This is a genomic window from Kordiimonas lipolytica, assembly GCF_001550065.1.
In genome coordinates, this window is sequence record NZ_LRUB01000028.1 from 1 (window position 1) to 115,343 (window position 115,343).

Sequence of the window (115,343 nt, forward strand, 5' to 3'; positions counted from 1 at the left end):
TGTCCGTCGTCAGATAAATTGTTACCAGTAGGCGCTTAAAATAAGAGAGGTTTTGATCTCATATCTTGTTTTAAGTTAAGCAGCCTTTGCGTGATGTCGCAAGGCTCGTTGTCTTAAGGTTTGTTGTTTGATTTTTCTCCTTCTGTCCAGAATGGTTGGGCCCCGCCCGAAGTAGACATCTGCAGGCGTCAGATTGTTCAGGCTTTCATGATATCGCTCGTGATTATAGTAGTGGATAAACTGGCCGATCTCATGTTCCAGATGACCGGGTAGATAATAGTTATCCAGGAGAATGCGGTTCTTCAGTGTTTGGTGCCAGCGTTCAATCTTGCCCTGTGTTTGCGGGTGATATGGCCTGCCGCGAACATGCCCCATGCCCTTGGCCTTCAGGAAGTCCGCCAGTTCCTCTGCCACATAGGACGAACCATTATCTGATAACAGGCGGGGCATGGCAGCTTTGTCATGACAGCCAGAAGCATTCAGCGCCTGATCAATTGTGTCTGTCACATCCTTGGCTTTCATGGTGCTGCAAAGCTTCCAACTGATCACATAACGGCTGTAATCATCCAGGATCGTGGATAGATAATACCAGCCCCAGCCTTTGATCTTGAAGTAGGTAAAGTCGGTCTGCCATTGCTCGTTAATGCGCGCCGGCTTGTCTTTGAACTCGTCCGCAGCCTTGATCACCACATAGGCCGGGCTGGTGATCATGTTTGCGGCTTTCAGCATGCGGTAAACGCTGGCTTCCGACACAAAGTAGCCCTTGCTGTCCGTGAACTTTACGGCCAGTTCCCTCGGGCTCAGTTCTGGCTCGTCCAGTGCCATATCATGCACCTGTTTACGGATATGATCCGGGATGCGGTTCCAGGCTTCGCCAGGGTGCGGCTGCCGGTCATTGAGACCATCAAAGCCACTGGCCAGATACCGGTCATACCAGCGGTAGAAAGTCGTGCGTGGAATGCCTATCCTGTCCAGTGTCTGACGTGCCGACAGATGTGACTGTTCGACAGTGCGGATGATCTCAAGCTTCTCAGATGCAGAGTATCTCATTCTTCGTACCCCCCATCCCCGACCACGCTTTTTTTAAGTAGCCGTATCTCCAGGGTTTGCTCCGCCACCACTTCCTTCAGGTCCCTGGCTTCCCGCCTTAGGTCGTTTACCTCGTCACTGGTGGCTGCACGCACTGTATCGCCTGCCAGGCGCTGCTTGCCGGCCTCCAAAAATTCCTTCGACCATTTGTAATACATGCTCTGCGCGATGCCTTCCCGGCGACACAGTTCGGCAACCGATGTCTCGCGGCTCAGCCCCTCAAGGACAATCCGGATCTTCTCCTCGGCCGAATAAATCTTCCGCGTCGCGCGGCGGATGTTCTTAACTGTTTGATCTGCGGCTGACTTGCCACTTTTTGAACTAGAGGATTTAGCTTTCATTCTTCGTTCCTTACGTCACTTCAAATGAAATCAAAATCCTCTCTTATGCAATTGCCTTCTTTGGCCCCATAAGCCCTGACGGGGAACAGCGCTGCTATACCAAAATGATGCAGGGCGTGCACGAAGCGGTCACGGACAAAGACTATATGTTCGGAACGAAGCTCGCCACGCTCCTTGGGCTGGAGTAAGCCAAGAGGGAGAGCCCTTCGCCCAGCGAGGCAGGCCAATCGCCTGCCTCCTCTGGGCGTGCAGGAAAAGCACAATGCTATTTATTTCTGATCGAATTCGAAGCGAACAGACCTTAGATCGACTGAGAACAACCTTGACATTAGCTGTATAAAATGAGAACAAATAGTGAACATATGAGCGAGTGATGAGAGTGAGGATATGGCCTGTGTTTCCTGTCGCAGAAAATGACAACCCTGAAAAAACGCAGGTTTCCGCGCACAAGCAGGCGACACTGAAGGGTCTTCAGGCACAGCTTGGTAGCGCGGGGGTGACGCTCCCTGCCCTTGGGCCTGATGTGACCGACGCAGCGGACCGCACAGAGATGCTGACATCCCTTGCCTATGGCGAAGTGCATGAGCTGTGGGCTGAAACGATAGTAGACTATACCGCCGCCATGGCCTGCCTGCTGATGGCGGTCAGGGACAGCGACAAGCCCATCCTGTGGGTGACGAGCCGCGCTGTGGCGCTGGATCACGGCCTGCCTTATGGCCCCGGGCTCAAACAGTATGACATCGCCCCCGAACGCATCATATTGGTTCAGGCGCACAAGGCCATCGATGCCCTCTGGGCCGTGGAGGAAGGTCTCAAGACCGATGCGTTCGCGACCGTGGTGGGCGAATGCGACCCGGTGGACCTGACGGCCAGCCGCCGCCTGACCCTCGCGGCCCAAACACACGGCAGTCGCTGCCTGCTCCTTATACGGTCGCCTGAAGCCCCGTCAAGCGGGGCCCACAGCCGCTTTCGTATCGCCCCCGCCGCCAGCCTTAATGCGCTTTTTGACGCCAAAGCTCCAGGCGATGCCCGCGGCACGATCAACCTTGTCAAACACAGGGGTGGTGAACGCCCTTTCTCTATCACGATGGAGTGGCCCTCTCATGCGCAGGATTATCTCTCTATGGCTTCCGAGGTGGCCGATCGATCGGTGGCACCGCGCGCAGGCGAGCCCGTGCACGCCACTGGATAGCCTGACGGATAGCTCGGCGGATAGGCCACTTGTCCTGACGGAATCTGAAAACCAGACCCAGAAGCTTTATGCCGTATGCCCGGCTGCTGCCGCCCTTGGCCTTGCGCCGGGTATGACGCTTGCGGAAGCACGCGCCATCAAACCGGACATTGATGTGCATCAGGCGGATAAGCAGAAGGACACCCAAGACCTTGAGGCGCTCGCCCGCTGGCTGGGGCGCTACAGCCCCCTTGTGGCGCTCGATGGGCAAGATGGCATTCTGCTCGACGTCACCGGTTGCCCGCACCTGTTCGGCGGCGAACGCGCCATGCTGGACAATATCCGTCACAGGCTTGAAAAAGCCGGAATTAATAGCCGTCTCGCGATGGCCGAAAACCAGGCAGCAGCCTGGGCCCTTTCGCACTACCGGGACGGCACAATCAGCCGGGATGCGGCCAACACTCAGGAGCTGCTCGCGCCCCTGCCCGTCTCGGCCCTCAGGCTGGATAGCTCCAGTGTGCAAACCCTTGTGCGCCTTGGCCTCAAGACAGCCGGAAGCTTGTTCTCACTGCCGCGCCCTGCTCTCGCGCGCCGCTTCCGGGGCAAACCCTCGAAAATGGTGGCTGATCTCCTGACACGGCTAGACATGGCTTCTGGCAGCCGGGAAGCACCGATATCCCCCCTGGAGGCATTGCCCAACTGGCAGGTCCGGCAAGCCTTCAGTGAACCCGTCGTGCACTTGGAAACCATTAAAATTGCATGCGACAAGCTTCTGACAGAGCTGGCCGTTGCGCTAGCACGTGCAGAACTGGGACTATCCCGCCTGGGGCTTTATGCTTTTCGCGTGGACGGCAGTGTCCAGCAGCTCACGATCGGCACCAACAAGCCAAGCCGCGACAGAAAACACCTTATGCGCCTTTTGGTAGAGAAAATTCCGCTGCTTGAGGCTGAGTTCGGTTTTGACCTGTTGATCTTGAAGGCCTATGAGACCGAGCGCCTTGCCCCTGCCCAACTGGCATCAAGCCAGGATACGCAGGAGCAAACAGCTTCCGAAGTACTGGACAGGCTGAGCACCCGCCTTGGCACCGGCACAGTCAGACACCTGAAGCACCGTCATAGCCATCTGCCCGAACGCATGCAAAGTTTCATGCCTGTGGGAACTGGGGCACCTGACTGGGGCAGCCTGCCTGAAAACCTGCCCGAGAGGCCCCTGCGCCTCTTGTGCCGCCCTGAAACCATCGATGTACTGGCAGAGGTTCCGGAAGGTGCCCCAAAGCGTTTCTGCTGGCGCCGGATGGAGCATCGGGTCGTCCGGGCGGCAGGCCCTGAACGGATCGCCCCCGAATGGTGGCTGTGCGAGGAAGACCGCACCCGCGACTATTATAAGGTGGAAGTGTCATCCGGGGCCCGTTTCTGGCTGTTCCGCTATGGTCTTTACACAATGCCTGACTCTCACGCCCATCAGGGAGAACGGCCAGATTGGTACATGCATGGCTTTTTCGCCTGAGATCAACCATGTATTCTGAACTGCAAATAACCAGTAATTACAGCTTCTTAAGAGGCGCCTCTCATCCTGACGAATTGGTCATTACGGCCAAGGCGCTGGGACTGAAGGCCGTGGCGATCACAGACCATAATACCCTGTGCGGCATTGTGCGCGGCCATATCGCCGCAAAAGCCCATGATATTGGCTATATACCCGCCTGCCGCCTGAACCTGCGCTGCGGCACCAGCCTGCTTGCCTACCCCACAGACCGCGCGGCCTATGCCCGTCTGACCGAATTGTTAACCGTCGGCAACCGCCGGACGGAAAAAGGCGCCTGTGACCTGGCGCTCGAAGATGTCGCAGCCTTTTCCAAAGGGCATATCTTCGCATTGCTGCCAGAAAGCTTGGGGAAAAACCTGCCAGATGCCCTGCCCAAACTGCGGGAAAAGCTGGATGCCCCGCTCTACTTGGCTGCCTGTCACCATTACCGGGGAGATGACCGGCAACGGATTGGCGCACTGGCAAGCATAGCACACCAGGCAAATATCCCGATCGTTGCCACCGGAGACGTGCTGTACCACAGCCCACAGCGGCGGGAGCTGACGGATACCCTAACCTGCATCCGCACCCACCAGAGGATTGAGGAAGCGGGATACCTGCTGGCAGCCAATGCCGAACGATACCTTAAATCAGCGCAGGAGATGGCCCGGCTGTTCACAGATTACCCGGATGCCATCAAAAACACGCTCGAAATCGCCGAACGCTGTCAGTTCTCCCTGGATGAACTGCGATATAATTACCCAACTGAGCCCGTTCCTGACGGCTTGACACCGCAAGCTTATCTGGAACAGATATCCCGTAGGATGATCAAGGGTCGGTTCCCTGCCGGTGTCCCCAGCCCCGTATCCGATACGCTGGAGCGTGAGTTGAAGATTGTGGGGAGGAAGGGCTATGCTCCCTACTTTCTAACGGTTTATGACATTGTCACTTATGCCCGCAGCTTGAATATCCTATGCCAAGGACGCGGGTCTGCAGCCAATTCCATAATCTGTTTTGCCCTTGGCATCACTGACGTTGACCCAACAGAAATTGACCTGCTGTTCGACCGTTTCATCTCCGACGAACGGGATGAGCCACCCGATATTGATGTGGATTTCGAACATGAACGGCGAGAGGAGGTAATCCAGTATATTTACAGGCGCTATGGCAGGCACCGGGCCGGTCTTGCCGCCACACTGATTACATACCGTCCACGCAGCGCCATCCGCGAGGTCGGCAAGGTCATGGGCTTGTCTGAAGACACAATCGGCGCACTATCAGGTACGGTTTGGGGCTCTTACGGTCGCGATATCCCCGATGAACAGGTTCGCGAGGCCGGTTTCGACCCCATGGACAAGCGCCTGAAACAAACGCTCTCGCTCGCGCATGAAATCATGGGCTTTCCCCGGCACCTGTCGCAGCATGTGGGCGGTTTTGTGCTAACTGAAGCCCCGCTTCACGAGGTCGTCCCCATACAGAATGCTGCGATGAAAGACCGGACAGTGATTGAATGGAACAAGGATGACCTGGATGCCTTGGATATCCTGAAGGTAGACGTGCTGTCGCTGGGTATGCTTACCTGCATCCGCAAGGCGTTCGACATGATCAGGTTCCACCACGGACTACCCTATACGCTTGCAAGCCTGCCGAAGGACGACTGCGCCACCTATGACATGCTGGAGAAAGCGGATACCATCGGCGTCTTCCAAGTCGAAAGCCGTGCGCAGATGAGCATGCTGCCCCGCCTGAAGCCCAGAAAGTTTTATGACCTTGTCGTTCAGGTAGCTATCGTCCGCCCTGGCCCCATCCAGGGTGATATGGTTCACCCTTACCTAAGGCGGCGCCAGGGCAAAGAAGAACATGAGCTGCCGTGGCGCGACCCTGCGTTCGGCACACCGGATGAGCTGAACGACGTTCTGAAGGCCACTTATGGTGTGCCACTCTTTCAGGAGCAGGCGATGAAAATCGCAATCGTCGCGGCCGGCTTTACGCCCGCCGAGGCCGACCAGCTCAGGCGCTCGATGGCGTCTTTCCGCAACCATGGCACCATCCACAAGTTTGAGGAAAAGTTCATCACGGGCATGACCAACCGTGGCTACAGACGGGATTATGCCGAACGTTGTTTCAACCAGATCAAGGGGTTTGCCGATTACGGCTTCCCGGAAAGCCACGCTGCTGCGTTCGCGATGCTTGCCTATGCTTCAGCTTGGCTCAAATGTCATTATCCACATGCTTTTGCCGCAGCCCTCCTCAATTCCCAGCCTATGGGATTTTATGCCCCAGCCCAAATTGTGCGTGATGCACGCGATCATGGCGTGAAAGTGCATCCAGCAGACGTGAATATAAGTAACTGGGACAGCCATCTGGAGCCTGAACCAAACAGCAAGTGGAAGTGGGCTATCCGGTTGGGGCTGAGGCAGATAAAGGGCATCGCCAAGTCAACGGCCGATATCCTGACTAGTGCCCGAACCCGCCCCTATGCCGATGTGGCTGACCTGCATACCCGTACCCGGCTGTCGGTCAGCCAGCTTGAAAAACTGGCGGAAGCGGATGCCTTCAGGTCCTGCCGCCTGGACCGACGACAGGCCTTGTGGCAGGTACGTGGGCTAATTGATGCCCCTGACCTTCCCCTCTTCCAACATGCCGATGTTAGGGAACACGCAGAAAATGAAAGCGTGACACTGCCACACATGCCTCTCTCCGAACATGTGGTCAATGACTACCAGACCATGCGCTTATCCCTTAAGGCGCACCCACTGGACTTCCTGAGAAGCAGTCTGCACGCACGAGGTGTCATTCAAAACACTGACCTTCCCGACCTTGGCAATGGTGCCAAGGTCAGAATAGCTGGCCTGGTGTTAGTGCGTCAGCGTCCCGGCAAAGGCAACGTCGTTTTCATAACACTGGAAGATGAAACAGGCGTTGCGAACGTGATTGTCTGGAAACGTCTGTTTAAAAAACAACGAGCCGTATTGATGTCCAGCCGACTTTTATTGGTGGATGGACAACTGCAGCATGAAGACGGCGTTACGCACCTGATTGCAGATAAGCTTACAGATATATCCTCGGACTTACTCAACTTGTCAGACAAAAATGCATCAGCGGAAAGTCTTCCCGCCTATCGCGGTGCATCCCACCCCAGAGATGTTAAAAACCTGATCCCTAAAAGCAGGGACTTCCATTAATTGGTTGCAAAAGATACACGCCATGCGGGATTTGCCTTAGGCCTTTTAACCTGTTGATTTAAATTATCTAATTGGTTAACCAGCTTCGCAAAAGATAAAATTTTTATAAAAAAAACACATAGATTTGTAACTTCGTTAACCATTGACTATTAGTATTCCATCAACGATTTCAAGTGAAGCCTGTGCCTTATGTCAATGTCTGAAAAACTGATCGGCGGCCTGTTTTTCTTCCTGTGCGCCCCGTTACTCCTCATCCTCGCCCCCACGGGTCTGAGCTTGGGAGTAGTATCGTTAGTGGCATTCGCCTATACCTACCGGTATATCGTAACAACCAGACACCGCTGTAACAGCTGTGGGCATATTTTCACATTTGGTCTGAAAGACTATATCGCTTTGGCCAAAAGCTCTTTCTGCTGCCCGCATTGCAAAAAGCACAAGCGCTGGTCAAACTTGTCTCACTATTAATCAGACAACTGAACTATTCAGGAAACAGGCTGGAGTTGCGCTTCGAAAGAATGCAGCGCGTCTGTGCGGTCTTGCAATATTTGCGTTACCTGATGGTAATCCTTTGGCGTGTCGACATCGATCGCTGCCTCCGCAAATGGCAGACGTACCGCACTGGCTTCCACACCCAGCACAGTTGACGCACGCGCAAAAGCCTCATCTACCGTATAGCGCTTAAACAGCAGCCCCAGAAGATTGCGATACCCAAACGCCTTGAACAGCTGCCATGGCTTCTTCCGCTTCATCTCAATCTGGCGCCAGAAATCAAGAACCGGCAGAGCCCCTTTGTTGGTAAAGGCAAATAAGTTTGCTCCCGAAAGCTGGGTTTCCCGAAACGGCAAATATGTCCGTTTCGATCCCGGATGCTCAGCATCCAGATGCTTCTTTTCAACAAAACCGACTGACAGTGAACCGCCATTTAAAGCCTCACTGCAAAAGCGGTCGACCATAGCCGGTGTCAACAATGCGTGGTCTGCGGTTGTCACAAGAAACGGCCATTCATCGCCAGTACTTTCGAGTGCACCAGCCACGCTCCGGCAAATGCTCTCACGACAAGGAATAACCTCAACCGGGATATTGTAGTTCTCGCCTATATTAGGGCAACTTTTATGCAACACCTCTGCGTCGTCAAACACAACGACCACTCTCTTCACAGAATTGGATGAGGCCAGCGCATCGATGACCCGCTCAACCATGGGCTTGCCGCAAATCGGCACCAGCGCCTTGTATTGACCACCGAAGATAGAGGCAACCGGATCGTTGCTGCACCGCGCACCCGCCAACACAACCGCTGCAAACGACCGCTCAGATGCGGTGGCTTCAGACAATCTGGTTAATGTATTGGAATGATTGGGTTGGTGTGCAGCCGCAAACTCATACATGGCCATTTCTTTCATGCCCGGTCAGTCCCCTGTAGCCCCCATCTTAATCTTAGCGACCAATTCTGGTCACGTCTCTCGATCCTCCCAAACCGATGGCCTGTCGCCAAGCCAAGCTTTATATCTATAGGAGCTGTCATACAAAAGCAATGATTCAGACGAAAACCTGACATAATCGACCGGCTAAATGCCAAACCGGCTTGGCATATTCAGACTTTTGAAGCGGACAATTTTGGCGCCCACAAAGACACCCAGAAGCCTGCGACTAGCCAACCAAATATGATATCCGAAGGCCAGTGCACCCCAAGATAAATCCGGCTAACACCGATACCCATAAACAGAACGAAAACGGCAAGGGCAAAACCAAAGCCCCGAAGCGCCTGACTATAGAGCCGCGCAAGCAAAAGCAGCGACAAAAAGACGGCCGCAGACCGTAAAGTGTGTCCACTTGGGAAGCTGGCGCTAGAAGCATGGACCACATGTTCGACAATATCTGGGCGAGCGCGACCAAAAATCGCCTTTAAAACCGCTGACAGAAGAAACGAGCCCCCAGCCATCACAAGGAAATAGATCGCAGCGGCCTTCTGTTTCCGCAGCAAAAGCCATGATATGGTCAGTAGCGAAAAAATGATCAACGTAATGGTGTCACCAAGGTGGGTAAGGCCCAGCACTGCTTTCTCGGCCCAATAAGGACCAACCGGGTCTGACCCCGCCGCATCGGTGCGAAACAGCATCACCCCTGCTTTGTCGATGCCATCAAGAAACCCTGAGAAAGTCAGGACAACACAAAGGGCTGCAAGCAACAAGAGCACACAAGGCCAGCGATAAGTGTGAAACAAAGAAGCCTTTGGTTGCGTGATCATAAAACTCCCTTCCCGGTCCAGTCAGCGCCACTATCTATAGAGCTTGCTCCTGGTAAAAACAAAGATATTCGGGTTCAAAATCTGAGACTGAACGGCCCAGAAACGATCCGTCGCAATGATATCAGCGCCCAAATTCAAGATATCCAGATACCTGCTATCCTGTCCGGCTTGCCGGATCTGGCTATCAATCGAGTATGCTGGATTGCCGAGTGTTCCCACAATGACTCGCCACCCTCTGTTGTGAAGCATCTGGTAGAAATCCTTGGACGTCAGTCTTGTGCCAGTCCAGGCTACGATCGTGTCTTTGTTAAGCTCGCTGGCCTCAACTGCGGCCAACTCTTCCGTATTGCGCATGGTGACTGTCATCATCATATCTGGCGCAATTTCCTGATACTCCAAGGCCTGTTCAAGTGAATATGTGATAGCAACGGCATAATCTGTGGCGCCTGCGGTTTCTATTTCGCGAACGACGGCTGAGAAATCGGTACCAACTTTGATATCAAGCGTCAAAATCGCCCTGCCCGTTGCCCAGCGGAGTGCATCTGACAGTCGTGGGACTTTATGACCTGTCTGTTTCCCCTCGGCATCTACAAGCGTCAACGATTGGACATCCGACCAACTTGTATCAGCGACATCGCCCGTACCCGTTGTGGTGCGGTCCAGTGTATTGTCATGCATTAGGATAAGGGTGCCATCGGCAAGCTGGGCAACATCCACCTCCATCAACCCGGGGCCATAGCGTAGCGCGTTCTGCATCGCTTCAATCGAATTTTCAGCAAAGCCCGGCGCTGGACCACCACGATGATGGCTGACAAGCGGTATCCGAAGTGGGTGCCAACGAAAGAACTCGGCAAGTCCACCGGGCGGAACTTCCAGATAATAATAGCTGTCACCGTCAGGGGATGGCACATCCTCGGCCCGCGCCAACAGCGATGGCCAGAAGACTGCACTCAGAAACACAAGCGCAAGAAGCCGTTTAATCATCAATCACCGTCCTTCAAAGGGTTGACCTTCAGCGCCCAAGCCACGAATGTGTGCGGGCTGCAACAAACAGTTCAAGGGTAGGCCAATTATGTCAAGAGATGCATCAAATCCCGACTATTCGGTAGACGACCTTCTGGAGATCATGCGCAAGCTGCGTGATCCCGAAGGCGGGTGCCCTTGGGACCTTGAGCAAACGTTTGACACCATCGTGCCTCATACGATTGAAGAAGCCTACGAGGTGGATGAAGCCATCCGCCATGGCGATATGGAATCACTCAAGGACGAGCTCGGCGACCTGATGTTCCAAGTGGTCTTTCATGCCCAAATGGCGAAGGAGGCCAACCATTTTACTTTCGCCGATGTAATCAACGCGATTTCAGGCAAAATGGTACGGCGTCACCCTCATGTTTTTGGTGATGCAACGATTGAGACAGCAGACGCCCAGATCGCCGCCTGGGAAACCCAAAAGGCAAAAGAGCGGCAGAAAAAGGCTGACAAGCACGGCAAGACGGCTTCAGTTTTGGACGGTGTATCTATCAGCCTGCCGTCCCTCCTTCGGGCCGTGAAGCTACAGAAACGTGCCGCCCGCGTGGGTTTTGATTGGCCTGAAACGGCTTGTGTCCTGGACAAGATGCAAGAAGAAGCCGCTGAGCTCGTCGAAGAATACAAAAAAGGCACCGACAAAGAACGCCTAAAGGAAGAATTCGGTGATCTACTGTTCGTGATGGCAAACCTAGCCCGCCATATGGACATTGATCCCGAAGAAGCTCTTAGGGACGGCAACGCCAAATTCGAACGTCGTTTTCACCGCATTGAGGCCTTGCTGGCAGAAGCGGGCAAAGAGCCATCACAGTCATCGCTGGAAGAAATGGACCGGCTGTGGGACCAGGCCAAGGCTGAAGAAAAGCAGCGGGCCTAGCCCGTCGCCCTTATTTTGTTTTCGCGGTGAATTTTGCCCAGGCAACCGGGTCCACGGTAAAGCAGTAGCTAACGCCCTGCTCTCCGTGCTCTTCGCTCAGGATTTTGGCGTTTGCATGAAGCCACGCCTGAGTCGCACCGTCACTGTAGGGCACAGTAAGCTCCACCCGGTGATCCTGTGCACTCAGGATCTCGTCTATTGCCGTGATGAGGGTTTCACAGCCCTCGCCCGTCAGGCCAGACAGTGCGACAACGCGGTCCTGCCTGTCGGCCTTGTTCATGGCGGCTTCGCGTTTTTCCTCGGACAGCAAATCCGCTTTATTCAGGGCTTCAATTATTGGGGTTCCGTCAGCTTCGCTCTCGAAATCCACGCCTAAGTCGGAAAGAACATCTTCCACGTCTTTCTTCTGCACCTCGCTATCGGGGTGTGCCGCGTCGCGTACATGCACAATTACGTCCGCCTCCAGCACCTCCTCAAGGGTCGCCCGGAACGCCGCCACGAGCATAGTGGGTAGTTCAGAAACGAACCCCACAGTATCCGAGAGGATGATCTTCCTTCCGCTTGGCAAGTCGATGGACCGCATGGTGGGATCAAGGGTTGCGAACAGCATATCTTCCGCCAGCACTTCGGCATTCGTCAGCTTGTTAAAGAGCGTCGACTTGCCGGCGTTGGTATAGCCCACAAGCGCCACAATCGGATACGGCGTCTTTTGCCGCTGTGCCCGGTGGAGCGTGCGCGTGCGCGTGACATTCTCCAACTGGCGTTTGATTCGGGTAATACGGTCAGCAATGATCCGGCGGTCAGCTTCGATCTGTGTTTCCCCGGGCCCACCCATAAAGCCTGCGCCGCCGCGCTGGCGTTCAAGGTGGGTCCATGACCGCACCAGTCGGCTTCTCTGATAGTTGAGGTGTGCAAGCTCTACCTGCAACTCGCCCTCTTTCGTGCTGGCGCGATTGCCGAAGATTTCAAGAATCAAGGCTGTGCGGTCAATTACCTTGGTGCCAATTTCGCGTTCAAGGTTCCGTTGTTGGATAGGGCTTAGCTCGCAATCGAAGATAACAAGATCGATTTCCTCGGCCTTTACGAACGCTTTGAGGTCATCAAGCTTGCCTACGCCCAAGTAGGTTGCCGGGCGCACACCGCGCAGCGGTATGCATTCCCCACCGACGAGGTCAATGTCGATGGCGAGGGCGAGCCCCTTGGCTTCCTCGAGGCGGGCCTCAGGAGAGCGAACAAGCGCGTCAGCTTTACGGGAATCCTTCACATAAGGATGGACAACGAATACACGCTGCCGAGCTGCCTCGTCCTGGAGGTAGCCTAATCCTTCGGTTGACCAGCCGTCGCCCGGCTGATCGGCCGAGCGGTCATCGGTTCGGTCGGTCAATTAGTCCTCAATATCTTTTTCCGGCTCAAACAACTGCACTGGGCCAGATGGCATCACCGTAGAGATTGCGTGTTTGTATACCAGTTGGGAATGGCCATCACGGCGCAACAAGACACAGAAGTTGTCGAACCAAGTGATTACTCCCTGCAGTTTAACACCGTTGACTAAAAATACCGTTACCGGCGTTTTGGTTTTGCGAACGGCGTTAAGAAAGACGTCCTGGAGGTTTTGATTTTTTTCTGACATGGACTGTCCGTTTGTTTTTTAAGTTATAATCATTTCGCCTTTAGAGCATAGTGCCGCTGCCGACCCGTTTGATCCGGTGCCGATAAACACCTTCCCCGTCACATATCGGCTGCGCGTACATATATGTCAGACACTCTCGCTGTCGGTCAACAGGCTTCGTACAATTATCCGCGCCAAAAACTTCTTGTGATCAGGGCAAGAAACAATGACGCCTCTATTCTGCCCAGCAGCATGAGGCCGGAAAGGATCATATAATCCGCCTCTGTCAGCCCGGAAAACCCACTGAAGTATGGATCGAACATCGTAATCAGCGGCCCAGACAATGTCAGGGCAGAAACGGCCATAGCAGTGGCAGCCTGAAAATCGATACCCAGTATCGATAGAGACAGACTTCCAAGGCCCAGCATCAGAACAAAAGCCCCCACCAGCAGCCAGACCGCCTCAATATCCCTGCGTTCAATCGTAAACGCCTGAAACCGCAATGATTTTACACCGTGCGGATGGGCCAGCCGGTCAACTTCTTTTCGCGCCAACAGATAGATAACAATCAACCGCAGTTGCTTCATGCCGCCTGTGGTACTGGCCACAGCGCCGCCCAGGCAGGCCAGGACGATCAGGATAATGGCGCCGGCGTCGGCCCCCTGCACTGAAAACCCGAGCTCCGACGGCATAAAACCGGTGGTGGACATAGCAGAGATTGCTGCAAAAACACTATGCCAGAAACCATCCAGATCACCTGGAAACGCCAGAAGGTATAAGGCCGCTGCACCGCACCCGACCAACATCAAGACGCTCTTGCTTTCCAGGCCTTGCGGGTGTTTTGCTTTAACCCGCAATAGTCGCGCCCTCATGATATCCCAGTTCAGCATGGCAACAACCATAAAGACGGCGAGAACCACTTGCGTACTTACACTCTCTATTTTGTTTGACCCATCAGGCCCAATCCCGGTGGTGCTGACGGTACTCATGGCAAATTGGAGCGCGTCGAACAACGGCAAGCCTGTCAGCATCAGGAATGCGCAGCAAAGCACTGTAACCAAACCATAAATCGGAGCCACTGACACGCCTACGGCTCGCAAGCGAGGATATCCTGTCTCACTATCGCCATAGGGCAACGGTGACCGGTGCAACTGGACGCCACCGCTATTCACGGCCGTAAGGATGGATAATGTCATGCAGATCGCGAGAAAGCCCCCAGTCCAGGCAGCCTGTATCCGCCAGAAACTGATGGATACGATTTCTTCAAATGCGCCCTCGTAAGCACTGCTTCCAGTTGTAGTAATAAGAGACATGCCTTCAAAAAAGGCGGGAATTAGCCCTTGATCTGGAAACACGAAAAAGAAAGGCATGCCAGCCACAGCCGCAAGAGCCATTCCGCCTACCACGGGCAACAGGATGGTTAGGCGGGTTACCTTTATTTTTGGTGTCGAGCGAAACCCCAGAAAGAGCGAGCCGCCAATAACCGACATAACCATTATGGAAGCCAGAAATCCGCTTGCAGCGTGTAATTCACCAAGTGCCGCAGCAATTGTGAACGGGACTGCCTGTGTTGCGCTCAGCAACAATATCCAACACCCGATCAGGTAAAAAAGCCGGCTTCGCCACATGAAAAGGCCCTAAAAAATATCTGCCCGCGCAGAGAAGAGCTGCTCGATTTTCTTCACGGCTTCCGAAAGCGCCAGGATGACCACACGGTCTTCGCCCATCAGGACGGTGTCGGCGCTAGGGGTGATAGCCTCGTCACCGCGAACAATCATGCCGAACTTCACATCACCATGCAGCCTGAGCTCGCCGATTGATTTGCCTGCGACCTCAGAACCCTCAAGCACTTCGGCTTCGATAATCTCTGCTTTGCCCTCAAAGATACTGTAAAGATCGCGAATCCGGCCGCGCCGGATATGCCGCACGATCGACGAAACTGTTGTTTCGCGCGGGTCAAGAGCAACATCGATTCCAAGCGAGCCCACTAGGCTGCCGTAAATCGGGTTGTTCATCAGCGTAATGGCCCTTGGGCATCCCTGCTGCTTTGCCAAAAGCGATGACAGGATATTAACCTCGTCATCGTTGGCCACAGATACGATCGTGTCCGTCTGAGCGATATTCGCTTCCTGCAGGATTTCCCGATCAAGCGCATCACCATTGATGACCACCGTCCTGCCGAGCTTTTCAGCGATAAGTTCAGCGCGCTTCTTGTCGTATTCAATGATCTTGAGATTGCTGACCGAAGGATTATCCTCCAGCTGCTTTGCCAGGAACAAGCCGATGTTACCACCCCCGACAATTACAATACGCTGCGCTGTTTTTTCTTCATGACCGAACACAGCCATCGCCCGTTCGGTCGTACCCGTCTCAACAGCGATATAGACGGCATCACCCGCCTGTAACTGGTCATCGCTCCGGGGCACGAAAATACGCTCTCCCCGAACCACAGCAGTAACTGTTGTCTGCAGGTTCGGGAACAATTCGGTCAACTGACGAAGCGGCGTGTCCACCACCGGGCAATTCTCATCAAGCACCAGGCCAATCATGCGAACACGGCCATCCACGAAGGGCACCATATTGAACGCGCCAGGCACTTCAAGCCGCCGCCGAAGGGCTTCCGCCACTTCAAGCTCTGGTGAGATGATTACATCAATCGGCATGTTATCACGTGAGAACAAGTCGCCCCAGGTAGGCTTGAGATATGTTTGGTTCCGTATACGCGCTACCTTTGTCGGCACGCTGAAAAGAGAACTAGCCACCTGACAGGCTACCATGTTCACCTCATCGGACCAGGTAACAGCAATAAGCAGTTCAGCGTCCCCTGCGCCAGCACGGTCCAACATGGATGGGTCCGACGCGTGCCCTACAAGGGCTTGAACGTCCAAGGACTCACTGATTTTTCTGATGAGGTCTGGTGATCGGTCGATCACCGTCACATCATTCTGCTGGTCTGCCAGGTGTTTGGCAATATTGAAGCCTACCTGGCCAGCGCCACAAACAATGACTTTCATATTTCCCCGTAACGCCTAATCGCTCTGGTCGCTGGATTAACTATCAGAACCGTCGCCGTTTCTGGCAGAACCGGTCAGGCCCAGTGACTTCAGTTTTCTATGCAGGGCGGAACGCTCCATACCTATGAAAGCGGCCGTCCGTGATATATTTCCACTGAACCGGTTTATCTGAACCTTCAGATATTCCCGCTCAAAGGCCTCTCTGGCCTCCCTCAGCGGCGTCGTCATAATGGCCCCATTACTACCAGAGTGCAACAAGTCACCCGAGCCGCTTTGAATTTCTGGTGGCAACTGGTCGGCTGTAATTTCCCCGTCCAGCTCGTCAGAGCCCATAATCACGACCCGTTCCATGATATTCTTCAACTGGCGGACATTACCCGGCCAGTCATAGGACTGCAACGCGGCGACCGCATCATCCGCCAGATATACCTTTGGCCGCCCCGTTGCTTCGGCAAGGGCATCAAGAAAACTCTGAGCCAAGACCGGTATGTCCTCGCGTCGCTCTGAAAGTGCGGCCATTTTCAGGGGCACGACATTCAGCCGGTGAAACAGATCTTCGCGAAAACGGCCTTCGGCGATCTCTGAAACGAGATCCTTGCTGGTCGCGGAGATCACGCGCACATCAACCTTTACGCCTGTATTGCCGCCAACTCTCTCAAAGGCTTGATCTGTCAGAACCCGAAGAATTTTTGCTTGTGTGGGCAGCGGCATATCGCCCACTTCATCTATGAAAAGCGTACCGCCGTGCGCGCGCTCAAAAAGGCCGGTCTTCACAACTCCACCGTTTTGTTCGACACCGAACAGCTCCTGTTCCATGCGGTGCGGCTCCATAGAAGCTGCACTTACAACAACAAACGAACTGCCAACACGGTGCGACCGGTTATGAATCTGCCGCGCTGCGACTTCCTTGCCGGAACCCGATGGGCCATGAATCAATACGCGGCTGTTGGTAGCAGCGACCTTCTCAATACTCTGGCGCAAACCATTGATAGCATTTGACTTTCCAGTGATATCAACCGTGAAGACAGATCGCTTTTTCAGCTCTTCATTCTCGCGACGAAGGCGCTCCGCTTCGGTCGCACGTTGTACAGTCAGCAGCAAATGGTCCGCCTCGAAAGGCTTTTCTATGAAGTCGTAAGCCCCCTTCTTGATCGCGGCGACTGCTGTTTCAATGTTCCCATGTCCGCTGATGACAACCACCGGCAACTCCCGATGACGGGATTTCACGAGCTCTAATATCTCAAGGCCGTCAAGTTTGCTGCCTTGCAGCCAGATATCCAGAACCATCAATGATGGTAGGCGCGCTTCAATTTCAGCGAGGCCAGTATCACTGTCTCGGGCTGTACGCGTGTTGTAGCCCTCATCTTCCAGAATACCGGAAATCAGTTCACGGATATCTTCTTCGTCGTCGATGATAAGGATATCAAGAGCCATCTTTGGGCTTACTCCCTGGTTGTCACTCTGCCGCGCTTGCGCTGTTTTTCAGCGCAAGCTGCTGCTTGGTTTCATTCGAATGGGTTGTTTCAGCACGCTGATGCAGCGCTGCGTGTGAGAATGTCAAAATGGCCCGTGCGCCAACTGGTTTCCTGTCCACAATCTTAACGGTCCCGCCATGCTCCTCAACGATGCGGCGCACTATGGCAAGCCCAAGGCCTGTCCCTTTCGCGCGCGTCGTCACATACGGCTCCATTAGGCGGTTTTTTTGCTCCTGTGGCAGGCCAAGGCCATTGTCGTCGACCCTGATTTCAGTCCGGTCGTCATCTTGTGTCATGGTCACCTTGATCAAACCCGGCTCAACGGTATCGTTGATATTCTGCATATCAGTGGCCGTCCTTGCCTGAACCGACTCAGATGCATTCTTGAGGATGTTTGTCAGCGCTTGCCCGATCAGTCGTCCATCACATGGCAACAGCCGGCTATCTTTCGGAAGGTCTGTCGTAAATTGAATCTTGGCCGCAGCCACGTCCTGCAAGAACACGGCCTGTTTCACAACATCCACCAAGTCATTTTCCTTGAAAATTGGAGCCGGCATGCGAGCAAAAGATGAGAATTCATCCACCATTCGGCGCAGGTCTCCGACTTGACGGATAATAGTATCTGTACACTGGGAAAACACCTTTACGTCAGTGGTGATTTCCTTTGTGTATTTACGCCTCAAGCGCTCGGCCGAAAGCTGGATCGGCGTCAGCGGATTCTTGATTTCATGGGCGATCCGGCGCGCCACATCAGCCCAAGCTGCCGTCCGTTGGTCTGCCAACTGTTCAGTCAGATCGTCAAACGTCACCACGTAGCCGGCGATATTGTCATTTTCGGATTTTTCGACAAACACGCGAACCAGAAGTGTCCGCCCCTCTTCCCCAACCTCCACCTGTACCTGGCCCTTGGCCTCACCGGCATTTGAACCCTCAGCCTGCGCCAGCAGCTCACGAAACTCAGGCACAACATCATGCAAGCGTTCCCCGACCAACTCGTCGTGGGTGCGCCCCAGAAGGCTGGAAGCAGACCGGTTTGGCAGGAAGATGGTCCCGTCCTGCTGCATGCCTATGACGCCTGCGGATACACCTTCCAGCACCTCTTCAAGGAAGCGCCGGCGTTCGTCCAGTTCCTGGTTGGCAACAAGCAACGCGTCTTGTTGCTTTGCCAGCTGGTCTGTCATGCGGTTGAAGGCGCGACTAAGGGTGCCGACTTCATCACTGGTAGGAACGCTGGGCACCCTGGCGTCCAATTCGCCTTTACCTACCCGCTCTGCTGCATCCACCAGGTTGGAAAGCGGGGTGACAAGTCGACTTGAAAACCAAAGGCCAACCCATATGGCAGCAAGGAGTATCAGAAGTGCAACGATGATGAAAACAACATTGAACTGCAACTGAATGTCGCTGCGCTGCCCCTCGAGGTTTTCATAGTCGGCCACTGCACTTCGGGTCGCTTCCAGATACGCCAGAACCTGGGGGTTCAGGTCCCGCGCCACATAAAGATAGGTCGGCTTGAAAAAGGAAGTCAGCCGGATCATCCCAACTACTGTGTTGTCCGCACGGTTGGAGGCGACAAACATGCCATCATGTCGAACCCTGGCGATCATATCATCCTTTAGGCGGATCGTTGCCAACTCAAGCCCCTGACTGGCACGGGCCAAAACGGCGCCTTCTGTATCGGTATCGCTGTACTCAATAACCAAGACTTCAGAAAGGAGCCTGGTATTCAATGCACCGTATGCCACCTGCCTAAGCGCCAATTGATCAGCCTGCTGCAACGGGGTCATTCGGTTGAAAGCAAGCGCAATGGCTTGCATATCCTTCTCGATCGTCGCGCGGTGTTCGACCATATAGGCTTCAGCAACCTCAAGCGAATTGTTGATGGTGGAGCGCACCTTTTCGCTGAACCAGCCTTGAATGCCAAATTCAAGAAACAAGGCTGAGAAAACCGTCATGATGATTGGCGGAATGATAGCAATGGCAATGAAGAAGCCAGTCATTTTGGTCTGCAGCCGCGAGCCTGCAGCCTTACCCTTCTTGGCGCTCCAAATACGCACAAACCAGCGCCCGATCGATACACCAAGTGCCATCAGAAGCGCCAGATTGATTGCCAGAAGCACGCGCATCGTCCGGCCTGACGTCACTTCGAACGGCGCTGACTTGCGAGACATGGTGATATAGGTTGCGATCGCCGCAATCACCGCCAGGATGGAAAGAAGAATCTCGATCCGACCGCCCAGATTGAAACGACGGGCCCAAAGCATAAAGCGGGCCCAACGACGGTTGGGCAGCTTCGGTATTTTTGGCGCATCTGGCGAACTGATCTTAGACATAGCGCCCATGATGCATATTTGCCACTATTGTTCCAGAAATATCACACACAGAAATCAAAAAAGCACTGAACTCGAAGAGCCTAGCTGCCTTTGGCCGGCATGGAGATGTCCAATTCCCGGATCTTTTTTCGAAGCGTATTGCGGTTCAGGCCCAGAAGCTCTGCAGCTTTCACCTGATTCCCCTGCGTGACAGCCAGAACTTTCTGGATGAGGGGCCGTTCCACCTCCCGCAAAATGCGCTGGTAGAGCCCGGCGGGCGGCAGGTCGTCGTCATGGTAATCGAAATACTGATCCAGATGCTGGCGAACAGTCTGCGACAGGTTTCCCCCGCTGATATTGGCCATCATCCCCATTGGGGCACCGGCCAACTCGGAGGTCGAGCGTTCAAACTCGCTCTGGATGATCGTGCCGGAAATTTCATTTCCTGGGTAAAGGGCGCAAATCCGGTGCAGCAGGTTTTCCAGCTCACGCACGTTGCCAGGCCAGTCAAACGACTTCAGGACCTTCTTGGCGCCCTCTGTTAGTTTTTTGAGCGGCAAGCCATTGTCTGCGGCTTTTCGGAGGAAATGTTCGGCCAAATCAGGGATATCGTCAGCCCTGTCACGAAGCGGCGGCAGGTTAAGGGGGACTACGTTAAGGCGGAAGAACAGGTCTTCCCGGAAGTCGCCGGAGCGCACCATATTCCTTAGATTACGGTTGGTTGCCGCTACTATACGTACGTTTGCCTTGATGCTGGCCTGGCCACCTACCGTCCGGTATTCGCCTTCCTGCAGCACGCGCAAAAGCCGCGTCTGGGCCTCAAGCGGCATATCACCAATCTCGTCAAGGAACAGCGTTCCGCCCTTTGCCTGGCCGAAACGGCCCAACGTGCGTGTCTCTGCTCCCGTAAAGGCCCCACGTTCGTGGCCGAAAAGCTCACTTTCAATCAGCTCCTTCGGGATTGCCGCCATATTTACCGGCACAAAGGGATTGTCCGCCCGCGGTCCGTGGTTATGGATTGCGCGTGCAACAAGCTCCTTGCCTGTGCCACTTTCGCCTGTCACCATCACCGTCAGGTCTGTGTTCACCACACGCGCCATCGTACGGTAGATCTCCTGCATCGCAGTCGAGCGACCAATGATCAAGCTGTCATCTTTTTCGATTGCAGTATATGCAGTTGCGCCACGTTCTTTAAGAGCTTTCTTAACCGTGGAAACTAGCTCGTCGATGTCAAATGGCTTCGGTAGATATTCATACGCCCCTTTGCCGGTCGCGGCCATGGCAGTAGACAGGGTGTTCTGCGCGCTCATGATAATGAATGGCAGTTCCGGGCGTGCTTCAATCAACTCAGGCATGGCATCCAGCCCACTGCCAGACGGCATGATAACATCAGATATAACAACATTGCCCTGACCGCCCAGGACCAAACGCTTCAGTTCCGGGATATCTTCGGCTTCCAGTACAATCCAACCTTCCTGGCGCAGCGCCTCGCTCACCACGAGGCGGATTGTCATGTCATCGTCGGCGACGATAATCGTCGGTTTTGCCTGTGCCATTATTTTGCATCCTCATACAGAGCGAGCTGAATTTTAAATACCGCACCGCCGTGCGGGTGGTTATCGCAGGTCACGGTGCCACCCATTTCGCTGACATAGCGCGCGACCAGGGCAAGGCCCAGGCCGGTACCGCCTTCCTTGCCACTGACAAAAGGATCGAACAGATGCCCCTTAAGGTGCTCGGGAATACCTGGGCCACTGTCATGTATCGCGATCTCGATAGGCAAGCGGATTCGCTCGCCTGAGCGCCCAGTAATCCAGATGCCATGCCGGTATGACGTGCTGATCGTAATGTCCGCCTCTGGCCCTGCAGCCTCCACGGCATTCTTGATCAGGTTCAGGAAAATCTGGACCAAGCGGTCATAGAGCCCGGCAACGGGCGGCAGTGATGGGTCAAATCTTGGCCTGAAAATACATTTTGCCCCAAACCCAGCGACTGCGACATTCAGCACATGATCAAGCACTTCATGGATATTGACTGGCTCCAGTACGGCCTGGGATGGGTTGCTGAAAGTCTCCAGCTCATCCACCAGGCCTTTGATACGGTCCACTTCCTTGCAGATCAGTTCCGTCAGCTTGATATTCTTGTCATCAAGCGCCCGCCCCATAAGCTGGGCCGCCCCACGAATACCTGAGAGCGGGTTCTTGATTTCATGGGCCAGCATAGATGCAAGGCCACCCACAGACCGTGCGGCGGCTTCCATATGATCGCGTTTTTCCAGAAAGGCGGTAATCCTGCGCGGTTGCGCGGTCAACAGCACTACCCCTTCAGTCCCGTAGGGGTGTGCGTGCAGGTCCATCAGTTCAATATCCCCAATGGGAGGCACCACGGAAACGTCATAGCTATTGAGTGGCGTATTTTCCTCACGCGACCGGGTAACAATGTTAAGTGCCTCGCCGCCGATGCCGCGGATATGGTTGATCGGGCTGCCAATCAGGCTTTCACGGCTGCGCTCAAAAATGGCCTCTGCCTGGGCATAAACCTCCAGGATGCAATCGTCGGCCCCGACCACAAACACGGCCTGCGACAAGCTGTGCAGGATGTCCTGGGCGACAATCTCCGCCAGCGGTCCTTGATCCAAGCCCTCCCCCGTGCTTGTCATCAGGCGGCTGCCTGCTCGCACAAAGGCAAATAGAATTCCTTGAGAGCTGCCTTTACCTTTTCAGGTTCCTCAATGCGGTTCACCTCGTTGCGGAATTCCGCAGAGCTATGAAGCCCTTTTGTGTACCATCCCAAATGCTTGCGTGCGATGCGCACGCCCCCTTCGACACCATAGTGGGTCAAGATGTCGTCATAATGCTCAAGAACCAGCTGAAGCTGCTCTTCAAGCGCTGGCTCATCAATCTTCTCGCCGGTACGGAGATAATGCATCACCTGGCCTACAAGCCATGGCTTCCCGTAAGTGCCTCGGCCAATCATGACACCGTCAGCGCCGGAATCGGCCAGCGCCTGGTCCACATCTTCAAATGTGTTGATGTCGCCGTTCACAATTACTGGGAGGTCAACGGCCTCCTTGACGATGCCGACCTTCTTCCAGTCAGCATGGCCGCGATACATCTGGCAGCGCGTACGGCCATGAACCGTGATCATCTTCACGCCGGCTTCCTGCGCGATTTTCGCAAGCTCAGGCGCGTTGAAACTGCTGTCGTCCCAGCCAAGGCGCATCTTCAGCGTTACCGGCAGGTTCACCGCGTTCACGGTTGCATGGATCAGTTCACCAGCGTGATCCAGGTCCCGCATCAGGGCGGAACCGGCGTGGCCGTTCACCACCTTCTTTACTGGGCAGCCCATGTTGATGTCGATGATGGCGGCGCCGCGATCTTCATTGAGTTTAGCGGCTTCTGCCATGCGCGCGCCCTCACAGCCTGCAAGCTGGACTGACATTGGAAATTCTTCCGCGCAACTTGTAGCCATTTTCTGGCTCCGTTCGCTGGCGCGGATCATGGCTTCAGACGCAATCATTTCAGACACAACAAGGCCTGCTCCGTAACGCTTTACCAGTCGACGGAACGGCAAGTCGGTAACGCCGGACATGGGCGCGAGGATCACAGGGTCTTTGATTTCGACCGGACCAATGTTAAGAGCCATTTTACAAACCTACACTTACGCTAATACGCACTGCCTAAATATTGGGCACTGCTTATGCCAGAAGTTTTGGTAAAAAGCCAGCCCGAGATTGAAAGGCCTCATATGACGCAAGTTTCTATCGTGATAGTCGCCGCAGGGCGTGGCAGCAGGGCCGGTGAAGGCCTGCCGAAGCAATATCGTAAGCTGGGTGGCAAGGCTGTGCTCAGACGCACCATCGAATCATTTCTTGCGATTGATCCCGGCTTTGACATTCGCTGCGTGATCCATCCGGATGACAAGGCCCTTTATGAGGAAGCCACTGCAGGCCTGAACCTGTTTGCGCCGGTTTTTGGCGGCGCTACCCGGCAGGAAAGTGTCTTTAACGGGCTGAAGGCGCTTGAACAGGACACAGACTATGTGCTGGTGCATGACGCGGCGCGTCCCTTTGTGACCCACGAGGTGGTGATGGATGTCATCAAGGCACTGGATGCAGGTGCAGAAGCTGTGGTTCCAGGCGTTCCCGTGGCCGACACGCTAAAGAAGGTTCAGGACGGCACTATCAAGCATACTGTGGACCGAAGCGGCCTTTATGCTGTCCAGACACCGCAAGGGTTTCCCTACGCCAATCTGATTGCGGCGCACGAGGCTGCTTTAGGTCGGGAACTCACGGATGATGGGGCCGTTATGGAAGCATTTGGCGCCCATGTAGCCATATCAAAGGGCGACAGCGGCAATTTCAAACTCACCACACCCGATGATTTCAAGAAGGCGGAGCAACAGACCATGATGGCCCTGGGCGATATCAGAACCGGTAGCGGGTATGACGTACACCGTTTCGAGGAAGGCGACCATGTCTGGCTCTGCGGCGTCAAATTACCATTCACCAAAGCCCTGAAGGGCCATTCCGACGCTGACGTCGGCCTGCATGCGCTGACAGACGCCATTCTGGCCGCGCTGTGTGACGGCGATATCGGCACCCATTTCCCACCGTCAGATGATCAGTGGCGCGGAGCCCCAAGCGACGTTTTCCTGGCCTTCGCCCGCGACCGGGTCTTGGCGCGTGGCGGTCAGATTAGCCATGTCGGTGTCTGCCTTGTTTGCGAAAAGCCCAAGATCGGGCCACACAAGGACGCCATGCGCGACCGCATCGCCGAACTTCTGGCCATTCCCGCAAGTCGCGTGAGTGTACAGGCCACAACGACCGAAAAACTTGGCTTTACTGGCCGTGAGGAAGGCATAGCCGCACAGGCAACGGCCACCCTGCGCCTGCCGATGGGGGATAACTGATGGCGAAAGTATCGCTTCGCACCTGGGATGGCCGCACCAAAAGCTTCTCATTCTGGTGGGTGACAGCCTTCGGTTCCGGCATGCTCAAACCTGCTCCTGGTACGTGGGGTTCACTTGTGGCGGTCATCGCCGGATACTTCATGCTGAAAGCAGGCGTCGACCAGATAGAGATGGCAGCATGGGTGATTGGCATCACTCTGCTCTCCACCAAACTGATCGGCAGCATTGAGACTATCACTGGCATCCATGACGCACCGGAAATTGTCATCGACGAGGTTGCTGGCCAGTGGATCGCCTTGATCCCGCTTGTTGGGCTAACTGGGTCACCTATCCTGTTTGGTATCGCGTTCCTGCTGTTCCGCCTGTTCGACATTATCAAGCCATGGCCCATTGGCTGGCTTGATCGGCATGTGGACGGTGGCTTTGGCGTCATGGTGGACGATTTGGTCGCTGGCATTATGGCAGCAATTGTTATATGGCTCCTTCTAACACTCGATTTGTTAGACTGGGCGATTTAATGGTTTCGACTTTTAAAGAACAATTCTCCACAAAAATTCCCGGATTTATAATAAGCTTGACCATCGGCCTGGCGGCTAATTTTTTAAGCGAGCATTACGGCGCCCCAGCGATGCTGTTTGCGCTGCTGCTCGGCATGGCCATGAGCTTCCTGTTCGAAGACCCAAAGTCTCGCCCCGGCATTGAATTTACCGGATCTACAGTTCTGCGGATCGGTGTCGCGCTCCTCGGATTCCGGATTGCCTTTTCCGATGTCATGGCGCTTGGCTGGCCCACAGTGAGCATGGTTGCCCTTGGCGTCGGAAGCACCATTCTTTTCGGTGTGGTTGTCTCTCGGCTCCTGGGTATGAGCCACCGTTTCGGCGGCTTGACCGGTGGTGCTGTGGCGATTTGCGGTGCATCGGCGGCCCTCGCGATATCTGCAGTCCTGCCAAAGCACAAAGGGCAGGATCAGGACACTATCTTCACTGTGGTTGGTGTAACCACACTGTCGACGTTGGCCATGATCATCTACCCGATGATCAGCGGCTTTTTGGACCTGAGCGAAGCTGAGGCTGGGATTTTCATTGGCGCAACAATTCATGATGTGGCGCAGGTTGTCGGGGCGGGCTATTCCATCTCGCCCGAAGCCGGTGACTTGGCCACCTTGACGAAACTAATGCGCGTTGCATTGCTGCTGCCGGTCGTTTTCATGTTTATCCTAGTGTTCCGCAAAAGCCCAAGCGAAGGTAAAAAGCCACCAATCCTGCCGCCGTTCCTGGCTGCCTTTGTCCTGTTCGTACTAATCAACAGCTTTGTGCCTCTGCCCGATCTTGTCACGGAAAACTTGACGGCCTTCTCAAGAGTTTGTCTGATTACAGCAATCGCTGCCATCGGGCTCAAGTCTGACCTTAGGAAGGTTATGCAGGTTGGCCTTAAGCCAGTCATCCTGATGGTTGCGGAAACTGCATGGCTCGCGGGATTGATTCTGCTGTGCCTGCCCATGATTGGATAAGCATGTTCGACCCTCAGATTCTGACATTGGCAGAAAAAGTGCTGGATGCCGCAAGGGCACGCGGACAGATGATAGCCACAGCAGAATCATGCACCGGCGGCCTGATCGCTGGCGCGCTCACCGAAATTGCCGGCTCATCAGATGTGGTCGATCGCGGCTTTATCACCTATTCGAATGAAGCCAAGAACCAGATGCTGGACGTGAGCTCCGAAAGCCTGGCACGTTTTGGCGCAGTTTCCGAAGCCGTGGCAAAAGAGATGGCTTACGGGGCCATTGTCGCCTCCCGTGCGGACGTTAGCGTGTCCGTGACCGGCATTGCAGGCCCCGGCGGTGGGTCTGCAGAAAAACCAGTTGGTCTGGTATGCTTTGGGCTTTGCCAAATTGGCGAATCCCCCACAGCCAAAAGCGTCGAATTCGGCGATGTCGGGCGCACGAAGGTTCGGCGCCAGACTGTTCAAACCGCCCTTGAAATGCTTCTTGAAGCGCTAGAGGATTAGCTATCGATCTTTTTGGACCAGGATTCCACTTTGACTTTCAGATGGTTATGCTCGTCCTTGATTTCCCGCTCGAACTTCTCGTCAAAGTCTTCGCCCTTTTCCTGGGCTTGCTCAATCCGGTCGCTGAAAGCTTTCAGTTCGCTGACCAGCTTGTCATATTCCTGCTTGTAGGCGCCGTTTTCGTCATTGTCGAAAATTGGATGCTCGGAATGCTCTTCCAGATACTGTTCGCGCGCCCTCAGCTCCTCAGCAAGCTTGTGCATAAATCCCGTCATCAGTCCCTCCTTCGTGTTAATTTGGGGAACTATACAATGATTAATTGCGCCTACCAATTAATGCTTGTCAATTTTCCAAAAATGGACCGTAAAGCTTGGCTGCACGCTCTTCAAACGCGTGCATCATGCGCTTACAAGCCTCGCCGAAAAGAGGGCCTATCACTTGATTGAGAATCTTGCTGGAAAATTCAAAATCCACTTCAAAGTCTACCAGACAGTGGCCGTTTTCCTGCGGGATAAAACGCCAGTGATTATAAAGCCGCTTCATCGGCCCCTTGATGTAATCCACATCCACTTTGCGATTGGTTACCAGGGTAACCCTTGAGGTAAAGCGTTCCCGAAACATCTTGAAACCGATAATAACATCAGCATCAAACTGATCCGGCTTTCGGTTATAGACCCGCGCACCCATGCACCAAGGCAGAAACTCCGGATATTTCCCAACATCAGACACAAGATCAAATAGCTGCTTGTCTGAATAGGGAAGGATTTTCTTCTCAACAAAATGGTGCATAGGGCTACTCAACTTTTCAGGCTCGCCTGTCCTAACTTGAATTGCTGCATTCGTAAAGCCCTGCGCCATCCAAGCTGCTAGAGACGCCCCCTCACCAAAAAACAAACGCCAACCAACTATTCAGCTGCCTTAAGCTGCTTGTCACGGGCCGCTTTAAGCTTCGCAAAGTCGTCACCTGCCAAATAGCTTGACCGCGTCAGCGGCGTGGCGGAGATCATCAGGAAGCCCTTGCCCTTGGCCATGCGCTCATAGGCCTTGAACTCGGCGGGAGTGACAAAACGCTCCACTTTTGCATGCCGCGGGGTCGGCTGAAGATATTGGCCAATGGTCATGAAATCGATATCGGCCATGCGCATATCATCCATCACCTGACTCACTTCCAGGCGTTCTTCGCCAAGGCCCACCATGATACCGGATTTTGTGAAGATGGATGGGTCAACCTTCTTCACTGACTCCAGGAGACGCAGCGAATGATAATAGCGCGCACCCGGGCGGATTTTTGGATAGTTCCGCGGTACAGTTTCCAGGTTGTGGTTGAACACATCAGGCTTGGCTTCGGCAACCATTTCAATCGAGCCCGGCTTATTGCGGAAATCTGGCGTCAGGATTTCAATCGTCGTGTCCGGGCAGCGGTCGCGGATCGCGCGGATAACTTTGACAAACTGCATTGCGCCGCCGTCGTCAAGATCGTCACGGTCCACAGACGTGATCACAATGTGCTCCAGGCCCATTTCCGCACAGGCCTCTGCCGTATTCATGGGCTCAAGCGGATCAACCTGCATCGGGCGACCTGTCTTGACGTTACAGAAAGCACAGGCGCGGGTGCAGGTGTCGCCTAAAATCATGATGGTGGCATGCTTTTGCTGCCAGCATTCGCCCAGGTTCGGGCAAGCCGCTTCCTCGCACACTGTATGCAGGTTTTTCGAGCGCATCATGCGGCGGGTTTCCATCGCCTGCTTGCTCGTTGGTGCCTTGACGCGCAGCCAATCAGGCTTGCGCTGGTACCCGGTCGACTTCTGCCCAGCTGTCTTCTGCTCTGTCGTCATGCTCGAAACACCATCTTTGCTAACATTGAAACGGCATAAGGCCGCCATTTTGGCGACCTTATAGTGCATTTATGAAGCTGACATCCACCAAATTGTGCAGATCAGCTATGCGCTCGCCTAGAAGTGAATAGCCTTGTCGTATGCATCCAGCACGCTTTCATGCATCATCTCGGAAAGCGTAGGATGCGGAAACACCGTGTGCATCAGCTCTGCTTCCGTGCTTTCAAGTGTACGGGCCACTACATAGCCCTGGATCATCTCGGTCACCTCGGCGCCGACCATGTGGGCACCCAGAAGCTCTCCGGTTTTCTTGTCGAATACGGTTTTTACCATGCCTTCCGGCTCGCCAAGCGCCACGGCCTTGCCATTGCCAATGAAGGGGAAGTTGCCGACGCGCACGTCATAGCCTTCTTCCTTGGCCTTGGCTTCTGTCAGGCCAACGCTTGCCACCTGTGGGCGGCAATAGGTGCAGCCCGGGATGTTGCCCTTGTCCATCGGATGGACACCCTTGACGCCTGCAATCTTTTCGACGGCAACGATACCTTCGTGGGATGCTTTGTGCGCCAGCCAAGGCGCTCCAGCCACATCGCCAATCGCCCAAAAGCCTTCAACACCCGTGTGGCCCCATTCGTCTGTCACGATATGGCCACGATCCACCTTGATGCCTACTTCTTCAAGGCCCAGGTTCTCGACGTTGCCGGTGATACCAATGGCCACGATCACACGGTCAACGGTGATCTCTTCTTTCTTGCCCTTGGTTTCCACAACGCAGGTGACATCGCTCTTGCCTTTTTTCAGCTCGGTCACAGAGGCGTTCGTCTTGATGGTCATGCCCTGCTTCTTGAAGGATTTCTCAGCGAACTTGGAAATATCCGCATCTTCAACCGGAAGTACGCGATCCATCATCTCGACAACAGTGACGTCAGAGCCCAACTCATTAAAGAAGGAGGCAAATTCAATACCGATCGCACCGGACCCAATCACCAGCAGCTTCTTCGGCATGGTATTGGGTGCAAGGGCGTGCTTGTAGGTCCATACCAGTTCACCATCAGCCTTGAGGTGCGGCAGTTCGCGTGCCCGTGCGCCGGTGGCCAGGATAATATCCTTACCGGCAAGCTCGGTGGTCTTGCCGTCAGCCCCTTTGACAGAGACCTTGCCTTTGCCGGAAATCTTGGCCTCACCCTCAATGTGGGTGACCTTGTTTTTCTTCAACAGCGACTTGATACCGCCATTCATCTGCTTGGCAACACCCCGGCTTCGCTTGACGATAGCTTCCAGGTCATAGTCGATCTGGCCGATCTTCAGGCCAAAATCAGCGCCGTGTTTTGCAAGGTGCAGCACTTCCGCAGACCGCAGCAATGCTTTGGTTGGGATACAGCCCCAGTTCAGGCAAATACCGCCAAGGTGTTCGCGCTCAACGCAAGCCACTTTCATGCCCAACTGCGCGCCACGAATAGCAGCCACATAACCGCCCGGGCCACCACCAACGACAACAAGATCAAAACTCTCAGACATTTCTACTTCTCCGTCGGCGTTATAGCAGCATGGTGATCGGGTCTTCGATGTAACCCTTGAAGGCTGCAAGGAATTCGGCACCAACAGCACCGTCAATTGCACGGTGATCACAGGACATTGTGCAGCTCATGACAGTAGCAACTGCCAACGCGCCATCTTTGACGACGGGGCGTTGTTCCCCAGCACCAATGGCCAGGATCGCGCCTTGTGGCGGGTTGATCACGGCGCCAAATTCCTTGATGCCGTACATCCCGAGGTTGGAGATGGAGAATGTACCGCCTGCATAATCCTCTGGCATCAGCTTGCCGTCACGGGCGCGTGTGGCGAGATCCTTCACAGTGCTCGAGATTTCGGCGAGGCCCATGTTGTCCGCGCCGCGCACAACAGGCGTCACCAAGCCGCCATCAATTGCAACAGCAACGGAGATATCCGCACGCTCATACCAATACATCTTGTCACCAGCATACTGAACATTGGCGGCAGGCACTTTCTTGAGCGCAAGCGCAACAGCCCGGATAATGAAATCATTCACGGAAAGCTTCACACCGCTATCGGCAAGTTTGGCATTCAGGTCTTTGCGCTGGGCCATCAGCTTGTCCATCTCACAGTCAATCGTCAGATAGAAATGCGGCACGGTGGTTTTGGATTCCGTCAGGCGCTTGGCGATGGTCTTGCGCATGTTCGACAGGCGCTCTTCCCGGTATGGAATATCGTCGTGAGGGCCGTATTCAGCGGCAGCAACTGGTGCAGCAGACGCTGCGGCGGCTGGTGCGGCAGCTGCAGGAGCTGGCATCGCTGCAGCCCCACCTTCCAGTGCAGCTTCAACGTCACGCTTTACGATCCGGCCATGCGGGCCTGAACCAGCAACAGCTGAAAGGTCGAGCCCTTCCTGCTTGGCTATGCGCTTGGCAAGCGGTGAGGCCTTGATGCGGTCGCTAGTGTCGGCGTCGGTAATCTGGCCGTTCACGGGCGTTGAAGCTACCTTTTCAGTCACTGGTGCAGCCTCTTTTTTCGCTGCAACCTCGGACGCCGCCTCTGCCTTGACTTCAGGCTGTGGAGCTTCAGCTTTTGGCGCGTCGGACGGCACTTCAACGTCTTTTGCGTCTTCACCTTCTTCAGCCAGAAGCGCAATCAGTTTGCCGACAGGCACATCGTCCGTGCCTTCCTCCACCAGAATTTTCGCTACAGTGCCATCGTCAATGCTTTCGACTTCCATCGTCGCCTTATCGGTTTCGATTTCTGCGATCACATCGCCTGATTCCACTGTATCGCCTTCTATCACCAGCCATTTGGCAAGCGTGCCTTTTTCCATGGTTGGCGACAATGCAGGCATAAAAATTTCAATAGCCATGGGAGTATCCCTATTCAAAAAAACTTTCTAAGCTCTTCAAGAGCAACGTCGAAGAAGACAAAAATGAAAAACGCAACGATCAGAAGAAGGATCCTACCTTCCCATTTATCACCATGTTCACCACCCAGTGTCGGGTCCCGATAATCCAGTTTCACTCGAACACTCTGAAACATGGACTTGAGACCATACCGGTTCACAAGGCGTCGTGATTTTCTTCGTCTCATCTAACCTCCGGTTTTACCCCGCGTAGCAGACCGCTTTGGCGGCTTTGACGATATCATCCGCGCTGACAACCGCAGCCTTTTCCAGGTTGTTGGCATAAGGCAGCGGCACGTCCGCACTGTTCACGCGTGTCACCGGCGCATCGAGCCAGTCAAAGGCTTGCTCCATCAACTGTGCGGAAACGTCAGAGGCCACAGAACACTGCGGCCAGCCTTCTTCCGCCACCACGCAGCGATTGGTTTTCTTCACGCTCTCGATCAGCGTATCCATATCAAGCGGACGAATGGTCCGGAGGTCGATTACCTCTGCCTTGATGCCCTCTTCCGCCAGCTTGTCGGCGGCCTTCAGCGCTTCACCGACCGTGATGGAGTAGGAGACGATCGTCACGTCTGTACCTTCGCGGAAGACACGGGCCTTGCCGATAGGCAGGGTGTAATCTTCCAGATCAGGCACTTCGAAACTTTCGCCGTACATCAGCTCGTTCTCAAGGAAAACAACCGGGTTCGGGTCTTGGATAGCTGCCTTCAGGAGGCCTTTTGCATCAGCCGAATCATATGGGGCTACAACCTTCAGCCCAGGTACGTTAGCATACCACGCGGCATAGTTCTGGCTGTGCTGCGCGCCCACGCGACTTGCGGCGCCGTTTGGCCCGCGGAACACAATCGGGCAGGATACCAAGCCCCCAGACATATAGCGCGTCTTGGCGGCGGAGTTGATGATGTGGTCAATCGCCTGCATGGCGAAGTTGAAGGTCATGAACTCAATCACTGGCTTAAGGCCGGCGAAGGCAGCCCCCGCACCAAGGCCCGCGAAGCCATGCTCTGTAATCGGGGTATCGATCACACGCTCTGGGCCGAATTCGTCCAGCAAGCCCTGAGTTACCTTGTAGGCGCCCTGATATTCGGCAACCTCTTCACCCATCACAAAAACGTCTCCGTCCTTGCGCATTTCTTCGGCCATGGCATCCCTGAGCGCTTCACGCACTGTCAGTTTCACCATCTTGGTGCCCTCTGGAACATCGGGATCACGCAAATCTTCTGAAGATTTCACAGCACCGGCAAACGCCGTAACTTGATCGTCTGGATTTTCTTTTGGCGCTGGTGGAGCCGCAGGTGCCTCCTCAGCCTTAGCCGCTGGCGCTTCAACCGCACTCGCGTCCTCGTCTTCCTCAGCCAAAATTGCAATCAGCTCACCAACCGGCACATCGTCTGTGCCTTCCGCAACAAGGATCTTGGCCACGGTGCCGTCATCCACGGATTCGACTTCCATCGTCGCCTTATCGGTTTCGATCTCAGCGATTACGTCGCCGCTTTCAACCTTGTCGCCTTCTTTAACCAGCCATTTCGCCAGTGTGCCCTTTTCCATGGTGGGAGAGAGGGCCGGCATCGTAATTTCAATCGCCATCGGGTGTCTCCCCCTTACGCCAGCACATCAGTATAGAGTTCAGAAAGGTCAGGCTCAGGGCTTTCCTGCGCGAACGTCGCGGCTTCAGCCACAATTGCCTTAACCTTCTTGTCGATTTCCTTGAGCTCTGCTTCATCCTTGAAGCCGGCATCCAGAATGCGCTGCTTCACCTGATCGATTGCATCATGCTCTGCGCGCATCTTCTGCACTTCTTCCTTGGACCGGTACTTCGCCGGGTCGGACATGGAGTGCCCGCGATAACGATAGGTCTTCATCTCAAGAACGAACGGCCCCTCGCCTGCACGGCAGTGCTTCACAGCTTCATCCATGGCGGCGCGAACCTCCAGCACATTCATGCCGTCAACCTGCTTACCTGGGATGCGGAAGCTTTCCCCGCGGCGGTAAAGCTCTACTTCTGAAGAAGAACGGCTCACGCTGGTACCCATCGCATACTGGTTATTTTCGATGATATAGATCACCGGCAGGTTCCAGATGCGCGCCATATTGAAGCTTTCATACACCTGACCCTGGTTGGCTGCGCCATCACCGAAATAGGCAACCGACACATTATCCGTTTTGCGGTATTTGGCAGCAAAGCCGAGGCCGGTACCAAGAGAGACCTGCGCCCCCACGATGCCGTGACCGCCATAAAAGCCACGGTCAGGCGCAAACATGTGCATCGAGCCGCCCTTGCCTTGCGAACAACCGCCGGATCGGCCGGTCAGTTCAGCCATAACAGCCTTCGGGTCAGCGCCAGCAGCGATCATGTGACCGTGCTCACGGTAACCAGTGATAACTGAGTCGCCTTCTTTCAGGGCTGTCTGAATCCCAACAACAACCGCTTCCTGGCCGATGTAAAGGTGACAGAAACCGCCGATCAGGCCCATGCCGTACATCTGACCGGCCTTCTCTTCGAAACGCCGGATCAGCAGCATTTCCTCATAGAATTCAAGCAGTTCTTCGTTGGAAGCCTTATATTGTTGAGGCTTCGTCGTGCGACGGCGCGCAGGTGCGCCCGACTTGGTGGTGGATTTTTTCGTAGTCATCTCGGCCTTCCAGAAAAAGGTCGCAGGCAGGAACGCCTGACACTCAATGCATGTGAGGCCTATGGATACCCCCGTTTTGCGCTATTTGCAATAGGGCTTAACTTGTTGTTTTTTATAGAAAAAAAATAATTAACTGGAAATAAGTTAATTAATGCGATGCATCAGAAAGGAACACCACCACTTCGTCCGGATGCGTGAAACCAAGGCGCTGCCGCACCTGCTCCTCGAGCATGTCAGGATCAATGCTACGGTTATTCAAGCGGGAGGTGCTAAGCTCAAGCGCGGCGCGCTCAGCCCCAACGTCCTGCGCAAGCACGGTAAGGTCTGCCTCCTGCGCCTCCAGGCGCTTGAGAGCAGCCAGACTGTTATCGCCCTGAAAAGCATGATAGGCAAAATATGCGACCAAAAAGATCCATACTCCAGCCAACCAAGCCTGGCTCAAATGACGTGATATTTTTCCGACTCGCTTCATGATTCGAATCATCTCATAAGCGAATCGGGCACGCAAGGGAAAAAACACCCGAAAATACGATTTTTTCGAGTGGAATCAGGATAGTAAAGAAACGCCCCTACCCGAGTCTTTTTCAGGCAGAGGCGCTTGGATGATTTGGGCTGTTTAGCCCTTCAGGATCGCGCGACCAGCATACACAGCTGTGCTGCCCAGCTCTTCCTCGATGCGGATGAGCTGATTATATTTTGCGAGCCGGTCAGAACGCGCCAGCGAGCCGGTTTTGATCTGGCCGCAGTTCATGGCAACCGCGAGGTCAGCGATTGTTGCGTCTTCGGTCTCCCCTGAGCGGTGCGACATCACGCTGGTGTAACGTGCGCGATGTGCCATCTCAACTGCCTGCATGGTTTCAGCAAGCGTACCGATCTGGTTAACCTTCACGAGGATCGAGTTAGCCACGCCCTTTTCGATGCCTTCAGCCAGGCGCGCCGGATTGGTCACAAACAGGTCATCACCAACCAGTTGCACCTTGTCACCGATACGGTCGGTCAGCATTTTCCAGCCGTCCCAATCGTCTTCGGCCATGCCGTCTTCGATGGAGATGATCGGGTATTTGGCAACCAGATCAGCGTAATAATCAACAAGACCTGCGCTATCCAGTTCCTTGCCCTCGCCCTTGAGGATGTATTTACCGTCATGGAAAAATTCGGTGGAGGCCGCATCCAGGGCAAGATACACGTCTTCGCCTGGCTTGTAGCCTGCGCTCTCAATTGCATTCATGATGAAATCAAGCGCATCAACAGTGCCGTTCAGGTTGGGTGCGAAACCACCTTCGTCACCAACTGCAGTATTGTGGCCAGCTTCGTGCAGCTTTGCCTTCAGTTCGTGGAATATCTCTGCACCAATACGGATGGCGTCTGTCACGCTGTCGGCATTCACAGGCATGATCATGAATTCCTGCACGTCGATCGGGTTATCGGCATGCTCGCCGCCGTTGATGATGTTCATCATTGGAACTGGCAGGATATGGGCGGCAGGACCGCCAAGGTAGCGGTAGAGCGGAAGGCCAAGGCTGTCTGCACTGGCTTTGGCGATCGCAAGCGACACGCCAAGGATTGCGTTTGCACCCAAGCGGCCTTTGTTTTCCGTCCCATCCAGGTCACGCATGGCTTGGTCGATTGCAAGCTGATCTTCGCTATCAAGGCCCACGAGAGCATCGAACAGTTCACCGTTAACGGCTTCAACAGCCTTCAGAACGCCCTTACCACGGTAACGGCCGCCACCGTCGCGAAGCTCCACAGCCTCGTGTGCGCCGGTAGATGCGCCTGATGGCACTGCAGCGCGGCCAAAGCCGCCGTCTTCCAGGTAGATGTCAACTTCAACTGTTGGATTGCCGCGGCTGTCCAGAATTTCGCGGCCAATGATATCGATAATCGCACTCATGGGCTGTTCCTTAATCGCTCAAGATGGGAAAGGATTAATAGTTTGCGGCGCGATTGTTACCCTTTCACGCAACGTGTCGCAAGGGGAACCGCCAACAAAGCCCATGAATTTAGCTGAAAAAACGGATAAGAAAAGCCCGCGCTATAGCCGGTAGTTATCCTCAAGCGTGTAATAGACCTCTCTCACACGGGAGAGATAGCCTGATGGCAGTTGCTCGGCCAAACCATCGGCGATTAGGGTAATCTCCGCCTTCAAGCGCGAGAGGTCAGCACGCTTGTCCGCCTCTTCAGGCTGAAATGCGAGCCGAATTTCAGTCTCCGACAACACAGCTTCAAGCCGGGACAATGACCACATTGGGAACTTCTCGGAAAACACACGAAGGTCAGCAAGCGCGTCCTTCAGGTTACGCCAGCGCATCGACCCGCCAAGCAGGCTAAGTTCCTGAATCCGCAAAAAGAGGCGCGAGCTGTCAGCATTGTCGCCCCGAGTAAAGGTATAGGCCCTTGCGGCGGCAAAGAATTGCCGCGCAGCTTCAAATTCCTTAACCTTTGCAGACGCATGTGCTGCCTGCACATTCAGCGCCATCAGCCGCTGTGCATTGTTTACACCCTGGTTATATTTGATAGCGGCATGCCAAGCGGCAACAACTCGCTTGCGGTCACGTGCAGCCGTTGCAGCCTGAGCACGCAAGACAGCGAACTGTCCAACAGCAGGCTCCCCAGGATCTACAATCTGAATAAAGTGTTCCCAGGCGCGTGCAATACCGGAATAGGCCTTTGCCAGTGCTTGCTCGTCTTCCAACGACGCAAAGGTTTCCAGATAATAACCGACGGCCTGCATGGTCTCAGCAGCTTCCTCTTCAGGCGTTTTCGCCGCCAGGACACTTGTTGTCAGACAAGAGATCATCACGAAAATCAACAGGTTCTTCAGCATGCGCACTTCCTCTACTGTACGGCAGATTTTACCGCATCAGACATAATTGGGAACTATATATGCAAAAAGGGGGCCGAAAAGCCCCCTTCCCTGAATTCATATTGTATTGGCTTTATACCAACCGCGATTGCTTGAGCGCTGCCTCTACAAAGCTGGCGAAAAGCGGATGCGGATCAAACGGCTTGGATTTGAGTTCAGGGTGATACTGAACCCCAATGAACCAAGGGTGGCCTGGAATTTCCATGATCTCCGGCAGCTCGCCGTCTGGTGACATGCCAGAGAACAGAACACCGGCTTCTTCAAGGCGCTCCACATAACCAATATTCACTTCATAGCGGTGACGGTGGCGTTCCTCGATCTCGGTCTTGCCGTATACATCTGCAACATGGGAGCCTTCCTTGAGAACCGCAGGATAAGCGCCCAGGCGCATGGTACCGCCGAGATCGGTATCTTCAGTGCGCTGCTCGATGCTGCCGTCTTCCTTCACCCATTCGGTGATCAGCCCGACAACTGGCTCTTTCTGCTCACCGAACTCGGTGGAGCCAGCGCCCTTGATACCCGCCAGATGCCGCGCAGCTTCAACCGTGGCCATCTGCATACCAAGGCAGATACCAAAGTATGGAATTTTGCGCTCACGGGCAAAGCGTGCGGCCGCGATCTTGCCTTCCGTACCACGCTTGCCAAAACCACCAGGCACCAGAATCGCGTGAACATTTTCAAGGCGGCTGATAGCGTCATCCCGCTCGAAAACTTCGGATTCGATCCACTCAATGTTCACCTTCACACGGTTGGCGATCCCACCATGAATGATGGCTTCATTAAGGGACTTGTAAGCATCCTTGAGGCCAGTGTACTTACCAACCACGGCGATTGTCACTTCACCTTCCGGGTTCTGCACCCGGTCCATGATGTCTTCCCAAACGGTCAGGTCAGGCTTCTGGCTGTGTGCCAGGCCAAAGGCTTTCAACACTTCGGTGTCCAAGCCTTCCTTATGGTAGGAAATCGGCACCTCATAAATCGACCTTACATCGAGTGCAGGAATGACAGCGGTTTCAGCCACGTTACAGTAAAGCGACATCTTACGACGCTCACCATCCGGAATCGGATGCTCTGAGCGGCATACCAGAATATCCGGCTGGATACCGATAGACCGCAAGTCGCGCACACTGTGCTGCGTTGGCTTGGTCTTGAGTTCCCCGGCTGCTGCCAGATAAGGCACAAGCGTCAGGTGAACGAAAATCGACCGCCCCTTGCCCAGATCAATCGAAAGCTGACGAATAGCCTCCATGAAAGGTGCAGCCTCAATGTCACCAGCCGTGCCACCAATTTCACAAAGCATGAAATCGATGCCGTCCTGTTCTGCAAGGGCGAATTCCTTGATTGCATCCGTCACATGCGGGATCACCTGCACTGTGCCGCCCAGATAGTCGCCGCGACGTTCCTTGGCGATAATCTGCTGGTAAATGCGGCCAGACGTGATGTTATCGCTCTGGCGTGACGCAACACCGGTGAAGCGCTCATAATGGCCAAGATCGAGATCTGTTTCCGCACCGTCGTCGGTAACAAATACTTCGCCGTGCTGGTATGGGCTCATCGTGCCCGGGTCCACGTTCAAATATGGATCAAGTTTGCGCAAGCGAACCGAATAGCCGCGAGCCTGCAAAAGCGCACCGAGCGAAGCGGACAACAGACCCTTGCCCAGGGAACTAACAACACCACCAGTAATAAAAATATAGCGCGTCATGGAGCCTCTCAAATCTCAAAAAGCACACCACCGCCTGGCAGGCACCCTGCCCGGCAACTCAAAAAATACTTTCTACACAAAGAGAAGCGGGGGCTCTTGGCCCCCGCTTTGAAGTCTCTTGTCCTAGCCGTCCTCAGGAACGGTTGGTATTTCAGGGAGTTGGCTTCCGCCATCTTCCTGTTCCTGCTGGATCACTTCCTGGACAATGCTGTCGTCGCCACGCTGCTGCGCTGCGAACCATCCAAGCAGAAGGGAATTAGCAAGAAAGACAATCGCCAGCCACTTTGTAGTCTTTGTCAGGAGATCACCGGCGCCGCGTGCGGTCATCATGCCACCTTGGCTGCCGCCGATGCCAAGCGCACCACCTTCGGAGCGTTGCAACAGGATAGCAACGACCATAGCAATGGCTACAATCAAATGAATGCTCAGCAATACGGTTTCCATTTACCTGTCCTACCTAACGTTGGCCTGCCCATGCCGATTATACAAATCTTGGCCGGGATTCAAAGCGCGGTTTCTAGACTTCTTTATCGGGTTTGCCAACCCTAAATTTTTATTTCCGGTACGCGTCGATAATACCATTGAAATCAGCGGCCTTCAGGCTTGCGCCGCCAACAAGGGCTCCATTGACGTTATCGGCAGCCATCAGTTCGGACGCATTTGACGGTTTCACCGACCCACCATAAAGAATGCGGAAGCCATTGCCAGCCTCACCGAACCGCTCCACAAGAGCGCCACGGATCGCTGTATGCACTTCAGCAACATCTTCAACCGTTGGCGTGCGGCCTGTACCAATAGCCCACACCGGCTCATAGGCCACTACTGTGTTTTCCGGAGTGCTTTCCGCAGGCACCGAAGCCGCAACCTGGCCTAGCACGATATCAAGCGTCTTGCCCGCATCGCGTTCTGCCTCGGTTTCACCAACACAGACAATCGCAGTCAGACCCTCTGCCAACACGGCCTCAGCTTTTGCGCACACCAGCGCGCTGTCTTCGCCATGATCAGCCCGACGCTCTGAATGACCCACAATAATAAAGGCTGCGCCCGCATCGCGAAGCATCTCTGCTGAGATATCACCCGTATGGGCCCCACTCTTGTTCGTGTGGCAATCCTGCGCACCAATCGCGACCCCTTCGGGGGCATTAGCAGCAAAAGATGCCACCAGCGTAAACGGTGGGCAGATCAGAACACCACAGTCGGCGGTATCACCGTCGCGGAGATAATTGCCAAGCGCTTCAAGTTCAGCCTGACTGGACGCCAGGCCGTTCATCTTCCAGTTTCCTGCAACCAGGGCAGTCGGTTTCATATTGGGGCCTCATATGGTTTCTTTTGAAATTTTTATACGCCGGTGGTTAGCAAATTAATGCCGCCATGACCAGCTTCCTGTTACCCCAATAAGCACTTGGTGCAGCGACACGGAGCTACCTTCGCTATCCCGCAGCAAATCGGCTGTTGCAGCGCACCGAAAGCGTGCTTATGATGCGCGGCCAATCTGGTGGGCTATACCACCCAAATTACGTAATGATTAATCGACGGGAGCTCGGGCGCATGCTGCTCAAACTTCGCGGGGGACTGGATTCCTTTTTTGTAACTCTTCTTCTGGGCGTTCTGATTGCAGCGTTCGCAATCTGGGGCATTGGCCCCGGCATGCTTGCTGGTAATACACAGTCTGTAGCGACAGTCGGCGATACCACCGTGCCAACTGCACAATATGCCAACGCTGTACAGCGCCGCGCTCAGCAGCTGCAGGCCCAGTTCGGCGGGCAGTTCACAGCGGACCGTATCATCCAGATGATGCAGCTGGACCGTCAGGTTTTGAACCAAATGGTTCAGGAAGCCGCCATCGCCGAAAACACAAGCGAGCTTGGCATGCGCATCACCGATGCACAGCTGGCTGCCGAAATTCGTGAATTCGAAGCGTTCAAATCACCTGATGGTAGCTTCAGCCCGCAGATGATGGCTCAGGCCCTCAATCAGGCTAATCTTACCCAGAAAGAGCTGTTCACCAGCTTGCGCCGGGAAGCAGCCAGGTCTCAGTTGATGGACAGCCTGGTTTCCGGCGCCACCGTGCCGCGCTCTCTTGCTGAACGTCTGTATGTCTGGCAGGCAGAGCGTCGCCGCGCGACCATGATCAATTTCGCGGCCTCAGACATCGCAGAGGTAACAGAGCCGACAGAAGAAGAGCTCCAGAGCTATTATGAGGATTCCAAATCCAATTACATGACGCCGGAACGCCGCAGCTATAATTACATCATGCTGACGCCCGCCCAGTTCACTGACGACGTGCAGATCACCGAAGAAGACCTGCTTCAGGCGTATGACTATCGCCGCAGCGAATATGTCCGTGATGAAACACGTGACCTGCAGATGGTTAGCTTTTCTGAACAGGCTGATGCAGAGGCCTTCATTGCAAGGGTGGCTGCAGGCGAAGATTTCATAGCTGCTGGTGCAGACATGTCCGAATTTACAGCCGAAGAGCTGGAATTGGGTGCGAACTCTTATAACGACCTACAGACCGATTTTGACGCGCCGACCGCTGATGCCGTATTCGCACTGACTGAGGGCGATATGAGCGCGCCGGTCGAAGGCCTGGCGGGCTGGAATGTCTTCAAGGTCAAAAGCATCACTGCTGGTGAAGAAAGAACGCTGGATGAAGTGCGCACCGAACTTGAAGAATCACTCAAGGCAGAGCATGCGGTTGATCTGATGTTCGATTTCCTGCCTGATCTTGAAGATGCAATCGCAGAAGATGGCACTCTGACAGCGGCAGCTACCAAGCTGAACCTGCAGCTTGCAACCGTATCTCAGGTTGACGGTCGCGGCCAGGGCCCAGACGGCGCCCAGAAAATCACCCTGCAGGAAGAAGGTGCCGTTCTTGCGGAAGCTTTCCGCACTGAGCTGGGTGTCGAGCCAGAAATGAAGGACCTGGATCCGAGCGACAGTACCAAAGGCGTGTTCTTCGTCGAGGTTACCGAGGTTCAGGAGCCTGCTGAGCGCTCATTTGAGAATGTCCGAGCGGAACTCAAAGACACATGGATGACCCAGCGTCGTCAGGAGCAAGCTGGCGAAATTGCCGAGGCCGCAAAAGCACGCCTTGAAGCGGGCGAAGAGGCGGAAGCCATTGCCGAGGACCTTGGCGGTACATCCTATGACGCCAAGAATGTCGCGCGTACCGCTGAAGGCACGTCCGGCCTTTCCCCCAATATTCGCGGCTTGATTTTCGAGCTCGGTATTGGCCAGATCGAAACCGAACGTGCTGCTGACGGCAACGGTTACGTTGTGGTTCGGGTCGATGACATTACAGCCGGCGATCCAACGCGGGATGCCGTCAATGTGGACGCCCTTCATGCGGAACTGAAAAATCAGTTCAGCGAGGAGCTGTTCCTGCAGTATCAAAATCAGCTTCTGGACAGCTACTCGCCAGAAATCAACTATAACCTCGTCAATCAACTGTTCCGCCGCGACGCGGACGAATGACAAGTTGACCATTGAGTGAGCCAGTGAACGCATCGGTGACACAGCCGGAAACGCTTGAGGCACAGCTTGCGTGCTATCGGAATGGGAATGCCCAGGTCGTATCCACTACTCTAGTGGCTGACCTGGACACACCCGTGTCCGCGTATCTGAAGCTTGCACAGGGCGAAACCTATTCCTGCCTGCTGGAGTCCGTTGAAGGCGGCGATACTCGGGGTCGTTACTCCATCATAGGGCTGCAGCCAGACATAGTCTGGCGCTTTGATGGAAAAAGTGTCGAAATCTGTCGCGATTACGGTACAAAAGGCGCCGCATTCCAGCAGCTTCAGGAAGCGCCGCTGGAAAGCCTGCGAAGGTTGCAGCAGGAAAGCCTGATCGATCTGCCGCACAACCTGCCCCCCATGGCAGCAGGCCTTGTGGGCTATATGGGCTATGACATGGTTCGCCAGATGGAAATCCTTCCAGACGCCAAGCCTGATCCTTTGGGGCTGGCGACCTCCATTTTCGTACGCCCGACCGTTATGGCCATCTTCGACAGTGTCACAAACCTGATCACACTGGTTACACCGGTTCGGCCCAAAGAAGGAGTTTCTGCTGAAGACGCGCTTGCTGCAGCAGACCAACGGTTGGAGACCATGCTTGAACGGCTGGATGCGCCTTTGCCACATTCCACCGTCCCGACCAGCGCTGTTTTTGAAGAACCTGTTTCCAACACGGGACAGCGGCGCTTCCATGAGATGGTCAAAAAGGCGCAGGAATATATCCTAGCCGGAGACATCTTCCAGGTGGTCTTGAGCCAGCGCTTTTCCATGCCGTTTGACCTGCCACCTTTTGCCCTCTACCGGGCACTGAGGCGCACCAACCCCTCTCCTTTCATGTATCATCTTGCCTTTGAGGATTTCGCGATCGTGGGCTCCAGCCCGGAAATCCTTGTTCGCCTGCGTGACGAGGAAATCACCATCAGGCCAATTGCCGGCACCCGCAAACGCGGTGCGACGCCGGACGAAGATGCCGTCCTGGCCGCAGACCTGCTGGCAGACCCGAAAGAACTTTCAGAACATCTGATGCTCCTTGACCTGGGCCGAAACGATGTTGGTCGCGTGGCAAAACCCGGCACCGTTGAGGTGACAGCCCGTAATACCATCGAATATTATTCCCATGTCATGCATATCGTTTCAAACGTGATTGGCGAAATTGACCCACAGTTTGACGCGATTGATGCCCTTGCCGCCGGTTTCCCGGCCGGGACCGTCTCCGGCGCGCCCAAGGTACGGGCCATGGAAATCATTGATGAACTTGAGGTGGACGCACGCGGACCTTATGCAGGCAGCGTCGGCTATTTCAGTGCCAACGGCAGTATGGATACATGCATCGTACTCAGGACCGCGATCGTCAAAGACGGACAGATGCACGTGCAAGCCGGTGCAGGCGTGGTAGCGGATAGCGATCCGGAATCAGAGCATCAGGAATGTCAGAACAAGGCCCGCGCACTCGTAACGGCCGCCAGGGAAGCCGTTCGCTTCGCCAAATCAAATCGAGGATAAGGTTCGAGGTATCGTGACCTCCTAGTCACGCGCTTGCCCACCCATGGCATCTTCCGTCATTACCTCCGCGTGCTGACGTCTTGCCTCCAACGTCCCAACGAGCTGGCTGATGGGTACCAACGCGATTCCTTTTGCCCGCAGAGTCTTCTGCCATTCCTTAAGGGTTTCCAGCGTTACCTGATATGGGTGACCAATCGCAATCGAATAGCCGCGGACCCGCGCGATCCGTTCTGCCTTCGCCAACTGAGCCTCAATAGCATCCCGGTGCTGTATGTTATCAAGGAAGATATCGCGGGCGATTGTAGGCACCCCGGTCGCCTTGGCGGCACTCATTCCCACACTTTTCGGGGACGTCAGGCTATCAAGGAAAAGATAGCCATCGGCTTTCAGGTAGGTCATCACCTGTACCATGTGGCCTGCGTCTTCTGTTAGCAGGCTACCCATATGGTTATTAACCCCAACAAACCCATCAAACCTGCTTAGGTTCCAGATCAGTCGCCTTTGGAACTCGTCAGGCCCAAGCCCGGCCAGAAGTGCGTTCGTGCCCGGGTCCGCTGCACTGCCTTTTGGCTGCATGGGCAGGTGAACCATCAACTCATGCCCTGCGGCATGAACCCTGCCCGTCTGATACTCCAGATGCTCGGCATAGGGCAAATACGCCAGCGTGTAGGGGCCCGGCATTTCCGCCAATTCTTCCGTGGCCTGGTAATTCAGCCCAAGATCGTCAATCACGATAGCGATACGCGGCAGATTGGTGTCTTTCCATGCAACAGCATATTGACGCCAGGCAGGATCAACCTTCTCGGGCAGTAGCTTCTCCAGGTCCTGTATCGGCACAGTGACATCACTACCGCCATCCATATCGGAGAGCACGGCCAAGACATCCGGGTCTAACTCAGCCCCGACCACCTCTTCTGGAACTGCTGCAGGTAGCGGCTTGTCCTGTTGCAGGACCATATAAAGCCCCGCCCCAATGAGGACGATAACAAGGCTGTAGATACCAATTACCAGCTTTTTCAGCCGCTTACTCATACAATTTCGGTTCCCTGGCTCGCCATATAGGTGGCGTATCCCTCTCGTTTCAATTTTTCTTAAGCCCGCACACTCAAAGTCTTTTGCAAATGCCGCGAAATTGACCAGTCCGCCATTGACATTCAATCTGAAAGCCGCAATGTCCAACTAGTTTATGAATCAGCGAGCGGTTTCAATGTATATTCTGATCGATAACTACGACAGCTTTACCTACAATTTGTACCATTATGTGATGGAATTGGGGGCAAAAGTTGAAGTCTGGCGGAACGATCAGATATCTGTCGCTGATGTGCTCGCGAAAAAACCCAAAGGTATCATCATCAGCCCAGGCCCCTGTTCGCCAACAGAGGCTGGCATCTGCCTTGAACTGATCGAAGCAGCTGCGGGGAAAGTCCCGGTATTTGGCGTATGCCTTGGCTTTCAAAGCATCGGCCAAGCCTTCGGCGGCGACGTGGTGCGTGCGCCCTATGTGATGCATGGCAAGATTAGTGAGATCACCCATACGGGCCAAGGCGTGTTCAAAGGCCTGCCAAGCCCCTATCAGGCGACGCGCTATCATTCCCTGATCGTGGAACGCAGTACCCTGCCCGACTGTCTTGAGGTGACGGCCGAAACTGCGGACGGCTTGATCATGGGACTGCAGCACAAGACGCTGCCGCTCTATGGCGTGCAGTTCCACCCGGAAAGCATCGCTTCAGAGCATGGTCACGCGCTTCTGAAGAACTTTATCGATATCTGCGAAGGGGATCAGGAAGCATGAGCGACCTCAGACCAATACTGGCCAAACTGGCAGACGGTGAAACGCTGACTGCGGAACAATCCCGGGAAGCCTTCAACATCATCATGTCCGGGGCAGCCGATCTTGCGCAGATGGCTGCCTTTATCATGGCGCTGCGCCTTCGGGGCGAACAAGTGGACGAAATCGTGGGTGGTGCCCGTGTGCTGCGGTCAAAAGCGACGCAAATCAAGGCGCCGGAAGGCATAGTAGACACGTGTGGCACCGGCGGCGACGGTCTCGGCACATACAATATTTCCACAGCTGCTGCCATTGTCACGGCAGCGGTGGGCGTACCGGTGGCGAAGCACGGCAACCGCTCTGTCTCTTCCAAATCCGGTTCGGCCGACGTCTTAATGTCATTGGGAGCCGAGCTTGAAATTCCTCAGGAAGCCAATGAGCGAAGCCTTATAGAGAACAATTTCGCCTTCCTGTTCGCTCCCGCGCACCATAAAGCCATGCGCCACGTGGCCCCGGCCCGTGGTTCGCTACAGCTCAGGACCATCTTCAACTTACTTGGGCCACTCGCAAACCCTGCACAGGCAAAGCGCCAAGTCTTGGGCGTATTTGACCGCAAGTGGCTGCGGCCGATGGCCGAAGTTCTGCAGAAGTTGGGCAGTGAACATGTATGGGTCGTGCATGGCAGTGACGGCCTTGATGAGGTCACCACCACAGGGGCAACCTATGTGGCGGAACTGAAGGACGGCAAGATCACAGAATTTGAGGTCACGCCCCAGTCCGTGGGCCTTGAGGTTTCCGATATCGAGGATCTCAAGGGTGGCGACGCTGACGTGAATGCGCAAGCGATCCGGGACCTTCTTTCGGGTAAACCTTCCGCCTACCGCGACATCGTACTGATGAACGCGGGTGCGGCGCTCGTGGTGGCTGGTAAGGCTGATACCCTCAAGGAAGGCGTCGAGATCGCAGCTGGAACAATTGATAGCGGCAAAGCGGCAGCAGCGCTTGAGAAATGGGTAGCCTTCACTCAAGCTAACGCGCCGGAGAAAGGCTGATGGCCGATATCCTCAAGGAAATCTGCGACCGCAAGCGTGACCATGTCGCCGCCATGAAAGTCAAGGTGAGCCACGCGGAACAGGAAACACGTGCCAAGGAAGCTTCCGCACCGCGCGGCTTTATCCGGTCCCTGCAGTCATCTATGGCCGACGGCCGTTACGGCTTTATCTGTGAGATCAAGAAAGCCAGCCCATCCAAAGGCTTGATCCGTCCTGATGACTTTGACCCAGCGACGCTTGCCAGCGCCTATGAACGCGGTGGAGCCTCGTGCCTGTCTGTCTTGACAGACGAACCCTATTTCCAGGGCCATGATGATTACCTGAAGCAGGCACGCGCTGCCGTTTCACTGCCATGCCTTAGGAAAGATTTCATGGTCGACCCATACCAGGTAGCCGAAGCCCGTGGGTTGGGGGCGGACTGTATCCTCTTGATCATGGCGGCCTTGGACGATTCGCTCGCAGCTGAGCTTGAGACCGAAGCCCATGCTTGGGGTATGGACGTGTTGATCGAAGTGCATGACGCGCCAGAGCTGGAGCGAGCGCTCAAGCTCAAGAGCCCACTTGTCGGCGTGAATAACCGTAACCTAAAAACCATGGATGTGTCGCTCAATACCACGCTTTCCCTGGTGCCTAACTTCCCAGAAGGTAAAATAGCGGTTGCGGAATCCGGCCTTCGCACGCAAGAGGACCTTGCAGCCTGTGCCGCAGTCGGGGCACACTGTTTCCTCATTGGCGAGACCTTCATGCGCCAGGCGGACGTTGAACAAGCGGTGCGCGACCTTCAGAAAGCATCCTAACCCTTTTCTATAAAAGGATATTTTATGAGCAAGCTTTCCCATATTGATGAAACCGGTGCAGCGCACATGGTTGACGTGGGGAACAAGGCGCCAACGCATCGCGTTGCTACCGCTGAAGCCTTTGTTGAGATGAAACCTGAGACACTCAAGCTCATACAAGCAGGCGACCTGCCGAAAGGCGATGTCCTTGGAACTGCGCGTCTCGCCGGTATCATGGCCGCCAAAAAAACCAGCGACCTGATCCCGCTTTGCCATCCCCTCTCCATCACCAGCGTGAAGGTGGAGATCGAGCCCGAATCCGAAACGCGCCTGCGCATTGAGACCTATGTGAAAGTCACCGGCCAGACGGGCGTGGAAATGGAAGCGCTTACGGCCGCATCAGTCACCGCGCTTACGATCTATGACATGGCCAAGGCAGCCGACAAGGCCATGCGCATCGAAGGCATCCGCCTCCTGCGTAAGGAAGGCGGCAAATCCGGAACCTATGAGGCTGAATGATGATTTCTGTTGAAGAAGCGTTCAAACGCATCGTTGAAACCGCAAAGCCGCTGACAACTGAAAAACTGCCGCTAGAAAATGCCTCAGGTCGCGTTCTTGCCGCCCCGCTGACGGCCCGACGCACACAGCCTGGCGCTGACATGTCTGCCATGGACGGCTACGCGGTCAACAGCGCCAGCCTGACCGGCAACCCCATTACACTGAAGCTGGTTGGCGAAAGTGCGGCGGGCAGCCCGTTTGGCGGCACCTGTGGTGCAGGTGAAGCCGTTAGAATTTTTACCGGTGGTATTGTACCAGAAGGCGCAAATCAGGTGGTGGTCCAGGAAGACTGCACCGCGAACGGCGATATGGTCACGACTACGATTGGACCTGAAATCGGCCGTCATATCCGCCTCGCCGGTATCGATTTTGCGCGGAACCAGATCGTACTCGACCAAGGTACATACATCAGCCCGAAATCCATCGGGCTTGCTGCCAGCGCGGGCTATGACCACCTGATGGTCCACCGTGCACCAAAGATTGCGATCCTGGCAACAGGCGACGAACTGGTGCCCCCAGGCAAGAAGGATTTCGCGCCGCACGAGACCGTCAATAGTACCGCCCCACAGATTTCGGCCTTACTGACCGACGCTGGCGCGAACGTCCGCATCCTCGAACAGGCGGGAGATGACCTGAAAGCCCTTAAGGCTGCTGTAAAAAAAGCAGCTGGTGCAGACATTCTTATCACGATCGGCGGCGCATCGGTAGGCGACAAAGACATGATGCAAGAGGCGCTCTCTGCTGAAGGTATGGCGCTCGACTTCTGGAAAGTGGCCATGCGCCCGGGTAAGCCGCTGATTTTCGGGACCATGAGCCAAACCAAAGTTCTGGGACTACCTGGAAATCCGGTATCTGCCTTCGTATGTGCCCTTTTGTTCGCACGCCCCCTTGTTGACCAGATGATGGGACGCCCCGCCCCCATGCCAACCGGCGTACCGTTACCGCTGGCGACAGACCTCGCCGAGAATGGCCCGCGACAGCACTATATGCGTGCGCGGCTTGTGGGGGAGCCGGGCAGCCGCCACCTTGACCCTGCTATTGCCCAGGACAGCAGCCTTGTTTCAGTCCTGGCGCAATGCGACGGCCTGATCATCCGAGAGCCCAATGCACCTGCGGTCAAAGCGGGTACCCTGGTGCCCTTCCTCCCATTTTAGCGTGCATCACCCGAAGGCCTTGACAATCATCCAAAAGGTGAACTAAAAGAGAACATACCGAAAACAAAACCGGAGGGAGCCATGTTAACCGCCAAACAAAACCAGCTGCTGCTTTTCATTCAGGAGCGACTGGCCAGTTCCGGTGTTTCGCCTTCCTTCGACGAAATGAAGGACGCGTTGGGGCTTAAGTCAAAATCCGGCGTCCACCGGTTGATTAACGCTCTTGAAGAGCGCGGCTTCATTCGCCGCATGGCCAACAGGGCACGTGCGATTGAAATACTCAAAACTCCGGACAATATGCCCACCAGACAAGGTGGCGACAATGTTGTCAGTGCACCCTTCGGGCAAAACCAAGCACCGGCTGTACAGCCCTCGGCTGGAGATGACACGTTTGAAATTCCCCTGCATGGCAAGATTGCGGCAGGTACGCCGATTGAAGCGCTGGAGAACCGCGATAGTTTTGTCTCTATCCCTGGCGCAATGATGGGGCGCGGCAACTGCTTTGCGCTTGAAGTATCAGGCGATTCCATGGTTGAGATGGGTATTCTCGATGGTGACACAGTCGTGATTGAAAGCGCCGATACTGCGCGGGACGGCGAAGTGGTCGTCGCTCTGGTAGACCGTGAAGAAGCTACACTTAAGACATTGCGACGTAATGGAAAATTTGTTGAACTGGTGCCCGCCAACCGAGACTATCAGACCCAGGTTTTAGAGGCTGGCAGGGTTCAGGTCCAAGGTCGTCTTGTCGGGCTTTTGCGCCAATATCATTAACACCACTGATGAAGGGGCTAGTCGGCTCTGACTGCCCCTATATGCCAGGGCCTGTCGCCCCGCTCCCTGCTCCATCGGACCGTGCCGGTTTTCGGCTCATAGGCTACAGGCCCGTATCTCTCCAGTCCTTCTTCTGACAGCTTTACGGCGTCGCCGCGGCAATAGCGGCGCCAACGAACAGGCATGATTACAATGTCAGCCTTAGCGCAATCACGCCGCATACCCTCTAATGAACGTGCTCTGGCAACCAGCAATCTGTCTCCGATATTCGTGTGGCAACCATCGCTGTCACACTGGCGGTCAAGTTTTTTTGGTGCTTCGTCTGGCGAGAGACCCCAGTATCGGGCCCAGGCGTCGTCACGAAAGCCGCCCCGCCGCCCCCCTGAGATGGCGAACCTGTCTGCATCCTGATCATAAACCGCGACAATATTCCCGCCGCTGTCGATCAGCAAATCATTGCGTGGCCCCTGATACAGGAAAGGCATCAATAATAGTCCAGCTAGTGCCGGTATCCAGGCAACCCGTCCTCGCAGGATCAACAGAAAAATGAAAATGCCGCTGGCGACACAAATGAAAGCGCCGGATTGCTGCGGGATATGCGCGACACCAAAACTGGGCGCGCCAAAAAAAGCCGCGACCTGCCTGACCATGTCAATTACCGCCCCCATGGCATGCAGTATGGGCCCGTCAAACCCCAAGGGCATAGTTAACAAGGCTAATAGCGCCAGTGGCATGACAATCAGACTAACCAAAGGGACAGCCAGAAGGTTAGCACCCAACCCTACAAGCGGTGTGGCCTGAAAGTGATAGAGTGCAAATGGCGCCACAGCCACTTCGGCAACGATCGTCGTGAAAGCTGTCATAATCAGGAAATTCAGGACCTTGCTGCGGACTCCCTTGCCAGTCGGCAGCTTTATGCCTGACCGATACAAACGCTCATAGGCGACAACCAGGGCTGCCGTGGCGCCAAATGACATCTGGAAGCCCACCGAAAGGATCGCTTCCGGCCAGATGCTCAAAATCAGTCCGGCTGCTATTGCCACATTCCGTAATGACAGGACCCTACGGTCAAGCAATACTGCAAGCAGCCCGATAGAGACCATGATGAAGGCACGCACAGTGGCCACGCCCATACCCGAAAGCAGCAGGTACCCGAATGCGACAGCCCAAGCCAGCAGTGCAGCCAGCTTGCGGGGCGGCACCCTGAGCGCGACAGCAGGAAAAGCAGCGAACAGAAACTCAAACAGAAAGAAAGCTGCCGTGGTGATAAGTCCCATGTGCAATCCTGAAATGGCCATCAGGTGTGCCAGCCCAGCATCACGAAAGTTCTCGACTGTTTCTTCTGTCAAATAGTGACGGTAACCAACCAACAGCGCGACAGCGACAGCTCCTGACTGATCGGGTTGGCCCGCCATGATACGTTCTGCAACCGCCCTTCGAAGTCTTTCGAGTTTTTCCCGTAGTCCCGGTTCTTGTCCCGTTTGAGGCGGTAGTATTTCAACCGGGGCTGCAGCAAACCCTTCCGCGCCAATACCGTCGAAAAAAGCCTTGCGGGCAAAGTTGAAACCGTCTGGCGTGATGGCGCCCCTGGGCGCGTGCAGCAAGGCCCTGGTTCGAATGAGCACACCGGGCATCAAGTCGCCCTGCACCTCCGTGCGAACCAAAAGCCGTATACTTCCGGGCATCGCACCAGACCTGCCATCAAGTGCAGTAGGCCTTATGATCAGCCGAGTCCCCTTCCCCGCGCGCTCTTCCACGGTTTTCACTTCACCTTCAAGGCTCGCGTAGCGCTCACTGTCCAGGCGTGGGCCACTCAGGTACTCGATGCGGCCCGCGGCAAAGGTCATCCCCAGCAATACGGCCAGCGGTAATTGCACTAGGAAGCGCTGCATATTTCCCAGAAAAAGGGCCAAAATTATGAGCGAGGCAAGGACAGGTAATAACACATGAAGGCTTAGGTATATCGTATTGGGCACAATCTGCAGGACACTGCCCAGCGCGAAACCTGTAACCAAGGAAAACAGCCTCCATTCACCATGCACGTGTTGCAGTGCGTCATAAGTACGCAATGAGCCCTTCAAGCGCGCAAGAAGAATGGGAGAGTGCACTGTACTGCCTATCCTGAGGTGATTTGACACTATTTAGGGTATAGTAGCGCCCGGATTTTTGTCTCGGAACACAAAAAAATGCTGCACTGCAATTTGTGTTGTGAAGAAACATGTGATACAAGCCAATCAAATTTTCTTTTAGGCCGCTCCCTCACTTTTCCAGCGTCCTATATTTGTTATAAACAACAAGGGTTTAGTTCCTGAGCATGCAAACTGACATGCCCACAGTGGTTACACGATTTGCGCCTTCTCCGACTGGGTTTCTCCATATCGGCGGGGCTCGTACAGCCTTGTACAATTGGCTTCTGGCTCGCCATTTCGGCGGGAAGTTTCTCCTTCGTATCGAAGATACTGACAAGAAACGATCTACCGACGAAGCCATCGAGGCCATTCTTAACGGCATGAAATGGCTGGAGCTGGACTGGGATGGTGATGCCGTCAGCCAGGCAGGTCGGGCTGAGCGGCATGCAGAAGTCGCGCTGGAGCTACTTGAAAAAGGCATGGCGTATAAATGCTTCGCTACCAGTGAGGAGCTGACCGAGGCCCGCGAAACAGCACGCGCCAATGGTGGTAACTTCCGTGGCGATCTCTGGCGTGACCGGGATGAGAGCGAAGCCCCCGGGGGCGCACCCTATTCGATCCGCATCCGTATGCCGCGTGAAGGGGAGACCACCATCGAAGATGCCGTTCAAGGCCCGGTTACTGTCCAAAACAGCAATCTAGACGATATGATCATCCTCAGATCCGACGGTACACCCACATATATGCTGGCTGTAGTTGTTGACGACCATGACATGGGCGTTACCCACATCGTGCGCGGGGATGACCACCTGAACAACGCCTTCCGTCAGCATCAGATTTATGAAGCCATGGGCTGGACACCGCCTGTTCTGGCACATATCCCGCTTATTCACGGGCCAGATGGCAAAAAACTGTCAAAACGCCATGGCGCTCTTGGTGTTGAGGCCTACCGGGACATGGGCTATTTGCCTTCAGCCATGCGCAACTACCTGCTGCGACTGGGTTGGAGCCACGGCGATGATGAAATAATCTCTACCGAACAGGCAATCGAGTGGTTTAACCTGGAAAATGTCGGCAAGGGTGCTGCACGTTTCGATTTCGACAAGCTCGATAATCTGAATGGCCACTATATTCGTAATTTAAAGGCTGACGCACTCTTGTCGCTGATCAGAAACGATCTAGAACAGGAAGTGGGTCACTCACTTGTTGCCGCTGAGGAAGAGCGCCTGATTAGAGGATTGCCTGCCTTGGCGGAACGCGCGAAGCGGATGCCAGATATTACAGAGAATGCGTCTCTTTTCTGTAATGTTCGCCCGCTAAGCCTAACCGAGAATGCTGCCAAAGCCCTGTCAGGCGAGGACACGTCCGACCTGATGGGACAAGTGGCAACCGAATTGGAAGCGGTGACTGACTGGGAAGCGTCGGTTATTAAAGCTGCCATTTTCTCTTTCGCGGAAGCGAAAGAATTAAAACTAGGCAAGGTGATGCAGCCGATCAGGGCTGCCGTAACTGGTGGAAAGCAGTGCGGCGACCTAGTGGAAACCCTGGAGATTTTGGGCCAGGAAGAAACGATCGGCCGCTTGAGGGACCTCATTGCCGCTTAGCCTTGTAGGTCTGCGCAGGCAGACTGTATTTTTTAAGAAGGAGTTTGGACCATGACAAATGATCCCCTTAAACTGGCCGGCGCCGGCGAAGACGTCGACCTTCCTGTAATGGAGGGGTCTGTAGGTCCGAAGGTATTGGACATCCGCAAGCTTTACGCGCAGACGGGCATGTTTACCTTTGACCCTGGCTTTACATCTACAGCAAGCTGTGAGTCTAAAATCACCTATATTGATGGTGAAAAAGGCGAACTGCAGTACCGCGGGTATCCGATCGAACAACTGGCAGCCGACAGCGACTTTATGGAAGTCTGCTACCTGCTGCTGTTTGGTGAACTGCCAACCAAAGCGGAAAAAGAAAAATTTGTGTGGGACATCACGCACCACACCATGGTGCATGAGCAGCTTCACCGCTTGTTCCTTGGTTTCCGCCGCGACGCACACCCAATGGCTGTGATGGTTGGTGTAGTGGGCGCCTTGTCTGCCTTTTATCATGACAGCACCGACATCAATGACCCACACCAGCGTATGGTTGCGAGCTACCGTTTGATCGCCAAGATTCCAACCATTGCTGCCATGGCGTACAAATATACGATTGGCCAGCCTTTCGTATATCCACGCAATGACCTGTCATATGCTGGCAACTTCTTGCACATGATGTTCTCTGTACCTGCTGAGGAATACAAGGTCAGCCCAACGCTTGAAAAAGCCATGGACCTGATCTTCATTCTGCATGCAGACCACGAGCAAAACGCATCTACGTCGACAGTCCGTCTGGCTGGCTCCTCTGGCGCCAATCCATTCGCCTGTATCGCTGCCGGTATTGCATGCCTTTGGGGCCCTGCCCACGGCGGTGCAAACGAAGCATGCCTGAACATGCTCTCGGAAATCGGTACCGTTGACCGCATTCCAGAGTTTGTGGCGCGCGCAAAAGACCGCAACGACCCGTTCCGCCTGATGGGCTTCGGTCACCGCGTATATAAGAACTTTGACCCGCGTGCGACTGTAATGCGGGAAACCGCACACAAGGTTCTTAAAGAGCTTGGCGTCGACGATCCACTCTTTGACGTTGCGATGGAACTCGAGAAGATTGCGCTTGAAGACCCTTACTTCGTTGAGAAGAAGCTCTATCCTAACGTAGACTTCTATTCCGGTATTATCCTGAAAGCCATGGGCTTCCCAACCGAGATGTTCACCGTTCTGTTTGCCCTGGCCCGTACCAGCGGCTGGATTGCTCAGTGGAAAGAGATGATCGAAGACCCGACCCAGAAGATCGGTCGTCCTCGGCAGCTCTATACGGGTTCACCAAAACGCGACTACGTTCCGCTCGACAAGCGCTAGAACGAATCCAGTGACAAAGGAAGCCAGCTCCCAGGAGCTGGCTTTTTTTATTACCAATACACAGGCCCTCTCCGCTTCCTAGCCAAAGCCGCTCTTTCGCGTAACCACATAAAAAAGGCGGCCCGCTTGGACCGCCTTCATTATAAGCACTTTATATAGTTCAGGGCCTATTCGCCGCCCAGCATTGCCGTCAGCTTGGCCTCTGTTACCAGTTCACCGTCAACGAATGCCTGAGCGTCAAATTTCCACACGGCCCCGCCCCCCCGGGTCTTCTGGACCTTCATCTCCAGGCGATCTCCAGGACCGACTGGCTTACGGAATTTGGCGCCATCAATACCCATGAAGTAGACAACCTTGCCTTTGGCATCGTCACCCAGAAAATCGACCGCAAGAACGCCTGCTGTCTGGGCCATAGCCTCAAGAATCAGAACGCCCGGCATCACCGGTTTCTGCGGGAAATGGCCTGGAAAAAATGGCTCGTTGATCGTGACATTCTTGATACCGGTAGCGCTTTCTCCCGACACAACGTCAACAACCTTGTCGACCAGAAGGAATGGATACCGGTGCGGTATCGATTCCATAATTTTCTGGATATCAAATTCCATGTTCAGGAACCCTGGTTACTGGCCTTCGCCATTTGCGGCAGGTGCTGCTTCATCAGCTTTCTGCGGCATGTTCAGCGAGACAGTTGGCAGTTCAGCATCGAGCTTTTCGATAAATTCTGTGGTTACATCGATACCTGCGGCAGAACCCAGTACCAAGCGCTTCAGCATGATGATTTGGGCCTTGCGGTCAGAAAGGAGGCTGCGGATTACAGGTTGGCGCGCACGCTCTACTTGTACCATAGCTTCCTGGCGCAGCTTGTCGAAGGTATACTCAAGCTGGCTAAGGGCTTGCTGCGCCTGAACATACTGGCTTTCCAGCTTGCGCTTCTCTTCTTCATACTTATCGTTGCCGATGATGGCTTTACGCTTTTCAAGGTCTGCGAGCTGTTGCTCTACCACACCGCCGCGCGTGATGAATTGACGAAGCTGCAGGATGTTCTGACGCAGTTCTGCTGTCTGCAGGTTGAAATCCTTGTATGCAGCTGCCTCACGCTCAACGCGTTCGTCATCCACAGTCAGGATCTGTGCCGTGGCCATAGTTGTGATGGTTAGTGCGGCGAGCGCACCCACAACAGCCAGTTTCAATGATTTAAACATGTTACCCATTATTTTTTCCCTAGTTTACCCTTAGAAGGCCGTCCCGACGTTAAACTGCAGAGTTTGCGTCCGGTCACCCAATTGTTTTTTCAATGTCTTAGACAGATCGATCCGGAATGGCCCGAATGGCGACTGCCAGGAGAAGCCGATACCCACGGAAATCCGTGGCGCTGGCGAATTACCTGCAAGACAGTTTGTGTTCAGGCTGGAAAGCGTGTTGTCAGCATTTGCCGCGTCAAATTCAGCCTGAGTGAAGGTACATTCCAGTCGGCTATCTTCCTGCGCGCGGAACAATGACCCTACGTCAACAAATGCCGAGGCCTGGATGCCCGATTCAAGAGCGGCATCGCCTAGCGGGAAGAAGAGCTCACCGCGACCGATATAATAGGCCGTGCCGCCCAATGATTGTTCGCTGGCGAAATCACGAGGCCCCATACCTGCCACATCAAAGCCACGCATACGCGGACCGCCGATAAAGAACTTGTCTGACAGACGAATATCTTGGCCCAGGCCGTGGATAATCCCTGCCTCACCGCCGGCCCGGAAGGTCCAGCCCTGCCACGGTGTCCAGTAGTTGTCAAAGTTCAGAGACGACCGCAGATAACGCACATCACCACCCAAACCGGCAAAGTCCTGGCTGAAGTAGAAACTGTGACCACGTGTTGGACGGATAACACTGTTCAGCGTGTTGAATCCAACCGTGTAGCCCAAAATGGATTGGAAGCGATTGCCAAGAGAATCCTGGATACCGGTAGATAGCGCTACGGTTTTTTCGTCAAAATCCAGCTCGGCAATGCTGTCAGCACCACTACCATTGACGTCATAATCAGCAAGGGTTACCGCGCCATCACCGTTTACATCATAAAGGCCTACCCGGCGCGCGATTTCGTCTTCATCGGTCACACCTTCAGTGGTCTGGGTACCATAATAACTCTGGAAGAAGCTATTAAGGAAGCCATCCAGAATATTCACATTATCCCGACGCAATGTATAGCGGGTGGAAAGTGTCCAATATTCACTGATCGCCATCCCAGCTCGCAGAGAGAAGCCAATCGATTTCGTATCGAAGAAGGACCCGAACGAGCTTGAATCTACTTTGCGTGCGAAAATGTCAAAGCCTGCAGCGACCCGGCGCCCCATAAAGTATGGCTCAGTGAAACCGAGATCAATTTCCTGCCGCCTTCCGGACAGGCGAAGGCCCAGACGCAGATCCTGCGCCATACCGCGGAAGTTCCGTTGCTGGATCGAGAAATCGAAAATGAAGTTTTCAAGGCTCGAGAAACCGGCACCAAGGTTCAACTGGCCTGTTGCTTGCTCCTCGACATTCACGTCCAGCACCATGCGGTCAGGGTCTGACCCCTGAAGCTGCTCAATCGTCACCTCCCGGAAGAAGTCCAGTCGCTTGAGGCGAGTTTCCGACCGGCTAACAAGAGCAGAGTTGAACGCGTCGCCTTCCTGCAAACGAAATTCGCGGCGGATCACCCGGTCAAGCGTCACAACATTGCCACTGATGTTGATCCGTTCCACATACACGCGTGGCGCGTCAAGAACGCGGAAGGTAATGTTGATTTTACGCGCATCACGGTCCCGGCTGATCTGTGGGCGAACATCCACAAATGCATAGCCCAGAAGGCCTGCAGCGTTCGAGAGCGATTCAACCGTTTTCTCGATAGCTTCCGCATTATAGGTCATCCCTTCACGCATCAGAAGGAACGCGCGGAACAGGCTGGCATCTACATCACGGATTTCGCTCTCCACATCGATTTCGCCGAATTCGTAAATCTCGCCTTCTTCCACCGTGAATGTAATGAAGAAGTCTTCCCGGTCAGGGGTGAGCTCAGAAATTGCCGACACAGTCCGGAAGTCAGCATAGCCTTCATTCAGATAATGCTGGCGCAAGACCTGCTGGTCATAGGCTAGACGATCAGGATCGAAAGTATCGTTCGATGTGAAGATTTTCCACCAGCGGGATTCTTTCGTCGCCAGGACGTCCCGCAGATCTCCATCGCTGAAAACATGGTTACCGATAAAATTGATACGGCTGACTTTTGTTTTCGGGCCTTCCTGAATTTCATAAATAAGATCGACGCGGTTTTGTTCAAGCTGAACCACCTTTGGCTCGATGATCGCAGCGAAGCGACCAGAGCGACGATACAGTTCCAACATCCGCTGAACATCAGCGCGAACCTTCGCACGAGTAAAGACCTGACGGGGCCTCAAACGGGCCTCTTCAATCAGTTCATCGCGATCAAGCCGTTTGTTACCTTCAAAGATAATGCGGTTGATGATCGGGTTTTCAACAACCCGGACGATCAAGGCCCCTTGGTTTTCCGACAACTCCACATCGGAAAACAGGCCTGTTGCAAACAGATTCTTAAGGCTGATGTCCAGCCGCTCCGCATCGAAAGGCTGACCGGGCTGGACAGCCAGATAAGACGCAATGGTCTCCGGCTCCACCCGTTCGTTGCCGATCACACTGATCTGACGGATAATAGGAATCTGCTGGGCAGCTGGCTGCTGTTGCGCCATTGCCGGCACCGTTAGCGAAGCTCCCCCGATCGTAAGCGCTATAACAAAGCGCCACATCACGCACATCTTAAATAAACGCAACTTTTTCCTGCCCATTCATAATTTTTTTAGCGACAATGGCGGTGAAATTGGCCTAGAGCGGCAAGGATTGCAAGTCATTCAATGTCACAAGCAACATAAAAATCAACATTAGCGCAAATCCAGCCACAAAACCGGCTTCCTGAGCCTTCTTGCTGATGGGTGAGCCCTTGATTGCCTCAAGCCCATAAAACAGCAAATGCCCACCATCCAACACCGGGATTGGCAGCAAATTCACAATACCAAGATTAAGTGACAGCATGGCTAGAAGCCATACCAGTGATTCAAGGCCATCGTGGGCGGCCTCGCCGATTGCAGTGGCAATCCGCACGGGCCCTCCCAATTCCTTCACAGAACGAACCCCAAGGATCATCTGGCCCAGTGTAGTGAAAATCATTTTAGTGGTTGAGACCATCTGGCGGCTGCCTTCAGACATGGAAAGCCAGAAGCCAGGGTGCTCAATAACCTGCGTGTATGGCGTCCGACCGTCTTCGTCTGAATTGCCAACCCCCAGATATCCATAAGGATAGCGATTACCAAAGCGGTCTTCGAAATACTTGGTCCCAATGGTTGGGCGAAGGATCACTTCCCTGCCCTCACGCTCTACAACTACATCAAGTGTGTGCCCTGGGCGCAGCCTGACAATACGTGCGATATCAGAGAAACGGTCCACTTCCTGGCCGTTGATCTGCGTAATGCGGTCATGGCTTTGGAAGCCAGCAACACCTGCCGGATCCTCGGCCCCAACAGAGACCGCTACGGGTTCAGTAATCGCGACGCCGTGCAGATACACAAAGGCGCCGAAAACAAGAACCGCAGCAATCAAATTAACGGCGGGACCGGCGAAAACAATCAGGGCCCGCTGCCACAGAGGCTTGAAATGATAGCAAACCTTCTTTTCTTCTTCGGTCAAACCTTCAGGAATATCACCAGGATTGCTGGCCGCAGACGCATCGCCAAAGAATCTAACATAGCCACCAAGCGGTATCAGGCTGATTTTCCAACGCGTGCCCCGCTTGTCAGTGCGACCAAAAAGCTCCTTCCCCATACCAATCGAAAAGGTCTCGATTTTCACGCCGAAAATCCTGCCAACGATATAGTGTCCCCACTCGTGAATAAACACGAGCAGGCTGAAGCCCCCGATAAATGCGGCAATGGTGAAAAACAGTCCTGGGCCTTCGGTCTCCATGGAGTAATCCTTACTTCTTCCGGCTTTCCAACTGTAGCCCGGCTAGGCGCCGCGCCTCTTGATCAATTTCAAACACATTCGTTAGCGATTGTGGCGCTTTCATGTCGATTTGGGCAAGAGTTTCCTCGACCAGTGCTGGGATATCCATGAAGCCGATCTGTCCCGACAAGAACCCACCGACAGCAACCTCATTCGCAGCATTCAACACTGCCGGGGCCGCCCCACCCGCGTCAAGGGCTTCTTTAGCCAGCGCAAGGCAGCGAAAGGCCTCATAATCAGGGGCTTGAAAGGTCAGTGACCCAATTTCAGCGAGCGATAGCCGCTTCACCGGGGCTTCCATGCGCTCCGGCCATGCCAGGCTATAGGCGATCGGCGTTCGCATATCAGGTGAGCCAAGCTGAGCCAATACGCTGCCATCCTGATATTCCACCATCGAATGAATGACAGACTGCGGATGCACCAGAACTTCAATCTGGTCCTTGGAAACAGGGAACAGATGAAACGCCTCAATTACTTCAAGGCCCTTGTTCATCATGGTGGCGGAATCGACCGAAATCTTGGCGCCCATGTCCCAGTTGGGGTGTGCGACGGCTTGCGCAGGCGTGACATCCAGCAGGTCGTGACGACTACGGCCCAGGAAAGGCCCGCCAGAGGCGGTCAGGATCAACCGGTCAACGGCCTTCGCTGCGCCAAAATCAAACACTTGATAGATGGCATTATGTTCAGAATCGACCGGCAACAAAGTCGCTCCATGTTCGGCCACTTCTGCCATCAGCAAGTCGCCCGCACATACAAGGCATTCCTTATTGGCAAGCGCTACCGTCGCACCGCGCCGGACAGCGGCCATAGTAGGCCTCAGGCCTGCAGCACCAACGATGGCCGCCATCACGATATCGGATGGCCTAGCGGCGGCTTCAATCAGGGCTTCATCGCCCGCAGCGGCCTCAACCCCTGTGCCCGCAAGCAACGCCTTAAGCGTTCCCAGTTTGCTTTCGTCGCCAATGACCGCCAGTTGGGCGTTAAAGCTGATCGCAGCCTTTGCCAGCTCTTCAACCCGGCTGTAAGCTGTGAGCGCCAAAACATTGAATTTATTTCTATTTCTGGAAATCAGGTCGAGCGTACTCTGCCCGACCGAACCGGTGGCGCCTAGAACTGTCACGCTTTTCTGGATTGTATCCACCATCACGATAACTCAAAACCAAACAGGGGGTAAAATGTCATAAGGAGAGCAACAGCAGGCGCCACAAACACAAGACCGTCCACGCGGTCCAGCAAACCGCCGTGGCCAGGGATAAGTCCGCCCGAGTCCTTGACACCAAACGACCGCTTGATGCCGCTTTCCAGCAGGTCTCCCACTTGCGCCCAGGCAGCCAAAAGACCTGCTACCCACCAATAATTAATGTCGAATTCAAAAAATGCCGCAAATGCGACACTGACTGCGCTACTCAGCGCCATGCCACCTAACAGGCCCGCCCAGGTCTTCTTTGGGCTAATCTTTGGTGCCAGTTTTGGCCCACCGATGCCCTTTCCGGCAAAATAGCCCCCTACATCCGTGGCCCAAACAACAAGGAAAACCCAGAAAACCACGAGCGCACTTGCCTCGCGGATATAAAAAAGCGCGACAAGCGGCAACGCCACATAGCCTAAACCAGTCAACCACCAGCCAAGGGACGGTGACGTCTTGACCAGCATCCTGCCAAGCAAGGCAAGCCCCGTTAGCCCAATAATAAGCAGAGCCACAGCGCCAAAGCCTGTAGCAAGCAGAACAGGTACCAGCAAAGCCAGCAGGGCGGCAGACAGACCGTGTAAAAGCCTTGGCTCAACCTTCGTCAAGCCGCACCATTCAATAATCATAAGGGCGCCACCAAGCGCCAAAAGACCAGCGAACCACCAGCCGCCCGCATAGATCGGCCATAAAACGACCGGCAAAAGCAACACTGCAGATACTATGCGTTTGAAAAGATTATCCGAAATCCCAAAAGGCATACGGCACCCTATCTCTTATGGGCGCACACCAAAGCGGCGGTCGCGAGTTTGAAAATCGGACACTGCCTTGGCAAATGCCTCTTTGGTGAAATCCGGCCACAAGATATCGAGGAACAAGAATTCCGAGTAAGCAGCCTGCCACAACAGGAAATTTGACAGCCGCTGCTCACCGCTTGTTCTAATAATCAGGTCAGGGTCTGGTAAGCCGCGGGTCGTCAAAGAATCAGCGAAGACTGCTTCAGTGATATCATCCGCGGTCATCTCACCTTTTGCTACTGCACGCGCAAGCTTTTGCGCTGCGTCCAGCATCTCATCGCGACTACCGTAGCTCAGGGCGATAACCAATGTCATTCGATCGTTGTTGGCCGTCATTTCCTCGGCACGGTCGATCATCTTTTGAATATCTGGAGACAGCCTGTCCCTGCGGCCAATCACACGTAATCGGATATTTTGCTTGTGTAAGGTTTTAACTTCACGGTTCAGGTAAAGCTTTAGCAGGCCCATAAGGTCCCGAACTTCTTCCTCTGGACGATTCCAGTTTTCCGAAGAAAAAGCGTATAAGGTCAGGTATTTGACGCCTGCATTCAAAGCGCCTTCAATTGCCTCGCGGACTGCCTCGGCCCCCTGTTTGTGGCCTGCGGACCTTGCCTTGCCTTTTTGGGCCGCCCACCTGCCATTGCCGTCCATGATTATGGCAACATGTTTTGGAGGCACCATTGCTGACGCCTCTTGGATAGGCTGGGCCTGAGCTACCATGTTAGACCTGCATGATTTCTTTTTCTTTGGCCTGCAGAAGTTCATCCACCTCGCCAACAAACTTGTTAGTCAGGTCCTGAACCTCATCGGCATACATCTTGTGATCGTCTTCGCTAATGGACTTATCTTTTTCCATCTTCTTGAGCTGATCCATGCCGTCGCGACGCACATTTCGGATCGCGATACGCGCAGTCTCTGCATATTTTGCAGCAACCTTGGCGAGCTCAGCCCGGCGCTCTTCATTAAGCTCAGGGATCGGGATACGGACCAGCTGGCCATCAATCATAGGATTCAGGCCGAGACCAGAGTTGCGGATCGCCTTTTCAACGGCGGAGACATTGCCCTTGTCCCAAACCTGAACAGACAGCATGCGCGGCTCTGGTACACCAACCGTACCAACTTGGTTCAGTGGCATATTGGCACCGTAAACGTCTACCGTTACCGGGTCCAGAAGACTGGTCGTCGCCCGACCGGAGCGCAGGCCCGCGTATTCATGCTTCAGCGCTTCAACAGCGCCTTTCATGCGGCGCTCGATATCCTGCAGATCAAGTTCTTCATCACTCATGTTTATTCCTCACCCACGATTGTGCAAGTGCCCTCACCTTGGAGGACCCTCACTAGCTCATCTTGCGTTTGAATAGAAAAGACAACAATTGGAATATTGTTTTCGCGGCTCAATGAAATAGCCGATGCGTCCATCACCTTCAGATCCTGCTTCAACACATCCATGTAGGACAGGCGGTCGTAGCGGACAGCCGTCGGGTCCTTTTTGGGGTCGGCGTTATAAACGCCATCAACCTGCGTACCCTTAAGCAGCGCATTACAGTTCATCTCAGCCGCTCTCAGGGCTGCTGCGGTGTCCGTCGTGAAGAACGGGTTACCTGTGCCTGCGGCGAAAATAACAACACGGCCCTTTTCAAGATGCCTGATCGCCCGACGGCGAATATATGGCTCGCTTACGCTCGCCATCGGAATGGCGGACAGGACACGCGTGTCTACACCAACCTTCTCAAGCGCGTTCTGAAGAGCCAACGCATTCATCACAGTCGCCAGCATACCCATATGGTCTGCTGTCGACCGGTCCAGCCCTTCTGCAGCCCCTTTGATGCCGCGGAAGATATTGCCACCACCGACTACCACACATACTTCTGTGCCGATTTCCCGGGCACGCTTTATCTCAAGTGACACGCGATTTGCGGTGACCGGATCAATCCCGTAACTACCGTCGCCCATCAGGGCTTCACCCGAAAGTTTCAGCAATACACGTTTAAATCTTGGCTCATTGGACATCAGCCAGTATCTCCCCTTACACCTTGAAATCTGGTGTTTATTTTGCCCGCTGCAGCTTATCCGCTTGAACCGGACAAGGCTACCGAAGTTTTAAATAAAAATACTTAGGTCTTCAACGCTCTACATTAGCTCGTAGAAAACTTCATAAAAAAGCCCAGGAGAAATCTCCTGGGCTTTCCAACTTGTCTAGCGGTGCGCCTTAAACGCCTGCAGCAGCAGCCACTTCCGCAGCGAAGTCGTCTTCTTTCTTCTCGAGACCTTCGCCCATTTCCATGCGAACATAGCTTACCAGCTCAATTGCAGTGCCAGCATCTTTCGCAGCTTTTGCAATCACGTCTTCGATCTTGCTTTCGCCATCGATTACAAACGTCTGCTTCAGCAGAACGATTTCCTCGAGGAACTTACGCATACGGCCAACGATCATCTTCTCGATGATTTCCATTGGCTTGCCGGATTCCTTGGCTTTTTCGATCTGAACCTGCTTCTCGCGCTCTACGATTTCCTGATCCAGGTCAGCTTCAGAAAGCGACGCTGGATTTGCAGCAGCAATATGCATTGCCAGTTGCTTACCGAGAGGTGCCAGAACGTCTTCGCCAGCGTCTGATTTCAGAGCGACGAGAACAGCGATTTTGCCCATGCCGTCGGTAACAGCGCCGTGGATGTAAGAAGCAACAAGGCCCTTGTCCACTTCAGCAACAGCCGCACGACGAATTGTCATGTTTTCGCCGATTGTTGCGATATTGTCGGTCAGAACTTCGGAAACTGGCTTCGAGGAACCTGGGTATGTTGCAGCAGCGATTGCTTCAACGTCGGTACCAACTTCCAGGGCAACGCCAGCGAGGTCGCCAACGAACTTCTGGAATTTCTCGTTGCGAGCAACGAAGTCAGTTTCGGAGTTTACTTCGATTACAGCAGCTTTATTGCCTGCAGATTTAACGCCAACAAGGCCCTCAGCAGCAACGCGGCCGGATTTCTTGGCAGCAGCAGCAAGACCTTTCGTGCGCAGCCAGTCAACAGCGGCTTCAAGGTTGCCGTCAGTTTCTGCAAGCGCTTTTTTGCAATCCATCATGCCTGCGCCGGAAGTCTCGCGCAGTTCTTTAACAAGTGCGGCAGTGATTTGTGCCATCGGAATTCCCCTTACGATCTCTGGAGATCTTAAAGTGTAGATATGATTTTGCCCCCGAAAGCCGAGGCCTTCGGGAGCAATAAATGAAAATTGTTACTCTGCTTTGTCAGCGTCAGCGTCTTTAGCTGCTTTTTTTGGAGCGGCTTTTTTTGCAGGAGCTTTTTTCGCAGCAGCTTTCTTAGCTGGCTTTTTCTCTTCAGCTGGAGCTTCAGCAGGTGCAGCAGCTTCCTCGGCTGGAGCTTCTTCAGCAACAGCTTCTTCAACTGGAGCTTCCTGAGCACCAAGGTCAACACCTTGAGCAGCCAGCTCAGCCTGAATACCGTCCAGAGCCGCTTCAGCAAGCAGGTCGCAGTAAAGACGCAGCGCGCGGGTCGCATCGTCGTTTCCTGGGATTGGGTAATCAACGCCTTCTGGCTTGGAGTTGGTGTCGATAACGCCAACAACAGGGATGTGCAGACGGTTGGCTTCAGCAATCGCGAGGTCGTCACCGATTACGTCAACAGCAACAATAATATCTGGCAGACCGCCCATGTCCTGGATACCGCCCAGGGAAAGCTCGAGCTTGTCGCGCAGACGCGTCAGCTGCAGAGTTTCTTTTTTGGTCAGACCAGTATGCTCTTGGCCGAGTTGCTCGTTGAGCTGCTTCAGGCGCTTGATGGACTGGCTGATCGTCTGCCAGTTGGTCATCATGCCGCCGAGCCAACGGTGGTTTACATAATACTGGCCGCAACGCTTAGCTGCTTCAGCAATGATTGGGGACGCCTGACGCTTCGTACCAACGAACAGAACGCGGCCGCCACCGGCAACAACGTCACGAACAGCCTGCAGGGCACGCTGAAAGTATGGAACGGTTTGGGACAGGTCAATGATGTGAACGCCGTTACGTTCGCCGAAGATAAACGGCGCCATTTTCGGGTTCCAACGGTGGGTCTGGTGACCAAAGTGTACGCCTGCTTCCAAGAGGGCGCGCATGTCGACTACTGGCATCGCCATAATACTACTCCTTTTCCGGTTAAGCCTCCGTGGGCGTGCGTATCGGAAAACCATTTCCCGAAACACCGGATGGCGGCCTGCCAACACAGCAGGAAGCCTTCACCCACGTGTGAAGTCGCGCGTCGTATAGGCCTTTAATCGGGGTAGATCAAGCTTTTTTTGCCAATCCGGCAGCTTCAACGGAAAGTTCTTTCGGCGTGGCCGCCGTAACACCAAAACCAGTGGCCGGGTCTATGGTCAATTTCACGCCTTCCTTGGTCATGTCGACCACAGGGAGCGTACGCACGACCCTCGCACGCCGCGCATGTCGAAGAGCTTCGTTAACCGTGGCTGCTCGCGCCAGTTTCATGAGGTTGAGCCTGGTGGGGAACATGAGAGGTATTCGGTCTTCCTCCCAGTCAGAGAGCATTTTTCGGGGACTGACCCAGCGGAAGGAAATCGCTTCATTGCCGTCATGAATGGCTTCTTCACCATTATGGGGCGCAAGATAGAAATAGGTATCAAACCGCCGAGGCATCGGCTCAGGCGTCACCCAGTGCGCAAAGGGCACGAGACTTGCGATATCCAGTTTCACCCCGGCATTTCGGACCATGGTCGCAAATGGCGCTGCTGCTGTCAGAGTGCGCCGTGGTGCCTTATCGCTTAGGAAAATACCCGCTTCCTCATAAAGCTCTCTGAGTGCGGCTACCCGAAAGGCAAAATCACGCATCGCGCCACGGCCGGTCGTCATGCCCTGCCAGCGCCAGTTCTGCATGTCTGATCGGTCCACCTTACCGCCTGGAAAGACAAAGGCTCCCGGCGCAAATCTCATGGTCTTGGCCCGCTCGATCATCAGAACCTCAAGGCCACCTTGCCCATCCCGGATCACCATGATGGAAGACGCCGGCTTGGGCATTGCGATTTTGCGGTGATGATCCAACTTACACCTCCTCAACAGAAAGAACGCCCATTTCGGCGGCAACTGCCTGTTTTAGCTCAGGCGTTACCTTGAAGCGGCCAGGCAGCTTGAACTCGGCGTAGCGACTGTTCTCAGCCACGGGCACACGTATGGTCACGCGGCCCTTGCCTCCGACTTTACGATCTAGGGCGGCTTTGATGCCGGTAAAGGATTTTTCCGAATCCACTTCGACAAACAGGCCCTTGGATGATTGGGATGCTACATGCTCCAGGCTTTCAATGCCCCGGCACGACAGGCCAATACTGTCGTCATCATCCCGTTTGCGGATTTGGACAGAGACTACAACAGGTGCCCCCTCCTCCACTCGCGCCCGAATGGCATCTAGGTCATCTTCAAATGCCATAATTTCAAATGCATCGGACCGGTCAGACAGCGTCAGCCGGCCAAACTTGCTGCCACGTTTGGTGTTGCCCTCGCGGTAGCCAGCAATGGCGCCGGCCATACGAACGGTCTGCCCGATCAGGCCAGGATCATTATAGACTTCCTTCGCGGGAATGATGCGTTCGCGCTGAAGGATCGTGTCGTATGAGTCCAGTGGATGAGCCGAAATATAGAAGCCCACGGCATTTTTCTCGTTTTCAAGCGCTTCTGTGTCGGTCCAGCTCCGAACTTGAGGTAGCGTTGGCCGATCCACCGTTTTGGCCATTTCTCCACCGAAGAGGCTGACCTGGTCGCTTTCGCGCTCCTTGGCCTCCATCTGTGCCACCCGCATGATCATCTCAGCGGCGGCATAGGCCTTCGCCCGGTCCGGCTCCAGGCAGTCGAATGCACCAGCGGCCGCCAGACGCTCAATCTGCCGTTTGTTGAGGTATTTCGGGTCTACGCGTTCGGCGAAATCGAAAATATCCTTGAACGGGCCGTTCTTCTCCCGCTCATCGATGATGGATTCCATGGCCTTTTCGCCAACCCCTTTGATCGCCCCCAGTGCATAGCGAACCCCCAGATTGTGACGCGGATCATCATCTTCCTCACAATATGGGTCTTCAACGCCCTCAACCACAAACGGCACGAAAGACTTGTTGATGTCAGGCAGCAGCAGCGGCACTTCCATACGCTGCAATTCCTGTTTGAACGCAGCCAGCTTGTCTGTATTTCCAAGATCAAGCGTCATGATAGCTGCCATGAACTCAACCGGGAAATTTGCCTTCAGATAGGCCGTGTGATAGGCCACAAGCGCATAGGCTGCCGCATGAGACTTGTTAAACCCGTATGATGCGAACTTTGTAACAAGATCAAAGATATAGCTGGCTTTTTCCGCATCAATACCGCGTTCGACAGCACCGTCGCAGAAACGGCCGCGCTGCTTGTCCATCTCTTCCTTGATCTTTTTACCCATGGCCCGGCGCAGGATGTCTGCTTCGCCAAGGCTGTAGCCAGACATCACCTGCGCGATCTGCATCACCTGTTCCTGGTAGATGATCACGCCGTAGGTTTCTCCCAGAATTTCTTCAAGGATTGGATGGGGGTATTCCACTTCCATGCGACCGTGTTTGCGGTCGATATAGGTTGGGATATTTTCCATGGGCCCCGGACGGTACAGGGCCACAATTGCGATGATATCCTCGAATTTATCCGGCCTCAGCCCCTTGAGGACCGACCGCATCCCAGTACTCTCGAGCTGGAACACGCCAGCCGTGTCGCCTTTTGCCAGCAATTCATAGGCGGGACCGTCATCGAGCGGCACTGCCGGCAAATCAACTTCAATGCCGCGGTCGCGGATATAATGAACAGCGCGGTCAAGTACGGTAAGGGTCTTGAGGCCCAGGAAGTCAAACTTCACAAGGCCTGCCAGCTCCACCCACTTCATGTTGAACTGGGTTACCGGCATGTCTGATTTCGGGTCGCGGTACAGCGGCACAAGCTGGTCAAGTGGCCTGTCGCCAATCACCACCCCCGCTGCGTGGGTAGACGAATGCGCATAGAAGCCCTCCAGCTTCAAGGCACGGTCCATCACACTGCGCGTCAGCTCATCATTGTTGATTTCCGCCTGTAGCCGGGGTTCGCTATCAATCGCCTCCTGCAGGGTCATGGCGTTACCCGGATCGTTCGGGATCATCTTCGACAGACGATCTGTCTGGCCATGCGGCTGCTGCATCACCCGGCCACAGGCCTTCACAACAGCCCGCGCCTGCAGCTTACCGAAGGTGATAATCTGGGCTACGTGATCATAGCCATATTTGTCCTGCACATACCTGATCACCTTCTCCCGCTTGTCCTGGCAGAAGTCGACGTCAAAGTCAGGCATGGACACGCGTTCCGGGTTCAGAAAACGCTCGAACAGTAGCGAGAAGCGGAGCGGGTCCAGATCTGTAATCTTCAACACCCACGCGACCACTGATCCGGCGCCAGAGCCACGGCCCGGCCCAACCGGAATATCGTGGTCCTTTGCCCATTGGATAAAGTCGGCAACGATCAGGAAGTAGCCTGGGAAGCCCATCTGGTTGATGATGCCCAGCTCATAGTCAAGCCGCTCCCAATATTCATTCTCCCACTCTTGGTCCTTGCCTGGTGTCAGTCCTTCTTCCTTGGCCTTAAAATCCAGTCGCTCTCGCAGGCCTTTCTCGGACTCTTCCCGAAGCATGTCCGCTTCGGAGACGTCCATGCCGCGGGTAAAGTTGGGCAAAAGAGGCGCAATCTTATCCACTTTGTAAGAGCAGCGATGCGCGATATTCATCGTATTTTCAATCGCTTCAGGAAGGTCTTTAAAGAGATTTATCATCTCTTCTGATTCCTTGAAGCGATATTCAGGGTTCAGCCTGCGCCGGTCCTGCACGGCCACATAAGTGCTTTCCGCCATGCATAGAAGCGCGTCATGCGGCTCGTACATATCCGGCCCCACAAAGAAGGGCTGGTTGGTTGCAACGATAGGGATATTGTGATCGTACGCGAGATCGAGGAAATCTTCCTCTGTCTGCTCTTCGGCTGGCATGCCGTGCCGCTGTATCTCCATATAGAGCCGGTCACCAAAAAGGGTCTTGAGGGACCGCACACACAGATCCGCCTCTTCCTTCTTACCTTCAAGGAGAAGCGCCCCAACCGGCCCAGATACGCCGCCAGTAAGGCATATTATATCGTCTGTAAGGCCTTTGAAGTCCTCAAACGGGAACTGCACACCGAGCTGTGGGTCGCTTTCAAGGTGTGCCTTGGAGACGATCTTCATCAGGTTCTGATAGCCCTTTTCCGACTGCGCCAGAAGTACCAGCTGATCCGGCTTGGCCGTTTTCTTGCCTTTGGCCTGATGATCTTTGTAAGGGTTTTTGACATGCAGTGTTACGCCGACGATGGGCTGGACGCCTGCGTCAGTCGCGTATGAGGAAAACTCAAGCGCCGCGAACATATTGTCCGTGTCTGTCATGGCCACGGCGGGCATCTTGTGCCCAACGCACTGTTTCACCAGATCTTTGACGTGAATCGCTCCTTCCGAGAGCGAATAGGCCGTGTGAACGCGCAAATGCACAAAGCCAGCGTGGCTCATAAATCCCTACTCCAGCCCACTTCGGTGGGCGCTTGTCCAAAAATATTCCCAGGCAAGGTTAGCCTGTGTCTGATGCTAAGGCTAGCGCTGATGGCCAGCCTCCTCAAGATTCGTGAAGCACCCCTGCTGACAGATGAAGCTGCCGGTCCATTTGGGCCGCCAGCGACGCATCGTGCGTCGCAATCACTGCCGCCAATCCGCGATCCCGCACCATAGACACGAGAAGCTTGAACACGCGCGCTGCCGTTTCCTCATCCAAGTTGCCAGTGGGCTCATCCGCCAGAAGCAGCGACGGATTGGTCACGATGGCACGCGCTATTGCCACGCGCTGTTGCTCGCCACCCGACAGTTCAGACGGCGTGTGGTTCAAGCGCTCTGCAAGGCCGATTTCTTCCAGAACAGCTTTTGCCTGGGCCGTGGCATCCACGCTCGAAACCCCGGAAATGCGAAGCGCGAGTTCCACATTTTCAAGCGCCGTGAAATCCGGCAGCAAATGATGAAACTGATAGACAAAACCCAGTCGGTTGCGACGAATGTCGCTGCGTGCCTCATCCTTAAGGTCATGCACTTCCGCGCCTGCAATAGCAATTGTGCCTGAAGTTGGCCGGTCCAGGAGCCCCGCAACCTGCAGCAAGGTACTCTTACCAGACCCCGAAGCACCTATAAGGGCCACCAGTTCGCCTTGCTTTACTTCGAGATCAATGCCCTTAAGCACATGCAAGGCCTTGTGGCCCTGATGAAAGCTTTTGCAGATCCCCTGAAGCTTCAGTGCTGGTGCCTTACTCATAGCGAAGCACCTCCACGGGATCGAGCTTTGCGGCCCGGCGCGCCGGGAAATAGGCCGCCACCAGTGTCAATCCTGTCGCTATCACCACTGTTAGTCCAGCCTCCAAATAATCCACGACCGGATCCAGTGACGAGATATAGCGCGCCGCCGGGTCGAACACCTGGATATTGAAAATCCACTCAACGAATGCAAGCAGGCTGTCAAAGCCGCCAATAACCGCCACCGAAAGCAATATTCCAAGACCAATACCTGTCATACCGACCATCAGGCCTACAGTTATGAAAATACGGTTGATGGACTTTGCTGTAGCGCCCATCGTACGCAGGATCGCGATATCCGCTGCCTTGTCCTTCACAAGCATGAAAAGGCTGGAGGATATATTGAACACGGCCACAATGATGATAAAGGTCATTACCACGAACATTGTAACCCGTTCGGTCTGCAAGGCTCCAACCAAGCTCTGGTTCAAGGACCGCCAGGTCCGAACATAGCCACGAGAACCCACTTTTTCGGTCAGGACAGGCAATAATGCATCCACATCATCGGGCGATGTCAGCATCAATTCAATGTTGCTGACCGTGTCTCCCAACCGGAAGAAGCGCTGGGCTTCCTCAAGTGGCATGCCGATAAAGCTCTCGTCGAATTGATAAACGCCGATCTCGACAACCGCCGCCACTGGATAGGAGAGATGCCTCAGCGTTGACCCGAATGGCGTGGCCACCGAGCTGGGGCTGACGATCGTGACACTGTCTCCAGCCGTAACCCGCAGCCGGTTTGCCAGCTGCTTTCCAAGTACCAGACCGCCAATTTCAGGGGCATTTTCGATGCTGCCAGTAACGGTGTGTGCAATGTTCAGTTTTTCGGCGCTGAAATACTCATCCGGTAATCCGCGGACAATCGCGCCCCAGGCTTCACCTTCCTTGGTGACCATAACCTGGGACTCACTGAAAGGCATAATCTTAACGATGCCATCAACACCTTCAATATCCCGGATAACATCCTGATAATTCTGAAGTTTCCCGCCGTATCCTTGAATAAGAACATGACCGTGATAACCGAGGATTTTGTCCATGAGTTCAGCGCGAAAGCCGTTCATCACTGACATGACAACCAGTAGCAGCATCACCCCAAGAGCAATCGCTGTGACAGACAAAAGCGCCGTGACAGAGATGACCAGATCGCGCTTGCCACCCAAGATATAGCGGCGCGCTACCGACCATTCAAATCCTCGTGCTATCACCCGTCTCCCCCTTTTTTTCGGCTTTATTATGCCGTCAGCTTGGCGACGGCCTCTTCTGGCGTCAATTCCACGCGCTCACCGCTCTTGCGGTTCTTCAACTCCACCACACCATTCTTGAGGCCGCGCGGCCCAACTGCCAGTTGGTATGGTAGACCAACCAGGTCCATGTTCGCGAACTTGGCGCCCGCACCGCCATCTGTATCGTCATACAGAACATCAATACCCGCGGCTGTCAGGTCCTTGTAAAGCCTGTCACACGCCGCCGTGCAGTCGTCATCCTTGGTGCGCAGGTTCATCAAGCCTACTTTGAACGGGGCAACGGCCTCCGGCCATATGATGCCATTTTCGTCATGACACGCTTCAATGATGGCACCAACAAGGCGGGATACGCCAACACCGTATGACCCCATCTGCACAGGCACGGTTTCGCCATCCGGTCCCTGGACCGTTGCGTTCATCGGCTTGGAATATTTCTCGCCGAAGAAGAAGATGTGCCCTACTTCGATGCCGCGACCTGTCACCAGGCCACTGGCATCCACAGGGCAGTTTTCAGCATCGTGAATTTCGTCAGTAGCCGCATAGTGGCTGGTCCATTCGTCAACAATCGGCTGCAAGTCTGCGCCGTCAGTTACTTCGACCATCGGATCGAGCTTATCAAACGCCTTGTCGAAGAAGACTTCGCTTTCGCCAGTTTCTGCAAGCACAATAAACTCGTGGCTCAGGTCACCGCCAATCGGGCCGGTATCAGCACGCATGGGGATCGCCTTCAGGCCCAAACGTGCGAATGTGCGCAGGTAGGCCACGAACATAGCGTTATAGGACTTCTGGCCATCTTCCGGCGTCAGGTCAAAGCTGTAAGCATCCTTCATCAGGAATTCACGACCGCGCATCACGCCAAAGCGTGGACGGCGCTCGTCGCGGAATTTCCATTGGATGTGGTAGAGATTCTTCGGCAGATCGCGATAGGATTTGATTTCACGGCGGAAAATATCCGTGATCATTTCCTCGTTGGTCGGGCCATACAGCATCTTGCGACCATGGCGGTCTTCGATGCGCAGCATCTCGTCGCCGTAGTCGTCATAACGCCCACTTTCCACCCACAGGTCTGCCGCCTGGATAGTCGGCATCAGCACTTCCTGCGCGCCTGCCGCATCCTGTTCTTCACGAACGATCTGCTCAATCTTTTTGAGAACCTTAAGCCCCAGCGGCAGCCAGCTATAGATACCCGCAGCGCCTTGACGGATCATACCAGCACGCAGCATCAGTCGGTGCGACGCAATCTGCGCATCAGCAGGGGTTTCTTTAAGAGTGGGCAAAAAATAACGGCTTAAACGCATGGTGGCTTTTATCTCTTGTTTGAAACGAGGTTAATGGCGCTGCGGCAGCACCGAAAGTCTTTGTTTCTTTTGCCGTTCAGCCTGCGGAATAGCAATGGTTTCTTTCATTTTTTTGCGCCAGCAAGCGCCTTGAGGAAGTAATTTCTCACCACCTAAGGCAGTGTCTCGCCCCAATTGTTGCAGCCATGCAACATAGAGCAGAAAGAAACACAATATCTAGTAGCCACACACGCGTTCAATTGATGACAATCATCAAATGTTTCCATAGCTTCTCTCAGACGCAGAGCTGAACGGTTCACGCATTATGTGGTCCATGCTCAGGGAGGACTTTGCGCATATATATTAGAAACGGGCTCTAAAAAAATCGCTCGTTCATATATTAAAGAAAAGCAAGGCTTAGCGGCCTTGCTTTTTTATTGGCTGATTGATGGAGCGACGTCAGCGCACTTGATCTCGGAATGAAATCCATCCAGATGTGGCGACAAAATAGTAGCCTACTGTCAGAGCGGCTGCGATCAGAGATGTAACAATGATCTTCTTCTTGAGGTTGGGGTTGGCAGGTGCGCCCGGTTCAGTCCCTTCCGTAACGCCTTCTTCCGTCTCGTGCTGAGAGCGGACGCCCCATGGCAGCACTGCGAAAAACACCAGCCACCAGGCAACTACATATACCAGAATGATCGTTGGGATACCCATGCCTCAAACCTCCTCAAGTTCCACAAGTGTGCCGCAGAAGTCCTTGGGATGCAGAAACAGGACAGGTTTGCCGTGCGCACCTGTTTTGGGTTCGCCGTCCCCAAGAATTCTAGCACCTTCAGCAACCAGCTTGTCACGAGCAGCAATGATATCTTCGACTTCATAGCAAACATGGTGCATGCCACCGGCAGCGTTCTTTTCGAGAAACTTGGCAATCGGCGAGTCGCTTCCCAGCGGATGCAACAGCTCGATCTTCGTATTCGGCAGTTCCACAAACACGGTGGTCACACCGTGATCCGGCAGGTCTACAGCCTCCGATACCGTCGCCCCCAAAGTATTGCGATAAGTGCCCGCTGCTGCTGCAAGGTCCGGCACCACAATGGCCACATGGTTCAAACGACCAATCATGCTTCTCTCCCTAACTGAACTCTAACTCGTCCTGGCGGTTGATCAGAACTGCAACGCCGGGATTCTTACCAATTTCACGTCGGCAAAACCGCCGGATACCGATCCGCACCACCTCTTCCACGAACATATCGCTCTGGCGGTCTGCCCGCTTCATGCGCTCAATCGCGGTTTCAACGGCATCTACCATGCCGTCATAGAAACTTTCGTCATCCGCCCGCGGCAGACCAAGAGGCGCCATTAGCGGTTCGGCCGCTAACCCACCATCATCGGCGAACACAAGGCTGACGGATACAAATCCATTATGGGATGCGCGCCTGCGGTCTGCGATTGCGGCATCCTCGAAAGACACCACTTCAGTGCCATCCAGTACAAGGCGGCCAAAAGGCGCTTCGTCAACCAGCTTGACACCCTTTCTGCTTATCTCGATGACATCACCGTTCTTGGGCACAATCGTGTGCTTGACGCCCAGTTCGCGCGCCAGCTTGGCGTGACGCAGCAAATGCCGTGCCTCACCGTGGACTGGAATCGCAGTATGAGGCTTCGTCCATTCATACATCTTGGCAAGCTCAGCCCGCCCCGGGTGCCCGGACACGTGAACAAAGGCATCCTTTTCGGTAATCACATTGACGCCCTTGGTGGCCAACTGATTAAAAAGCTGGCCAAGAACCAACTCGTTGCCCGGAATGATCTTTGAGGAAAAGATTACATTGTCATCAGGACTAAGCTGCAAGTGCTTGTGATCATCGCGCGCGATGCGAGCAATAGCGGCGCGCGGTTCGCCCTGACATCCCGTGCATGCAATCAACACTTCGTCCTTGGGCAGATAATCTGCATCTTCTTCGTCCACGAGGGGTGGGAAGTCCTGAAGGTAACCAGTGGCCTTAGCGGCCTTGACCACACGCTCCATGGAGCGGCCCAGTAGCACCAAGCGTCGGCCGGTGGCTTTGGCCACTTCGCCGATGGTCTCCAGCCGCGCTACATTGGATGCAAATGTCGTGACAACAACCCTGTTCTTAAGCCCGGCCACAATTTGCTTGAGGCTTTCACGAACGGCTGCCTCAGATCCTGACTCGGTAGGATTGAAAACATTCGTGCTGTCTCCCACAAGGGCCAGTACCCCCTCTTCGCCCATAGCGGATAGCACGGGGCTTGGGCAGGCAGGGCCAATCAGCGGTCTGTCATCAAGCTTCCAATCGCCAGTATGAAATATCGTACCCACGGATGTTTTGATCGACAGGCCATGCCCTTCTGCGATGGAGTGCGCCAGTGGCACATACTGAACCTCGAATGGGTCAAGATTGATGGGGTCAAGGCCATCGACCACATAAAGCGGCACCTGGTCAAGAAGGCCAGCTTCGGCAAGCTTGCCTTTCACAAGTTCAGCGGTAAACGGTGTTGCATAAACGGGGCACTGGAACCTTTCCCATAGGTAAGGCACGGCGCCAATATGATCTTCATGCCCATGCGTCAGCACCAAGCCCACAAGATCATCCTGTTCGTCTTCGATAAACTCAGGGTCAGGGAACACAAGGTCAACGCCGGGCAGGAAATTGTCGGCGAAGCTCATGCCGCAATCCACCATCAACCATTTGCCTTTATGGCCATAAAGGTTCAGGTTCATGCCGATTTCGCCAGAGCCGCCTAGAGGCAGGAACAGCAGCCGTTCGTCGCTTTTGCGCATATATCCCATATCAGCCTGCGTCCGGTCTGTTGCGTTCGAAAATCAGGCGTAAGCCCTGCAGCGTCATCTCGCCTGCCACCTCATCAATAGCGTTGGTCCGGTTTGCAAACACAGGCGCAAGGCCGCCTGTGGCCAATACTTTCATATTGCCGCCATGTTCGGCCTTCAGGCGCGCGACCAATCCTTCAATCATGCTGACATAGCCCCAGAACACGCCGGATTGCATCGCCTCCTGCGTGGTCTTGCCGGTCACAGCCTTGCCTTCCTTGGGCGCTTCAACGGCGATACGCGGCAGTTTTGCTGCGGCCAGGTGAAGAGCACGAAGGCTTAGGTTGATGCCCGGGCAGATCACACCCCCCAGATAAGCGCCATCAGCCCCCACAATATCGAAGGTCGTTGCCGTTCCAAAATCCACCACAATCAAGGGGCCGCCGTAAAGCGCATGGCCAGCTACGGCATTCACCAAGCGGTCAGCCCCCACTTCGCGCGGATTAGTGACCTGGATATCGACGCCCAGGTCAACATTCTCATCCCCAACAACCAGCGGCTCGCAGCCAAAATATTTCTTGCAAAGCTGGGTCAACGGCCAAACAACCTGCGGCACGACGCTGGCAATAATCGCACCAGAAACGGTTTCCGGAGACCTGCCCGAAAGCGCCATCAGATTGGAAATCCAAACCATATATTCGTCAACGGTACGCTGATCTCCTGTCGATATCCGCCACTGTTCGACAATGTCGTGGCCGTCTATCAGCGCGAAAACCGTATTGGTGTTGCCTGCGTCAATGGTTAAAAGCATAAGGAAATTCCTCTATTCCACCCGCTCGACCGGAAAAACATCCCCTGCATATAGGCGTTTTTCACTGCCGTCGTCCAGTCTGGCAATCAATGCACCGTCATCAGATAGCCCGATCAGTGTCGCGGTGAAGGTCTCATCATGAGTCCTGAGCTCCCGCTTTTGCCCCAAACCCCAGGAATGCTCAGTCCATTCGCGCGCAACGGCTGCGAAATCGTTCACCTTCCAGGCATCGATGCGGGCACATAACTTTTCCGCGAGGAGTGAAATTGCTTCCTTCACCGCAACCTCGCGGCCCGTGGCATCCAGAAGCGATGTTGCCCCAAAGGCAGCGTCATCCGGGAAATGCACCAGATTCATCCCGATGCCGATAATGACATAGTCCAGAGCGCCGCCATGCTTGGCACTGCTTTCTATCAGCACGCCACTGGCTTTGCGCTCACCGATCAGGATGTCGTTTGGCCACTTGCACTGAACGAGGTCCGCCGGCGCGCCCAGACCGACAAATGTATCGCGAACCGCTAGCGCAACGATAAACGGCAGTGCCGCCATATCCTGGGGCTGAATGCTTGGCCGAAACAAAAGGGACGCATAGAGGTTCCCACTTTTTGAAGTCCAGGAACGCCCGCGTCGGCCGCGGCCGGCGGTTTGTTCTCCGGCTATTACCCACAGCGGGCCCTGCTCGCCGGCAGATGCAAGCTCAGCAGCACGCGCATTTGTGCTGTCGCACGCTTCATAGAAGAAGGCCCCGACGCCATTCGGCATCGAGGCCCCCCAATCTTGATAGTCGCTAAGTGCCACTAAAACAGCAGGGACTGGGCGGCCCAGCCCGCTGCAGTTACCAAAGGTGCAATCAGCACAAAATAGCTGACGGGCGAGTTGATCAGCGCGCTAACACCAATCACCAGGCTGATGCCGCTGCCCTGCCCGCCTTCGAACGCAGGCGCAGGGTCGTCAAAGAACATCACCTTGATGATGCGGATATAATAAAAAGCGCCAACAACACTGGTGAGCACACCAATGATGGCAAGCGGTACAAGGCCTGCCTCTACGGCTGCCAGGAACACATACCACTTGCCCCAGAAACCTGCCAGAAGCGGAATACCGGCCAGCGAGAACATGAAGATCGCAATACCAATCGCCAGCGGCAGATTGCTCTGGCTCAAGCCAGACAGATCAGAAATATCTTCCACCATGCCGTTGGAACGGCGCATGCACAGGATCGCCCCGAAGGTGCCCAGCGTCATGGTCAGGTAGATGGCGATATAGATCAGCAGTGCTTCAACACCCGCCTGGGTGCCAGCGGCCAGACCAACAAGTGCATATCCAACGTGACCAATGCTTGAGTAAGCCATCAGGCGTTTGATGTTGGTTTGAACAAGCGCAACGAAGGCACCCACCAGCATGGAAGCGATGGAGATGAAAACAATCACCTGCTGCCATTCCTGAACCATACCAGGGAACGCGCCAATCAGCACGCGAACAAGCAGTGCGAGCGCGGCAACTTTTGGTGCGGCGGCAAAGAAGGCAGTTACAGGCGTTGGCGACCCTTCATATACATCTGGCGTCCACATATGGAACGGCACTGCGGAAATCTTGAAGGCAAGGCCCGCCATCAGGAACACCATGCCGACAACCACGCCCATAGACGTGCTTTCCTGGCCCTTGAGGGTGGATGCGAGAAGGTCGAAGTCCACGGTGCCAGCAAAGCCATATACCAGCGATACGCCATAAAGCAGCATGCCAGATGACAACGCGCCCAGCACGAAATACTTCAGGCCAGCCTCGGTCGACCGCGTGCGGTCCCTGTTCATCGCCGCCAGCACATAAAGCGACAGGCTCTGAAGCTCTAGGCCAACATAAAGCGTCATCATGTTATTCGAGGAGATCATCACCATCATGCCAAGCGTGGCAAGAAGGATCAGGATCGGATACTCGAACTTGGCGATGTTGTGGCTCTTCATGAAGCCGCCAGACATCAGGATCGCGACGACTGAACCTGCCAACACCAATAGCTTGGTGAACACAGCGAAGCTGTCAGTCACAAACATACCGCCGAATGTCAGTTGGCGTTCACCACCAACCTGGGTCAGCATCACTGCTGCCGCAGCCACCAGAAGCAGGATGGCGAGGTTAGAGACCTGGCCATAGCTTTTGTCGCCCTGAAACACGCCAAGCATCAGCAGCACCATCGCGCCAATTGCCAGCAGAATTTCCGGCATCACGGGTACGAGGGTTGGAATTTCACCGGTCATCGGTTTGTACTCCTTAACGTGCTGCAGCAGCAGAGGTGGTCACACCTTCCGCATGCTCGGCTGCAGATGAAAAATCAGTTTGGATGAGGTGCTCGACAGACGCGTGGATCGGCTCCAGGAAGCTGTTCGGGTAAATACCCATCCAGAACACCACAATCAGAAGCGGCAGGAAGATCAATTTCTCCCGCAGCGTCAGGTCGGGCATAGCCTTCACATCGTCTTTGTCCAACTCACCGAATACAAGGCGGCGAACCAGGTAAAGCATATAGGCAGCGCCGAGCACAACGCCTGTGGCAGCGCCAAAGGCAACCCAGCTGTTGTACGCATATGCCCCGTTCAGCACCAGGAATTCGCCAATGAAGCCGCTTGTGCCAGGCAGGCCGACAGACGCCATCGAGAAGATCACAAAAATCGTGGCGTAAATCTTCATATTGACCGACAGGCCGCCATACCGGCTGATTTCGCGGGTATGCAGGCGGTCATAAATCACGCCCACACAAAGGAACAATGCACCAGACACAATACCGTGGCTCAGCATGGTGAAGATCGCGCCTTCAATGCCGTTGGCATTCAGGATGAAGATACCGATCGTCACAAAGCCCATATGAGCAACTGAAGAGTAAGCGATCAGCTTTTTGATGTCTTCCTGCACCAGTGCCACCAGCGATGTGTAGACGATGGCAACAATCGACAGGGCAAACACAAGCCATGCGAAATGCTCGCTTGCCTCAGGGAACATCGGGAGGCTGAACCGCAGGAAGCCGTATCCGCCCATCTTCAGAAGAACACCAGCCAGGATCACAGAACCACCGGTTGGTGCCTGTACGTGCGCGTCCGGCAGCCAGGTGTGAACCGGCCACATCGGCATTTTCACTGCGAAGGACGCGAAGAACGCAAGCCATAGCCAGTTCTGAACATCGGCTGCGAACTCGTGGTTCATCAGCATCGGAATGTCGGTCGTACCGGTTTCTACATACATGTAGAACACAGCCACCAGCATCAGAACGGAGCCCAGAAGCGTATAGAGGAAGAACTTGAACGCAGCATAAATCCGGTTCAAACCACCCCACACACCGATCAGCAGATACATCGGGATCAAGCCGCCTTCGAAGAAGACATAGAAGAGGAAGATGTCGAGTGCGGTAAACACACCGATCATCAGCGTCTCAAGCAGCAGGAAGGCAATCATATATTCCTTCACGCGCGTCTCAATGCTTTCCCAGCTAGACAGGATCACGATTGGCATCAGGAAGGCCGTCAGCACCACGAACAGCATGGAAATACCGTCCACGCCAACATAGTAGCTGATGTCCCCTACCCAGTTGTAACGCTCCTCGAACTGGAAGTCCGCGCTGGAGCTGTCGAAACCGACCCACAGGAAAATGCTGAGGATAAAGGTGGAGATTGTTGCCAAAAGCGCAACCTGACGGATGTTCCGTTTTTCGATCTCTTTGTCCTGATGCCGAATGATCAGAATAAGAGCGGACCCCAAGAGCGGGATCAGCATCATCAGGCTGAGCAGGTTATTCGAGAAAAATTCCATTTTACTTATCCCCTGCCCTTAGTGTGCGCCACTTTGGGCCATAAACCATGTCACCACGAGCGCCAGGCCAATGATCATGGCAAAGGCATAGTGGTAAACGTAACCAGTCTGAAGCTTGCGCGCCTTGGCTGCCACAAGGGCAACCGTGGCCGACACACCATTCGGGCCAAAGCCGTCAATGGTCTGCTCGTCACCGCGCTTCCAGAACACACGACCAAGCCAGAAGGCCGGGCGCACGAACAGGAAGTCGTAAAGCTCATCCCAGTACCATTTGTTCAGCAGGAAGGCATATAGCCCGCTCCACATCGTAGCTGTACGTTGTGGCAGGTCGTTCGTAACCTTCCCAGCCGCATAGAGATATGCGTAGAAGAAGATCGCGAATGCAAAGCCCGAGAAGTAGCCCACATAGGTCATGCCGGCAACATGGTGCAGGTCCGTGAACTTGGCTGCGATAAAGAGCGCAAGTGTCAGAACGGCAAGCCCGGCCGCTGGAAGCTTCGGAAGTGCAATCCGCGGGGCATAGAACATCATGGAGATGAAGAAGCCCAATACCATCACAACGAACGGCGCCAACGTCACGCCCATAGGCACGTTGTGTGCGGCATCGATCACGTCACCCATTTGGGTTACAAGCGAACCGTTCCAGAAGGCGACGCGTTCATGGCCCACGAAATACTCTTTGAAGACCGCACCAGCGAACACTGCGCCAAGTGCCAGGATCACAAGCGGAGCCTTGATAAAGATCGGGCCTTCATGCGCCGCATCAAAGTATTTCTGCTTCGCGCGGGTCTCGCCGAAGAATGTCAGCCACACCAGGCGCCAGCTATAGAAGCTGGTCATCAGCGCCGCAGCCACACCCATAACGAAGGCATACTGTGCAACCGAACTATCGGAGGCGAAGGCTGCTTCGATGATCAGGTCTTTTGAATAGTAACCTGACAGCAGCGGGAAGCCTGTAATCGCCAATGTACCAATCAGCATAACTGTGCCGGTCATCGGGATCTTCTTGAAGAGCCCACCCATGTTGCGCATGTCCTGCTCGTGATGCAGGGCATGGATCACGGAACCAGCGCCAAGGAACAACAGTGCCTTGAAGAAAGCGTGCGTGAACAGGTGGAAGATCGCACCGCCATAGGCCCCCATGCCCAGCGCGAAGAACATGTAGCCAAGCTGCGAACAGGTCGAATAAGCGATCACACGCTTGATATCATTCTGCACCAGGCCCACGCTTGCGGCGAAGAATGCGGTTGTCGCGCCAACAATGGCAACAACCTGCAGCGCATATTCGGAATATTCGAAGACCGGGCTGAAGCGTGCCACAAGGAACACGCCCGCTGTTACCATGGTCGCAGCGTGGATCAGCGCAGACACTGGCGTCGGGCCTTCCATTGCATCTGGCAGCCAGGTGTGGAGGCCAAGCTGGGCGGATTTACCCATGGCACCCACGAACAACAGCAGGCAAACAACTGTAATCGCGTGATAATCATGACCAAGGAAGCTCAGCGTCGCTTCCTGATAGTTACCAATCGAGCCGAAGATTACGTCAAACTGTACCGAACCGGTCAGCAGGAACACAGCATAGATGCCAAGGGCAAAGCCGAAGTCACCCACGCGGTTCACAACGAAGGCCTTGATGGCCGCCGCGTTCGCGCTTGGTTTCTTGAACCAGAAACCGATCAGCAGATAGGACGCCAGACCAACACCTTCCCAACCGAAGAACATCTGAACCAGGTTATCGGAGGTCACCAGCATCAACATCGCAAACGTGAAGAGCGACAGGTAGGCAAAGAAGCGTGGCTTGTCTGGGTCTTCTTCCATGTAGCCCATGGAATACCAGTGAACGAGCGCGGACACAGAGTTGACCACAACCAGCATCACCGCAGTCAGCGTATCAACCTTGAGCGCCCAAGCGAACTCGAGGTCACCGGACTTTACCCAGTCAAGAAGCGTCACGACGAATTTGTTACCCGCAAGCGCCACATCAACGAACACGAGCCACGAGAGGATCGCGCCGATGGTCACAAGCGAGGCCGTCAGGACCTGGCTGAAGCGGTCGCCAATCTGGCGTCCGAACATACCTGCGATCAGGAAACCGACCAGCGGCAGGAATACAATAAACTTAGCAGCTGTTTCCATTTTCCTACCCCTTCATCTGGTTGATGTCTTCAACCGCGATGGAACCACGGCCGCGGAAATAAACCACGAGGATCGCAAGACCGATCGCTGCTTCAGCAGCAGCAACCGTCAACACGAACATGGCGAACACCTGGCCTACCATGTCTTGCAGGTAGGTAGAGAAGGCCACGAGGTTGATGTTGACGGCCAGAAGCATCAGTTCGACCGACATAAGAATGATGATGACGTTCTTCCGGTTGAGGAAGATACCGATAACCCCAAATACGAAGAGGATCGCGGCAACCGTCAGATAATGTCCTAACCCAATAGTCATGGACTATCGTCCCCTAGCCTTTCTTCGTTGGCAGAGCGACGCCCTTGCCAACTTCTACATCTACGAGTTCATATGCTTCTTCCGGACGGCGCGCATTCTGCTTGGAAACATTCTGGCGACGAACACCAGGACGCGTGCGGTGAGTCAGTACAATCGCACCAATCATCGCAACCAAGAGAATAAGGCCAGACATCTGGAAGATGAAAATATAGTCGGTGTAAATCACGTTCCCGAGTGCTGCAGTGTTTTCAACCTGCTCGGCAACCGGCATCGGTGCCGCGGCATTCTTGCCAACGTCTTCACCAAAGTGCCAGGTGGCGCCCAGCGTGCCCAGCTCAACAAGAAGCACCAGGCCGACAACAACACCGATCGGCGCGTTCTGCATGATCCCCTGCCGCAGTTCGACAAAGTTGATATCGAGCATCATCACGACAAAGAGGAACAGCACCGCAACCGCGCCAACATAAACGATGACCAGAAGCATCGCGAGGAACTCTGCGCCCATGAGCACAAAGAGGCCAGCAGCGCTGAAGAAGGCCAGGATGAGCCACAGCACGGAATGCACCGGGTTTTTGGCCAGAATGACCAACAACCCCGATAGAATGGTAATACCAGCGAACAGCCAGAAGGCGGCGACTGGAAGCATTGAGCTAAAGTCCATGATTATCGTCCCCTGCCCTTCGTTTAACGATACTGCGCGTCAGCAGCGATGTTCGCCGCTATTTCGCGCTCCCAGCGCTCACCGTTGGCAAGCAGCTTGTTCTTGTCGTACATCAGTTCTTCACGTGTTTCGGTCGCGAACTCGAAGTTCGGCCCCTCAACAATCGCATCCACCGGGCACGCTTCCTGACAGAACCCGCAGTAGATGCATTTGGTCATGTCAATGTCGTAGCGTGTCGTGCGGCGGGAGCCATCTTCGCGTGGCTCAGCCTCAATCGTGATGGCCTGCGCCGGGCAAATGGCTTCGCAAAGTTTACAGGCGATGCAGCGCTCTTCCCCGTTGGGATAGCGGCGCAGCGCGTGCTCCCCACGGAAACGCGGGCTCAACGGGCCTTTTTCGTACGGATAGTTGATCGTTACCTTCGGCCGGAAGAAATATCTCACCGACAGAATAAGCGCCTGAACGAACTCCCAAAGGAGCCAGGTCTTGGCAGCTTGCTTAAATGTACTCATGCTTCAAGCCCTTCCTATCCGATGTTGCCGATAACGCCGTAAACGGCGAGGCCCGAGTAAATGATCACGAACACGAGCGACAGCGGCAGGAACACTTTCCAGCCCAGACGCATCAGTTGGTCGTAGCGGTAACGCGGCACGAACGCCTTCACCATCGCGAACATCCAGAACATGAAGGCGATTTTGATAAACAGCCAAACAAAGCCCGGAATATAGGCATCAAGCGCTGGGAACGGTGCATACCAGCCACCCATGAAGAGGATCGCCATTACAGCGGACATCAACAGGATGTTTGCATATTCACCCAGGAAGAACAGCGCGAAGGCCATGGATGAATATTCAACCTGGTAACCGGCCACAAGTTCTGCTTCCGCTTCAGGAAGGTCGAACGGTGGGCGGTTGGTTTCCGCAAGCGCCGAGATAAAGAAGATTACGAACACTGGCGCGAACACCCACATGTTCCAATCCAGAATGCCACCGGCTTGCGCCACCACAATGTCACTCAGGTTCAAGCTTCCCACAGACACCAGGATACACACCAATACGAAGCCGATGGATACCTCATAGGATACCATCTGTGCTGCAGAACGGAGCGCACCCAGGAACGCGTAGCGGCTGTTTGATGCCCAACCGGACATGATGATGCCGTAAACGCCCAGGCTTGAGATCGCCAGCAGGTAAAGGATCCCCACATTCAGGTCTGCAATCGCCACGCCTTCAGCGAAGGGCACGACAGCCCAACTGATCAGCGCCAGCGTGAAGGTGATCATCGGGGCGATCAGGAAGATAACCTTGTTCGCGCCCGCCGGGATCACGGTTTCCTTCAGGAACAGCTTCAGGCCGTCAGCGAAGGATTGCAGCAGGCCAAAGGGGCCAACCACGTTCGGGCCGCGACGCATCTGAACCGCAGCCCAGATTTTCCGATCGAAATAAACAGCGAAGGCAACCGCAATCAGAAGCGGCAGCACAATCGCGAAGATGGAGGCGAGGATCGCAAGGAAATAGAGGAAAGGACCCTCACCGCCGAACAGTGTGTAAAGCGCCTCAACCATGGGTTCCTGTCGCCTCCTCAGCTACACCTTCCCGGGCTGCAACGCAGTCAGCCATAATCTGGCTGGCACGGGCGATCGGGTTGGTCATGTAGAAATTATCGATAATTGGCTTGATAGCACCTTCAGCGATGTCGCCCTTGGTACCAAAGTCGCCCCATGCTTCGGTCGGCACCTCGTCAATCGTTGCCGTGGCTGGTGCAACTTCGGCCAGACGGCCACGCAGTTCACCAAGCGTATTATATGGCAGCGTTTCACCAACAACGTCCGACAGCGCCCGCAGGATCGTCCAATCCTCACGGGCATCACCCGGTGCGAAGACTGCCTTTTCGGTACGCTGCACGCGGCCTTCAGTGTTGATGTAAGTACCTGACTTTTCAGTATATGCAGCGGCCGGCAGGATCACGTCGGCGTTCTTCACGCCCTCGTCCCCGTGCGTGCCAATATACACCGTGAAAGCTTTCTTCAGCTTCGCACTGTCGATCTCGTCTGCGCCCAACAGGAACACAGCCTTCAGCGCGCCAGCTTCTGCGTCATCCAGAATGGCATTCACACCGCCTTCAGTGGTCAGGCCCAGGTCCAGCGCGCCAACGCGGCTTGCCGCCGTATGCAGCACGTTGAAGCCATTCCAGCCTTCCTTGATGCAGTATTTGTCTGCAATATCGCGCGCGGCTTTCAGGATCGCTGCGCCGTCTTCACGGGCAAGCGCAGCCTGGCCAACAATGATCATCGGCTTTTCTGCGGCCTTAAGCGCTTTTGCAGCGTCATGACGGCCAGTAGAAGCTGACTTGAGGATCTTTGCATCGTCACCAAAGTCTTCAACCTTGTATGTCAGGTCTGCTTCAGCACCGATACGGCCAACCTTCAGGCCCATGTGACGAACCGCCTTCCGTATACGGCTGTTGAACACTGGCGCTTCGGCGCGTGGGTCACAGCCTACCAGCAGGAGGTAATCGGCTTCTTCAACGCCTGCGATGCCACTGTTCATCAGGTAGCCTGCCCGAACGCTGGCGTCGAGCGCGGCACCATCCTGGCGGCCTTCAACGCGAGTGCTACCCAGCGTGCCCAGAAGGTCCTTCAGGGCCAGCATGCTTTCCATGTCGGCAAGATCACCAGCGATACCTGCGATCTGATCGCCTTTAACGCCCTTGAGCTTTTTCTTGATCGCCTCGAACGCTTCAGCCCAAGTCGCTTCTTCAAGCTTCTTGTTCTTGCGAACGTATGGGCGGTCCAGGCGGCGCTTCTTCAGGCCGTCATAGACAAAGCGTGTCTTGTCCGAAATCCACTCTTCGTTCACGTCTTCATTGAGGCGTGGCAGAATGCGCATCACGGCAGCACCGCGTGTATCCACATTGATGTTGGAGCCAAGGGCGTCCATCACATCGATGCTTTCGGTGTGCTTCAGTTCCCAGCTGCGCGCCGTGAAGGCATAAGGCTTGCTCGTCAGCGCGCCAACCGGACACAGGTCAATCACGTTGCCGGACATTTCGCTGTCGAGCGATTTCTCAAGGTAAGTTGTTACCTCGGTATGTTCGCCGCGCCACAAAGCGCCCATGTCGTCCACACCCGCAACTTCAGAAGAGAAGCGCACACAACGCATGCAGTGAATGCAGCGTGTCATGGTTGTAGAAATCAGCGGCCCCATATATTTGTCTTCGACCGCGCGCTTGTTTTCGTCGTAGCGGCTGTCGCCGCCACCAAACGCCATCGCCTGGTCCTGAAGATCACATTCACCGCCCTGGTCGCAGATCGGGCAATCCAGCGGGTGGTTGATCAACAGGAATTCCATCACCCCTTCACGTGCTTTCTTCACACGCTCGGTGTTGGTGTGTATCACCATGCCGTCACCCGCAGGCATTGCGCAGCTTGCGATCGGCTTCGGTGCTTTTTCCATGTCTACCAGACACATACGGCAGTTACCGGCAATCGACAGGCGCTCGTGATAACAGAAGCGCGGCACTTCAACGCCGACTTCCTCACACGCCTGCAGAACCGTTGTTCCCGGCTCTACCGTTACTTCTTTTCCATCAATGGTTAGCGTGGGCATCTAACTCTCCTTGCCATGCGCTCTATTCAGCCGCTTTGGCATGATATGCATCGATACGCGCTTCCACTTCATGGCGGAAGTGGCGCATCAAACCCTGGATCGGCCAAGCTGCTGCGTCACCAAGCGCGCAGATGGTGTGGCCTTCAATCTGTTTCGTGACATCGAGAAGCGTGTCGATTTCGGACTTCTCGGCCCGGCCTTCGACCAGACGCTCCATCACGCGCCACATCCAGCCTGTACCTTCACGGCACGGCGTACACTGGCCGCAGCTTTCGTGCTTGTAGAACTCGGAAAGACGAGCAATCGCCTTTACGATGTCAGTCGACTTATCCATCACGATAACAGCAGCGGTCCCAAGACCGGATTGCACTTCGCGAAGGCTGTCGAAATCCATCAGCACGGTGTCACAAATCTCTTTCGGCAGAACCGGCACCGAAGATCCGCCCGGGATCACGGCCAGCAGGTTGTCCCAACCGCCGCGAACGCCGCCGGCATGCTTTTCGATGAGTTCCTTAAGCGGAATGCCCATCTCTTCTTCCACGTTACATGGGTTGTTCACGTGACCGGAGATGGAGAAGACTTTAGTACCCGTGTTGTTCGGACGACCAAGGCCAGCAAACCATGCGCCGCCACGGCGCAGGATGGTTGGCGCAACCGCAATCGACTCTACGTTGTTTACCGTAGTTGGGCAGCCCCAGACACCAACATTCGCAGGGAACGGTGGTTTCAGGCGTGGCTGGCCCTTCTTGCCTTCCAGGCTTTCAATAAGCGCTGTTTCCTCGCCACAGATGTAGGCACCAGCACCGCGGTGCACATAAACATCGAAATCATAGCCGGTACCGCAAGCGTTCTTGCCAATGAAGCCTTTGTCGTAGGCTTCCTTGATGGCGCGTTCCAGCGCTTCTGCCTCACGGAAGAATTCACCGCGAATATAGATGTATGCAGCCACAGCGTTCATGGCGAAACCGGCGATCAGGCACCCTTCGATCAGCTTGTGCGGATCGTGGCGCATCAGGTCGCGGTCTTTACAGGTGCCGGGTTCGCCCTCGTCCGCATTGATCACGAGGTAAGACGGGCGGCCATCAGTTTCCTTCGGCATGAAGGACCATTTAAGCCCAGTTGGGAAGCCCGCGCCGCCGCGACCGCGAAGGCCGGACTCTTTCATCTCACCGATGATCCAGTCTTTACCCTTGGCGATAATGTCCTTGGTACCGTCCCAGTCACCGCGCTTCATTGCGGCCTCAATGCCCGGGCTCTCAAAACCATAAAGGTTGGTGAAGATGCGATCCTTATCTGCAAGCATTATGCATCCTCCCCTTTATCGCCCTTAAGCGTGGTTGGGCCACCAAACGGTGCGCTGTTTTGACGATCGATCTGCGGACCAGGCTTAACCTCTTCTCCTTTCGCAAGCTTCTCTAAAAGCTCGGTCATGGTTTCAGGCGTCAGGTCCTCGAAGTAATCGTCATCAATGGCAACCACAGGTGCGTTTACACAGGCGCCAGCGCATTCCACTTCAGAAAGTGTGAACATGCCGTCTTCCGTGGTCTGGCCCTTCTCGATGCCCAGCTTGGACTTGCAAGCCTTCATGATGCCATCGCTACCGCGCAACCAGCATGGCGTGGTGCCACACACTTGCACATGGTGCTTACCGATCGGCTTGTGGTTATACATGGTGTAGAAAGTCGCAACTTCCTGAACCCGGATTGCCGGCATATCCAGATAGTCAGCGATATATTCCATGATTTCCTGCGTCACATGGCCACCGTTCTGGCGCTGAGCCAGATCAAGAAGTGGCATAACAGCACTTTGCTGCCGCCCGTCCGGGTATTTTGCGATGTGCGCTTGCGCGGCTTTCTCGTTTTCCGAGGTCCACACAAATTTTTCTGGCGCCGTACTCATCGGTCCACCTCACCAAATACAATGTCCATAGCCCCGAGAACTGCCGGAGCGTCAGCAAGCATGTGACCTTTAAGAAGATAATCCATGCCTTGAAGGTGTGCGAACCCGGGTGCCCGAATTTTACAGCGGTACGGACGGTTTGAGCCGTCGGATACCAGATACACACCAAATTCACCCTTCGGCGCCTCCACTGCGGCGTAAACTTCGCCTTCAGGTACTTTGAAACCTTCAGTGTAGAGCTTGAAATGGTGAATAAGCGCTTCCATTGACCGCTTCATCTCGGCACGGCGTGGCGGCGCAAATTTCGTATTCATGGAAAGCACAGGGCCTTCCGGCATATCGTTCAGGCACTGGCGAATGATCTTCAGCGACTCGCGAATCTCTGCGATTCGAAGCATGAAGCGATCATAGCAGTCACCGGAATTACCGATGGCAACCTGGAAGTCCATCTTGTCGTAGACCTCGTAAGGCTCTGCCTTCCGCAGGTCCCAGGCGACGCCCGTGGAGCGCAGCATCGGGCCGGTAAAGCCCCACGCCAGCGCCTCGTCTGCGTCAAACACGCCGATATCTACGTTACGCTGCTTGAAGATACGGTTGTCGATCAGCAATGCTTCCATATCCGCAAGCGTGCTTGGGAATGTTTCCGTCCATTTCATGATGCGTTCGGCAAGGCCTGCTGGCAGGTCCTGGTGCACACCACCCGGACGGAAGTAAGCTGCGTGCAGACGCGCGCCGCATACTGCCTCGTAGAATTCCATCAGGATTTCGCGCTCTTCAAAGCCCCACAGAATCGGGGTCAGTGCGCCAACGTCCATCGCATGTGTCGTCAGGTTCAGCAGGTGGTTCAGCACCCGGCCGATTTCCGAAAACAGAACGCGGATATATTGGCCGCGCTCAGGCACTTCGATATTAGCGAGTTTCTCAATCGCCATCACGAAGGCATGTTCCTGGTTCATCGGCGCCACATAGTCGAGACGATCGAAATATGGCATCGCCTGCAAATATTGTTTTGCTTCAATGAGCTTTTCGGTGCCGCGGTGCAAGAGACCGATATGCGGGTCTACCCGCTCAACGATCTCGCCGTCCAGCTCCATCACCATCCGCAGAACGCCGTGTGCCGCAGGGTGCTGCGGGCCGAAGTTCAGGCAGTAGTTCTTGATATCAACCTCAGCCATTATTTCGCCCCCTCTTTACTCTCAGCGGCATCATCGGCTTTCTCATCACCCGGCAGCACGTACTTGGCGCTCTCCCACGGGCTCATGAAATCGAAATTGCGGAATTCCTGCTTCAGCTTCACAGGCTCATAGACAATCCGCTTCTCTTCTTCGGAGTAGCGGCACTCAACAAAGCCTGTCAGCGGGAAGTCCTTGCGGAGCGGATGTCCTTGGAAGCCATAGTCCGTGAGCATGCGGCGAAGGTCCGGGTGATCCGCAAAGAAGATGCCATACATGTCCCACGCCTCGCGCTCGAACCAGCCTGCTGCCGGGAACACATCAATGGCCGATGGCACCGGTGTGTCAGCGTCGGTTTCCACTTTCACGCGGATACGCTGGTTCAGCTGCACACTCAGCAGGTGATACACAACATCGAACCGGCGGATACGCTCTGGATAGTCGGCGCCGCAAAGGTCGATCAGCTGCTTGAACATACATTCCTGGTCATCGCGCAGGAAGGTGAGCACTTTCTGAACATGCTCTGCGCGGGCTACCACCGTCAGCTCGCCAAAAGCGACACTGGTGGAAATGACCTCATTTTCCAGACTGGTAGCGATGTGTTCGCCCAGTGACTTTAATGCCTTATCAGTCATGCGCTGACGCGCTCCTTTTTGATGTGCGGCAGAGGTGCCGCAGGCACACAGAGAAGCACCCCCAACAAGTGGCGGTGCCTCATACTCGATCTAACGGTTGATGGTCCCGGTGCGGCGGATTTTGCGCTGCAACTGCAGCACACCATAAAGAAGAGCTTCCGCCGTAGGAGGACAGCCAGGGATATAAATATCCACCGGCACAATGCGGTCACAGCCGCGAACAACCGAATAAGAATAGTGGTAATAACCGCCGCCGTTTGCGCAGGACCCCATGGAGATCACATAGCGAGGCTCTGACATCTGGTCATATACCTTACGCATGGCAGGCGCCATTTTGTTCGTAAGCGTACCTGCCACAATCATCACATCTGACTGGCGCGGACTGCCGCGTGGTGCAAAACCAAAACGCTCCACGTCGTATCGCGGCATTGAGGTATGCATCATTTCAACGGCGCAACATGCCAGACCGAACGTCATCCACCACAGAGACCCTGTACGGGCCCAGGTGATCAGGTCTTCAAGATTGGTAACAACGAAGCCCTTTTCAGTAAGCTCCTCGTTGATGCCTTCGAGAAAGTCCCCATCGCCTGCTGGCGGAATCGGTGACAGCGTGTTGTACGCACCGGGATTTTTTGCAGGTGTTACTCCCATTCCAGCGCTCCTTTATTCCACTCGTATACAAAACCTACGGTCAGTACGCCGAGGAAGATCATCATCGACCAGAAACCATAAAGGCCGATCTCGCCCAGGGACACGGCCCAAGGGAAGAGGAAGGCGATCTCAAGATCGAAGATAATGAACAGGATAGCGACGAGATAGAAGCGGACGTCGAATTGATGACGGCTGTCTTCAAATGCTTCAAAACCACACTCGTACGCAGACAGTTTTTCACTGTCGGGGCGCTGCTTTGCGATCAGCATCGCTGCGCCAACGAAAATCAGTGAGAAAGCGATAGCGATCCCAAGGAAAATCAGGATCGGGAAATATTGTATCAGCAACGACTCCATGGGAGTCCCTTTTTGATTATTGGCCCTAATTACAGCGCCCTTTTAAAGGCCGTTTTTCGATCCGTAAAGGGCGAATTTGCCCAAGGCGCCTGAGGGCGTGAGTATAGGCATGCTTTTGGTTAATGAAAAGCTTATCCGCTGCGGTTTTTGGCGTATTTTCAGGATTTTTGTCAGAGCCAACAAAAAAACGCGCCCGGTGATACCGGAACGCGTTTTCTGATCTGCCCTCTAGGAGGGAGGCAAGTGGCGCGAGTGACGGGGCTCGAACCCGCGACCTTCGGCGTGACAGGCCGACACTCTAACCAACTGAGCTACACCCGCGCGTCTCTTGCGGGACGGTGTTTAGGCTTTTTATGCCTACCTTGTCAATCACTGAATGTTTCTTTTTTGGATTTTTTTTGACCGCCAAATTCCGGCGCTCGGGCACAAAAAAAGACGCAGCTGGATGAACCAAACTGCGTCTCTTCTTTTACCCTAGGGACCATGGCCCTTTGGGCCGCAAGTGGCGCGAGTGACGGGGCTCGAACCCGCGACCTTCGGCGTGACAGGCCGACACTCTAACCAACTGAGCTACACCCGCGCGTCTCTTGCGTGAGGGGTGTTTAAGCCCACCCCCTGCCCCTGTCAACGGCTTTTTTAAAACATTTTTTCCTTCAAATGCTTTTCCGGCGGAATTTGGCTAAAAGCGGTTGGCCTCAGCAAGAAATACCTGTCTTCACGATGTCTCTTTGTAACGAGTATCTCAAACTTCACACGAGAAAGGCTCAGCCGTCTTGCTTGGATTGCAGAAGAAGGATTCGAGCGTCATGCCCTATCAGGAATTGATCGACTATCTGGACAACGCCGATGATGGCGGATTTGCTGCCGATGTCGCTGCCTATCTCAATGACAAAGTCGCAAACTTTCACGACGTCGCAGACTATTTCTCGCCGCGCCCGGACCCTGACCCTGATTATTTCAATGAAGCGACTGTGCAAGGTGCCATGTTTCTGGTTTTGAACGAATGGACCCAAGGTGATGATGAAAACGAAGATCACTATTTGATCAGAATGGAAATTTTTTATCGTGGCGGGCCTCAAAACACCCCATACAGAGCCGATATTTGGGTCACTTACGATAATGATGATGACGACCCCCGCAATGTCGTTTTCGAACTGAAGACAGACTTCCAACCAGAAAGCGTCAACGCTGATGTCGGCAAGCTAGAAAACAATCTGGATCAGAACTTCAATGATTTTGACTTGGGGTACGCCGCCTATATCTATGATCCAGAAAATGATGGCTGGTGCGCCAACATTGATGCCCCGATGAACGAAGATGTAGCTACGATTCCGATCCCCGTAAATATTCCCTGACGCGCCTGGGTTACAGTGCAAAATAGGCAAAAGCAGCTGCTGCAACCACGCTTCCGATGGTCAGAGTCCAAAAAGGTTGCCGACGGGTCATTTCAAATACAAGCAGGAACGCATTCAGCACGGGATGAAACGCCGCGATTACCCTCACCAAAGACATGGTGCGCTCACGCGCGGTCGCATCTTCGTCATAGAGCTTGTCGCGCGGATCTTTGGGCGCCCAAGTGGCTTCAACCACTATTCCGCCGTCTTGATTACCACTTTCGGAATTCACTGCTTCGGTCATTCGATCACTCTAACTGCCCGAGCCTCGGGCCTCCTTAAATATCCAAAGCATCCCTTGCCTATAAGCCTCTGGAGCCGCAGAAAAGTGATTCTGCCCCGGCAGGTCAGCAACCTTCAATGTCCAGGGTAAATTCTTTCGGCCTTTCCAGGCTTCGCCCCAACGGCCCGCCGGCACGCGGAAACGGGGATCGTCTTCTGTACCGCTTGAAACATACAGCCGCGCGCTACCTTGCCCTGCTGCCGCCTTCATAGAAAGAAAATAGTCCAGATTCCGGTGCAACGCCGGATTGCTGGCTATTAACCCAAAGAACAGGTCAGGCTCGTGCAACGCTGCAAATAACACAAATTGGCCGCCAAGCGATTGCCCAAATAATATCCGCTGGTTTTCATCTGCCGCATAATTGTTTTCAATAAAGGGGATGAGCTCCCGCTTCAGAAATTCCAAAAACTGACCAGCCCCCCCGTAATGATCCCTACTCTCTGCAGGGGCGGTAAAGTCTGTACTACGCAGGTTTCCTTGTCGCCAATCATCGGTGCCATAAGAAATTCCAACAATTATCATGTCCGGCATATCGTTGGCGAACACTAGGTATGAACCATAGCCTGCCAGCATCGGAAAAGTATGGCCTCCGTCCAGCAAATAAGCCACAGGCCACTTTTTCTTTTCTTGTCCATAGGCCACGGGCAGTCGCACATGAATGTGGAAATCCCGCGCAAGGCTGGCAGACTGGAATAGATGGTAAGCTGGCTCGTTCAGGCCATGCGGATGCAGGACGGAGTGTTGTTTGGCAGGTTCGTCGGCCCAAACGTCAATATTTGCGAAAAGTACGACGGCGATCCATAGCAAGCGCATATTCCTGTCTCCTTTTCGATAAGGATACCAAGCAGCAAGACCTGCCCCAAGGAAATACAAGCCCCCTAAACGAAAGACTTTGGGCCCTGGGTGAAACTGGTTTTCAAGGAATGAAGGTGAGAATGGTGGGCGATGACAGGCTCGAACTGCCGACCCTCTCGGTGTAAACGAGATGCTCTACCAACTGAGCTAATCGCCCACTCTCAAAAGGCACCGACACTGGAAGGAATGGTGGGCGATGACAGGCTCGAACTGCCGACCCTCTCGGTGTAAACGAGATGCTCTACCAACTGAGCTAATCGCCCATACCAGTGTGGTGAGCGCGCTTTTAAGATTAAACGAAGCCTCTGTCCACCCCTTTTTTTTCAATTTTCTTGCACAAGATACCGATAAAGCATCCTGACGATCTCATGCACAAGTTTGTCAGCTTCAATATCCTTGGGCGGATAGAGGATATAGCCATGCACCAAGCCTTCGACTGCCTGCACAAGAAGGTAGCAGGAAACGCTCATATCCTCAGCCTTTACTTCCGGATACTGCTGGAAAAGAGCGACAAGTTCCCCTGCAAATTTGCGTTCTGCAGCCTCTTTTTCAGCAGTGAATGACGGGGGTAGCGGCGCTTCATTGAAAAGCACGCGGTGCAAGTCCGGGTTAACTTGGTGAAGGGCAATCAGCGCCTCGACAAAGTGTCTTAAAAGCTGTTTGAGGGGCGGTTGGGTGATAAGTGCGGCAGCCAGTTTTTCACGGATCAACAAAAACCCCTCTTCCATGTGGCGTTCCGCAAGAGCAAGCAGCAGGGCCTCCTTGTTCGGAAAATATTGATATAGTGAACCTATCGATACCCCTGCCCGAATCGCAACCTTGTCTGTGGTGCCGCCGGTATATCCCTGCTCGCAAAAAACCTGAGCTGCTGCCTCCAGGATGGCTTCTACCGTAGCAATAGAGCGTGCCTGTTTTGGCTGCTTTCTTGGCTTTTGGCTTAATTGAGGCGGCATTTTTCCTATCCTTCGAATGCGAGGTGAAAATATGAATAATTTCTCATATTTTAAGAAAAGGCAACAACACCAAGTCAAACGGCGCCAACAGATGTCGGGAGGTATTTATGAAAAAAGAACTTAGAGAGGCATTTGAATCGGAAATGACAAAGGCAAAACGCCTGTATAGTGCCGATGATCTTTCAGCTGCCTTCCATCACCTTGAACGCGCCCATATTCTGGGGCAACGATTCTATGTCCCTCATGTTGTCAGTCACTGGTGGATGCTCAAGGTCGGATTGAAGCGTTCAGACCTGTGGGAAATCTTCGGTCAACTAATGCGTATTATCGCCTCTGCGGGGTCATTGCTGGGCTGGGTGCCTGCAGGCAACACCGGCGGCGCAAACGTCAGTCCTATCAAGCCAATGCCCATCCCGGATGATCTGGCAAGTCTGCTGAAGGATGAAAGAGCCCCGAGCATGATCAGATTCGCATTCCGCATCATTGCTGTTGCCCTGATTGCCTCCCTGGCATTCGTTGCCCTCTGGCTTTTACGCCACAATCAGAAGGTTGCTTTGATTGATGCGGAATGGCGAGAACAGCAAGAGCCTCAGCTTGCCAATGTCGGCGCTGTTCGCGATGTCACGATCCAGCCTCTCGTCAACTGGCACGCATCAGACCCAACCTATGCGACCGAAGCAGGAGTATCCTATCTGCTCCAAGCGGACGGAAGAGCTATCTTGTTCGACTTGGGCAGCAACAAAGGCAAACAAGCCCCTTCCCCGCTGGAAGCAAATATGGCTTTGTTTCAAATATCCGTCGACACCATTGATTCAATATTTCTGAGCCACCATCATTTCGATCACGTCGGCGGGCGAGAATGGGCGGCACGGAACACTTTTTCATTCGGCGTCCACCAACCGAAACTTTCTGAAAAGATTGAAATTTTTGCCCCAATACCGCTTGAGTACCCTGGTCATCCGGTAACCCATATTACCGCGCCGAAGGTTATCGCCCCAGGTATAGCCAGCATCGGCCCAATCAAGCGGCAGCTGCTGATGGGGCAGATTCAGGAGCAGGCATTGGCCCTTCATGTCGAAGGCAAGGGAATACTATTGGTTATCGGGTGTGGCCACCAGACGCTGAGAAAGATAGTATCCCGTACCAAAGCCGTTTTTGACGCCCCTATCTTCGCCATTGTCGGTGATCTTCACTATCCGGTGCCTGATGGTCAAATGACCTTGGCCGGCGTCAATCTACAGCGCACTTTTGCATCTGGCGGTGGGCTTTTTTCCCAACTAACAATGGCAGACGTCGAAGAAGACTTCGACCTGCTGCAATCGCTGGATCTGGAACTACTGGCCATGGGTAGCCACGACACAAGCGATACCGTTCTCGAAATGGCGGCTCGCAGATTTCCTGGCAGTTTTCAACGCGTCGAAGTCGGTAAAACAATCAAATTAACCGAATGATCCACTGACCTGCAGTCAGCCCAAAGAAAAACGGCTGCGGAAATCCACAGCCGTTCTCTTTTCAAGAGTGTAAACAGATTACTTGTTTACAGCGTCCTTGAGACCCTTGCCAGCCTTGAACTTAGGCTGCTTGGAAGCAGGGATGTCAATTTCTTCGCCAGTGCGTGGGTTACGGCCTTTAGTAGCAGCACGCTGTGCTACTGCGAAAGTACCGAAGCCTACGAGACGAACTTCGCCGCCGCCAGCGAGAGCGCCGGAGATGGAATCGAATACAGCGTCTACTGCTTTACCAGCGTCAGCTTTGGACAGGTCTGCTGATTCAGCAACCTTTGCGATCAGATCATTTTTATTCAAGGTATCCCCCTCTGAGTTGAAGAGTTTGATTTCGTTATTAGCTCCGAAATGCGAATGCAGTTTAGGCACGGTAAAATCCGCTTGTCAAAGCAAAAAACCGCAGAAAACTGCGGTTTTGAGCTTTTTTTTCCTTGAAATTTATTCAATTAGGCTCAAAGGGGCTAATGAGTCGTAAGTTCCGCCTCATCTGCACCATCAGCAGAAGCCACTTCGTTGAGCTCTTCTTCGTCCGGCCATTCGATTGGTTCCATAGGACCAGCGAGAGCATGCTCCAGCACCTCATCCACATTGGAAACTGCAACAATTTCAAGGCCTTTCGTGACATTGTCAGGAATTTCAGCCAAGTCTTTCTCGTTATCTTTCGGGATGAGAACCTTGGTGATTCCGCCCCTGAGAGCCGCCAGCAGTTTTTCCTTCAAGCCACCAATCGGCAGCACCCGGCCGCGCAGTGTCACTTCGCCAGTCATGGCGATATTTTTTCTCACCGCGATTCCCGTGAGGACAGAAACAATAGACGTACACATGGCTACACCGGCTGATGGGCCATCTTTCGGTGTTGCGCCTTCCGGCACGTGGATGTGAATATCCTTCTTTTCAAACACTTTCGGATGAATGCCGAATTCAACACAGCGGGACTGCACATAAGACCGTGCCGCCTGAATCGATTCTTTCATCACGTCGCCAAGCTTGCCTGTCTGTTTGATCTGGCCTTTGCCCGCAACGGTCACGGCCTCGATTGCCAACAGCTCACCGCCAACTTCCGTCCAGGCAAGCCCAGTCGTCAGGCCAACCTGATCGGTTTCTTCCGCCTGGCCGTAGCGATATTTCCGCACGCCGGCATACTGATTGAGGTTCCGAGACGTCAGGGCCACCTTGTCACGTGACCCTTCAACGATCTCTTTCACCGCCTTACGCACCAGCTTGGCGATCTCACGCTCCAGGCTCCGAACACCGGCCTCCCGAGTGTAATAACGCACCACGTCCTTGAGCGCGCCGTCGGAAATCGACCATTCACCCTTCTTAAGGCCATGATCTTTCACCTGTTTCGGGATCAGGTGACGCCGTGCGATCTCAACCTTCTCTTCTTCGGTATAGCCAGACAGATGAATGATCTCCATCCGGTCCAGAAGTGGGCGCGGCATACGAAGCGAGTTGGCGGTGGTTACGAACATCACGTTTGAAAGATCATAGTCCACTTCGAGATAGTGGTCGTTGAACTTGCTGTTTTGTTCCGGGTCCAACACTTCAAGAAGTGCCGACGCCGGATCACCGCGGAAGTCCTGACCCATCTTGTCGATTTCATCGAACAGGAACAGTGGATTCGTCGTTCCCGCTTTTTTCATCGACTGCATTACCTTGCCAGGCATGGAACCGATGTACGTACGTCGGTGACCACGAATCTCGGCTTCGTCCCTCACGCCGCCAAGCGAAAAGCGAACAAATTCGCGGCCCGTAGCCTTCGCGATCGACTTGCCAAGGGATGTTTTACCAACACCAGGAGGGCCAACCAGGCAAAGAATGGGACCCTTGAGTTTCTTCGCGCGCTGCTGCACCGCAAGATACTCGATAATCCGCTCTTTCACCTTCTCAAGGCCATAGTGGTCGGTATCCAGAATTTTCTGTGCGAGCTTGATGTCTTTCTTCACGCGGCTTTTTTTGCCCCATGGAATGGTCAGCATCCAATCGAGGAAGTTCCGCACAACTGTGGCTTCCGCAGACATTGGGCTCATGGATTTCAGCTTCTTCAATTCAGCCAGGCACTTTTCTTCGGCTTCCTTGGTCAGCTTGGTCTTGGCGATTCGGTCTTCCAGTTCCTGGATTTCCTCGCGACCATCGTCGCCCTCGCCCAACTCCTTCTGAATAGCCTTGAGTTGCTCGTTCAGATAATATTCGCGCTGGGTCTTCTCCATCTGACGTTTTACGCGGCCGCGAATCTTTTTCTCGACCTGCAGCACGCCGATTTCGCCTTCCATGAAGCTGAAAATGCGCTCAAGCCGCTGAGCCACGGAAACTGTCGCCAGAAGGTCCTGTTTATCATCGATCTTGAGCGCAAGGTGGCTCGCAACCGTGTCAGCAAGTTTGCTGGCTTCTTCAATCTGGTTGACTGTCACCAACACTTCGGCAGGGATTTTCTTATTCAGCTTCACATATTGTTCGAACTGGGCAATGACAGACCGGCTGAGCGCTTCAATCTCCGAATCGTCTTCTTCCCCATCAGCCATCAGTTCGGCTTCGGCTTCGAAATAATCTTCATCGCGTACGAATTTCTTGATTGTTGCACGGTTGAAGCCTTCAACAAGAACTTTCACGGTTCCATCCGGCAGCTTCAGGAGCTGGAGCACACTAGCGACCGTGCCAACCTCGAAAACATCTTTTGTCTTCGGATCGTCTTCACCCGCTTCCTTTTGCGCAACAAGCAGGATTTGCTTGTCTTTTGCCATCACTTCTTCCAGTGCCCGGACGGATTTGTCGCGACCGACAAAGAGCGGCACGATCATATGTGGGAAAACCACAATGTCGCGGAGGGGCAAAACTGGCAAAGTAACGATGTTTGACGTGTTTTCTGCGGATTCGGACATGAGAACAGCTTTCAGAACTAAATGTGTTACTTGATCGACCTGATTTTAGGCCATTTCCGTTGAGACAAGAAAGGAAAAGAGGTCGAAAAAAGGGTTTAAAGGCACTTTTCTGCCTTTCACTATAAAAAATAAGGGCTGAAACTTCCGTTTCAACCCTTACTCAGCTCAAATATCGGTTTTTTATGCTGGCTGCCCTGCTTCGTCGCGCCGATCTGCATAAATCATCAAGGGACTCGACTTTCCTTCGACCACTTCACCATTGATGACGATCTCTTCGACACCCTCAAGGCTCGGCAAGTCGAACATGGTATCAAGAAGCGTGTCTTCCATGATGGAACGAAGGCCTCGTGCGCCAGTCTTGCGCTCGATGGCTTTCTTGGCGACAGCAAAGAGTGCGTCTTCAGAGAAAGTCAGCTTCACATCTTCCATGTCAAACAGGCACTGATACTGCTTGAGAAGCGCATTCTTCGGTTCGGACAGGATTTGCACCAGCGCATCCTCATCCAGATCCTCAAGCGTGGCAATCACAGGCAGGCGACCAACAAATTCCGGGATCAGGCCAAACTTCAGCAGATCCTCTGGCTCTGTTTCCTTGAACAGTTCCCCCGCGCTACGATCATCAGGTGAATTCACCGTCGCACCAAACCCGATAGACTTGCCCTGCAGGCGGGTGGCAATCACTTTATCAAGACCGGCAAAGGCACCGCCACAGATAAACAGAATGTTTGTTGTGTCCACCTGCAGAAATTCCTGCTGTGGATGCTTGCGGCCACCCTGTGGCGGTACGCTTGCAACCGTGCCTTCCATGATCTTCAGAAGGGCCTGCTGGACGCCTTCGCCCGACACATCACGCGTGATAGACGGGTTGTCAGACTTGCGGCTGATCTTGTCGACTTCGTCAATATAGACAATGCCGCGCTGTGCGCGTTCGACATTATAGTCAGCAGACTGCAGGAGTTTCAGGATAATGTTTTCAACGTCCTCGCCCACGTAACCAGCTTCAGTCAGCGTGGTGGCATCAGCCATGGTGAATGGCACATCAAGAATGCGGGCCAGTGTCTGGGCCAGAAGCGTCTTACCGCAACCGGTCGGACCAACCAGCAGAATATTCGACTTGGCCAGTTCAACTTCAGGAGCGTTGGAATTCGCATGATTGAGGCGCTTATAGTGGTTGTGTACGGCGACCGAAAGCACCTTCTTTGCAGAGCCCTGGCCGATCACGTAATCGTTGAGCACCTCAAGAATCTCAAGCGGTGAAGGCACGCCGTCCGTACCCTTGGAAAGCGCACTTTTGCTCTCTTCCTTGATGATGTCGTTACACAGCTCTACGCACTCATCGCAAATAAAGACCGTAGGCCCCGCGATAAGCTTTCTGACCTCGTGCTGGCTCTTGCCGCAAAAGGAACAATAGAGCGTGTTTTTCGAATCGCTGTTACTCAAATCTGTCACCGCTATAAACTCGTTTCTTACTATCGTAGACCGGTTAAAATGGCTCGTACACCCAAATTTCAAGAAATTTGCGGGATAATACGACCCTGCTTATTTCTCATCGGCCTCTTCGCGGCTGGTATACACATGATCGATCAAACCGAACTTCTTGGCTTCATTCGCATCCATGAAGTTGTCGCGATCCATCGCCGCTTCAATTTTGTCCAGCTTTTGGCCGGTATGTTTTACATATATATTATTCAATCGTTCACGAAGCTTTAAAATCTCGCGCGCCTGAATTTCTATATCCGCAGCCTGGCCGCGGGCCCCGCCCGATGGCTGGTGAATCATGATACGGGCGTTCGGAAGCGCGTAACGCATACCGGGTTCGCCTGCCGCCAGCAAGAGAGACCCCATCGAGCAAGCCTGACCGATACAGATCGTCGCCACCTTCGGCTTGATATATTGCATCGTGTCATACATCGCGAGCCCGGAGGTCACGATGCCGCCCGGCGAATTGATATAGAAGGAAATATCCTTCTTTGGGTTTTCCGCCTCAAGGAACAGAAGTTGCGCAACGATCAGGCTAGAAATCTGGTCGTTCACTTCCCCCGTCAAAAAGATGATGCGCTCCTTGAGAAGCCGGGAATAAATATCATACGACCGTTCACCCCTGTTGGTTTGCTCCACAACCATGGGGACGAGAGCATCTCTGATAGGGTCCATCAAATCATCGCGCATTAGGCACTCCAAATGTTGTACTGGGTGGCCCACGGACCTGCCTGAATATCTGACAGGCCGCATTTCAGGGCTTTTTGTTTCTATCTTTTGTGAAGCTGTAGCAAACCCAAGTCGGCTCGGGCAAGGAAATACGAAACACTTCCTGCAATTAGATAGGACTTCGGTAGATCAATTAAAGAGGGGTACAAAAAAAGGGGCCCGGAAGCCCCTTTTCTATCGGCACTGTATGCCGGTATTATTCATTATCAGCCTATTTCTTGGCAGCTGGCTTTTTCGCAGCAGCTTTCTTAGGCGCAGCCTTCTTTGCTGGAGCTTTTTTCGCTGCCGCTTTTTTAGGTTCGGCCTTCTTCTCTGCGTCGTCTTTTTTTGCGGCAGCCTTTTTAGGTGCAGCTTTCTTCGCAGGCGCTTTTTTCGCAGCAGCTTTCTTCTTAGGAGCAGCCTTCTTGCCCTTGGCAGGGTTGGCTTCTTCTTCGTCGATTGCGCGAACAGCAGCTTCCAGCTCGTCACGGGAAACTGTCTTTTCCGTCACGTCAGCCATTTCGAGAACGAAATCTACGACTTTCTCTTCAAAGATCGGAGCACGCAGCTGAGCGCGGGCTTCTTCGTTCTTCTGGTAGAATTCGAAGACCTGAGCTTCTTGACCCGGGAAGCGACGCGCTTCCTCGATGATCTTGCGGTTCACTTCTTCCTGGTTGACCTGGATGTTGTTTTTCACACCCAGTTCGGAAAGCAGCAGACCAAGGCGCACGCGGCGCTCTGCAATTGCACGGAACTCAGCAGCTTCTGCTTCGTCTTCGGGGCCTTCCTGGCCTTCGAAGTCTTCAGCCTTGGCTTCACCGCTCATCACGGCATCACGCTTGATCTGTTCCCAGATCTGGCGGAATTCCATGTCAACCATGCCGGCTGGCACATCAAAGCTGTATTCGTCAGCCAGCGCATCCAGCAGGCCACGCTTCATATGAGCGCGTGTCAGGCTGTTGTTGTCAGCTTCCAGTTGGCCTTTCACAGACTCTTTGAGAGACGCGAGGTCTTCAAAGCCCATGTTTTTGGCCATGTCTTCATCAACCTTGGCTTCAGCAGGCTTGCGGACTTCTTTCACCGTTACGGCGAACTCAGCTTCTTTGCCGGCAAGGTCATCCGCCTGATACTGCTCAGGGAAGGTAACTTTTACGGTCTTCTCGTCGCCTGCTTTGGAACCAATCAGTTGGTCTTCAAAGCCTGGGATAAACATGCCGGAGCCCAGCTCAAGCTGGAAGTCTTCGCCCTTACCGCCGTCGAATTCAACACCGTCGATGGAACCAACATAGTCGATCAGGACAGCGTCGCCTTCAGCAGCCTTGGTGGTTTTCGCAGCTTTCTTGAAAGTCTTCTGTTGGGCAGCGATCTTCTCGCAGAATTCTTCAACTGTTTTGTCGTCAACTTCTGCAACCCAACGCTCAAGCGCTGGCGCTTTAAAGTCGTCGACAGAAATTTCAGGAAGAATCTCAACCTTCAGCGTGTACTCAAGGTCCTTACCGTCTTCATATTCGTCCATGTCCACTTCTGGACGGGTCGCCGGGCGGATATTCTTGTCTTCAAAGAGCTTGGCAGACGTTTCCTGCATGGTCTCGGAGAGAACCTGCCCTTTAGCGCGCTCACCATGCATACGCTTCAGAAGCGACAGTGGAGCTTTACCAGGGCGGAAACCCTTGATTTTTGCAGTGGCACGGAATTCGTCCAGGATCGCGTCCAAACGGTCGTCCAGCTCTTTCGCTGCCACGACAATCTTATACTCGCGCTTCAGTCCTTCATTCAGCAGTTCTTCGATCTGCATGGGTCTTCCAACTCTCTTTTTCTTTTACCAAACAGGGTTTTCCGGAAGGTGGTGCGGGCGGAGGGACTTGAACCCCCACGTCCGAAGACACCAGAACCTAAATCTGGCGCGTCTACCAATTTCGCCACGCCCGCGTTACCTTCGGAAACACTAGAAAAACCGCGCGGCGCGCGACCTGTCCGGTTTCATTAAAACGTGAATTTGACGGGCTTATAACAGGCGCACTGCGGAGTACAAGTATTTTTGTACTTCGAGCCCAATTTTTCCTAGAGCAAAACTTGCGGCAAAGTCCTGACAAGGTCTGAAGCAATCAGCCCCCTGCCCGCTTTCATTGCGGCCTCGCCATGTAGCCAGACACCGGCTGAAGCAGCCTCAAACGGTGGCATGCCTTGTGCCATCAATCCGGCAATCACGCCGGAAAGCACATCCCCGGTGCCCGCGACCGACAACCAAGCCGGCGCATTCGCGGCAATTGAAACCCGCCCATCAGGTGCGGCTACAATGGTAGACACACCCTTCAGCACAATCAGGCATTTTGATGAAACAGCTGCTGATCTGGCTGCGGATATCTTGTTGGCTTCTTTCGACAGCCCAGGGAACAGGCGCGCAAATTCGCCCTCGTGGGGGGTTAGCACCACGTCGTCTGTCCCTTCCTGCGCGAATATATCCAGCCGCCCTACAAGGCTCGTCAACGCATCAGCGTCCAGCACCATTGCCTTGTCGCGGCGGGCTACATCATGAACAAGCTCAGCAGTTTTCTCCCCAACCCCGGCACCCGGCCCAAGCAATATGGTGTTAATGCGGGTATCGGCCATGATCCCCAGGAAACCAAACGCACTGTCGAAGCGTCGCACCATGACATCAGTCAGTGCTGTCGCCTGAATACTATATGTTTCGCTTGGGGCAGCCAGCGTTACCAGCCCGGCCCCCACTCTCAAACCAGCCGTTGCCGCCAACCGGCAGGCGCCCAATGTCGGTTCTTTGCCGCCCAGCACCAGCAGGTGGCCCCGACGATACTTATGCGTCTCAGGCCCGGGAAACGGGTAATGTCCGCCCCAAAGCGAAGGCGTGTTTTCAAAGAGCGTTGGTTTGATCTCTTCAAAGCAGCGGCTCGAAATACCGATATCAACAGCGTGGATGTGCTCCACACCGCCACATAGGAAACGTCCGGGTGCTACCAAGTGCCCAGGCTTTCTGGTGAAGAATGTCACCGTCATATCGGCCTGAAAGCATGGCCCGGTGGGCAAGCCCGAATCGCCGTCCAAACCGCTTGGGATATCCACTGCGACGCGGAACGCATCTAATTCGTTCACAGCTTCGATTAAATCGGCAATGTCGCCCTCAATGGCTCGGGTCAGCCCGGTACCAAAAAGGGCGTCCACTATGACCGTCGCCCCGTTCAGGCGAGCAAGGTCAATGGGGCCAACACCCCCCTGCCAACGCCGCGCCATGATGGCTGCGTCACCTTTCAACTCACGTGTCTCAACCGACATCATCACCCGAACGGGATAGCCCCATTCTTCCAGATAGCGCGCCGCAACGAAGCCATCGCCGCCATTGTTGCCGGGGCCGCAAAGGATCAATATCTCACCACCCGCCTCAAGCGGTGTGCCAATATAATCAACGATCACTTCGGCAACAGCCTTGCCGGCAGCCTCCATCAATGTGAGGCCGTTTGTACCGTTTTTCAGAGCCCATGCATCAGCCTGCCTGGACTCTTCCGGCGTCAAAAGGATGTGGGTGTTGCCACTGGTCTGCACTGTCTTAAGCTCCCCCTCAGGAATCGACGCAGTGTAGCAAAAGAAAAAAGCCCCGGAAGGGGCTTATTCAAAAAAACTTCAGAGTGGGGCGAGTGACCGGATTTGAACCGGCGACATCCAGTACCACAAACTGGCGCTCTAACCAACTGAGCTACACCCGCCATCTCTGAATGTGGCGCTTGTTTATGCGCAAGACTTCAAGTCGTCAAGTCCGAAGTTTGCCATTTTTTTTGCCCCCTTACAAATTCATGTTTTTCCGACCTTTCCGAATAGTGACCAAAGCTCGTGCAATTGCACAATAATTAGGCACTCCAGCGCACAAAGAACGGTCAACCCTTTTGACTGATTGGGAAAACCCGCGGGAATCCGCCACACAGGATTCTGGCATGAACCGTGCGTAAAGAGGGGCAATAACCATAACAAACGGTACCAGGAAATGAAGAAGATCGAAGCAATTATCAAACCCTTCAAGCTTGATGAGGTGAAGGAAGCCCTTCACGAAGTCGGGATTTCGGGGATTACGGTTACTGAAGCCAAAGGCTTCGGACGTCAGAAAGGCCATACCGAGCTCTATAGGGGCGCAGAGTATGTTGTCGACTTCGTTCCGAAGGTGAAAGTGGAAGTGGTCGTGGATTCAGCAGACGCAGAGCGCGCTGTTGAAGCAATCAAGAATGCAGCCCACACAGGGCGCATCGGAGACGGCAAGATTTTTGTCAGCGCCGTTGAAGAAGCAATTCGCATCCGTACCGGCGAAACCGGTAAGGACGCAATCTAGGCACAGGCCGCCCTGCTCCGCAGCGCAGCCAAACATTCATCCGGGCGGGAACCCCGGAACATACACAGTCGTTTAATTCGAAGGGAAAAATGGAAATGTCCAATTATACCGATCTGAGTGTTGAAGACTTTCTCGCTCTGGTAAAAGAGAAAGGCGCAGAATGGATCGATCTGCGTTTTACGGACCCAAAAGGCAAATGGCAGCACCTTACCATGGCTGCAGATGTTGTTGACGAAGACATGATCAGCGAAGGCTTCATGTTCGACGGCTCCTCTATTTCTGGTTGGAAAGCGATCAACGAGTCCGACATGATCCTGAAGCCGGACCTTTCCCGTGTTACCTTCGACCCATTTACGGCCGACGTAACAGCGATTGTCTTCTGTGACATTCTTGAGCCTGCAACTGGCCAGCCTTACGACCGTGACCCACGCTCGATCGCCAAAAAGGCGGAAGCCTATGTGAAGTTCGCGGGCGTTGGCGACACAGCGTTCTTTGGCCCAGAGCCAGAGTTCTTCGTTTTCGACGACGTAAAGTTCAACAGCGGCTACCGTGGTGCCATGTATTCCATCGATGATGTCGAAGGCCCCTACAACAGCGACAAGGCTTTCGAAGAAGGCAACTATGGTCACCGCCCAGCCGTAAAAGGCGGCTACTTCCCAGTGGCGCCGGTTGACAGCTGTGTCGACCTCCGCGGCGAAATGGTAAAAGTTGCCAAGGAAATGGGCCTGAAAATGGACAAGCACCACCACGAAGTGGCCGCTTCCCAGCACGAACTCGGCATGATGTTCTCCACTCTTGTGGACACAGCCGACAACGTACAGGTTTACAAGTATGCGGTGCACCAGGTTGCGCACACTTACGGCAAGACCGCGACCTTCATGCCAAAGCCGGTTGCTCAGGACAACGGCTCGGGTATGCACGTGCACCAGTCCATCTGGAAAGACGGCAAACCGCTGTTCGCAGGCTCTGGTTACGCGGACCTGTCTGAAACCGCTCTCTATTATATCGGCGGTATCATCAAGCATGCCAAGGCGATCAACGCCTTCTCAAACCCGTCCACCAACAGCTACAAGCGTCTGGTGCCAGGCTTTGAGGCACCTGTTCTCCTGGCTTACTCAGCACGCAACCGTTCGGCGTCCTGTCGTATTCCATACGGCACCAGCCCGAAAGCCAAGCGTGTTGAAATCCGCTTCCCTGATGCGACTGCAAACCCATACCTTGCGTTCGCAGCCATGCTGATGGCTGGCCTTGACGGTATCGAGAACAAAATTCACCCAGGCGATGCAATGGATAAAGACCTTTATGCACTGCCTGCGGAAGAACTGCTCGGCGTTCCAACAGTTGCAAGCTCGCTTCGCGAAGCCCTGGAAGCTCTCAATAACGACCGCGAGTTCCTCAAAAAGGGCGATGTGTTCACCGATGACCAGATCAGCGCTTACATTGAGCTGAAGATGGAAGAAGTGAACCGTCTTGAGCTGGCGCCACATCCGGTTGAATTCGAGATGTACTACAGCTCGTAATTCCAAAGACAAATATGTTGGAAAAGGGGGCCTAAGCGCCCCCTTTTTTGTTGTGCGCCGAATATTTTTATAGATTTGTAGTTGTTTACGTTTTAACAACCCGGTGCCTTTAAGGTCGGTCGTAAGCCAACTCGTGTTTTCATCGCGCAAGGAAAAATCAGGCAGCCATCCGATGCAAATTGAATACACCAAAGAACAAACGGCCCTTCGCCCGCTTCTCGCAAGCGCAAACATCCATCCTGAAACCTTTCTGGCCACGGACTATCTCAATCACTACAACGAGATTGTCATGCTTCTGGAAATGGTACCGGATATGCCTGAGCTGGCTGAAGATGCTTTTGACTGGGCACCAAAGAGCTATATCCAGCATTTTGAAGACAGTGGCTTTCAGGCAAAAGACCTCGCCATAGAAGCCTATGATATGGCTCCCGAAGTACTCAAAGCCCCCTTTGAGGGCATTTGCGCAGAATTGGACTCCCTGATCACATCAACCCTGAACGGGCTTAAGGCCACAAATGTTGTGGAACGCGGCTTTACACCGCAAGCTCAACAGCTTATCCGCATGCGAATTGAAGCTGTTCAGGAACTGTTGATGAAATTGAACCAAATTATCCACGGGAAATGGGTCGCGGAAGACCAGCCTGATGTCGAAGAAAAAACCGACGAAAGCGCTCAGACGCAGGAAGATATCGACAAGCTGTTCGATTAGGTCGACTATCAAAACTGACGGCAATCGGCTACGCGTCACTTCGCTGCGCCTTCACCACCAATTCAACAAAAGCTGTTGCTAACCCCCAAGCTCAAGGGGCAACCAAGGCAATTCAAACGCTGCGCGTCACGCCGCTGGTTTGAAATCCTCACCATCTTGCAGCACAGCGATAGAGACGATTTTCTTCAAGTCTGGTCGCCCCTCCCTTGCCAAACTGACAAGAGGATAGCTGCTTGACCCTACTTTGCTAATCCGCTCAACCACCCAAACGGATGCGCGGCTATGCTGGTGCTGAAAACGATCACCGATCGTCACCTCAGACAGTGATTCTCCGGTCGGTGCCGGGCTAAACATCCAATTAAACAAGCCTTTTCGACTTTGACTGGCCATTCGCTCTCTCCAAAAGGCACACATGCACCCATAAAAGGTACCAACAAGGCCTTAAATAAGTTTTAAGCCAGTATGAAACTTACAAGAAGAAAACAGAAATGCCCACTATATTTTCTAATTTTTGTGAAAATTAGCACAATATGTTGTATCGCTTGACGCCGCGTCATCCCTGGTTTACGCCGTTATCTGGACCAGTTTATAGGGTGGGGTTATGAGCGACCTGTTTGAAGTAACACAGACTAAATCTGACTATTCCGCAAAAGACATTGAGGTTCTTGAAGGCCTGGAACCGGTGCGTCAGCGCCCGGGCATGTATATCGGCGGAACGGATGAGCGTGCACTCCATCACCTGGTCGCTGAAATTCTCGATAACTCTATGGACGAAGCCGTTGCAGGCCATGCCAGCCGTATCTCGCTGGCACTCAACGCAGATGGCTCCTTGACCATTTCAGACAATGGCCGCGGCATCCCAACCGACCCTCACCCCAAATATCCCGGGAAATCGGCGCTTGAAGTGATTCTCACCACGCTGCACTCCGGCGGTAAATTCTCGTCCGATGCCTATGCAACATCTGGTGGTTTGCATGGTGTTGGTATTTCGGTCGTGAACGCGCTCAGCGAATGGATGACAATCGAAGTCGCCCGTGACCGCAATATGTGGCGTCAAGGCTATGCCCGGGGCAAGACCACAACAGGCCTTGAGGACCTTGGCGCGGTCCAGAACAAACGCGGCACCACGGTAACCTTCCTGCCTGACCATGAAATCTTCGGCAAAAGCGCCAAACTGAAGCCAAACCGCCTGTATAAGATGGCGCGTTCAAAGGCATACTTGTTCCGCGGTGTTGAAATCCGGTTCAAGTGCGCACCTGAGCTGATTGTGGAAGGCGACGATACACCACAGGAAGCCACCCTGCACTTCCCTGGCGGCCTGGCGGACTTCCTGAAGGACACACTCAAGAAACGCACGTGCGTGACCGATGAGCCCTTCTCCGGCTTTGTGAAGTTCCCGGATGAAGCCGGCCAGGTGGAATGGGCCATTCAGTGGCCTGAGTTTGGTGACGGCTTCTGCAACAGCTACTGTAACACCATCCCAACACCACAGGGCGGCACCCATGAAAATGGCATGCGCAGTGCGATACTCCGCGGCCTGAAGGCTTACGGGGAACTGACAAATAACAAGAAGGCAGCGCAGCTGACTTCAGACGATGTCTGCGGCTCATTCTGTGCCATGCTTTCGGTCTTCATCCGTGACCCACAGTTCCAAGGGCAAACAAAAGACAAGCTGTCAACGCTCGAGGCCTTTCGCCTGACCGAAAATGCTGTCCGTGACGCCTTCGACCATTGGCTGGGCGATCACCCAGACCGCGCCGGCAGCCTGCTGACCTGGGCGCTGGAACGGCTGGAAGATCGCCTGCGCCGCAAGCAGGAACGCGAAATTACCCGGAAAACAGCTGTCAGCAAACGTAAGCTCCGCTTGCCGGGCAAATTGACCGATTGCTCCAGCGATTCTTCGGAAGGCACTGAGATATATATCGTGGAGGGTGACTCCGCAGGTGGCTCCGCCAAACAAGCGCGGGATCGGAAGACGCAAGCTGTCCTGCCGATCCGCGGTAAAATCCTCAACGTGGCCTCCGCCACGCGTGACAAGATAGCCGCCAACCAGGAAATCCGAGATTTGATCCAGGCGCTGGGCTGCGGAACGCGGGATCACTATGACGGCGATGCGCTTCGCTATGAGAAAGTCGTCATCATGTGTGACGCGGACGTTGACGGCGCCCATATCGCAACGCTCCTCATGACATTCTTCTTCCAGGAAATGCCTGGGCTGGTTAAAGACGGGCACCTGTATCTTGCCATGCCGCCGCTCTACCGGCTGGCCCAGTCAGGCAAAGTCGCTTATGCACGCGATGACGCCCACAAAGACGAGCTGATGGCCACTGATTTCTCAGGCCGTGGGAAGGTAGAGATCAGCCGCTTTAAGGGCCTGGGTGAAATGCCCCCTGCACAGCTGAAAGAAACCACCATGGCACCAGCCAACCGTACACTTCAGCGCGTCACGTTGCCGCCTGAGTATGCCGAGCGGGCAGAGGTCAACCGGCTTGTGGATGACCTGATGGGTAAAAAGCCTGAAAAACGCTTCGAATTCATCCGCGATAATGCGGCAAGTGTTGATCAATTGGACATCTAATACTCCGACGTCGCCGAACCACGATGGAAACCGCAAATATCAACTGTGCGATCGATTTCTGGCGTCCGCCGCTTGTATCCGGGTGCCAGAAAGCCAACTGTCACATAAAAGCGCCGGTTAAGGGACTAAAGCATGGGTTTTCTGCGGCATATTCCCGTTTCCAACATTGACATTGACGTAAGCCCTCCTATGCTGCGCGCAAATTATGTAAGAAGCAACTGGTAGGACACGCATGGGTTTCGACCTCTTAGGACTGAGTGAACCAACATTAAAGGCTGTAAGTGAGGCCGGTTATACCGAGCCCACGCCCATTCAGGCGCAAGCCATCCCGCAAGTTTTAATGGGACGCGACGTTCTGGGCATCGCCCAAACCGGTACCGGCAAGACGGCTGGTTTCACCTTGCCCCTTATCGATATTCTGTCCGAAGGACGCGCTCGCGCCCGGATGCCACGGTGCCTGATTCTTGAGCCCACCCGCGAACTGGCGGCACAGGTTGCTGAAAGCTTCGAAAAATACGGCAAAGGGCACAAGCTGACGATGGCGCTTCTGATTGGCGGCGTAAATTTCGCGGATCAGGAAAAGCTGCTGGACCGCGGCGTTGATGTTCTGATTGCCACCCCTGGTCGTCTGCTGGACCACTTCACTCGCGGCAAGCTCCTCCTGAACGGGATCGATATTCTCGTGGTTGATGAAGCTGACCGGATGCTCGACATGGGCTTTATCCCGGATGTCGAGAAAATCTGCGAGTGCATTACCAAGAACCACCAGACGCTTTTCTTTTCGGCCACGATGCCGCCGGTGATTGAAAAGCTGACCAAACGCTTCCTTGACGATCCCAAGATGATCACGGTTGAGCGCAAATCCAGCACAGCGCAGACCATCGAACAGAAGCTTGTGGTTGTCGGCCCACGCGACAAGCGCAAAGCGCTGCGTAAGCTTCTGAAGGATGAGCCCGTGAAAAACGGCATCATCTTCTGCAACCGCAAGAAGGACGTAAAAGAGGTTTATAACAGCCTCGCGCGTCATGGTTTCAATGTTGGCCAATTGCATGGTGATATGGAGCAGAGCGAGCGCCTTGAAATACTGCGTCAGTTCAAGGCCAACGAAGTTCAACTTCTTTGTGCTTCCGATGTCGCAGCCCGCGGTCTCGACATTGCTGACGTAAGCCATGTGTTCAATTTCGACGTACCAAGCCATGCTGAGGACTATGTTCACCGCATCGGCCGTACTGGCCGCGCTGGTCGCAAAGGCAAAGCCTTCACGCTGACCACAACCGGCAAGACCGACACACGCTTTGTTGAAGCCATTGAAAAAATGATCGGCAACAAAATCCCACGTGGCGAGAAGATCGACCTCGCGCCACCAAAGCCGAAGGTTGCCGCGGATGACATGCCGAAAAAGCCATTTGTCGGCATGGGGCCACACGTTCCGGCCTTCCTGGCACGCCCAGTAGAGATCAAGCGCAGCCGCTAATTGCGGTTGCCAAACCACCGGCCTGCGCTAAGTCTTCTTTCTGGGGACAATAAGCGGGAGGCCAGCATGCCCACATATGAGACGATCGACTTCAGCATAGAGAATGGTCTGGCGACCATCACCTTCAATCGCCCAAAGCAGCTGAATGCTCTGAGCGCCAAGCTGAAAGCCGAGTTTCTAACCGCCCTACGGTCCCTTAACCGTGAAGACAGCGAGGCCAGAGCCCTTTTGATCACGGGCGCGGGGCGCGGCTTCTGTTCTGGCGCTGATCTGGCTGAAGGCGGCAATGAGAACCGAGACATGGGCGCCAGTCTGACGGACTCTTACCACCCGTTCCTGACAGAACTCGCGAACCTCAAAATTCCGGTCATCAGCGCAGTCAACGGCGTGGCTGCTGGCGCAGGCATGAGCATCGCAATCTCGGCGGATATCGTCATTGCATCCAAATCCGCTTACTTCCTGCAGGCATTTGTCAACATCGGGCTGGTGCCGGATGCGGGCAGCACCTTCATTTTACCGCGCCTTGTGGGCCTAAGCCGGGCCCGAGCCATGATGATGCTTGGCGAACCTATCCCGGCTGACACCGCCCTTGATTGGGGACTGGTCTATGATGTCGTAGACGATGACAAACTATTGGACACTGCCAAGGCCAAAGCGATGAAACTGGCCAACGGCCCCACTGTGGCGCTGGGCTCCATCCGGCAGCTGCTGGCACAGTCCTTGACGAATGACTACCCCGGCCAACTGGCAGCCGAAGCTAACGCCCAGCGTGTCGCTGGCCGCACGGAAGACTGCATTGAGGGCGTCATGGCCTTCATCGAGAAGCGCGAAGCTGCCTTCAAGGGTAAATAGCCAATCCGGCCACAAAATCCGGCATCCTTAAATCGCCACTTTTCATTTCTATCAGAGGACGCTACACATCCTTCTGGTAGTTTGAGAACATAAAGGCAACAAAGGGAGCATCCGTGCGCAATCCGCTCGCGATCATTGGTCAGGTGGTTTTGGCAAGTCTGGCCGAAATCGGTCGGCTGTCGAAATTCTCGGCAACCGCCATCAGCAGCATCGTCATGCCCCCGGTATACTGGCGGCACGTCCTCAATCAAATGTGGCTCATCGGCTATAACAGCCTGCCCGTTGTTGGCCTTACGGCTCTTTTCACAGGCGCGGCGCTCGCACAACAAATTTACGTTGGCGGCAGCCGCTTCAATGCTGCTTCCGTGGTGCCTGGCGTGGTTGTCATCGCCATCGTGCGTGAACTGGGCCCTGTGCTCGGCGGCCTGATGGTGGCAGGGCGCGTCTCTTCCGCCATGGCGGCCGAGCTTGGCACCATGCGCGTGACAGAGCAGATCGACGCACTCGTGACCCTTTCGACCGACCCGTTCAAATATCTGGTGGCACCGCGCCTGATCGCTGCGGTCATCACCCTGCCCTTACTCGTGATCATCGCCAACATTATCGGCGTGCTGGGCGGTTACCTGATCGGTACAGGCCGCCTGGGGCTAAATGAAGGCACCTACCTGCAGGTCACGGTAGACTTCCTTGAGCGTGCAGACGTGATCTCGTCGCTTGTGAAGGCCGCTGTCTTTGGCTTCTTCATCGCACTGATGGGCAGCTATCACGGATACAACAGCCGCGGCGGCGCCCAGGGCGTGGGTAAAGCCACGACAAACGCCGTGGTCTCAGCCTTCATCGCCATCCTGCTTGCGAACCTGATCATCACAGTGATTGTCTTTGGGGGGCGCGGCGTATGAGTACCGACCTCAAGATCCAGCTGAAGAACGTACATAAGGGCTTTGGTCCAAAGAAGGTCCTGCAGGGCATCAATCTGGACGTTCCAAAAGGCCAGTCAGTCGTCATTATCGGCGGCTCGGGCACAGGCAAGTCTGTAATGCTCAAATGCATTCTGGGTATCCTGAACCCGGACCAGGGCGAAATATATGTGGACGGCGAGGATGTCACCAAATTCTCAGGCCGTGCCCGCAAGAAGATATTGAGCAAATTCGGCATGCTATTTCAGGGCGGTGCCTTGT

At 54.3% G+C, this 115,343-nt stretch carries 102 protein-coding genes and 6 tRNA genes (1 of these 108 running past the window's edge); 28 read left to right on the forward strand and 80 right to left on the reverse strand.

Annotation, left to right across the window (positions count from 1 at the left end):
* Positions 1–75: 75 nt before the first annotated feature.
* A protein-coding gene (locus KORM41_RS13795) for an IS3 family transposase (protein ID WP_156431865.1) occupies positions 76–1,430 on the reverse strand; the annotation gives its coding sequence in 2 pieces (ribosomal slippage) (positions 76–1,083 and positions 1,086–1,430; 1,353 coding nt in all).
* Positions 1,431–1,803: 373 nt separating this feature from the next.
* Between KORM41_RS13795 and KORM41_RS22040 the strand changes: the two genes are divergently transcribed.
* Genes KORM41_RS22040 through KORM41_RS13815 form a run of 3 tightly spaced genes read left to right on the forward strand, consistent with a single transcriptional unit; the run spans position 1,804 to position 7,311 of the window.
* Positions 1,804–2,622 carry an ImuA family protein gene (locus KORM41_RS22040; RefSeq protein WP_231727276.1) on the forward strand — a complete coding sequence of 273 codons (819 nt, stop codon included), beginning with the start codon at positions 1,804–1,806 and terminating at the stop codon, positions 2,620–2,622.
* Positions 2,534–4,108 (forward strand): Y-family DNA polymerase, encoded by a 1,575-nt coding sequence (locus KORM41_RS13810; RefSeq protein WP_197421163.1) that lies wholly within the window; start codon positions 2,534–2,536, stop codon positions 4,106–4,108. The genes KORM41_RS22040 and KORM41_RS13810 overlap by 89 nt, the downstream gene beginning before the upstream one ends.
* A gap of 8 nt (positions 4,109–4,116) precedes the next feature.
* Complete coding sequence (locus KORM41_RS13815) at positions 4,117–7,311, forward strand: error-prone DNA polymerase (RefSeq protein ID WP_068149178.1); 3,195 nt, start codon at positions 4,117–4,119, stop codon at positions 7,309–7,311.
* 482 nt (positions 7,312–7,793) lie between these two features.
* On the opposite strand, the gene KORM41_RS13820 is transcribed toward KORM41_RS13815, so the two are convergent.
* The 3 genes from KORM41_RS13820 to KORM41_RS13830 all read right to left on the reverse strand — a co-directional run bounded on the left by KORM41_RS13820 (position 7,794) and on the right by KORM41_RS13830 (position 10,540).
* Positions 7,794–8,711, reverse strand: coding sequence for an NTP transferase domain-containing protein (locus tag KORM41_RS13820; protein WP_068149180.1), 918 nt, complete (start codon positions 8,709–8,711; stop codon positions 7,794–7,796).
* A 191-nt stretch (positions 8,712–8,902) separates the two neighbouring features.
* Entirely contained in the window at positions 8,903–9,556 is a 654-nt protein-coding gene (locus tag KORM41_RS13825) for a phosphatase PAP2 family protein (protein WP_068149183.1), read from the reverse strand.
* A gap of 30 nt (positions 9,557–9,586) precedes the next feature.
* Positions 9,587–10,540: a glycerophosphodiester phosphodiesterase family protein gene (locus KORM41_RS13830; protein WP_068149188.1), complete on the reverse strand. Its 954-nt coding sequence runs from the start codon at positions 10,538–10,540 to the stop codon at positions 9,587–9,589.
* Positions 10,541–10,628: 88 nt separating this feature from the next.
* Between KORM41_RS13830 and mazG the strand changes: the two genes are divergently transcribed.
* A complete protein-coding gene (gene mazG, locus KORM41_RS13835; RefSeq protein ID WP_068149190.1) occupies positions 10,629–11,459 on the forward strand; it encodes a nucleoside triphosphate pyrophosphohydrolase in 831 nt (276 codons plus the stop codon).
* A 10-nt stretch (positions 11,460–11,469) separates the two neighbouring features.
* Here mazG and hflX read toward each other — a convergent pair whose 3' ends face one another.
* The 9 genes from hflX to dusB all read right to left on the reverse strand — a co-directional run bounded on the left by hflX (position 11,470) and on the right by dusB (position 23,511).
* On the reverse strand, positions 11,470–12,843 hold the full coding sequence (gene hflX / locus KORM41_RS13840) for a GTPase HflX (RefSeq protein ID WP_068149192.1): 1,374 nt from the start codon (positions 12,841–12,843) through the stop codon (positions 11,470–11,472).
* Positions 12,844–13,089 carry an RNA chaperone Hfq gene (hfq, locus tag KORM41_RS13845; RefSeq protein WP_068149198.1) on the reverse strand — a complete coding sequence of 82 codons (246 nt, stop codon included), beginning with the start codon at positions 13,087–13,089 and terminating at the stop codon, positions 12,844–12,846.
* 164 nt (positions 13,090–13,253) lie between these two features.
* The gene (locus tag KORM41_RS13850) at positions 13,254–14,696 is read right to left on the reverse strand and encodes a potassium transporter TrkG (RefSeq protein ID WP_068149201.1); all 1,443 of its coding nucleotides are present in this window, start codon (positions 14,694–14,696) and stop codon (positions 13,254–13,256) included.
* 9 nt (positions 14,697–14,705) lie between these two features.
* Positions 14,706–16,082 (reverse strand): Trk system potassium transporter TrkA, encoded by a 1,377-nt coding sequence (gene trkA / locus KORM41_RS13855; RefSeq protein WP_068149204.1) that lies wholly within the window; start codon positions 16,080–16,082, stop codon positions 14,706–14,708.
* Between the two features lie 36 nt (positions 16,083–16,118).
* The gene (gene ntrX / locus KORM41_RS13860; RefSeq protein WP_068149208.1) at positions 16,119–17,516 is read right to left on the reverse strand and encodes a nitrogen assimilation response regulator NtrX; all 1,398 of its coding nucleotides are present in this window, start codon (positions 17,514–17,516) and stop codon (positions 16,119–16,121) included.
* Positions 17,517–17,538: 22 nt separating this feature from the next.
* Positions 17,539–19,887, reverse strand: coding sequence for a sensor histidine kinase NtrY-like (locus KORM41_RS13865; RefSeq protein ID WP_197421165.1), 2,349 nt, complete (start codon positions 19,885–19,887; stop codon positions 17,539–17,541).
* An 80-nt stretch (positions 19,888–19,967) separates the two neighbouring features.
* On the reverse strand, positions 19,968–21,422 hold the full coding sequence (gene ntrC, locus KORM41_RS13870; RefSeq protein WP_068149216.1) for a nitrogen regulation protein NR(I): 1,455 nt from the start codon (positions 21,420–21,422) through the stop codon (positions 19,968–19,970).
* The gene (locus KORM41_RS13875) at positions 21,422–22,504 is read right to left on the reverse strand and encodes a two-component system sensor histidine kinase NtrB (RefSeq protein WP_197421167.1); all 1,083 of its coding nucleotides are present in this window, start codon (positions 22,502–22,504) and stop codon (positions 21,422–21,424) included. The genes ntrC and KORM41_RS13875 overlap by 1 nt, the downstream gene beginning before the upstream one ends.
* 20 nt (positions 22,505–22,524) lie before the next feature.
* Positions 22,525–23,511, reverse strand: coding sequence for a tRNA dihydrouridine synthase DusB (dusB, locus tag KORM41_RS13880; protein ID WP_068149221.1), 987 nt, complete (start codon positions 23,509–23,511; stop codon positions 22,525–22,527).
* Positions 23,512–23,613: 102 nt separating this feature from the next.
* Between dusB and KORM41_RS13885 the strand changes: the two genes are divergently transcribed.
* Genes KORM41_RS13885 through KORM41_RS13900 form a run of 4 tightly spaced genes read left to right on the forward strand, consistent with a single transcriptional unit; the run spans position 23,614 to position 26,784 of the window.
* Positions 23,614–24,777 carry a bifunctional 2-C-methyl-D-erythritol 4-phosphate cytidylyltransferase/2-C-methyl-D-erythritol 2,4-cyclodiphosphate synthase gene (locus tag KORM41_RS13885; RefSeq protein ID WP_068149531.1) on the forward strand — a complete coding sequence of 388 codons (1,164 nt, stop codon included), beginning with the start codon at positions 23,614–23,616 and terminating at the stop codon, positions 24,775–24,777.
* On the forward strand, positions 24,777–25,295 hold the full coding sequence (locus KORM41_RS13890; protein WP_068149222.1) for a phosphatidylglycerophosphatase A family protein: 519 nt from the start codon (positions 24,777–24,779) through the stop codon (positions 25,293–25,295). Before KORM41_RS13885 ends, KORM41_RS13890 begins: the two co-directional genes overlap by 1 nt.
* Complete coding sequence (locus KORM41_RS13895; RefSeq protein ID WP_068149224.1) at positions 25,295–26,287, forward strand: YeiH family protein; 993 nt, start codon at positions 25,295–25,297, stop codon at positions 26,285–26,287. Before KORM41_RS13890 ends, KORM41_RS13895 begins: the two co-directional genes overlap by 1 nt.
* Positions 26,284–26,784 carry a CinA family protein gene (locus KORM41_RS13900; protein ID WP_068149533.1) on the forward strand — a complete coding sequence of 167 codons (501 nt, stop codon included), beginning with the start codon at positions 26,284–26,286 and terminating at the stop codon, positions 26,782–26,784. The genes KORM41_RS13895 and KORM41_RS13900 overlap by 4 nt, the downstream gene beginning before the upstream one ends.
* Here the strand turns inward: KORM41_RS13900 and KORM41_RS13905 are convergent.
* The 13 genes from KORM41_RS13905 to tpiA form a co-directional block, all read right to left on the reverse strand.
* The gene (locus KORM41_RS13905; protein ID WP_068149230.1) at positions 26,781–27,059 is read right to left on the reverse strand and encodes a hypothetical protein; all 279 of its coding nucleotides are present in this window, start codon (positions 27,057–27,059) and stop codon (positions 26,781–26,783) included. The genes KORM41_RS13900 and KORM41_RS13905 overlap by 4 nt on opposite strands.
* Before the next feature lie 67 nt (positions 27,060–27,126).
* Positions 27,127–27,573 (reverse strand): type II toxin-antitoxin system RatA family toxin, encoded by a 447-nt coding sequence (locus KORM41_RS13910; protein ID WP_068149232.1) that lies wholly within the window; start codon positions 27,571–27,573, stop codon positions 27,127–27,129.
* Between the two features lie 116 nt (positions 27,574–27,689).
* Entirely contained in the window at positions 27,690–28,619 is a 930-nt protein-coding gene (gene lipA, locus KORM41_RS13915; protein ID WP_068149536.1) for a lipoyl synthase, read from the reverse strand.
* 117 nt (positions 28,620–28,736) lie between these two features.
* Positions 28,737–30,134, reverse strand: a complete 1,398-nt coding sequence (lpdA, locus tag KORM41_RS13920; protein WP_068149234.1) for a dihydrolipoyl dehydrogenase — start codon at positions 30,132–30,134, stop codon at positions 28,737–28,739.
* A 19-nt stretch (positions 30,135–30,153) separates the two neighbouring features.
* On the reverse strand, positions 30,154–31,485 hold the full coding sequence (locus KORM41_RS13925) for a pyruvate dehydrogenase complex dihydrolipoamide acetyltransferase (RefSeq protein ID WP_068149237.1): 1,332 nt from the start codon (positions 31,483–31,485) through the stop codon (positions 30,154–30,156).
* 237 nt (positions 31,486–31,722) lie between these two features.
* The gene (locus KORM41_RS13935; protein ID WP_068149242.1) at positions 31,723–33,111 is read right to left on the reverse strand and encodes a pyruvate dehydrogenase complex E1 component subunit beta; all 1,389 of its coding nucleotides are present in this window, start codon (positions 33,109–33,111) and stop codon (positions 31,723–31,725) included.
* A 14-nt stretch (positions 33,112–33,125) separates the two neighbouring features.
* Positions 33,126–34,157: a pyruvate dehydrogenase (acetyl-transferring) E1 component subunit alpha gene (gene pdhA, locus KORM41_RS13940; protein WP_068149244.1), complete on the reverse strand. Its 1,032-nt coding sequence runs from the start codon at positions 34,155–34,157 to the stop codon at positions 33,126–33,128.
* A gap of 148 nt (positions 34,158–34,305) precedes the next feature.
* Complete coding sequence (locus KORM41_RS13945; RefSeq protein WP_068149248.1) at positions 34,306–34,563, reverse strand: FtsB family cell division protein; 258 nt, start codon at positions 34,561–34,563, stop codon at positions 34,306–34,308.
* 210 nt (positions 34,564–34,773) lie between these two features.
* The gene (gene eno, locus KORM41_RS13950) at positions 34,774–36,048 is read right to left on the reverse strand and encodes a phosphopyruvate hydratase (RefSeq protein WP_068149252.1); all 1,275 of its coding nucleotides are present in this window, start codon (positions 36,046–36,048) and stop codon (positions 34,774–34,776) included.
* Between the two features lie 141 nt (positions 36,049–36,189).
* Positions 36,190–36,981: a hypothetical protein gene (locus KORM41_RS13955; protein WP_068149254.1), complete on the reverse strand. Its 792-nt coding sequence runs from the start codon at positions 36,979–36,981 to the stop codon at positions 36,190–36,192.
* A gap of 112 nt (positions 36,982–37,093) precedes the next feature.
* Positions 37,094–38,725: a CTP synthase gene (locus tag KORM41_RS13960; protein WP_068149256.1), complete on the reverse strand. Its 1,632-nt coding sequence runs from the start codon at positions 38,723–38,725 to the stop codon at positions 37,094–37,096.
* Positions 38,726–38,848: 123 nt separating this feature from the next.
* On the reverse strand, positions 38,849–39,169 hold the full coding sequence (gene secG / locus KORM41_RS13965) for a preprotein translocase subunit SecG (RefSeq protein ID WP_068149263.1): 321 nt from the start codon (positions 39,167–39,169) through the stop codon (positions 38,849–38,851).
* Positions 39,170–39,278: 109 nt separating this feature from the next.
* The gene (tpiA, locus tag KORM41_RS13970) at positions 39,279–40,031 is read right to left on the reverse strand and encodes a triose-phosphate isomerase (protein ID WP_068149265.1); all 753 of its coding nucleotides are present in this window, start codon (positions 40,029–40,031) and stop codon (positions 39,279–39,281) included.
* 242 nt (positions 40,032–40,273) lie between these two features.
* Between tpiA and KORM41_RS13975 the strand changes: the two genes are divergently transcribed.
* Entirely contained in the window at positions 40,274–42,202 is a 1,929-nt protein-coding gene (locus KORM41_RS13975; protein ID WP_068149272.1) for a SurA N-terminal domain-containing protein, read from the forward strand.
* Between the two features lie 35 nt (positions 42,203–42,237).
* Complete coding sequence (gene trpE / locus KORM41_RS13980; protein ID WP_068149539.1) at positions 42,238–43,743, forward strand: anthranilate synthase component I; 1,506 nt, start codon at positions 42,238–42,240, stop codon at positions 43,741–43,743.
* A 21-nt stretch (positions 43,744–43,764) separates the two neighbouring features.
* Here trpE and KORM41_RS13985 read toward each other — a convergent pair whose 3' ends face one another.
* Positions 43,765–44,775 carry a divergent polysaccharide deacetylase family protein gene (locus KORM41_RS13985; protein ID WP_068149274.1) on the reverse strand — a complete coding sequence of 337 codons (1,011 nt, stop codon included), beginning with the start codon at positions 44,773–44,775 and terminating at the stop codon, positions 43,765–43,767.
* 175 nt (positions 44,776–44,950) lie between these two features.
* Here KORM41_RS13985 and KORM41_RS13990 point away from each other — a divergent pair, with 175 nt between their 5' ends.
* From KORM41_RS13990 to lexA, 6 genes are all read left to right on the forward strand, one after another.
* Positions 44,951–45,535, forward strand: a complete 585-nt coding sequence (locus KORM41_RS13990) for an anthranilate synthase component II (protein WP_068149276.1) — start codon at positions 44,951–44,953, stop codon at positions 45,533–45,535.
* Entirely contained in the window at positions 45,532–46,563 is a 1,032-nt protein-coding gene (gene trpD, locus KORM41_RS13995) for an anthranilate phosphoribosyltransferase (protein WP_068149281.1), read from the forward strand. Before KORM41_RS13990 ends, trpD begins: the two co-directional genes overlap by 4 nt.
* Positions 46,563–47,360, forward strand: a complete 798-nt coding sequence (gene trpC, locus KORM41_RS14000; protein ID WP_068149283.1) for an indole-3-glycerol phosphate synthase TrpC — start codon at positions 46,563–46,565, stop codon at positions 47,358–47,360. Before trpD ends, trpC begins: the two co-directional genes overlap by 1 nt.
* A gap of 24 nt (positions 47,361–47,384) precedes the next feature.
* The gene (moaC, locus tag KORM41_RS14005) at positions 47,385–47,858 is read left to right on the forward strand and encodes a cyclic pyranopterin monophosphate synthase MoaC (protein WP_068149286.1); all 474 of its coding nucleotides are present in this window, start codon (positions 47,385–47,387) and stop codon (positions 47,856–47,858) included.
* Positions 47,855–49,051 carry a molybdopterin molybdotransferase MoeA gene (locus tag KORM41_RS14010; protein WP_068149290.1) on the forward strand — a complete coding sequence of 399 codons (1,197 nt, stop codon included), beginning with the start codon at positions 47,855–47,857 and terminating at the stop codon, positions 49,049–49,051. The genes moaC and KORM41_RS14010 overlap by 4 nt, the downstream gene beginning before the upstream one ends.
* 81 nt (positions 49,052–49,132) lie before the next feature.
* On the forward strand, positions 49,133–49,822 hold the full coding sequence (gene lexA / locus KORM41_RS14015) for a transcriptional repressor LexA (protein WP_068149292.1): 690 nt from the start codon (positions 49,133–49,135) through the stop codon (positions 49,820–49,822).
* Positions 49,823–49,839: 17 nt separating this feature from the next.
* Here the strand turns inward: lexA and KORM41_RS14020 are convergent, their stop codons facing one another.
* Positions 49,840–51,960 carry a ComEC/Rec2 family competence protein gene (locus KORM41_RS14020; RefSeq protein WP_082719945.1) on the reverse strand — a complete coding sequence of 707 codons (2,121 nt, stop codon included), beginning with the start codon at positions 51,958–51,960 and terminating at the stop codon, positions 49,840–49,842.
* A gap of 188 nt (positions 51,961–52,148) precedes the next feature.
* On the opposite strand from KORM41_RS14020, the gene gltX reads away from it, so the two are divergent.
* A complete protein-coding gene (gene gltX / locus KORM41_RS14025; protein WP_068149298.1) occupies positions 52,149–53,555 on the forward strand; it encodes a glutamate--tRNA ligase in 1,407 nt (468 codons plus the stop codon).
* A 51-nt stretch (positions 53,556–53,606) separates the two neighbouring features.
* Positions 53,607–54,893, forward strand: a complete 1,287-nt coding sequence (gene gltA, locus KORM41_RS14030) for a citrate synthase (protein ID WP_068149300.1) — start codon at positions 53,607–53,609, stop codon at positions 54,891–54,893.
* Between the two features lie 167 nt (positions 54,894–55,060).
* Here the strand turns inward: gltA and fabZ are convergent, their stop codons facing one another.
* From fabZ to KORM41_RS14215, 38 genes are all read right to left on the reverse strand, one after another.
* The gene (gene fabZ, locus KORM41_RS14035; protein WP_068149302.1) at positions 55,061–55,498 is read right to left on the reverse strand and encodes a 3-hydroxyacyl-ACP dehydratase FabZ; all 438 of its coding nucleotides are present in this window, start codon (positions 55,496–55,498) and stop codon (positions 55,061–55,063) included.
* Between the two features lie 15 nt (positions 55,499–55,513).
* A complete protein-coding gene (locus KORM41_RS14040; RefSeq protein WP_068149304.1) occupies positions 55,514–56,104 on the reverse strand; it encodes an OmpH family outer membrane protein in 591 nt (196 codons plus the stop codon).
* Between the two features lie 21 nt (positions 56,105–56,125).
* A complete protein-coding gene (gene bamA / locus KORM41_RS14045) occupies positions 56,126–58,624 on the reverse strand; it encodes an outer membrane protein assembly factor BamA (RefSeq protein ID WP_197421170.1) in 2,499 nt (832 codons plus the stop codon).
* Positions 58,625–58,757: 133 nt separating this feature from the next.
* Entirely contained in the window at positions 58,758–59,891 is a 1,134-nt protein-coding gene (locus KORM41_RS14050) for a M50 family metallopeptidase (RefSeq protein ID WP_068149309.1), read from the reverse strand.
* A gap of 10 nt (positions 59,892–59,901) precedes the next feature.
* The gene (locus KORM41_RS14055) at positions 59,902–61,074 is read right to left on the reverse strand and encodes a 1-deoxy-D-xylulose-5-phosphate reductoisomerase (RefSeq protein ID WP_068149317.1); all 1,173 of its coding nucleotides are present in this window, start codon (positions 61,072–61,074) and stop codon (positions 59,902–59,904) included.
* The gene (locus KORM41_RS14060; protein WP_068149320.1) at positions 61,074–61,877 is read right to left on the reverse strand and encodes a phosphatidate cytidylyltransferase; all 804 of its coding nucleotides are present in this window, start codon (positions 61,875–61,877) and stop codon (positions 61,074–61,076) included. Before KORM41_RS14060 ends, KORM41_RS14055 begins: the two co-directional genes overlap by 1 nt.
* A gap of 15 nt (positions 61,878–61,892) precedes the next feature.
* Positions 61,893–62,633 (reverse strand): isoprenyl transferase, encoded by a 741-nt coding sequence (locus KORM41_RS14065; RefSeq protein WP_068149323.1) that lies wholly within the window; start codon positions 62,631–62,633, stop codon positions 61,893–61,895.
* Position 62,634: 1 nt separating this feature from the next.
* The gene (gene frr, locus KORM41_RS14070) at positions 62,635–63,198 is read right to left on the reverse strand and encodes a ribosome recycling factor (protein ID WP_068149326.1); all 564 of its coding nucleotides are present in this window, start codon (positions 63,196–63,198) and stop codon (positions 62,635–62,637) included.
* Between the two features lie 2 nt (positions 63,199–63,200).
* Positions 63,201–63,923: a UMP kinase gene (gene pyrH / locus KORM41_RS14075; protein ID WP_068149328.1), complete on the reverse strand. Its 723-nt coding sequence runs from the start codon at positions 63,921–63,923 to the stop codon at positions 63,201–63,203.
* Between the two features lie 199 nt (positions 63,924–64,122).
* Positions 64,123–65,049 (reverse strand): translation elongation factor Ts, encoded by a 927-nt coding sequence (tsf, locus tag KORM41_RS14080; RefSeq protein WP_068149330.1) that lies wholly within the window; start codon positions 65,047–65,049, stop codon positions 64,123–64,125.
* Between the two features lie 93 nt (positions 65,050–65,142).
* Positions 65,143–66,042, reverse strand: coding sequence for a 30S ribosomal protein S2 (rpsB, locus tag KORM41_RS14085; protein WP_082719947.1), 900 nt, complete (start codon positions 66,040–66,042; stop codon positions 65,143–65,145).
* Positions 66,043–66,190: 148 nt separating this feature from the next.
* The gene (locus KORM41_RS14090) at positions 66,191–66,961 is read right to left on the reverse strand and encodes an NUDIX hydrolase (protein ID WP_068149340.1); all 771 of its coding nucleotides are present in this window, start codon (positions 66,959–66,961) and stop codon (positions 66,191–66,193) included.
* A gap of 1 nt (position 66,962) precedes the next feature.
* Positions 66,963–70,475, reverse strand: coding sequence for a DNA polymerase III subunit alpha (gene dnaE / locus KORM41_RS14095; RefSeq protein WP_068149343.1), 3,513 nt, complete (start codon positions 70,473–70,475; stop codon positions 66,963–66,965).
* A gap of 103 nt (positions 70,476–70,578) precedes the next feature.
* A complete protein-coding gene (locus KORM41_RS14100; protein ID WP_068149346.1) occupies positions 70,579–71,262 on the reverse strand; it encodes an ABC transporter ATP-binding protein in 684 nt (227 codons plus the stop codon).
* A complete protein-coding gene (locus KORM41_RS14105; RefSeq protein ID WP_068149360.1) occupies positions 71,255–72,502 on the reverse strand; it encodes a lipoprotein-releasing ABC transporter permease subunit in 1,248 nt (415 codons plus the stop codon). The genes KORM41_RS14100 and KORM41_RS14105 overlap by 8 nt, the downstream gene beginning before the upstream one ends.
* A 26-nt stretch (positions 72,503–72,528) precedes the next feature.
* Positions 72,529–73,839 (reverse strand): proline--tRNA ligase, encoded by a 1,311-nt coding sequence (gene proS / locus KORM41_RS14110; protein ID WP_068149362.1) that lies wholly within the window; start codon positions 73,837–73,839, stop codon positions 72,529–72,531.
* A 30-nt stretch (positions 73,840–73,869) separates the two neighbouring features.
* Positions 73,870–74,052 carry a hypothetical protein gene (locus tag KORM41_RS22045; protein WP_197421172.1) on the reverse strand — a complete coding sequence of 61 codons (183 nt, stop codon included), beginning with the start codon at positions 74,050–74,052 and terminating at the stop codon, positions 73,870–73,872.
* Positions 74,053–74,277: 225 nt separating this feature from the next.
* Positions 74,278–74,532 (reverse strand): DUF1467 family protein, encoded by a 255-nt coding sequence (locus KORM41_RS14115; protein ID WP_082719948.1) that lies wholly within the window; start codon positions 74,530–74,532, stop codon positions 74,278–74,280.
* Between the two features lie 3 nt (positions 74,533–74,535).
* The gene (gene mce / locus KORM41_RS14120; RefSeq protein WP_068149370.1) at positions 74,536–74,940 is read right to left on the reverse strand and encodes a methylmalonyl-CoA epimerase; all 405 of its coding nucleotides are present in this window, start codon (positions 74,938–74,940) and stop codon (positions 74,536–74,538) included.
* A 10-nt stretch (positions 74,941–74,950) separates the two neighbouring features.
* A complete protein-coding gene (locus KORM41_RS14125) occupies positions 74,951–76,621 on the reverse strand; it encodes a ribonuclease J (protein ID WP_068149545.1) in 1,671 nt (556 codons plus the stop codon).
* Positions 76,622–76,631: 10 nt separating this feature from the next.
* Positions 76,632–77,420 (reverse strand): type III pantothenate kinase, encoded by a 789-nt coding sequence (locus tag KORM41_RS14130; RefSeq protein WP_068149374.1) that lies wholly within the window; start codon positions 77,418–77,420, stop codon positions 76,632–76,634.
* A 12-nt stretch (positions 77,421–77,432) separates the two neighbouring features.
* Positions 77,433–78,182, reverse strand: a complete 750-nt coding sequence (locus tag KORM41_RS14135) for a biotin--[acetyl-CoA-carboxylase] ligase (RefSeq protein ID WP_068149377.1) — start codon at positions 78,180–78,182, stop codon at positions 77,433–77,435.
* A 35-nt stretch (positions 78,183–78,217) separates the two neighbouring features.
* Entirely contained in the window at positions 78,218–79,672 is a 1,455-nt protein-coding gene (nuoN, locus tag KORM41_RS14140) for an NADH-quinone oxidoreductase subunit NuoN (RefSeq protein WP_068149382.1), read from the reverse strand.
* Between the two features lie 13 nt (positions 79,673–79,685).
* The gene (locus KORM41_RS14145) at positions 79,686–81,215 is read right to left on the reverse strand and encodes an NADH-quinone oxidoreductase subunit M (protein ID WP_068149385.1); all 1,530 of its coding nucleotides are present in this window, start codon (positions 81,213–81,215) and stop codon (positions 79,686–79,688) included.
* 18 nt (positions 81,216–81,233) lie between these two features.
* Positions 81,234–83,351 carry an NADH-quinone oxidoreductase subunit L gene (nuoL, locus tag KORM41_RS14150; RefSeq protein WP_068149388.1) on the reverse strand — a complete coding sequence of 706 codons (2,118 nt, stop codon included), beginning with the start codon at positions 83,349–83,351 and terminating at the stop codon, positions 81,234–81,236.
* Positions 83,352–83,355: 4 nt separating this feature from the next.
* Positions 83,356–83,664, reverse strand: coding sequence for an NADH-quinone oxidoreductase subunit NuoK (gene nuoK / locus KORM41_RS14155; RefSeq protein WP_068149391.1), 309 nt, complete (start codon positions 83,662–83,664; stop codon positions 83,356–83,358).
* Between the two features lie 13 nt (positions 83,665–83,677).
* Entirely contained in the window at positions 83,678–84,325 is a 648-nt protein-coding gene (locus KORM41_RS14160) for an NADH-quinone oxidoreductase subunit J (RefSeq protein WP_197421174.1), read from the reverse strand.
* A gap of 23 nt (positions 84,326–84,348) precedes the next feature.
* Complete coding sequence (nuoI, locus tag KORM41_RS14165; RefSeq protein WP_068149395.1) at positions 84,349–84,837, reverse strand: NADH-quinone oxidoreductase subunit NuoI; 489 nt, start codon at positions 84,835–84,837, stop codon at positions 84,349–84,351.
* Positions 84,838–84,851: 14 nt separating this feature from the next.
* Positions 84,852–85,889 (reverse strand): NADH-quinone oxidoreductase subunit NuoH, encoded by a 1,038-nt coding sequence (gene nuoH, locus KORM41_RS14170; RefSeq protein WP_068149398.1) that lies wholly within the window; start codon positions 85,887–85,889, stop codon positions 84,852–84,854.
* Positions 85,882–87,933, reverse strand: coding sequence for an NADH-quinone oxidoreductase subunit NuoG (gene nuoG / locus KORM41_RS14175; RefSeq protein WP_068149400.1), 2,052 nt, complete (start codon positions 87,931–87,933; stop codon positions 85,882–85,884). The genes nuoH and nuoG overlap by 8 nt, the downstream gene beginning before the upstream one ends.
* A 22-nt stretch (positions 87,934–87,955) precedes the next feature.
* Positions 87,956–89,236, reverse strand: coding sequence for an NADH-quinone oxidoreductase subunit NuoF (gene nuoF / locus KORM41_RS14180; protein WP_068149403.1), 1,281 nt, complete (start codon positions 89,234–89,236; stop codon positions 87,956–87,958).
* Entirely contained in the window at positions 89,236–89,832 is a 597-nt protein-coding gene (gene nuoE, locus KORM41_RS14185; RefSeq protein WP_068149405.1) for an NADH-quinone oxidoreductase subunit NuoE, read from the reverse strand. The genes nuoF and nuoE overlap by 1 nt, the downstream gene beginning before the upstream one ends.
* Positions 89,829–91,007, reverse strand: a complete 1,179-nt coding sequence (locus KORM41_RS14190) for an NADH-quinone oxidoreductase subunit D (RefSeq protein WP_068149409.1) — start codon at positions 91,005–91,007, stop codon at positions 89,829–89,831. The genes nuoE and KORM41_RS14190 overlap by 4 nt, the downstream gene beginning before the upstream one ends.
* Positions 91,007–91,639 (reverse strand): NADH-quinone oxidoreductase subunit C, encoded by a 633-nt coding sequence (locus KORM41_RS14195; protein WP_068149412.1) that lies wholly within the window; start codon positions 91,637–91,639, stop codon positions 91,007–91,009. The genes KORM41_RS14190 and KORM41_RS14195 overlap by 1 nt, the downstream gene beginning before the upstream one ends.
* Before the next feature lie 90 nt (positions 91,640–91,729).
* A complete protein-coding gene (locus tag KORM41_RS14200; protein WP_156431992.1) occupies positions 91,730–92,290 on the reverse strand; it encodes a NuoB/complex I 20 kDa subunit family protein in 561 nt (186 codons plus the stop codon).
* Complete coding sequence (locus KORM41_RS14205; protein WP_068149414.1) at positions 92,281–92,646, reverse strand: NADH-quinone oxidoreductase subunit A; 366 nt, start codon at positions 92,644–92,646, stop codon at positions 92,281–92,283. Before KORM41_RS14205 ends, KORM41_RS14200 begins: the two co-directional genes overlap by 10 nt.
* A 244-nt stretch (positions 92,647–92,890) precedes the next feature.
* A tRNA-Asp gene (locus KORM41_RS14210) sits at positions 92,891–92,967 on the reverse strand.
* 182 nt (positions 92,968–93,149) lie between these two features.
* Positions 93,150–93,226 (reverse strand) — tRNA-Asp (locus KORM41_RS14215).
* Between the two features lie 226 nt (positions 93,227–93,452).
* On the opposite strand from KORM41_RS14215, the gene KORM41_RS14220 reads away from it, so the two are divergent.
* Complete coding sequence (locus tag KORM41_RS14220) at positions 93,453–94,001, forward strand: hypothetical protein (RefSeq protein WP_068149417.1); 549 nt, start codon at positions 93,453–93,455, stop codon at positions 93,999–94,001.
* A gap of 10 nt (positions 94,002–94,011) precedes the next feature.
* On the opposite strand, the gene KORM41_RS14225 is transcribed toward KORM41_RS14220, so the two are convergent.
* The 5 genes from KORM41_RS14225 to KORM41_RS14245 form a co-directional block, all read right to left on the reverse strand.
* Positions 94,012–94,284: a hypothetical protein gene (locus tag KORM41_RS14225; RefSeq protein WP_068149420.1), complete on the reverse strand. Its 273-nt coding sequence runs from the start codon at positions 94,282–94,284 to the stop codon at positions 94,012–94,014.
* A 9-nt stretch (positions 94,285–94,293) separates the two neighbouring features.
* Positions 94,294–95,136 (reverse strand): alpha/beta hydrolase, encoded by an 843-nt coding sequence (locus KORM41_RS14230; RefSeq protein ID WP_068149422.1) that lies wholly within the window; start codon positions 95,134–95,136, stop codon positions 94,294–94,296.
* A 123-nt stretch (positions 95,137–95,259) separates the two neighbouring features.
* Positions 95,260–95,335: transfer RNA gene (locus KORM41_RS14235), tRNA-Val, on the reverse strand.
* A 30-nt stretch (positions 95,336–95,365) separates the two neighbouring features.
* Positions 95,366–95,441: transfer RNA gene (locus tag KORM41_RS14240), tRNA-Val, on the reverse strand.
* Positions 95,442–95,501: 60 nt separating this feature from the next.
* Positions 95,502–96,131, reverse strand: a complete 630-nt coding sequence (locus KORM41_RS14245; protein WP_068149425.1) for a TetR/AcrR family transcriptional regulator — start codon at positions 96,129–96,131, stop codon at positions 95,502–95,504.
* Positions 96,132–96,238: 107 nt separating this feature from the next.
* On the opposite strand from KORM41_RS14245, the gene KORM41_RS22050 reads away from it, so the two are divergent.
* Positions 96,239–97,582 carry a DUF3703 domain-containing protein gene (locus tag KORM41_RS22050; protein WP_068149428.1) on the forward strand — a complete coding sequence of 448 codons (1,344 nt, stop codon included), beginning with the start codon at positions 96,239–96,241 and terminating at the stop codon, positions 97,580–97,582.
* Positions 97,583–97,660: 78 nt separating this feature from the next.
* Here KORM41_RS22050 and KORM41_RS14255 read toward each other — a convergent pair whose 3' ends face one another.
* From KORM41_RS14255 to KORM41_RS14290, 8 genes are all read right to left on the reverse strand, one after another.
* Positions 97,661–97,936, reverse strand: coding sequence for an HU family DNA-binding protein (locus KORM41_RS14255; RefSeq protein ID WP_068149431.1), 276 nt, complete (start codon positions 97,934–97,936; stop codon positions 97,661–97,663).
* A gap of 161 nt (positions 97,937–98,097) precedes the next feature.
* Entirely contained in the window at positions 98,098–100,515 is a 2,418-nt protein-coding gene (lon, locus tag KORM41_RS14260; RefSeq protein ID WP_068149435.1) for an endopeptidase La, read from the reverse strand.
* Between the two features lie 180 nt (positions 100,516–100,695).
* Positions 100,696–101,955, reverse strand: a complete 1,260-nt coding sequence (clpX, locus tag KORM41_RS14265; RefSeq protein ID WP_269448983.1) for an ATP-dependent Clp protease ATP-binding subunit ClpX — start codon at positions 101,953–101,955, stop codon at positions 100,696–100,698.
* Between the two features lie 99 nt (positions 101,956–102,054).
* Entirely contained in the window at positions 102,055–102,684 is a 630-nt protein-coding gene (gene clpP / locus KORM41_RS14270; RefSeq protein ID WP_068149442.1) for an ATP-dependent Clp endopeptidase proteolytic subunit ClpP, read from the reverse strand.
* A gap of 250 nt (positions 102,685–102,934) precedes the next feature.
* The gene (gene tig / locus KORM41_RS14275; protein ID WP_068149445.1) at positions 102,935–104,497 is read right to left on the reverse strand and encodes a trigger factor; all 1,563 of its coding nucleotides are present in this window, start codon (positions 104,495–104,497) and stop codon (positions 102,935–102,937) included.
* 49 nt (positions 104,498–104,546) lie between these two features.
* Positions 104,547–104,631, reverse strand: a tRNA-Leu gene (locus KORM41_RS14280).
* 132 nt (positions 104,632–104,763) lie between these two features.
* A complete protein-coding gene (locus KORM41_RS14285; protein WP_082719950.1) occupies positions 104,764–106,257 on the reverse strand; it encodes an NAD(P)H-hydrate dehydratase in 1,494 nt (497 codons plus the stop codon).
* An 84-nt stretch (positions 106,258–106,341) separates the two neighbouring features.
* A tRNA-His gene (locus tag KORM41_RS14290) sits at positions 106,342–106,418 on the reverse strand.
* A gap of 275 nt (positions 106,419–106,693) precedes the next feature.
* On the opposite strand from KORM41_RS14290, the gene KORM41_RS14295 reads away from it, so the two are divergent.
* The 3 genes from KORM41_RS14295 to KORM41_RS14305 all read left to right on the forward strand — a co-directional run bounded on the left by KORM41_RS14295 (position 106,694) and on the right by KORM41_RS14305 (position 109,261).
* Positions 106,694–107,032: a P-II family nitrogen regulator gene (locus tag KORM41_RS14295; protein WP_068149449.1), complete on the forward strand. Its 339-nt coding sequence runs from the start codon at positions 106,694–106,696 to the stop codon at positions 107,030–107,032.
* Positions 107,033–107,127: 95 nt separating this feature from the next.
* Entirely contained in the window at positions 107,128–108,552 is a 1,425-nt protein-coding gene (glnA, locus tag KORM41_RS14300; RefSeq protein WP_068149557.1) for a type I glutamate--ammonia ligase, read from the forward strand.
* 172 nt (positions 108,553–108,724) lie between these two features.
* Positions 108,725–109,261 carry a hypothetical protein gene (locus tag KORM41_RS14305; protein WP_068149453.1) on the forward strand — a complete coding sequence of 179 codons (537 nt, stop codon included), beginning with the start codon at positions 108,725–108,727 and terminating at the stop codon, positions 109,259–109,261.
* Between the two features lie 126 nt (positions 109,262–109,387).
* Here KORM41_RS14305 and KORM41_RS14310 read toward each other — a convergent pair whose 3' ends face one another.
* Positions 109,388–109,651, reverse strand: coding sequence for a hypothetical protein (locus KORM41_RS14310; protein WP_068149456.1), 264 nt, complete (start codon positions 109,649–109,651; stop codon positions 109,388–109,390).
* Positions 109,652–109,862: 211 nt separating this feature from the next.
* On the opposite strand from KORM41_RS14310, the gene parE reads away from it, so the two are divergent.
* From parE to KORM41_RS14335, 5 genes are all read left to right on the forward strand, one after another.
* Positions 109,863–111,839, forward strand: a complete 1,977-nt coding sequence (gene parE / locus KORM41_RS14315; RefSeq protein ID WP_068149459.1) for a DNA topoisomerase IV subunit B — start codon at positions 109,863–109,865, stop codon at positions 111,837–111,839.
* Positions 111,840–112,071: 232 nt separating this feature from the next.
* Entirely contained in the window at positions 112,072–113,313 is a 1,242-nt protein-coding gene (locus tag KORM41_RS14320) for a DEAD/DEAH box helicase (RefSeq protein WP_068149462.1), read from the forward strand.
* Positions 113,314–113,379: 66 nt separating this feature from the next.
* Entirely contained in the window at positions 113,380–114,165 is a 786-nt protein-coding gene (locus KORM41_RS14325; RefSeq protein WP_068149465.1) for an enoyl-CoA hydratase-related protein, read from the forward strand.
* A 113-nt stretch (positions 114,166–114,278) separates the two neighbouring features.
* Positions 114,279–115,064, forward strand: coding sequence for an MlaE family ABC transporter permease (locus KORM41_RS14330; RefSeq protein ID WP_068149468.1), 786 nt, complete (start codon positions 114,279–114,281; stop codon positions 115,062–115,064).
* Positions 115,061–115,343, forward strand: the 5' portion of a protein-coding gene (locus KORM41_RS14335; RefSeq protein WP_068149471.1) for an ABC transporter ATP-binding protein. It continues 494 nt past the right edge of the window; 283 of the gene's 777 nt are visible here — the first part of the coding sequence; the start codon lies at positions 115,061–115,063; its stop codon lies off the right edge, out of view. Before KORM41_RS14330 ends, KORM41_RS14335 begins: the two co-directional genes overlap by 4 nt.

Bases quoted from the DNA above. Each gene is read 5' to 3' on its own strand.
- KORM41_RS22040 (WP_231727276.1), top strand. From the start codon at position 1,804: ATGAGAGTGAGGATATGGCCTGTGTTTCCTGTCGCAGAAAATGACAAC.
- KORM41_RS13810 (WP_197421163.1), top strand. From the start codon at position 2,534: ATGCGCAGGATTATCTCTCTATGGCTTCCGAGGTGGCCGATCGATCGG.
- KORM41_RS13815 (WP_068149178.1), top strand. From the start codon at position 4,117: ATGTATTCTGAACTGCAAATAACCAGTAATTACAGCTTCTTAAGAGGC.
- KORM41_RS13820 (WP_068149180.1), bottom strand. From the start codon at position 8,711: ATGAAAGAAATGGCCATGTATGAGTTTGCGGCTGCACACCAACCCAAT.
- KORM41_RS13825 (WP_068149183.1), bottom strand. From the start codon at position 9,556: ATGATCACGCAACCAAAGGCTTCTTTGTTTCACACTTATCGCTGGCCT.
- KORM41_RS13830 (WP_068149188.1), bottom strand. From the start codon at position 10,540: ATGATTAAACGGCTTCTTGCGCTTGTGTTTCTGAGTGCAGTCTTCTGG.
- mazG (WP_068149190.1), top strand. From the start codon at position 10,629: ATGTCAAGAGATGCATCAAATCCCGACTATTCGGTAGACGACCTTCTG.
- hfq (WP_068149198.1), bottom strand. From the start codon at position 13,089: ATGTCAGAAAAAAATCAAAACCTCCAGGACGTCTTTCTTAACGCCGTT.
- KORM41_RS13850 (WP_068149201.1), bottom strand. From the start codon at position 14,696: ATGTGGCGAAGCCGGCTTTTTTACCTGATCGGGTGTTGGATATTGTTG.
- trkA (WP_068149204.1), bottom strand. From the start codon at position 16,082: ATGAAAGTCATTGTTTGTGGCGCTGGCCAGGTAGGCTTCAATATTGCC.
- ntrX (WP_068149208.1), bottom strand. From the start codon at position 17,516: ATGGCTCTTGATATCCTTATCATCGACGACGAAGAAGATATCCGTGAA.
- KORM41_RS13865 (WP_197421165.1), bottom strand. From the start codon at position 19,887: ATGTCTAAGATCAGTTCGCCAGATGCGCCAAAAATACCGAAGCTGCCC.
- ntrC (WP_068149216.1), bottom strand. From the start codon at position 21,422: ATGGCACAGGCAAAACCGACGATTATCGTCGCCGACGATGACATGACA.
- dusB (WP_068149221.1), bottom strand. From the start codon at position 23,511: ATGGCTCTTAACATTGGTCCGGTCGAAATCAAAGACCCTGTGATCCTC.
- KORM41_RS13885 (WP_068149531.1), top strand. From the start codon at position 23,614: ATGACGCAAGTTTCTATCGTGATAGTCGCCGCAGGGCGTGGCAGCAGG.
- KORM41_RS13890 (WP_068149222.1), top strand. From the start codon at position 24,777: ATGGCGAAAGTATCGCTTCGCACCTGGGATGGCCGCACCAAAAGCTTC.
- KORM41_RS13895 (WP_068149224.1), top strand. From the start codon at position 25,295: ATGGTTTCGACTTTTAAAGAACAATTCTCCACAAAAATTCCCGGATTT.
- KORM41_RS13905 (WP_068149230.1), bottom strand. From the start codon at position 27,059: ATGACGGGATTTATGCACAAGCTTGCTGAGGAGCTGAGGGCGCGCGAA.
- KORM41_RS13910 (WP_068149232.1), bottom strand. From the start codon at position 27,573: ATGCACCATTTTGTTGAGAAGAAAATCCTTCCCTATTCAGACAAGCAG.
- lipA (WP_068149536.1), bottom strand. From the start codon at position 28,619: ATGACGACAGAGCAGAAGACAGCTGGGCAGAAGTCGACCGGGTACCAG.
- lpdA (WP_068149234.1), bottom strand. From the start codon at position 30,134: ATGTCTGAGAGTTTTGATCTTGTTGTCGTTGGTGGTGGCCCGGGCGGT.
- KORM41_RS13925 (WP_068149237.1), bottom strand. From the start codon at position 31,485: ATGGCTATTGAAATTTTTATGCCTGCATTGTCGCCAACCATGGAAAAA.
- KORM41_RS13935 (WP_068149242.1), bottom strand. From the start codon at position 33,111: ATGGCGATTGAAATTACGATGCCGGCCCTCTCTCCCACCATGGAAAAG.
- pdhA (WP_068149244.1), bottom strand. From the start codon at position 34,157: ATGACTACGAAAAAATCCACCACCAAGTCGGGCGCACCTGCGCGCCGT.
- eno (WP_068149252.1), bottom strand. From the start codon at position 36,048: ATGAGTGCGATTATCGATATCATTGGCCGCGAAATTCTGGACAGCCGC.
- KORM41_RS13955 (WP_068149254.1), bottom strand. From the start codon at position 36,981: ATGCTGAAGAACCTGTTGATTTTCGTGATGATCTCTTGTCTGACAACA.
- KORM41_RS13960 (WP_068149256.1), bottom strand. From the start codon at position 38,725: ATGACGCGCTATATTTTTATTACTGGTGGTGTTGTTAGTTCCCTGGGC.
- secG (WP_068149263.1), bottom strand. From the start codon at position 39,169: ATGGAAACCGTATTGCTGAGCATTCATTTGATTGTAGCCATTGCTATG.
- tpiA (WP_068149265.1), bottom strand. From the start codon at position 40,031: ATGAAACCGACTGCCCTGGTTGCAGGAAACTGGAAGATGAACGGCCTG.
- KORM41_RS13975 (WP_068149272.1), top strand. From the start codon at position 40,274: ATGCTGCTCAAACTTCGCGGGGGACTGGATTCCTTTTTTGTAACTCTT.
- KORM41_RS13985 (WP_068149274.1), bottom strand. From the start codon at position 44,775: ATGAGTAAGCGGCTGAAAAAGCTGGTAATTGGTATCTACAGCCTTGTT.
- KORM41_RS13990 (WP_068149276.1), top strand. From the start codon at position 44,951: ATGTATATTCTGATCGATAACTACGACAGCTTTACCTACAATTTGTAC.
- trpD (WP_068149281.1), top strand. From the start codon at position 45,532: ATGAGCGACCTCAGACCAATACTGGCCAAACTGGCAGACGGTGAAACG.
- trpC (WP_068149283.1), top strand. From the start codon at position 46,563: ATGGCCGATATCCTCAAGGAAATCTGCGACCGCAAGCGTGACCATGTC.
- moaC (WP_068149286.1), top strand. From the start codon at position 47,385: ATGAGCAAGCTTTCCCATATTGATGAAACCGGTGCAGCGCACATGGTT.
- KORM41_RS14010 (WP_068149290.1), top strand. From the start codon at position 47,855: ATGATGATTTCTGTTGAAGAAGCGTTCAAACGCATCGTTGAAACCGCA.
- lexA (WP_068149292.1), top strand. From the start codon at position 49,133: ATGTTAACCGCCAAACAAAACCAGCTGCTGCTTTTCATTCAGGAGCGA.
- gltX (WP_068149298.1), top strand. From the start codon at position 52,149: ATGCCCACAGTGGTTACACGATTTGCGCCTTCTCCGACTGGGTTTCTC.
- gltA (WP_068149300.1), top strand. From the start codon at position 53,607: ATGACAAATGATCCCCTTAAACTGGCCGGCGCCGGCGAAGACGTCGAC.
- fabZ (WP_068149302.1), bottom strand. From the start codon at position 55,498: ATGGAATTTGATATCCAGAAAATTATGGAATCGATACCGCACCGGTAT.
- KORM41_RS14040 (WP_068149304.1), bottom strand. From the start codon at position 56,104: ATGGGTAACATGTTTAAATCATTGAAACTGGCTGTTGTGGGTGCGCTC.
- bamA (WP_197421170.1), bottom strand. From the start codon at position 58,624: ATGGCGCAACAGCAGCCAGCTGCCCAGCAGATTCCTATTATCCGTCAG.
- KORM41_RS14050 (WP_068149309.1), bottom strand. From the start codon at position 59,891: ATGGAGACCGAAGGCCCAGGACTGTTTTTCACCATTGCCGCATTTATC.
- KORM41_RS14055 (WP_068149317.1), bottom strand. From the start codon at position 61,074: ATGGTGGATACAATCCAGAAAAGCGTGACAGTTCTAGGCGCCACCGGT.
- KORM41_RS14060 (WP_068149320.1), bottom strand. From the start codon at position 61,877: ATGCCTTTTGGGATTTCGGATAATCTTTTCAAACGCATAGTATCTGCA.
- KORM41_RS14065 (WP_068149323.1), bottom strand. From the start codon at position 62,633: ATGGTAGCTCAGGCCCAGCCTATCCAAGAGGCGTCAGCAATGGTGCCT.
- frr (WP_068149326.1), bottom strand. From the start codon at position 63,198: ATGAGTGATGAAGAACTTGATCTGCAGGATATCGAGCGCCGCATGAAA.
- pyrH (WP_068149328.1), bottom strand. From the start codon at position 63,923: ATGTCCAATGAGCCAAGATTTAAACGTGTATTGCTGAAACTTTCGGGT.
- tsf (WP_068149330.1), bottom strand. From the start codon at position 65,049: ATGGCACAAATCACTGCCGCACTTGTTAAAGAACTGCGCGAGACTTCC.
- rpsB (WP_082719947.1), bottom strand. From the start codon at position 66,042: ATGGCGATGCCAGTAGTCGACATGCGCGCCCTCTTGGAAGCAGGCGTA.
- dnaE (WP_068149343.1), bottom strand. From the start codon at position 70,475: ATGAGCCACGCTGGCTTTGTGCATTTGCGCGTTCACACGGCCTATTCG.
- KORM41_RS14100 (WP_068149346.1), bottom strand. From the start codon at position 71,262: ATGAGTAAGGCACCAGCACTGAAGCTTCAGGGGATCTGCAAAAGCTTT.
- proS (WP_068149362.1), bottom strand. From the start codon at position 73,839: ATGCGTTTAAGCCGTTATTTTTTGCCCACTCTTAAAGAAACCCCTGCT.
- KORM41_RS14115 (WP_082719948.1), bottom strand. From the start codon at position 74,532: ATGGGTATCCCAACGATCATTCTGGTATATGTAGTTGCCTGGTGGCTG.
- mce (WP_068149370.1), bottom strand. From the start codon at position 74,940: ATGATTGGTCGTTTGAACCATGTGGCCATTGTGGTGCCGGACCTTGCA.
- KORM41_RS14125 (WP_068149545.1), bottom strand. From the start codon at position 76,621: ATGCGCAAAAGCGACGAACGGCTGCTGTTCCTGCCTCTAGGCGGCTCT.
- KORM41_RS14130 (WP_068149374.1), bottom strand. From the start codon at position 77,420: ATGCTTTTAACCATTGACGCAGGCAACACCAATACGGTTTTCGCGCTG.
- KORM41_RS14135 (WP_068149377.1), bottom strand. From the start codon at position 78,182: ATGCCGAATGGCGTCGGGGCCTTCTTCTATGAAGCGTGCGACAGCACA.
- nuoN (WP_068149382.1), bottom strand. From the start codon at position 79,672: ATGACCGGTGAAATTCCAACCCTCGTACCCGTGATGCCGGAAATTCTG.
- KORM41_RS14145 (WP_068149385.1), bottom strand. From the start codon at position 81,215: ATGGAATTTTTCTCGAATAACCTGCTCAGCCTGATGATGCTGATCCCG.
- nuoL (WP_068149388.1), bottom strand. From the start codon at position 83,351: ATGGAAACAGCTGCTAAGTTTATTGTATTCCTGCCGCTGGTCGGTTTC.
- nuoK (WP_068149391.1), bottom strand. From the start codon at position 83,664: ATGACTATTGGGTTAGGACATTATCTGACGGTTGCCGCGATCCTCTTC.
- KORM41_RS14160 (WP_197421174.1), bottom strand. From the start codon at position 84,325: ATGGACTTTAGCTCAATGCTTCCAGTCGCCGCCTTCTGGCTGTTCGCT.
- nuoI (WP_068149395.1), bottom strand. From the start codon at position 84,837: ATGAGTACATTTAAGCAAGCTGCCAAGACCTGGCTCCTTTGGGAGTTC.
- nuoH (WP_068149398.1), bottom strand. From the start codon at position 85,889: ATGGTTGAGGCGCTTTACACACTGTTCGGCGGTGAGGGTCCTTTCCTC.
- nuoG (WP_068149400.1), bottom strand. From the start codon at position 87,933: ATGCCCACGCTAACCATTGATGGAAAAGAAGTAACGGTAGAGCCGGGA.
- nuoF (WP_068149403.1), bottom strand. From the start codon at position 89,236: ATGCTTGCAGATAAGGATCGCATCTTCACCAACCTTTATGGTTTTGAG.
- nuoE (WP_068149405.1), bottom strand. From the start codon at position 89,832: ATGAGTACGGCGCCAGAAAAATTTGTGTGGACCTCGGAAAACGAGAAA.
- KORM41_RS14190 (WP_068149409.1), bottom strand. From the start codon at position 91,007: ATGGCTGAGGTTGATATCAAGAACTACTGCCTGAACTTCGGCCCGCAG.
- KORM41_RS14195 (WP_068149412.1), bottom strand. From the start codon at position 91,639: ATGACTGATAAGGCATTAAAGTCACTGGGCGAACACATCGCTACCAGT.
- KORM41_RS14200 (WP_156431992.1), bottom strand. From the start codon at position 92,290: ATGGGAGTAACACCTGCAAAAAATCCCGGTGCGTACAACACGCTGTCA.
- KORM41_RS14205 (WP_068149414.1), bottom strand. From the start codon at position 92,646: ATGGAGTCGTTGCTGATACAATATTTCCCGATCCTGATTTTCCTTGGG.
- KORM41_RS14220 (WP_068149417.1), top strand. From the start codon at position 93,453: ATGCCCTATCAGGAATTGATCGACTATCTGGACAACGCCGATGATGGC.
- KORM41_RS14225 (WP_068149420.1), bottom strand. From the start codon at position 94,284: ATGACCGAAGCAGTGAATTCCGAAAGTGGTAATCAAGACGGCGGAATA.
- KORM41_RS14230 (WP_068149422.1), bottom strand. From the start codon at position 95,136: ATGCGCTTGCTATGGATCGCCGTCGTACTTTTCGCAAATATTGACGTT.
- KORM41_RS14245 (WP_068149425.1), bottom strand. From the start codon at position 96,131: ATGCCGCCTCAATTAAGCCAAAAGCCAAGAAAGCAGCCAAAACAGGCA.
- KORM41_RS22050 (WP_068149428.1), top strand. From the start codon at position 96,239: ATGAAAAAAGAACTTAGAGAGGCATTTGAATCGGAAATGACAAAGGCA.
- lon (WP_068149435.1), bottom strand. From the start codon at position 100,515: ATGTCCGAATCCGCAGAAAACACGTCAAACATCGTTACTTTGCCAGTT.
- clpP (WP_068149442.1), bottom strand. From the start codon at position 102,684: ATGCGCGATGATTTGATGGACCCTATCAGAGATGCTCTCGTCCCCATG.
- tig (WP_068149445.1), bottom strand. From the start codon at position 104,497: ATGCAGATCGAAGAACTGCTGAATGAAGGACTGAAGCGCGAGTATAAG.
- KORM41_RS14295 (WP_068149449.1), top strand. From the start codon at position 106,694: ATGAAGAAGATCGAAGCAATTATCAAACCCTTCAAGCTTGATGAGGTG.
- glnA (WP_068149557.1), top strand. From the start codon at position 107,128: ATGTCCAATTATACCGATCTGAGTGTTGAAGACTTTCTCGCTCTGGTA.
- KORM41_RS14305 (WP_068149453.1), top strand. From the start codon at position 108,725: ATGCAAATTGAATACACCAAAGAACAAACGGCCCTTCGCCCGCTTCTC.
- KORM41_RS14310 (WP_068149456.1), bottom strand. From the start codon at position 109,651: ATGGCCAGTCAAAGTCGAAAAGGCTTGTTTAATTGGATGTTTAGCCCG.
- parE (WP_068149459.1), top strand. From the start codon at position 109,863: ATGAGCGACCTGTTTGAAGTAACACAGACTAAATCTGACTATTCCGCA.
- KORM41_RS14320 (WP_068149462.1), top strand. From the start codon at position 112,072: ATGGGTTTCGACCTCTTAGGACTGAGTGAACCAACATTAAAGGCTGTA.
- KORM41_RS14325 (WP_068149465.1), top strand. From the start codon at position 113,380: ATGCCCACATATGAGACGATCGACTTCAGCATAGAGAATGGTCTGGCG.